The following is a 115,343-nucleotide window of genomic DNA, read 5'->3' as shown; positions in this document are numbered from 1 at the left end:
GGCCCAAATTTTTATTTTCCGGCCCAAATTTTTATTTTCCGGCCCAAGGCGCCGAGCCAACCCACAAAAAAACAGCCAGGGACGAGTCCCTGGCTGTACAGTCATTTCTTATTTCATCCACTCAGTGTGGAATGTGCCTTCTTTGTCAATACGCTTGTACGTATGCGCACCGAAGTAGTCACGCTGCGCTTGAATCAAGTTCGCAGGCAGTGTTTCTGTGCGGTAGCTGTCGTAGTATGCTACAGCGCTCGCGAAAGATGGAACCGGGATACCGGCTTCGATCGCAAGAGATACGACTTTACGAAGCGACGTCTGGTAATTTTGAACGATATCTTTGAAGTATTCGTCCAGCAGCAGGTTTGGAAGCTCTGCGTTGCGGTCGAACGCTTCTTTGATTTTTTGAAGGAACTGCGCACGGATAATGCAGCCACCGCGGAAGATCATCGCGATGTCGCCGTAGCGAAGGTTCCATTCGTACTCTTCTGATGCAGCTTTCATTTGTGCAAAACCTTGTGCGTATGAGCAGATTTTGCTCATGTAAAGCGCCTGGCGGACTGCTTCGATCAATTCTTTCTTTTGATCTGAATCCACTTCCTTCGGAGAAGGGCCGCTCAATTGCTTGCTTGCTTCTACGCGCTCTTCTTTCAGGGCAGAAATAAAGCGTGCGAAAACAGATTCTGTGATGATTGGAAGCGGAACGCCAAGGTCAAGCGCGTTTTGGCTCGTCCATTTGCCTGTTCCTTTTTGGCCGGCTGCGTCTAAAATCACGTCTACAAGCGCCTTGCCTGTTTCGTCATCTTTCTTCGTGAAGATGTCCGCTGTGATTTCAATCAGGTAGCTGTCAAGCTCGCCTTTGTTCCACTCAGCAAATGTATCAGCAAGCTCTTCTGTTGACAGGCCGATTACATGCTTCAAGATAAAGTATGCTTCTGAGATCAGCTGCATATCGCCGTACTCGATGCCGTTGTGCACCATTTTCACATAATGGCCGGCGCCGTCTGGACCGATGTATGTAGTACATGCTTCACCGTCTACTTTTGCTGCGATCGCTTCAAAGATTGGGCGAACAAGTTCAAATGCTTCACGCTGTCCGCCTGGCATGATAGAAGGCCCTTTTAGCGCTCCTTCTTCACCGCCGGATACGCCTGTGCCGACAAAGTTAAAGCCAAGGCCGGCAAGCTCTTTGTTGCGGCGTACCGTGTCCTGGAAGAACGTGTTTCCGCCATCAATGATGATATCGCCTTTGTCCAGGTATGGCTTCAAAGAATCAATCGTTGCATCTGTTGCTGCACCCGCTTTTACCATGAGCAAAATTTTGCGCGGTTTTTCAAGTGAGTTTACAAATTCTTCTACGCTGTATGCGCCTTTGAAGTTTTTGCCTTGTGCTTCTTCCTGAAGGAAAGCGGTCGTTTTATCTGCAGAACGGTTAAAAACTGCTACTGAGTAGCCTCTGCTTTCGATATTAAGCGCCAGGTTTTTACCCATTACGGCAAGACCGATTACGCCAATTTGCTGTTTTGTCATAAAGAAATCCATCCTTTCTTTTTTCCCCTTAATTAAGCATTATAGCGAAATTTATTTTGAATTTAAATACTGTTCTTTACTTTCAATCAATTTCTGCAAAATAGGACTCGGTTTTCCGCCCAGCTCTTTCCAATTCTTCTCGTGGCGGCGCAGGTCGTAAAGCGTCAGCAATTCATAGTCTCCGCCGTCGAATGTGCCGTCTCGGTTAATCTGATACCAGAGATCGCCATTCGGTCGAATCCATTTCTCGCCGGTTGACTCGACTGCCTGGCGAATATTGCGGGCCGCCAATAAATATTTTTTTTCTTTCGTTTCTTTGTACGCTTTGATAAACATATTGGCTTCGCCGAGTGAGTGGTTGAGCGAAGCATGGATAAACTGTTTACCCTGCTGCGTTGAGTAGTAATCAGCCGGGTAGTAACCCTTCTCCGCAGGCACTATGTTATCAATACTGATTAATTTGAGCAAATAATCGCTATAATCCGTGAGTGCAGCTTCGAGCTCAGGCACCCCGAGCTCCTTGCCGATCCGGTGCAGATACAACGCGATGAGCTCATTATGGCGGGTATCGACATAGGGCGCGGTAATATCATACTTCTGCTTCAGCCACGTGCTTGTAAATTCGGTTTTCCAGATAACGTCATTACGCGATGCACGGTACGTCCACAGATTTGCCGCAGACTGCACGGTTAAATCATAAAAATAACGGTCTTGGTCTCTAAAAAAACGGTCAATTGCTTCTTTTTCGACCATTGTACCTAAATAAAGTCCGTAGCCGTCTTTTGTAAAAGGTTCAACAGACCAGGGCAGTTTTTTCATCGGCCCGTCTACCGCAAACCAGTTGTTTACTTCTTTATAGTGTTCTTTTTGAAACGTAATCCAGTCATTTAAATGGCTGCTTTCGTCAAAAAGCGGATGTTCGGCCAGCAAAAACCACTGGTCAGCCATTTGGTCCCGTTCCGACGTTAATTCAAACTGAACCCCTTTTTTGGAATGAGTGACGGTGTTTTTTTCGGCAAGCAGCTCGTGCAGCCGGCTTTCCCGTCCGCTCCCGTACAATTCTGTCAGTTCTTTTGATGTAAACGAATGGCTCATCACAAGCTCGTTCATAAACTCGTGATTCTTCGTGTAGCGGAGGATCCCTACAGGCGGCTTGGTCGGATCGACACCGGTCACTTTATTGTGCTCACGCACCGGCATGTCCTTCGTCCAGTCTACCATATAATAATCGTCCGCACCCGGAATCGAGATTGTTGCTTTTATCGTCCCTTTCCCGCTTAGCCGTGTCATTACAAAACGGTCGCCGTTATTCAGCTTGCGCACCCGGACGGTAATACTCGCAGACTGAGCGTCCAATTTATAAACCGTGTCTTTGTAAAGCGAGTCAAGTCCCTCTGGTTGAAATTTCTGCTCCAGCCGAAGCCCTTCTGCTTCCAAGACGAGTGTCCGGCTGCCGAGCGGGATTTCCGCCCTGTCTGCCGGCTCTTCTTCCTTCGTTTCTGTACAGCCAGCCATGATGATCACAGCCAGCAAAAGAAGCAGCGCTTTTCTCACGACAGCGCTCCTTTGTTTCGTTTCACCAGGCTAAGCAGCTTTCGGAATCCTTCCTTGTAAAAAAGGAACAGGCCGGCCACATAAAGGGCAGCGCCGATTGGGACAAGAATCACCAGCTGCCAAAGAGAGTACAAATCTTCAATAAACGGGCGAACGAAATAAAGCGGTACCGCCATAAACGCCGTTACAACAGCTGTCCGAATTAACAGTCCGATCAGGCGGGCAGGCTCTGACTTATCAAAGTCTTTGTATACAAATACGGTACAGGTTGTTAAGTAATAAAGAGACACAATAGAGGTGGTCAGTGCCAGACCCGGATAGCCGAATGGCCCAATAAACAGCCAGTTAAGCAAAGCGTTAATCGCGATGGTAAATACACTGATACGAAAAACGGTTTTTGTTTTCCCCTGTGCATACAACGCTTTGGCAACAATATACTGCATCCCCTGCGTCACAATCGTCGGCAAATAATACACAAGCGCCACGTATGTACGATGTGTATCTGCTGAGGTGAATTTTCCCCGTTCAAAAATAAAAGACAGTACCGGCTCCCCTACAACCCAAAGACCAGCCGCAATGGGCGCCAGCGTAAGCAATGAAATTTGCATGCCGCTGAAAAAGGTGTTTTGAAACCGCGGACGGTCATCGATCTGTTCAGCCAAAAGCGTAAAGATAATCACCGCAATCGTTGTCGCATAAATCGTATGCGGAATCGAGGAAAGCAGCTGGGCATTGTTTAAATATGTAACCGGTCCTTCCCCAATGCCGGAAGCAAAGCTTTTATTCACAAATACATTGATCTGCCCGACAACCGAGCTGAGAATGGCCGGTGCGAGCAGCACAAGAAAGGAATGCTGAAATTCTTTGTCTCCGGACAGCACCGGCTTCCACCGATAATCAGTTCGAAACAAGTAATAAAATTGAACGAAAATACCTAAAATGGTTCCGGCTATAAAGCCGTATGCAAGACTGGCAATGCCCCACTGATCGGCAAAAAGCAGTGCGAATGAAACCCCAAAGACGGTCTGCAGCAGCTTTGCCACCTGCGATGGAACAAAAATACGCCGGCCCTGTAAATAGGAATCTAAAATACTCGTTAACGCGATAAAAGACATAAATACAAAGAAAAACCGCGTGATCGAAATGGCTGTTTCCGCTGTTGCTTCGGTCATGTTTCCATAAATAAGCGGCACGAACCAGGGCGCAAACAAGTAGCCCAGAATAGAGATCAATATAAATAGAAGAAACGTGACATTCATAATGGCACTCGCCGTCCGGTCCGTGCGTTCTGGATTGGCCTGCCTGTTTTTCACATACATCGGCAGGAACACGTTATTAAACCCTCCGGCAATCATGGCAATCGCCAGTGTAATAAAAGAAAATGCAAGCAAGTAACCATCGGTTTGGCTGCTGACACCGAATTTGTACGCCATAATACTTTCACGCACAAATCCGGACAGCTTGACAATAAGCGCAAAAAGGGCAAGCCACAGCGCTGTTTTTTTCAAAGACATAGTCGTCGTACACCCCAGTTTTCTATTAAATTTCCTCGTTTATTTTACCCCATTTCCTTCTTTTGCGCGACAATCTGCCAAAACGTCCCAGAAAGAAACTGTGTAAGATAAACTAACAAAAAGTGAGATTGTTCTTTATTCATACTTTATATTTAAGATACATTCTTCATACATCTTATTTCGAAAGGAGTTTTCTAGATGAAAATGATCACTTTCTTATACGGATTTTTAGCCCATGGAGACGCAGACAAAGAGGTGGCCCATCACTTGACGGATTCCTTTACTGGAATTGAATCTTACTGGATGCCCCCTTCTCAATAACGGATTGATAAGGAAAGCCCGCTTCAGACAATGGCCTGAGCGGGCTTCTTTTTATTTTGCAATCGGCAGTATATTTACTTCGCTTCGCTGAAGGTATCCAGATGTGCGAGTTGGAACGTCAGAGATCACCTGCATCCAGTCGCCTGCCTGCGTAATCGTAACAGGCATTCTCGTTAAGTTATAAGTGTACACGGCACTTCCGCCCGCGCTGACGCGTACGTGAACGCCCGCTTTGTTTGTAAAAGCGAGAGTGTAACGGCCGAAGTCTTTGCCGCCCATTTCTTTGTCAACGTTGTACATATGTCCTGCCAGCTTCGCACCCCAGTATGGATCGGACGCGTACTTGACGTTTACACCATTTGATTTGTTGCCTGGTGCTGCGCCGTATGCACGCCAGTCATTTGGCGTAAAGTAGCCGCCGCGCCAGTCACCGGCTGTACCTTTAAAGTAGGCGTCAACAAGATGGACAACGCCTTCTTCTACCGTCTGGAACGCTTTTCCGCCGCTCGGATCAGAGTCATATACGGCAATACCGAAAAGATTGTTTAAAAGCTGTGCTTTGTCGCTCATTCCGTAGTCACTTTCATGAATCGCCATGCTGACAATTAAAAGCGCATTTACGTGATACTGGCTTTCTATCTTTTTCGCGATCGTGCCAAGGCCAATCAGCTTGCTTTTCGTTGTGGCATTCTCGTATTTTGCAAGGCCGGTAGCCTGACGTTCCGCGAGCGCTTGTTTAATATAACTGTCCAGCTGTGCAGCCGTGTAGCTCGTTGTAGAGCGGCCGGATAAGAACTGGAAGTATTGATAAGCGCGTCCGACTGACTTGCCGCTGGCATTATAAAACGAAATGCCATCCCAGCTGTAATACTTTGAACCTGCCTGCATAAAAGAAGGCGCCGGCCCAGCCGTGTAAGAAGCGGTTTTATTTGTATCAATATTATAAATGTTGTGAACTAACATACCACCGGAAACAGCGTAATATCCTCTTCCCTTCGCTCCTTCATATGGCACAAGGCGGGCATCTGCCTGCTTCATATAATAATATTCTCCACCAAGATACACTTTTACATAGGAATCGGTTGACGTAATATATTGCAGCTCAGTGGAAATCCCGCTGCTTCCGATCGCCGATGCGGTCACATACGTTTTATTGTTTGTGAGTGCCGGGTCTGTATACAGGGAAACCGTTGTCGCATTGCTTGCAGGCTTGGCGAAAACAAGACCCGCATAGTTCTTCATGTAAATAATTTTCCCGTCCTTTAGAACAAGCTCAGAACCGCTTTTGGTCATCGCCTGTTTAGCGAGATCAAACGATTCGTATGGCATCGGAGCGCGTGTGATCGTTCCGCTGCTGTCAATATTCGCTGTTTGATAATCTTTTGCAGGCGGCTCTGGCAGATCCCCGTCGAGCAGGCGGTAAATAAACGCAGCAGCCTCGTCACGGCGTGCGTTATCTTCCGGGCCAAAGCGGCCGTCTCCATAACCGGAAATAATGCCGAGGTTGACGCTTTTACCGATCGCAATCCGGTGTGCGGAGCTTAAGTTATCGATGTCGGTAAAATCAGGCTGCACATAGACCGCTTCTTTTTTCAAATAATCGAGGGCATTGCTGATCATCAGCGCCATGTCTTTACGGGTAATCGTCATCTTCGGAGAGAAGTTGCCGTTCGACCCGCCATTAACAATGCCAGCCGCTGCTGCAGCATAAATGTAAGGAGCCAGCTTTGCAGATGGCGAAACGTCATTAAACATAGCCGGTCCAGCCGGCAATTCGAGGGCACGGGCTAAAAATGTGGCAAACTCTTCACGTGTTACGCTGTTTGCAGGCTTGTATGTACCATCTTCATATCCGCTCATTACGCCAGCAGCAATGACCGCGCGGATTTCTTTTTCAAGGGTAATGCCGGTTACATCATCTGCAGCCCGCACTTTACTGTTTAGGAATGGCAGAAGTGGGAATAGTAATACAAGTGCCATCACAATTGAAACTGCTTTTTTCATCCTAGATTGAAACTCCCTTCAATAGTTGGTGGCCTTTTATTGCCTATCTTTCTATATATATAGAAAACAGCCCCGGCGTAAGGGTCCGGGGCTGTTGATTTGCTTTCTTATTGAGCGTTTGTTGCATTATAAATTGCAACCGTAAACGCTTCGCGTGTTGCAAGATGTGTTCCGTAGAACTTATCGCCTTCGAAAAGGCCCGTTTTATCGATTGAAGCCATTGTTACAATGCCTTCGTACGCCCAGTGATCTGCACGAATATCCGAATATCTAACACTTGCAGCTGCTGTTTGTGACATTTGCAAGTCGAATGCGCGCTGGATAATAGCGGCCATTTCGTTTCTTGTCATTTCCGCTTCTGGACGGAACGTTTTATCGTCGAATCCAGTGATGATGCCTGCTTCACGAATCGCGGCAATATCATAAGCGAAACGATAGGTTTTCGGTACATCTGTAAAGTGGCTCATTACAACTGGCTTCAAGCCAAGTACGCGGTTCATAATCGCCGCTGCCTGTCCGCGTGTTACTTTTGCGTCCGGGCGGAATGTGTAATCTTCAAAGCCGTTGATGACTTCTTTATCTGTCAGCGTTTTGATCGCTGTGTATGTTGTATCTGTTGTTGGTACATCTGTAAACCAAGATGGAACAACTGGTTCTTTTATGACGCGTTTCGCGCCAGCGTATCTTGGTCCCCAATATGTGTTGCTAAGAGAAACAAGCGCAATTCCTTGGCTTGATGTTGCATTCAATACCATATTGCCGCCGGCATACACACCTACGTGTGAAATCCCTGCTTTATAAGTATTTTGGAAGAATACAAGATCGCCTACTTGTAAATCGCTTTTTGAAACTGCTGTGCCAACGTTGTATTGCTGTTCTGCCGTTCTTGGCAGTGAAATATTTGCTGCGTTGCGATAAATATATTGAGTAAAGCCGGAACAATCAAATCCACTTGGTGTTGTTCCTCCAAAGACGTAAGGGACACCCATAAACTTTTTACCATAAGCCACGATCGATTCTCCAACAGACGCCGCTTCCGTTTTAAACGATGTCAGCGGGGAAAGAGTCAAAAGCATGACCGCGGCAAGTAAAGCCGTTATTGCTTTTTTACACCTGTTCACTTCAAACCTCCAGTTTTTCTCTTTCTATCATTTCTCTCTCGTGTTTTTTCTCACTGAAACTATTGTAGCAAATTTAAACCCAAAAATAGGTTACGTTTCTATTACATTCAAATATCATTTCATGACATTGCTAGTACGGGGTTTTTGTTGCTTTTTGACCATAAAATAGGAGAATGGACGTTATTTATCCTGTATTTATTTTGTTCTTTTTATGATCGTGTAACATTGACATGTTTCTGAAATAAAACTGAAAATTCAGCAAAATAAAAAACAGCATCCGTCATTTAATGTCGGATGCTGTTTCGTTTATCGCAATTCGCTGTTGATGGCACGTGCTAAAAATGTCGCAAACTGCGCACGGTTCATATGGGTATGCGGACGGAATGTACCGTCTTCATAACCGCCGGCAATGCCTGCTGCCGCTACCCCGTTAATATATTGATAGCCGGTAATGCTTGCCGTAATATCTTTTAACGTACCCGTTGAAGCCGGGTTGATCTGATAAGCTTTTGAAATCAAGATGGCCATTTCAGCCCGTGTGACCAGCTGGCCTGGACGGAAAGATCCATCTCCAAAGCCCGTTGTAATACCCGCGTCTGCTAAGCTTTGAATGTAGCCGGACGAGCTGATATTTGCCGTTACATCTTTAAACGATGTTGCACGCTGGGTGCCGTTTAAACCGAGTGATTTCCCGATTAAAATCGCTGCTTCCCCGCGTGTAATATTGGATTCCGGCTTAATAGTGCCGTCCGTAAAGCCTGTCATAATGCCCTCGTGGTTCAAGTACGTTACGTAACGGTCATACCATTTAGAAGAAAGCAAATCTTTAATTTGTGGAGACGCAATCGTTGCTTTTAATGTTGTAAACGATGTTTCATCTTCCACTCCGTTTACAACCGGATGGAAATAGTAGCTGACTGTGCCTGCTGAAGCGTAGTCTGTCCACTCTGCTGCCGTTTTGTTTTTGCCGACTAGCTGATCACCGCGGTATACGTTGTACGTACCGAAACGGGCGACAAGGTCGCTCGTATCAACAGTCAGCTTCCCTTTACTGTCCGTTGTATAAGGAAGTTCAATACCGTGATTGATTGGATTTTTATCCGCCTGTACAAGACCGAAGCCGAAATAACGGTCACGGCCGGCTGCTCCTAAGTCCTTCGCGTTTTTCTGCAGCAGGGCGCGAAGCTGTTTGTTTGTCATTTCAGGATACTTTTCTTTGTATAAAGCGGCTATGCCGGATACGTACGGAGCCGCCATAGAGGTACCGCTTGACATTGTGTAATCGGAATCCGGATACGTGCTGTAAATCTTTACGCCCGGTGCGGTTAGTTCAATTTCTTTACCAAGTGAAGACTGGCTGTCTATTTTGTCATACTCATCAATCGATGATACCGCAATGACACTGTCAAACTTCGCTGGATATTCAACCGATGAATCATTTCCTGAAACAGGCGGCCCGGTATTTCCGGCTGCCCCTACAATTAAGATGCCGGCATCATATGCTTTTTGCATCACTTCTTCCATCGCCGGTTCATAAATAGGCGACGTAATACTGATATTTAAAATATTCAGCTTCTGCTTAATCGCCCATTCTACTCCGGCAATCAATGTGCTTGTTGATCCTTCGCCGTATTCATCGAGCACTTTAATGGCATATAAGCTCGCCGCCGGGGCCACCCCGATTGTGCCGAATGTGTTGTTATTAGCTGCAATAATACCTGCTACATGTGTGCCGTGCCCGGCATTGTCATTGTAAGAATCCGGACATCCAGCGGGATCAACGATCGTCATCGTACATGTACCGCCGACCACTCTTTTCTGCAAATCCGGATGCCGTGTGTCAATGCCTGAATCCAGTACGCCAATTTTCACGCCGGCTCCTTTTAATGTAGAAGGCACCATATTTTTCACGCCCACTTTTTCATAACCGTACGAAATCGTTTGTGCAGACGACTGAACCGGCATATCATAAGAAACCGATTCAACCTCCGGTGACATTTGGAGTGCTTTTCTCTGCGCCTCGCTTATGGTAATGGACGCCGCTGGGATTTCTTGAAATATGTAGTCAACCGATTCGGAGAATTGTTCCAAAAGCTCTTTGTCTACCTGGCTTTTAAACATAATAACGGCCTGCCTGCCGTCCTGGACCGCCGCTTTAGGCGAGGATGGTGTGTGAAAAAATAAAAAGAATGCTGCAAAAACCAGAGCGGGTAGTTTTATAGCCTTCATATTGGTCACCTCTTTCTTCAAAACTAAAATAAAAAGAGAGGCCCTGTTTGGGATCCCCTCTTTATTGTACACGGCGTGTATCGAATATTCTATTTATATATTGGCCTATTTTATTACTTATAAAGCGACGTTACATTGTAACCTTTTGCTTTGTAATAGTCCAAAATACCGTTATAAATCGCTTTAGACATCACGTTCAGCCAGTAATCTGACTTGAGTTTGTCATTGTCGGTTTTGTTTGTAATAAAACCAAGCTCAAGCAATGCAGCCGGCACTGTGTTGTTTTTTAATACATAATAGTCAGCTGTTTTCACGCCGCGGTTGTTTAAATTCCACGCAGCGATCATACGGCTTTGTACCTTTGTTGCAAGCAGCTTGCTGTCCGCTGCGTTCTCGCTGTTTGATGCAGCCGAGTAAAATGTTTCTGTACCAGATGCGCTTGCAGAAGCAGCATTGGCATGAATGCTAAGGAAAATGTCGCCGTTATTTTTGCTTGCAAATGCGGCACGGTTCGCCAGCGTAATAAATGTATCTGTCGAACGCGTCATTTTCACATTAAATGGTGTGCCTTTAAGCAGGTTGTTTACTTTCAAGCCTGTTGTAAGCACTACATCTTTTTCTTGAAGACCAAAGCCAATCGCACCGGGATCACTGCCGCCGTGGCCTGGATCTAAAATAATCGTTTGTTCAGCCAGACGCGGGTCGGCTGTCGTAGCACTTGTTGTTTCTGTGCTGCGCAGATAATAAGAGTTTACAAAACCAACAATGGTGCCGGAGCGGATGTATGTCCAGTTTCCGACTGAATGAGCTGCTGATACACGTGCATCTTTCGCCAGTTTTCCGACTGATGCGTATGCTGTTGATGGGCCTGAACGAACATTAAGATCGCCCGTGTTTGTCCACATCGTTCTTTTAAATTCGTCTGTTTGAACAGTACGGAAAGTTGGAGCAATGGCCCGTGCAAGAAATACTGCAAAGTCCACCCGTTTAATTTGATAAGATGCACCAAACGAACCGTCTGCCATTCCATCTGCAATACCACGGGACATCAAGGCTTTTGCCGCACCGGATAAAGTACCGCCAAATGAATAACCGAATGCTTTCGAAAGCATAACCGCCATTTCACCGCGTGTTACTTGTTTATATGGTAAAAACCGTCCCCCGTCATAACCGGACAGGATGCCTTTTTCTACAGCTGACTGAATGTAACCTGACGCGAAATTGCCTGAACCGACATCAACAAATTTTGTTTCACGTTGTGTGCCATTAAGCTGAAGTGCCCGCCCGATAAAAGCAGCCGCTTCGGCTCGTGTGACCGTTTTTTCTGAATCAAAAGTTGTTGCGGACGACCCGTTGGCAATTCCCCCTTCCGCCAGATAATTGACTTCTTTTGACGCCCGGTATGGAACATCAACGAAGCCTGCTGCGCTGGCATTTTGCCCAAAATTAAACAGAGGAACCGTCAAAATAAACGCTAATACGACAAAGAAAAACCGTTTCTTCACCTTTCTGCCTCCTTTCTTAAAATTTACCACCTAAGTCTAGCATAGAAAATATAATCTAAAAACATTTCTTTTTTAAATATTTCGTGACAAATCGCTATTTTATTAGTTTTACCCTAAAAATGTAATTTTTTTGTAATGTTTGTTACATTGAAGAAACACTAGAACTTATGTTCCTTATCCTTGCCTAACCAGGACGGTTTCGTGCTATAATGAAGGAATCTTACAGAATCGAAAGGGTGCCATCTATTTTGACGAAGGCGAAATCGCTGTTTACTGATTCATCTTCTCCAAAGCGGGCAGATTTGCTTTCCATTCCGGGTGTGATGCGGGCTTCCGATTTAAAGCCGGCTCCTTCAAGCGGAACCTCTGCCGGCGAATGGAAGGAATTTGTGCTGTCTGCTTTTCGGACCCGTCTTTCAGCCCAAACAATAAAGGCCGAGCCGTACCAGACAGAGTATGCGGCAAAGGAGCTTTACCAGGCGCTTCTCAAAAAAACACCCTCAGATCGGGAATGGGCTGTTCTTTTTCGTTTGTTTGCGGCGTTTTATTCCTTCTCGGCGCTGGCGGACCAGCTGGACGAAGCGTCCCTCGCACCGGAAGTGGCAGAACGGGCTGCTTATGATGTGCTGTTTTATTTTGTCGATGAAGCCTATGACGCTGCAAAAATGACCGGCAGTGCCCTGCCGTTTGCTTTTGAATCGTATATTGAACAGCTGCGCCAGGATGCAGGGCGCCTGCTCGGTTTTCCTTTTGAACAATTTCCGGCAGCACGGCTTGATATTTACCGCTTATTATGGGAATCCCTTTTTACCAGAACCGAGTGGCGGACAGCAGAGCTTGAGCGAATCGCCCCGGCACCCGGCAGCAGTACGGTACAGCATGCCGCTTTTTTGCATCAGCTGTATCTGCTTGGTGAAATGGAGCAGTTTATCGCCCAATCGGCTTCTGCGCCGGCGGATATTTTTCCCTATTTTCTGCACTGGCTGCAGGCGTCAAAAAGATCCAGCCGTTTTATAGCTGTTCTTCGCGGCGCTGCTTCCCTTGCGCGGGACGGCCTGCTTACGATTGAAAATGAATACAGCCGGCGCTTGTTTGTCCGGCAGCTGATCCGCCTTGTCGAGGAGGATGAGGCGTCTGAGCTTGCCCCCCTTTTAGTAAAGGAGCTGTACACCTCTCTGCTGCCGTTTAGCTATGTGTCGCTCAGCTACTTTTTGATTGGCCGCGGCGACTATGCCGAATGGGTGGACTTACAGCTGCTCATTGATGCCGATATTACAGATCTTGACCGGGCCGGCTTAAAAAGTGTCGTAAAAGAAGCTCCCGAGCTGGCACTTCCTCTTCTTCATCATGGAATTAGAGGTTTTATTGCTGAAAAAAACCGGTCTTCTTATAAAAAAGCCGTCCGGTTTATGAAACGGATGCGCACGATTTATAAAAAACTCAAACAAACGGACGAATTTGACCGCTGGCTGGAATGGATCCTTGGTGAAACAAAGCGGCTGCGGGCGTTTCAGGAAGAATGCAGAAAAGGCGGGCTGTTGGATGATTAATCTTAAAACGGTTCATCTTGTTACACAATTTGAACAAGGCTTTTTTTATTTGTGGGCAATGGATGCGAACGGTGCGCCATTGCCTTTTGATTCTTGGACGCGTCTCCTGTTCGGCGGACACGCGGAAAGCTTTTACGGAACAAAACTGACCATTGCTACACAAGACGGAGAGCCGGCTGTCCGGCTGACGCCGTTTGAATGGGCGTCTCTTTTTAAAGCGGAGCATTTCAACCGGTTTGCCCGCTTTGATTGGGATGAAGCAGGCCATTTCAGCCTCGCATGCGCCCCTGTTCTTTATGAAGCCGTTTTTGACGTGATGCCTTCTTTTCAGGAGGATGGCGTGCAATGGACTGTGCCGGAAGAGGTATACGATGAATTTGCCGAATCGTTTTGGCGGGAACCTATTTATGGTGAAAGCCGCCAGTCGTTTGTAGAGCGGATTTTCCCCGCTCTTGCCTCGGAGGCACATCCTAATATAACAGCGGTAACCGATGCGGTCGGCACCCGGCTGACGATGGATGAACTGAACCGTTATTTTGACGCGGAACGGCTTAAGGAGTACCTGGCCGACGGAGAGCCGGCTGCCTTCGAACCGGGACTGCGATTATCCGAGCCGCAGTCCGATGACGGAAGCTGGACGCTTGAGGCGATCTTACTGCGCAGGAAGCCATCTGAAAAAGTGTATGAGCTGGACAAAAAATTGCCGAAATCAGCAGAACCGTTTTTGGAAGCGGCGCAGGAAGAGCTTGGGCGCTGGCTTCGTCTGTTTCCGGAGCTTGATGATGAGGGCAAATTAAAACGTTTCTTATCCGAGGAAGAAGCGATCACCTTTTTAACTGACCGTGGTGAAAAACTCACCGCCCTCGGTATACCGGTGCTGCTGCCTCCCTGGTGGGAATCTGTGCGCTCGGCGGCTGTTTCCGTTGCCGCAGACGTGCGTGATAGCAATAAGCAGTCCTTTGTCGGCATGAACGCTATTTTGGATTTTGATTTTAAAGTGGCGCTTGGCGGCGCAGAAATGACAGAAGAAGAATTTTTAGCGCTTGCTGAAGCCGGCTCGCGCCTTGTGAAAGCGAACGGCCGCTGGGTTCATCTGGACCCGGATGTGATCCGAAAAATTAAAACACTGATGGAGCGCGCCAAACAGGAAGGCTTAACTGTGGTGGATGTGCTGAATCAGGAATTTGCGGACCCGGATGATGCAGCGCGTGTGCACATTCGCCTTAACCGCTCGCTTCAAGCGATGGTAGACCGGCTTAAAAGCGGTGCGGATATCCCTCTCCTTTCGCCGCCGAAGAAGCTGCACGGAGAATTACGCCCGTATCAGCTGGCTGGTATGAGCTGGCTGCTTTTCCTGAGGGAATGCGGTTTTGGCGCCTGCCTTGCAGATGATATGGGACTCGGGAAAACTGTTCAGCTTATTTCCTATTTGCTGCATGTGGAAAAAAGAGAGCGCCCGGAAACCCCTGCCCTGATTATTTGCCCGACATCTGTTCTTGGCAACTGGCAGCGTGAGCTTGCCGCCTTCTCACCTGATTTATCCGTGATGCTTTACTATGGAAAAGACCGGCCGCGCGGTGAAGCATTTTTAGAAAGCATCGCAAACGCGGACGTTGTCCTGACCACATATGGACTTGTTCACTCTGATTTTGACACGCTCGAAAAAATAGAATGGAATACAGTGGCACTGGATGAAGCGCAAAACATTAAAAATGCCGGCACAAAACAGTCACGTGCTGTTCGGAAGCTGAAAAGCCGCCATGCCATTGCCCTGACCGGCACACCGATGGAAAACCGCTTATCTGAGCTATGGACGATTTTTGACTTTACAAACCGGGGCTGGCTCGGCACTCTGGCACAGTTTCAAAAAACATACATGGCACCGATCGAAAAAGAACATGATGCCGGGCGAGTGGCTGCTTTACAAGCAAAAATCCGGCCGTTTCTGCTGCGGCGGACGAAAACAGATCCGGAAGCGGCACTGGGTCTGCCGGACAAAGTCGAGCAAAAAGAATACTGCCCTCTTTCAAAAGAGCAGGCTGTTTTATATGAGCAGGCTGTTCGTGAAACGATGGATCAAATCGGCCAGCTGACCGCTTTTGAACGCCGGGGCCTGATTCTCCGTCTGCTTAATCAATTAAAACAGCTGTGCAGCCATCCGGCTCTTTACTTAAAAGAAGACGACCCGGAAGATGTGCAGGAACGCGCTTCGAAAATGGAGAAGCTGATGGAGCTTGCCGGTAATATTTATGAACAAGGAGAAGCCTGCTTGATTTTCACGCAGTATATCGGAATGGGGGAAATGATTCAGCGGGAGCTGTCCGGGGCATTTGGCATTCAGGTTCCCTTCTTAAACGGAGCTACGCCAAAGCAGGAGCGGGATAAGCTTGTGATGCAGTTTCAAAACGGAGAATTTCCTTTCTTCCTTCTTTCTTTAAAAGCTGGAGGCACAGGATTAAATTTAACAGCGGCCAATCATGTGATTCATTATGACCGCTGGTGGAATCCGGCCGTTGAAAACCAGGCAACCGACCGGGCTTATCGAATTGGGCAAAGCCGGTTTGTCCACGTTCATAAATTTATCACGACCGGCACCATTGAAGAAAAAATTGACGCCATGATTGAATCAAAGCAGGCGGCAAGCAGCGAAATTATTCAAAGCGGTGCTTTTATTGCCAGCATGACCGATCGGGAGCTTGCGGAATTGTTTACTTTAGATAAAAACCCCGCCCTGCGCTAGAGGAATGGCAGGCGGGGTACGCGGCGGGCGCCGTTATGGGGATATGAAGGGACTGGGGCAGCCAAGAGGGCTGCCCTTTACTTTTGTTGCTGCTGTTCTAATCTTTGGATTCGTTCTCCAATATGTTAAATAATGGATTTTGTTTTGCCTAGCTAAAAAATTACATCTTCGATCACACGTTCAACTTATTCTGTCATGATTCACATCTAAATTAACGGTACAGTTTGAATGACGCCGGGCGATTCACCCGTCTGCATGTCAGCCTGCTTTTTACTGAGAAAACGAATCGTCTGGACAAGCACTTCCGTTACGTGAACCTCTCCAACTAATTGCTGCACAATTTGATGGAGCATCTCTATCAGGGACATTAAAAACATGCTCTGACTTCATTGATTTTCCTGCTTCATCGATATCTGCCCTGTTCTTCCGAACAAGGTCTTACATCATCTCCACAGGCGTTGTTTTATACTGTTCGGGCGGGACCTCGACCTACAGTTGTAAAGAAATTATTTTGCCGGAATGAGCCCTATCTGGGCCAGCCCGGCTTTTTCAATGTTTAAGGCGGCATTATGGTCACGGTCCAGCACAAGACCGCAATCCGGACAGGCATGCGTTCGGACGGAAAGGGATTTTTTTACCCTTTTTCCACAGCCTGAACAATCCTGGGTGGTGAAATGCGGCTTCACTTTGACTAGCTGGCCGCCATTGCGCTCGCATTTGTACGCCAGAAACTGGCGGAACAGTCCCCAGCCTGCATCATGAATTGATTTGGACACTTTCCGGTTTTTCACCAGATTGCGGATGTTCAGATCCTCTACACAAATGACACTGTAGGTATTTGAAAGGCGGAACGCTGTTTTATGCAGGAAATCCTTCCGCTGGTTCGCCACCTTCGTATGAATCTTCTGCAGCCTGGCCGCTTGTTTCTGCCAGTTTGAGGAGCCTTTTTTCTTTCTCGACAGTTTCTTCTGGGCACGCTTGAGCTTTTTCTCCTCCTTACGGAGAAAACCAGGGTGTAGAATTTCTTCGCCGTTCGACAGAACGGCATATTTGTTGATGCCGACATCAACACCGGCTGTTTTAGAGCCTTGATGGACAGCCTGCGGCGGGTCTGCCTGTCTTTCGACACAGAAAATAGCAAACCAGCGCCCATTCTGGCGCTTAATGATCACCTGTTTGACTTTGCCATCCAGTTTCCGGTGGAGGCGGATATCCACTAAGCCCAGTTTAGAAATGAGGAGCTTTCCTCCTTTTCCGAAGGAAACGGCCCGCCGGACGATATGAATTTTTCCTTTCTTATCTTTTTGTTTACTCATGCCAAACTGTGTGAATGTAATCGAATGGTAGTCTTTATGTTTTTTCACCTTAGGGTAGCAGGCTTCTTTTTTAAAGAATTGATCAAACGCTTTTCCCAGCCTGTCCAGTGTTTCCTGAAGGGGCTGAGAAGGCATTTTTTTGAGACATGGATGGTGTTTCTTAGATCGGGTTAACAGGGCACTAAGCTCAGATTTAGTCAGGTTTTTCTTGTTTTTTTGATAGGCCCTTTGTTTATCGAGAAGAGCGGAATTATACTGCTGGCGGCAGAGGTCAACCCATGAGTGAAGGGTACTTTTTTGTTCCTCATTCGGAAAAATTTCGAAGCGGTAATTCAGCATCATCTCAATCCACCTCCAATATTTAACAAATAAATTATATCAAAAAGGAAACATATGTTTCAACTACTAAGCAGCAAATACAAAAAAATCAGCCAGAAGACCCCACTAATTTGGGCTGGCTTTAGCATAAAGGAAAAACATGGGTTTACACAAAGTTCATTTCCTTTATGTTCTTCCCATTTTTGGTTTAATTATGGGAAATATTTTTCTTTCCTGTTTGATGGAAGCGATCCCTTTTGGTCAAAAAATGATTTTTCGTTTAATTCTTGTTATACTTTCTTTAATAAATCGCTTTCTTGAGAGGAGCGTGAACGACTTGAAAACCTTTAAAGTGGCAGCCTTTTTTTTCGAAAAAAAGGGAGAGATGACTCCAGTCCCGCTTCAGGACGGCCTCATTATTAACCGTGAAGATGAACAGCGCTCATGGCTGATTGAGCTCTTTTTACAAGAAGAAGATGTACAGCTGGTCCGTACTTTCGAACAGGATGAGCAGCTGACGGCACGTGTCGCCATTTCACATCGCGGCAATGACCCGGCGATGTTTACCGTATCGATCCGTTCCTTCGAGCTTTTGGAGAACGGTACAAGTATTTTATTTGATGCACAGCTGCGCCAGATGCGAAACGAATATGCCAAGCAGGTTCTTCATTCTCTTGTAAAAGAAGGCCTTTCTGGAGAAAAGCTGCTTGAGGCGTTTACAGAAGCTCTCCACAGCCGCCCTAAAGTAGAGCAATAAAAAAACGCCTCCCTTTAAGGGGAAGCGTTCAATCAATGAATAATATCCGACCGGAGTCCGTCCTGGCCAGTTTGAAGCGTCTGCTGAAGCAGCTGGATAATATAAGAGATATCCTGTTTTGTGTATGACTGCATCGGCAGATTTTCATCATACACCTCGGCATACAGCAGCGAAGCCAGTGCTAAGTCCTGTTCATCGGCCGGACTTAGCCCTTCGGCTTTTTTTTTTCGTATTCATTTAAAAAATCAATATAAAAACGGGCTTCCGCTTTACATGAGAAATCGTAATCGGTTCCAAGCTTTTCCTGCTGTGCATTCAATGTCTCAATTTGCTCGGCTGTTGGTTCTTCCGAGAAAATTTTTGCGACGACTTGATTGATTTTACCAGCCAGCTCTTCATGAAACCGCGGATCGTTTTTCACATCGTCCGGCACATCATGATACCAGGAAGCATGCTTATGAATATAGCTCTGCCATTCCTTCATGAAATCAGCGGGGCTATAAGCTTCTTCCTCCCACATGATATTGGCCATATATTGTTCAAACGCCGTTGTAATAGAACGGGTAATGCTAATTTTAATACCGTGTGATAAACCACTTAAGATGGACATTGCCAATAGGTACCTCCTAGAAATAGCCTCATTGACTTCTTTAGAATAATAACTCTTATACTCTATCATACTTTTGAACCGGTGACAAAATTTTTTGTTCATAAAAGAAGCATCGGAGACCTGGCGCCCGATGCTTTCTTTTGATTATTGGTTGTTGTTATTGTTGTTGTTTCCGTTATCTTCGAGCTCATTCTGACCTTCATCAATGTTCTCTTGCAGATCCTGCTCTCCTTGATCTACACCCTGTTCACCTTGATCTACGCCTTCTTCCAAATCCTGCTCGCCTTCATTCACATCTTCCTCTATATCCTGTTCGCCATCCATCACATCATTTTCATTTTGTGTATCGGTGCCATTATCCTGCTGTTCCTGCTGATCCTCCTGCTGCTCTTCCTCATCCTGGCCGCCGCCGCACCCAGCTAAAATCATTGTCGCAAGCAAAGAACCGCCCACTAATTTAAATAACTTTGCATTCATCTAAAAAAGCCCCTTTCATTTCTGTAGAATTGATCCTCTTACGTGATGTATTGTTTCCCGCAATTGGTCAAAATATCCGTTTTTTTATAAAAGGGGCACAAGTATAAAATAAAAAACGGTACTGCCATATAAAAAATGGCAGCACCGCTTTCTCCTATTCTAGAGCAAACATTAGGTCAGCTTCACAAACAAGCTCGCCGTCTACTGTCGCTGTCGCTTTTGCTTTTCCAATCGAGCCGCGCAGGCGTGTCATCTCCACCTCAAGGCGAAGCTGGTCACCCGGAACAACCTGCCGTTTAAACCGGCAATTGTCGATGCCGGCGAAAAAAGCAAGACGGCCTTTGTTTTCTTCTTTTTTCAACATCGCGACTGCACCTACCTGCGCCAGTGCTTCCACGATTAATACGCCCGGCATAACCGGATAGTCCGGAAAATGACCATTAAAAAATTCTTCATTAGCAGTCACGTTTTTAATGCCGACCGCACGCTTTCCTTCCTCGACCTCAAGAATCCGGTCTACAAGCAGAAACGGATAGCGATGCGGAATTGTTTCTTTAATTTCACGAATATCCATACTAGCACCCACCTTAAAAAAGACTGTTTACGACTACGTCATATAAATTCATCCACGTGTCCCATTTAAATACATCGATCGGGTTTCCACTCCCGATAATACTGTATCCAATCAGCGCACCGATAATGGCGGTCAGGACAATGAAAAACAATGACAAAACAAATCTGCCAAGGGGGGTAAGGCGGGTTTGTTTTGTCCGCTTCAATCCATTTGTCACAATTAATCCTTCCCCTTTATCTGACCCCGTTAATTAAGCCAAGCATTTGATCAGCGATTGAAATCGCCTTTGATTGAAATTGATAAGAGCGCTGGGTAATCATCAGGTCGCTCATTTCTTTTGAAAAGTCAACATTGGACATTTCAAGGGCCCCTGTTTGAATACCCGCCTGCTGGCGCTCAGCCGTACTCAAATTACGCAGAATTTGATTTTCGGCTGTGGCCGGGTTCTCCGGCAGCACAAGCAGATTTTGGGACGCCCGCTCTAAAAATTGCGGCTTGTCTACCTGGACGAGCCCAACCAGGGTCCCTGCCTGGTTTTCCATTTCATTCTCAGGCAGCACAATCGGGTTATCCCGTTCATCAAGCACTGGGTATCCTTCCGATGTGACGAGCATCACATTGCCTCCGCCAGCCGGTGTCACAGAAAACGAGCCGTCTCGTGTGTAATGTACGCGGTTGTTGCCCTGCTCATCCTCTACCAGCACTTTAAAAAACTGATTCGGCTTGGATAGGGCAATATCCAATGTGCGTCCTGTCTGCTGCAGCGTACCCTGCGTTCCAACCATTTGTGCCTGCGCCATCTGGGCACCGACTCCAAGACGGAGGCCAGATGGCGTCAGTCTTCCTGCGTCTTCGCTTTGAGGTTCCATATTATTGGCCTGCTGATGAATCAAATCGGCAAACGTGGCTTCGCTTCGTTTGTATCCTGCTGTATTGATGTTCGCGATGTTATTGCTCGTTACGTCCATCTTTTTTTGAAGCTGTGACATCGTATTCACCGCATTGATCATAGTTCTGTTCATTCTGCGTTCTCCTTTACGTTACGCGCCCGATCTCGTTCGCCGCTTTTTCCATGCTGCGGTCGTAAGCAGTCAGCACCTTCTGGTTTGCTTCAAATGAACGGTAAGCTGTCATCATATCGGTCATCGTTCGAGCTGTATCCGTATTTGAACCTTCTAGGGCCGCCTGCTGAATAGAAAACACGGCATCCTCGCTCTCGAACGCATTTGGAAGAGCTGCTCCGTCAATTCGGTACAGGCCGTCTCCCTCTTTCATTAAATCATTTGGGTTTTCGGCATAGGCAACACCGATTTGTGCTACCCGCTGTCCATTTTCCGTGATTTGGCCTGAGCTGTCTACTTCAAATTGATCAGAAGACAGCTGAATACGGCGTCCTTCTGTATCCTGTACGTAGAAGCCAGAGGCTGTTGTTAAGTATCCTTCCAAATCCAGTGTAAAATTCCCATTTCTTGTATAGCGCGGTTCACCGGCTCCGTTTTGAACGGCAAAGAAAACAGACTCTCCCTGTAAAGCGAGATCTGTTTTCAGCCCTGTTTCCCGAACGTCACCCTGACGGAAATTAGGCATTGTTTCTTGTAAGTAGACGCCAGTATTGAGCGCGCCGATTTGCGGCTCAAGCGGCACATTTAATTTATTTTCGACCGGTATAGATGTTTTATCCATCCGCTTTAAAAGCATTTCCGGAAAAGCTCTTACACTCGTCTGGTCTGCTTTGTAGCCCGGTGTATTCGCATTTGACATGTTGTTCGTTAAAATTTCAGTGCGCCGCTGCTGGGCAATCATGCCTGAGGCAGCAGTGTAAAACCCTTTAAACAACTTTTTCACCTCAATTTTTTTAGCAATAGATGCCGTCTTCATTATACAATGGCACCCCCTGCATTAACAGAAAATAATAAGAAAAATAGACAGTTTGAGGGAAAATAAATAAAGCTGCTTATAAAAAGCAGCTTTATTTGTTCATATTTTTCTTTTTTTGGAAGAAATCCGGTCCATGCTCTCAAGCATAACACCTGTGCCGATGGCTACACAGTCCATTGGGTTCTCGGCCACAAATACCGGTACCTTTAATTCGTCCGCCATTAATTGGTCGATGCCGTGCAAAAGAGCTCCGCCGCCTGTCAGCATCACACCACGGTCGATAATATCAGCAGACAATTCAGGAGGTGTCTGCTCAAGCACATTTTTAGATGCCTGGACAATTTGTGCGACAGATTCACGCAATGCCCCTTCAATTTCTACAGAAGTAATCGTTAAAATCTTCGGCAGTCCCGTCATAATGTCACGCCCACGAATCTCCATTTCTTCATTGCGTGAACCTGGATATACCGTTCCGACGTTGATTTTAATCGCTTCTGCTGTCCGCTCACCAATCAAGAGCTTGTACTGCTTTTTCACATAGTTCATAATGTCAGCGTCAAATGTGTTGCCGGCCACTTTAATCGACTCAGCTGTAACAATCGCACCCAGCGACAAAACCGCTACGTCCGTCGTACCGCCGCCGATGTCAATTACCATGTTTCCGCTCGGCTCAAAAATATCCATGCCGGCGCCAACAGCTGCCACCTTCGGCTCTTCTTCCAGATAAACGGTTTTTCCTCCGCTTTTTTCCGCTGCTTCACGAATGGCTTTTTGCTCTACCGCCGTAATTTGTGTCGGGCAGCAAATTAAAATACGCGGCTTTGATAGAAAGCCTTTTACATTTAGTTTATTAATAAAGTGCCTCAGCATCGATTCGGTTACATCAAAATCGGCAATGACTCCATCGCGAAGCGGACGAATGGCTACGATATTGCCCGGTGTCCGGCCGACCATTTGATAAGCTTCTTCTCCTACTGCAAGCACTTTATTTGTGCTTCGGTCGAGTGCGACAACAGATGGTTCGTTTAGTACAATCCCTTGTCCTTTTACGTGAATCAAAACGTTAGCTGTGCCAAGATCAATTCCAATATCCCTTGATAACATGCTTTATTCCCCCTGAATATGCTTTATCTATGCTTATATGAAAGTAGCTTTTTTGCTCCAAATATCTATTTTACCATATATTTAGGAAAGTATGGACAATGAATATTCGTTTTTAACCATGAAAAAAGGACGCTCTTTTAAAATAGAGACGCCCTTTTTTAGTATTAGGTTTCAACAATCAGAACATTTGAATGTCAGTTCCCAATTTGTGCTGTGTGAGCCCAGACAGGCCAGTTCCACTTTTGCTTCATCTTGACTCCAGCAGCCAGTCTCGAAGTCATAAGTATCATCAGCTGTGCGTCCAAGAATACCGCTCTGCTGATGCTGCTGATGCCAGTCGAGCTTACATGGGCTGCTTTCGCTTTTGCTTCATCTTAGCTTCAGCAGCCAGCGCCCAAAGTCATATTGACATTGAGTGTTAAACAGACCGCTTCCACTTTTGTTTAGTCGCTTCTCCTCCCCGCAGGTGCCGGACAGATTTATGATAGTGCAAAATATGCTCGACACGAGCGGACAGCTCCGGGTTTACATTCGGCAGCCGTTCCGTTAGATCTTTATGGACGGTGCTTTTTGAAATGCCGAATTCCTTTGCAATGTCCCGGACCGTTTTGTTTGTTTCCACGATATATTTCCCGGCCTTCAGCGCTCTTTCTTTGATGTATTCGCGCACGCACACGCCTCCTTCAGCGGAAACGGGATGAGTGGTGTCGAATGGTTCGGCCATAGGTTTCATCGAATGAAAGTAGACCCATTTCTTTTTACTAACAGTATGCGCATTCCCTGGGAAATATTCATTTCCATTCACTGACGGCCTTTCCATAGAGCGCGGATGGATTTATCAGGTCGCCATCTTTGGTCATTTCAAAGTGAACGTGAATACCCGCTGATTCGTTGAGAATGCTGCGTCCGGCCTCGCCAATTTTTTGTCCCTGGCTGACCTTGTCATCTTTTTTCACTTGAATATCCTTGATCGATTGGAATGTGCTGACTGCCCCATTGCCATGGTCAATTTCAATGTAATTCCCAATGAATGCATCTTCCCGTACATCCGTAACCGTTCCGGAAAGCGGTGCGGATACGGCAAAGGTTTTTCCATTTTCAAGCGCATAGTCTACACCCGTACTTTCGTAGTAGGTGTCGTTAAATACAACAAGCGCTTCTTCCTGCTGGGCTGCTTTTGCTTTCGAATCGTAAAAAGCGGTTTTCGCAATCGCTCCTTCTACAACTGGCATGATCATCTGTTCCGTCTCGACAGTGCCATTCACGCTTTCTGCCGGCTGATCAAACACAGCCGCATCCTCTTTCTTTTCAGGCTTCATTACTTCGTAAAACATAAGACTGGAAATCAATAAAATAGCACAAGCAAGATAAATCACAGGCAGTGCCCGCCGCTTCATAAAGAAGTCTTTTAATTTTGGGGGGAGTGTTTTTTTGCCGCCCTCTTTCATAGTCATCACCTCGACAACCATTTTGGACAGGCAGATGTTTTTTTATACACTTATGCCATAAAATTCCCTAAATCGTACGAAAAACGCCACAATCATAAAGGTTCTCACTGCGTTGGAATGGTAAAATCAAAGAGGGAGATGGAGGTGTGGAAGTGAAAAAAGGAATTCGGTTTTTAATGACGGGACTACCTGTTTTATATATGATTGCTATTTGGATCATGTCAGGGCTTCCGCACGATACTATTATGGATTTACCGAATAATAAAGTAGACTTATTTATAAAAGAATCACTTCACCTTGTTGAATTTGCCATTTTGTACGGCCTGATTGTGCTTGCTCTTTTAGCAAATGGAAAGCTGACGCCGCTTACCAGCCTGGCTGCAGCAATGTTTGCTTCTTTTTACGGACTGACTGACGAAATTCATCAAGCATTCGTACCGTACCGGTCAGCTACGCTTATTGATGCAGTCAAAGACGTAACCGGTGTTACGATTGCATTTTTAGCCGTTAATTATTTTTATTTCGAGCGCAAATCACGTATCGGCCGCTGGCTGGCAGGCTTCGGTGAATGGACACGTCCGCAGTAAATGCGGACGTGTTTTTCGTTTATTTTAAGAAAGATTGAACATCTGCTATTTGAGCACCCGGATAATAATGGGCTGTAATATCCTTGTAGTTTTTCCCTTCTTTCGCCATCCCGTTAGCTCCGTATTGGCTCATCCCCACTCCGTGTCCATATCCTTTTGTTTCTACGATCACATCGCTGCCTTTAACCGTCATGTCAAAGTCCGCAGAAGGCAGGCCAAGGGCTTCTCTTATTTCCCGGCCTGTAAATGATTGGCCGTCAATCAAAATGCTGCCGATACGCCCGCCAGTTGTTTTATCTATTACCGTACCGACTTCCCCCGATGAAGGCAGAGACACATCCAGCTTTTCCTCTACTTCTTGTTTGGTCAGAACGAGTTCTTGTTTGAAATTAGGGGCGGATTCATCCCATGGACTCGCGACACTGATTAAATAGGGGGTTGCTGATTGCCAGTATTCTTCAGCATTTTCCGTCTGTCCATTGCCAGAGGAAAAAAACGCAGCTGTAATTGGTTGTCCATCATAAACGAGTACTTCCCCTTCTGTTTCATCTGCAGCCTCTTCAATCTTCGCTTTGTTTTTCTTAAAATCGGCTCCCCACATTTTTTTCTGGTCATCTTCATCTTTAAATACCTGGTCGTCTACTGTATCCGTTACGTCCTGACCTTTCAGCGTTTCCGTTAAAATAAAAGTACGTGCAGCGACAGCCTGGGCTTTTAACGCTTCTTTCTCAAAAGAAGCCGGCATTTCAGCTGCTACTACTCCTGCCACATACTCCTCAAGCGGAACAGATTCAGTTTTTTGCGTGTCAGACCGAATAACCTCTACAGTCGGCTCTTTCTCCTCCTTCTTTGGCGCCGTCTTTTGTCCGTCCGTCAGCCACAGGCCGGCAGCTGGAATCGCAATAGCTGTAACGACGATCAGTAAAAAAGCGAAAAACGGCTTTTTCAACAAATTTCCCTCCTTGCTGTATAAAAAGGGATATGCACGACTATAATGATTATGACCGAACATAAAAAACCGCCTGCATCTGCAGACGGTTTTCATAAAAAAATAAAGATAAATTCAGCTTTTCACCGCGACTGGTGTTTCTGCTGCTTCTGATACGCGCTCGATATCCGCACCAAGTGCCGCAAGCTTGCCATGGAAATTCACGTATCCACGATCAAGATGCTTTAGTTCTGTAACGCGTGTATAGCCGTCAGCCACAAGACCTGCGATAATCAATGCTGCCGCAGCACGTAAGTCTGTTGCCGCTACTTCTGCTCCCTGCAAATCAGACGGACCGTCAATGATAACAGAACGGCCTTCAATTTTTGCATTTGCGTTCATACGGCGGAATTCTTCCACATGCATAAAGCGATTTTCAAAGACTGTTTCGGTAATGACGCCTGTTCCTTCTGCTTTCAGCATAAGAGCCATCATTTGTGATTGCATGTCTGTTGGGAAGCCAGGATGCGGCATCGTTTTAATATCGACCGATTTCATTTTTTCAGGACCGATTACACGAATGCCATTGCTTTCTTCAATGACTTCGATGCCCATCTCACGCATTTTAGCGATCAATGAAGACATATGCTCTGCTACAGCACCTTCAATCAGCACGTTTCCGCCTGTGATGGCTGCCGCTGTCATAAAAGTACCTGCTTCAATACGGTCTGGAATGATGGCGTGGTCTGCACCAGTCAAGACATCAACGCCTTCGATCCGAATGGTTTCTGTACCGGCACCAATTACTTTGCCGCCCATTTTGTTGATTAAGTTTGCAAGATCCACGATTTCCGGCTCTTTCGCCGCGTTCTCAAGGATCGTTGTCCCTTCTGCCAGCGCAGCAGCTGTCATAATGTTTTCAGTTGCGCCAACGCTTGGGAAATCCAAATAGATTTTTGCGCCTTTTAAGCGTCCATCTGTTTCAGCATCGATAAAACCGTTTTCTACCTTAACACGGGCGCCCATTGCTTCAAACCCTTTTAAGTGCTGATCGATGGGACGCGAACCAATGGCACAGCCGCCCGGCAGTGCCACACGTGCTTTCCCATTTCGTGCTAAAAGTGCGCCCATTACTAATACAGAGGCACGCATTTTACGAACGTATTCGAATGGCGCTTCAATAAGAAGTTCTTTTGTCGCATCAACGGTTACGGTATTGTTTTCAAATGTGACTTCGCAATTTAAGTGGCGTAGTACTTCATTAATTGTATATACATCGGATAAAGTAGGTACGTCACGAATGACACACTTTCCTTCTCCTGCAAGCATAGTTGCTGCGATGACCGGCAGCACCGAATTTTTTGCTCCTTCAACTTTGACGGTACCGTTCAATTGACGGCCGCCGCGGACGATAATTTTGTCCAAACTGTTCCCCTCCGCGTCCTTTTCTATTATACATATTCAAATCAGTGGACTGACGTGCCAGTCCTGTCCAATGTCTTTTCGTAACTTCGACAAAACTTCTTAAAGTTTACCATTCAAATTGTTTGTTTAACAAGGGAAATTCCTCACAATTTGTAGAGACTTTGTGAAAAATTTCAAAAGAGGCGCCTTTTTTTGTTTTCCCGCCTAATGAGAGAACAAACCTAAATTGCTTGTTTTTTCACAAATTGTCTTCATCCAATTTAAATGATTTTCCCCAAAAAGGCAAGTATCCTACATATACCCGTGCTTAAAACAGTAAAGGAAGCTGGCGGGCCCACTGCAGATAGTTTAAAAAGAAGCTGCTGACGGCAGATCCGATTGCAATGGAAAGCAGCAAATACAGCATTCTTGCCCTTGCCACCTGGTTTTTGCGAAAAAGCTGGTCAAGCCGGAGCGACTGCAGCGCCCAAAATGACAAGCCGATGCAAAAAAGGCTGAGAAACATACTGAACAGTGCTTCCTGTCCAAATGATTCAATCATATGATTTCTCCTTAATTTAATATATTGTGATTGTATACAAGAGGTGATAGCAGCCTGCAACACGAGTGGTTCACCGTCATTTGAAAGCTGCTGATCTAACGAGGCATGTGCTGCGTAATGCAGGCGCAGCTCAAAAAACCATAACCCTTTTCTTTCCTATAATAAGAAAAAAAGCTGTCACAATCGCCAGGCGACGGACAGCTTTTTTCTTATAAATTGCCTTGAGAAGCATTGATGCGGTTTATCGCACGTCTCAATGCCAATTCGGCACGTTTAAAATCGACGTTATCCTGGTTGTCTTGAAGCCGCTGCTCAGCACGACGCTGGGCTTCTTGTGCACGGGAAAGGTCGATGTTTTCCCCTTTTTCAGCAGCCTGCGCTAATATCGTTACCTGATCCGGACGAACTTCGAGAAAGCCGCCGCTGATAGCGACCAATTCCGATTGCTTGCCGCCTGTTACTAACCGGACTACACCGATTTGTAAGGGAGCGACCATCGGGACGTGGCCGGCCATGATACCGAGGTCACCGCTTTGTGCTCTTGCACTAAGGAGTTCAACCGTTGTATCGAGGACCGGACCGTCAGGAGTGACGATATTGACGTTAAATGTCTTCATAACTTAACCTCCTGATCCCTATATTAAACGTTTGCACCCATTTCTTGTGCTTTTGCCACTACTTCTTCAATGCCGCCGACTAAACGGAACGCATCTTCAGGAAGATTATCATGTTTACCATCCAAGATTTCACGGAATCCACGTACTGTATCTTTTACTTGTACATAAGAACCTTTTTGTCCTGTAAACTGCTCTGCCACGTGGAAGTTTTGAGAAAGGAAGAATTGAATACGGCGCGCACGCGCAACAGTCAATTTATCATCCTCTGACAACTCATCCATACCAAGGATTGCAATGATATCCTGCAATTCTCTGTAGCGCTGCAATGTTTGCTGTACAGCACGAGCTACTGAGTAATGCTCTTCACCAACGATTTCCGGTGAAAGGGCGCGTGATGTTGAAGCAAGCGGATCTACCGCAGGGTAAATACCCATCTCAGAAAGTTTACGCTCAAGGTTTGTTGTTGCATCCAAGTGAGCGAACGTTGTTGCCGGAGCCGGATCCGTGTAGTCATCGGCTGGGACATAAATCGCCTGGATAGATGTAACAGAACCAACGTTTGTTGATGTAATACGCTCTTGAAGCTGACCCATTTCTGTTGCCAATGTTGGCTGGTAACCTACCGCAGATGGAAGGCGTCCAAGAAGGGCTGATACTTCAGAACCTGCTTGAGTGAAACGGAAAATGTTATCGATGAAGAACAGTACGTCCTGTCCTTGTTCGTCACGGAAATGTTCCGCCATTGTCAGACCCGTCAAAGCTACACGCATACGTGCGCCCGGCGGCTCGTTCATTTGGCCGAAAACCATCGCTGTTTTTGAAATAACGCCTGAATCGCTCATTTCGTGGAAAAGGTCATTTCCTTCACGTGTACGCTCACCAACACCGGCGAATACAGAGATACCGCCGTGCTCTTGAGCGATGTTGTTGATCAATTCCTGGATCAAAACGGTTTTACCTACACCGGCACCACCGAACAAACCGATTTTACCACCTTTGATGTAAGGCGCAAGAAGGTCAACAACTTTAATTCCTGTTTCTAGAATCTCAACTTCTGTTGAAAGCTGGTCAAAAGTAGGCGCCTGGCGGTGAATCGCATCGCGGCGTGCTCCTTCTTCGACTGGTTTCTCATCGATTGGTTCACCAAGGACGTTGAATACACGTCCAAGCGTCACATCTCCAACCGGTACCGAAATCGCGCTTCCTGTATCAATTACTTCCTGGTTACGCTGAAGGCCATCTGTTGATGCCATCGCGATCGCACGAACAGAATCGTCGCCAAGATGCGTAGCGACTTCTAACGTAAGCTCCGTACCGGCTTCAGAACCGATTTGAACTTTTAAGGCGTTATAAATGGCAGGAAGTTGACCGTTTTCGAATTTAACGTCAACAACCGGACCCATAACTTGAAGAACGCGTCCTTTGTTCATCTTTTTCCCTCCTGTTTGGTTAGCTTCATTCTATGTCGGGACGTAAACCGCCCATTTTTAATCTACTCGAGTGCTGCTGCCCCGCCGACAATTTCCGTAATTTCCTGGGTAATAGCGGCTTGACGCGCACGGTTGTATTGAAGTGTCAACGTGCGGATAAGCTCTTTCGCGTTATCGGTTGCATTCTGCATGGCCGTCATACGCGCTGCGTGCTCACTCGCTTTTCCGTCAAGAAGTGCTCCATAAATCAAGCTTTCTGCATACTGAGGAAGCAAGACTTCAAGAATCTCTTCTGCGGAAGGCTCAAATTCATATGAAGAAAGACGTCCGCCGGATGCTTGAATATCTGTCAGCGGCAATACTTTCTTAGCCGTTACATCCTGCTGGATTGCATTGACGAAATGGCTGTAGTACATATAAAGCTCGTCATAAGCTCCCTCTGAGAAAAGATCGACTGTTTTTCGGACGATCTCTTTTACATCCGCAAAAGACGGCTGATCTGGAAGACCCGTAACGCTTTCAATGGTATCGATGCCCCGGATACGGAAGAAATCCCGTCCGACACGCCCGATTGCAATGATTACGTACTCGTCTTTTGATGTATGACGTTCTTGAATACGTTTATAAACAGAACGCAAAATACTGCTGTTATAAGCTCCCGCCAAACCACGGTCCGATGTAATAACAAGGTACCCGGTTTTTTTAACGGGGCGGGAGACAAGCATCGGATGTTTTACATCTTTACTGCCGAGCGCAATTGACGCAACCACTTCCTGAATTTTATCCATATACGGAACAAATGACTTCGCATTCATTTCTGCACGATTCAATTTAGAAGCAGATACCATTTGCATGGCTTTCGTAATCTGACTCGTCTTTTTTGTCGATGTAATACGTGTTTGTATATCGCGTAACGATGCCACTTTCTCTCACCACCCTTTTGTGTTTGATAACGCAGGAAGGGGCGGACGTCCGATGAGACGGTACCGCCCTTCTTCTGCTCTTATTCGGATTTCACAAACGATTTTTTAAACTCGTTGATTGCTGCTTTCAACTCGTCATCAGACGGAAGTTCTTTCGTTGTGCGAATATGATCATACACATTCGTGTGGTTTTTATCGAGCCAGTGCAGTAATTCGTCTTCGAAACGAGTGATATCAGAAACCGGAATATCATCAAGATGGCCGCGTGTTAATGCATAAAGAATAACAACCTGGCGCTCAACTTTAAGCGGTTTGTTCAAATCCTGTTTCAATACTTCAACTGTACGTGCGCCGCGGTTTAGTTTTGATTGCGTAATCGCATCAAGATCTGAACCAAACTGAGCAAATGCTTCAAGCTCACGGTACGCAGCAAGGTCTAGACGCAGTGTACCTGCTACCTTTTTCATCGCCTTGATCTGCGCTGAACCACCAACACGTGATACAGAAAGACCCGCGTTAATCGCCGGACGAACACCTGAGAAGAACAAGTCAGACTGCAGGAAGATCTGTCCGTCTGTGATAGAGATAACGTTCGTTGGAATGTAAGCAGAAATATCTCCCGCCTGTGTTTCAACGAATGGAAGTGCTGTAATAGAACCTGCACCAAGTTCATCGTTCAACTTCGCTGCACGCTCAAGCAGGCGTGAATGCAAGTAGAATACGTCACCAGGATATGCTTCGCGGCCTGGAGGACGGCGAAGAAGAAGGGAAAGTTCACGGTATGCAGCTGCTTGTTTTGAAAGATCATCATATACGATCAAAACGTGCTTGCCGTTGAACATAAAGTCTTCTGCCATAGAAACGCCTGTGTATGGCGCAAGGAACAACATCGGAGCTGGTGAAGACGCAGATGCCGTTACAACGATTGTGTAATCAAGTGCACCGTGTTTGCGAAGAGTTTCCACCGCATTACGAACTGTTGATTCTTTTTGACCAATCGCAACATAGATACAAACCATATCCTGGTCACGCTGGTTTAAGATTGTATCGATCGCAACCGTTGTTTTACCTGTTTGACGGTCACCGATGATTAATTCACGCTGTCCGCGGCCGATTGGTACAAGCGCATCAATCGCTTTGATACCTGTTTGAAGCGGCTCATGAACAGATTTACGAGCCATAACGCCTGTTGCCGGGCTTTCGATTGGACGTGTTTTTGTTGTGTTGATTGGACCAAGACCATCGACTGGCTGGCCAAGAGAGTTTACAACGCGGCCGATTAGCTCTTCGCCAACCGGAACTTCCATGATGCGGCCTGTGCGGCGCACTTCATCGCCTTCTTTGATGCCTGTGTAAGGACCAAGAATAATAATACCTACGTTGTTTTCTTCCAGGTTTTGAGCCATACCCATAACGCCGTTTGAGAACTCAAGAAGCTCCCCTGCCATAACGTTGTCGAGGCCATGAGCACGTGCGATACCGTCCCCAACCTGGATGACAGTACCGACGTCGCTAACTGTAATATCGGTCTGGAAGTTTTCAATTTGCTTTTTTATCAGCGCACTGATTTCTTCAGCTTTGATGCTCATGCATGTCACCCCTCAATTTCTTTTTGTAAAGTGTATTTTGCTTCTGATTTGGTTTATAAATTCGTCGTTAATTGCTTTTGAAGACGATCTAGCTTGCCTTGCAGTGTTCCATCAAAAATACGGTTCCCAATTCGAACTTTTAATCCGCCCAAAACATTGGAATCGACAATATTTTCAATAGTTAACGTTTGTTTGCCGACTTTACGGGCAAACGTTTGAGATACACTTGCTGCCTCTGCTTCTGTTAACGGCCGTGCCGAGTACACAATGGCCTCTGCCATGCCGCGTTCTTCATTAGAAAGCTGAATAAACTCTTCACATACTGTCCCAATCTCATCGGCGCGACGGCGCTCAACAAGAAGTTTCAGTGTGTTCAAAACCTCTGTTGATGCGTGAGCGGCCAGTGTGTTTACAAGTGCCTGCTTGTCTGCCAGCGATAAATTCGGTGACTCGAGTGCTTTAGCAACCTCACCGTTTTCTTCGATGACTTCTTTTACAATGCGCACTTCCTGATCAAATTTTGCTACCTGATTGTTTTCTTTTGCCAGTTCAAAAAGCGCGATCGCGTAGCGTTTTGCCGCTCCGGATTTACTCATCGCTCTTCGCCTGCCTCTTTAATAAGATAGTCGTTGATCATTTTTTCCTGATCTGCTTCTGAAAGATCTTTTTCAATCACTTTCGATGCGATCATTACTGAAAGCGAAGCTACTTGCTCACGAAGCGTGCTCATTGCTTTGTCACGCTCCTGTGCGATTTCAAGCTTCGCCATTTCTTTTAAGCGTTCAGATTCAGCACGGGCTGCAGCCAAAATGTCGGCTTTTTGTTCTTCTGCTAATTTCTTGGCGTTTTCAATCGTGTTTTGTGCTTCAAGGCGGGCTGATTTAGCTTCCGCACGTGTTTGTTCTAATAATTGATTCGCTTCTGTACGGCTTTTTTCTGCTGCATCAATTTCAGATGAGATTAAGTCCGCACGCTCCTGCATAATGCCCATTAATGGAGCCCATGCAAATTTTTTCAGCAATGCGAGCAAGATAATGAACATGATTAACTGGAAAAAGATATCACCAGTGTTTAATCCGCCACCTGCTCCAAGTACAAATGAATTTGTCGTCACGATTTTCACTCCCTTCAACAGCTTCATCCCCGAATGGGAAAAATATGTTCCTTTTTTACATAAAGGAATGGCGAAGGCTCGCATTTAGAATGTGATCTTCGCCATTCAAAAGGCCAGCCGGAATTCATGCCGGGGCTTTTCATATCCTTTATCTGCCTAACTTCAGGTGAATGACTGTCCTCTCTGCCGGAAGCCGGATCACGATCCGGGCAGAAAAATCATTCACCAATGTTTAATTGTCGTTGTAAAACCGGCTTCTTGGGTATAACTAGATAAAGGCATGTGCGTCCATTTGTCAAAACCGCTTCGAAAGCGTGTTTATTACTGAGCGCTTGCCATGAATGCAATAACAACGGCGATGATAGGAATCGCCTCAACAAGGGCAATACCGATGAACATGATTGTTTGAAGAGTGCTGCGCGCTTCTGGCTGACGAGCTACCCCTTCAATTGTTTTTGATACGATAAGACCGTTACCTACACCGGCTCCAACGGCCGCTAAACCAACTGCAATTGCTGCTGCTAAAAAACCCATTGTAATGTTTCCTCCTTATTATTAAAAGCTTGATTTACTTGGAAAAGATTCATTTCCAAGCAGCTAGATATATTAATGGTCATGACTCACTTTGTGCGAGATGTAAACCATCGTTAACATAGTAAAGATAAATGCTTGGATTGAGCCAACGAAAAGCGAGAAGCCCTGCCATGCAAGTGTTGGCAGAATGGCTGCTAAATGACCTCCAACTCCAACCGCCAGGGAAGCTGACAGTAATGAAAGAAGGATTTCACCAGCGTAAATGTTTCCGTAAAGCCGCAGACCCAATGTCAGCGTGTTTGCAAATTCTTCAATCAACTTCAGCGGAAGCATAAACCACATTGGACGGAAAAAGTCCTTGCCGTATTCAGAGATTCCTTTCATACGGACTGCATAATAATGTGTAAGTGCGACCACCATAACTGCAAGTGTCATCGTCACGGCCGGATCGGCTGTTGGCGACTTCCACCATAAGTGATTGTCATAAACGATTGAAAATGGAAGACCGAGCATATTGGAAACAAAGATATACATAATCAATGTAATTCCAAGAACGTGAAACCGGCCGCCTGTTTTCCAATCCATATTGCTTTTGATGATTCCTTTAACAAAATCCATAACCCACTCGATAAAGTTTTGCATTCCTGCCGGCCTTAGGGCCAACGTGCGAGTTGAGATCACCGCGAGCAAAAACACTATCACACTGGCAATTGTAATCATTAATACGTTCGCCAGATTGAAGGTCATTGTCAATCCACCAAATAAAGGAAGATCGTATAATGGAGCTTCGTGATGCAAATTATTTCACCTCTTTCCGGATCATACGTTTTATAAAGTGCTGGATTACAAAATCTATCATAATCACTGCATAAGCAGTCATTAATCCCACAATAGTACTGATCATATGAAACTGTTCGGGGTTTCGGAGGGCAATAATCGCGGCTAGTGCAGCGGTGGCGATTCGTGTTGACGTGCCAAGCCGCGGCGGTTTTAAGTCGTTATCGACTGCTTTGTTAAAGCGCAGCATCCGCCTGGAGATGAGCCAGTGATTGCACATACTAAGTATCGTGCCGAGAATCAATCCGGCAAAAATACTTTGTGCTGACGTAAAGCCCCATCCGAGAACAAAAATAGACAAAAGGTAAAACAGATACATTCTTTGTCTTCTAATAGATTGCTGGAGTTCGGACATAAATGGCTAGTCTCCTGAATTGAAATAATGAAGGGTACGGAACATTGCATAAACGCCTGCAAAAAGGCCTGCCAGCAGTCCGACAATTAAAAAGAGGGGCATAGTACTCAACCGTTTATCAAGAGCAAGGCCCCCGAAAATGCCAATTAGCATAGAGCCAGCAAGCTGGGTAAGTATTGTGGTGTAAATGGCTATGGATCGGAATGGCGTTTTGTTGTTCATCCCGCACCTCGCTGATTCAGTAAATTGGCGAAAAAAGAACCAGAAAAAAAACGGTTACACTATGTATAAAACCCATTGTCCTTACCCTTTGTTAGCATACAATAGGGCTTTTTCAATGTCAATGTGTTGGGAACGAAAACTCAAGTTATCATGTACATATTTCACAAAATGCTCATACTTTTTTCATTTTTTTCCGAACATTTATGTAGAATAGAAAAAAGTCGTCCGCTATTTGCGACGACTTTTTTCTTCTTATTTTACTTCAAACCGTTCCGGCTTGTTTGGATCCACTCCAAAATAATAGCGAATTGCATCACAAATGCGCCGTGATGCTTCCCCGTCTCCATATGGATTAGAAGCTTTGGACATTTTGTCGTATGCTTGTTGATCCGTTAACAGCTCAGAAGCAAGCGAGTAAATCGTTTCTTCTTCTGTGCCGGCAAGTTTCAGCGTTCCCGCTTCAATCCCTTCCGGACGCTCTGTTGTATCACGCAGTACAAGAACCGGTACACCAAGTGAAGGAGCTTCTTCCTGCACGCCGCCCGAATCTGTCAGGATGATATGGGCACGTTCAGCAAAGTTGTGGAAATCAATCACATCAAGCGGTTCAATCAAGTGAATGCGCGGATCATTTCCTAAAATAGAATCCGCTGTTTCACGCACAACCGGGTTTAAGTGAACCGGATAAACCACTTGAATGCCTTCGTGATCCTCTATAAGACGCTTGATGGCACGGAACATGTTTTTCATTGGTTCGCCCAGATTTTCGCGGCGGTGCGCTGTCATTAACACAAGCCGGTCATCGCCCAGCTTCTCAAGCACCTCATGCGTATACTCTTCTTTAACCGTTGTTTTCAGCGCATCGATCGCTGTATTGCCTGTTACGAAAATAGACTCCGGCTTCTTATTTTCATTTAATAAGTTTTGTTCAGACTGTGCCGTCGGTGAAAAATGAAGATCCGCCATTACACCTGTCAGCTGGCGATTCATTTCTTCAGGGAACGGTGAATACTTATTCCATGTACGAAGACCCGCTTCCACATGACCCACTGCAATTTGATTGTAAAAAGCAGCAAGTCCGGCTACAAACGTGGTCGTTGTATCACCGTGAACGAGTACGATATCCGGCTGGACTTCTTTCATGACTCCATCAAGTCCTTCAAGTCCGCGCGTCGTTACATCGATCAGCGTCTGGCGGTCTTTCATAATATTCAAATCGTAATCCGGTGTAATATTGAAAATGTTCAGCACCTGATCGAGCATTTGGCGGTGCTGGGCTGTTACCGTAACAATGGCTTCAAATTCGTCTGGACGCTTTTTCAGTTCCAAAACGAGCGGAGCCATTTTAATCGCTTCCGGCCGCGTGCCGAAAATCGTCATTACTTTAATCGGGCGATCCATTCTCTCCACCTGCTTTTCTTTATTTTGTTCCGAATAAACGGTCACCGGCATCGCCGAGACCCGGTACAATGTAGCCTTTTTCGTTCAATTTTTCATCCAGTGATGCAATGTAAATGTCTACGTCCGGGTGTGCTTCTTTTAAAAGCTCTACCCCTTCCGGAGCGGCAATCAGGCACATAAATTTAATATTTTTTGCGCCGCGCTTTTTCAAGGAACGAATGGCTTCAATAGCAGAGCCGCCTGTTGCAAGCATCGGATCTACCACGATAAAATCGCGATCCTCTACATCAGATGGCAGCTTTACATAATATTCAACCGGCTGAAGCGTTTCCGGATCACGGTATAAACCGACATGGCCTACTTTTGCCGCAGGGATCAGCTTAAGTACACCGTCTACCATTCCAATACCTGCACGCAAAATCGGCACAATTCCAAGCTTTTTACCGGCAAGCACCATCGCTTTTGCATCACAAACCGGTGTTTGCACCGTTACTTCTTCAAGCGGCAGATCCCGTGTAATTTCAAATGCCATCAGTGTGGCCACTTCATCTGTTAGTTCACGAAAATCTTTCGTGCCCGTGTTTTTATCGCGAATCATTGTCAGCTTATGTTGAATAAGCGGATGATCGAATACATAAACTTTTCCCATCAAGTTCACTCCTCGTTTATACGGTCATACAAAACCATTCCTATTTTACTCCAAAAGTAAAGGGCGGGCAACCGAGGGGACAGGGCGCTTCTTTGAAACATAAAAAACTGCCGGCATCTGCCGGCAGTTTTTGTTTGATTATGCTTCTTGGTAAAGTGAGTATTTTGATGTTAAAGCAACAACGCGTTCTGCTGACTCTTTCAACACTGCTTCATCTTCATGATTTTTCAATGTTTTTGCAATGATTGAAGCCACTTCATCCATTGCAGCAAGGTCGAATCCACGTGATGTAACCGCTGCTGTACCGATACGAATACCACTTGTTACAAATGGGCTTTCCGGATCGTACGGAATCGTGTTTTTGTTTACCGTAATGCCCACTTCATCAAGCACTGCTTCTGCTACTTTTCCTGTTAAGCCAAGGGAACGAAGATCGATCAAAAGAAGGTGGTTATCTGTTCCGCCCGACACGATATCGATTCCTTCTGCTTTCAAGCCTTCTGCAAGACGGCTTGCGTTGTCAATGATGTTTTGCGCATACGTTTTGAAATCATCCTGAAGTGCTTCTTTAAATGCAACAGCTTTTGCAGCGATTACGTGCATAAGCGGGCCGCCTTGAATACCAGGGAAGATTGATTTATCAAACTTTTTACCAAACTCTTCTGTTGACAAAATCATACCGCCGCGTGGACCGCGAAGCGTTTTGTGTGTTGTCGTCGTTACAAAGTGAGCGTAAGGAACTGGGTTTTGGTGAAGGCCTGCTGCCACAAGGCCGGCAATGTGTGCCATATCGACCATTAAGTAAGCGCCCACTTCATCTGCGATTTCACGGAATTTAGCAAAGTCAATTGCACGCGGGTACGCACTTGCACCAGCAACAATCAATTTCGGCTTGTGCTCAAGTGCTTTTTGGCGAACATCTTCATAATCGATTACTTGCTCTTCTTTTGTTACGCCGTACTCAATGAAGTTGTACTGAACGCCGCTGAAGTTAACCGGGCTTCCGTGTGTTAAGTGGCCGCCATGAGATAAATTCATGCCAAGAACCGTATCGCCTGCTTCTAATACTGCAAAGTAAACACCCATGTTTGCCTGTGCACCTGAATGCGGCTGAACGTTTACATATTCTGCACCAAAAAGTTCTTTTGCACGATCACGTGCCAAGTCTTCTACCACATCCACGTGCTCGCAGCCGCCATAGTAGCGTTTGCCTGGGTAGCCTTCTGCGTATTTATTCGTTAAAACCGAACCTTGTGCTTCCATTACTGCTTCTGATACAAAGTTTTCTGAAGCAATCAGTTCAATCTTTGTCTGCTGGCGTTTCAGCTCATCCTGAATTGCTGCAAATACAGCCGGGTCCTGCGCTTGAATTTTGCTCATCGTTGTTCCCCTTCCCAATCTATAAAATAGTTCATGCGAGTTGTCCTTAAAATCCTCTTTCATAATAACATGTTTCCCGAATCTTTCAACCGCATTTTTTGTTTTTTTACGCTTTTTCGTTAAGAAATGAGCTTTTTCTTTTTGAAAACGAGCTCATTTCTTAACATTCTGTTCCGTCGAAATCATTTACATTCGTTTTTTCATATACCGCTCTCGGCCCGCCGATCAATTTAGGACGTGTTCTGGCCATGGTGACATGCGCAGCGCCGACTGAATTTCCCGACGTCCGGACTGGCACGGCTACATGTTTTAAGTGCATGCCGATCAATGTATCGCCAATATCAATTCCACCGTCCGCTTTAACGAATTCAACGAGTACACAGTTTTTTTGCCGGTAGGCATAAGCAGCCATGGCCCCGCCGGCAGTCCGCACCGGCACAGCTGCTACTTCTTCATAGCCGAATCGCTGTGCCGCTTCCCGTTCCATTACGACTGCTCTATTTAAATGCTCACAGCATTGAAAGGCTAAATGAACACCTGTTTTTTCCGCGAAGGCCTGCAGCACCTCATAAAGAGCAGCTGCTGTCTCATCTGTACCGGCTGTACCGATCCGGCCGCCGGCTACTTCCGATGTAGAACAGCCTACAATAAACAGCTGTCCTTTTTGAAATTGAGCTTGTTCCTGCAGCTCTGAAAGAAGGGACTCAAGTTCCTGTTTCCAAACCGTAAGCCGATCCATTACTGTCCGCTTCTTTCTTCATATTCGGCAATTTTGCCGATCCGCGTGGCATGGCGTCCGGCTTCAAAATCAGTTGTCAGCCACATTTGGGCAATTTCCCGTGCAAGCCCCGGTCCAATCACGCGCTCGCCCATTGCAATTAAATTTGTATCGTTATGCTGGCGTGTCAGTTTAGCGCTGTATACATCATGCACAAGCGCGCAGCGGGCTCCTTTTACTTTATTGGCTGCAATGGACATCCCAATGCCTGTTCCGCAGATTAAAATGCCGCGGTCAAATTCACCTGCGGCGACTTTTTCCGCTACTGGAAGAGCGTAGTCTGGATAATCAACGGATGTGGCGCACTCACAGCCAAAATCCTCATACTCAATGCCGAGTTCTTCCATTAGTGTTTTGATTTCTTCGCGAATATTGATTCCGCCATGATCTGATGCGATGGCTACCTTCATATCCAAGACTCCTTTCAAGCTTTTTTGTTTTATTTTCTCATACTTCGCAGGGAAACTACAGTTTAAAACGTGTAATGACAGACTTGAGCGCAGCTGCCTGCTCTTCCAGCTTTTGGCTGATGCTGCCGATTTCATGAATCACATCTGACTGCATTTGTGCCGCATGGGTCACTTCATTTGCCCCAGCAGAGGTTTCTTCAGCAATGGCAGCCACCTCTTGAGACTGGTGCGTCGTTTGTTCAATTTTGCCCATCTGCCGATCAACAAGCGTAGAAATTTCCTCGACCTCGGCAGCCATACTCATAATCGCTGCACCAATTTGGCCAACCGCTTCCTGAGCCGACGCTCCTTTTTGAACCCCTTCTTCTGCCGCCTTTGCCTGATCCGTAATTTTCTGAACAACATGATCGACTTCAAGCTGAATCTGCTTTACAAGGTCAGAAATGCTTTTGACCGCTGTGGCACTTTCATCTGCAAGCTTGCGGACTTCTTCTGCCACTACAGCAAACCCTTTTCCATGTTCCCCGGCGCGTGCCGCTTCAATGGACGCATTGAGTGCCAATAGATTAGTTTGAGCAGCAATATCTCCTACCAGGCTGATCACGCTGCCGACCTTGCGGGCATTTTCTTCGAGCGACCGGACCGCTTCCAGCGACTCCATGTTGTCAGCCGCAAGCCCATCCATTCCGGAGATAAGCAATTGAAATGTTTCTCTGCTTGTGTCCAGCTCGCCAACCATACTCTCCGCTTTTTGGGCGGACTCTCTCGCTTTCCTTTGTACATCTCCAGCAATTTCGGCTACTTCTTCCATTGCTTCTGCTGTTGCCTGTACAGCAAGAGCGGAACTTTCGGCACCGCTGGCAATTTCCTCTGCTGTTTGTGCCATGCTCCCAGCCTGATGCACAGCTTGGCCGCTGATCTGTGCGATATGGCCGACGCTTTCATCTGTAATAGCAAAGTTGCTTTCGATGCTTTGTACCATCATTCGTAAATTTGTAAGCATCTCGTTAAATGCTGAAGCGAGTGCACGAATTTCATCATCACTATTTGGAAGAGTGACTTCTTGTTCAATTCTTCCTGAAGCCGCCTCCCGAGCGGCTGCTTCAAGCCGGATAATCGGCTTTACAAAATAAGCCGCGGCAAAATAAGCTAACACAGCTGACCAAAAAATACCGAACGCAAGTGTAGCAATCGTAAAAGCCATTTCGTTTATATGCGAAAAGTAAGCCGGATAAATAAAATACATAAATAATGCACTGAAGGTATACGTAATAAGGGCAAGCAGCGTCACAAGCAGAACCAGTTTTTTTCGAATGCTGAATGAATACGCCTTTTTTTCTCTCATTTTTCGGATTCTCTCTCCAGCCACCTGCTTATGTAGTACTCAAGCTCTTCAAATGTTTTTCGGTACTCCGCGTCTGAACCGCCAAATGGATCGACTACGTCTCCGTCCGCTTCCTTCAGCGGTCTTACTTTATCCCGAAACTGCGGGAAATGAACGTCAATCAGCTGTTTATGTGACGATGTCATCGTCATGACAAGATCTGCCCATTTGAGCAGTTCTTCTGTGACTTGGGCGGCGGCGTGATTGTGTGGAATCCCTTTTTCATTTAAAACAACTGTCGTTCCCCTTGAAGCAGGTGCGCCTGGACTCGCGTACAATCCAGCTGATTTCACTTCCCAGTCTGGCTTCTTTTGGCGTAAAATGGCTTCCGCCATTGGACTGCGGCATGTATTGCCTGTGCATACGAATAAAATTTTCATGGTAACCACCTTTGCATACGTTTTCTTTCATTATAATGGATTAAATTACAGTAAAATAGTCCTTTTCTATTTGAAAAGGACTTCGTCATGTAAATATCCATTTTAACCCAATTAATAATAGAAACACACCTCCTGCTGCTTCTCCAACCTTTCCCGCTGCTGTACTAATCCGACTGCTGAGCAGCAGGCCGGCCATGGTCATGACGCCCGAGAATACACCAAAGCTCATCACCGCTATGGACTTGTCCATCCCGAGCACACCAAGCGACAATCCCGTCGAAAAGCTGTCCATACTTACTCCGAAGGCAAACAGCATGATACCGATACCGGCCGGCTTTTCTTGTTCTTCCTGCCTGAAAAAGGAAAGCACCATCTGCAGACCGGTAATGACAAGAACCAGCCCGCCCGCTGAAAACAGAATATCCCCAAATCTTCCGTGCAGGAAGTTACCCGCTGTCATGCTGGCAGCAGGAAGGATCACATGCATAATACCGACTGCAGCACTCAGCTTGAGTTTGTCCCATAATCCCATACGTCTCATTCCAACAGCCAGGGCTGCACCAAATGCGTCTGCCGACAGTGCTAATGATAAAATAAAAATATCCATGCTTATCTATATGCCGGGCGGTGTTTTCTATAACCGGCGCCATGCAGGAATCATAACGATAAACACGCTCTCAGATTTATTTTTTTCGTATGCAAAACAATCTTTTAGCTGCTGTATAGGACGCTGCCGCCCAGGGTTAGGCTTAAGCATAGAAAAACCTGATGTTGATTCCATTTTATTTGATGTATATTTCTCACACAGCAGACCGCCGAACAAGGCCTGCGCACCAAATGAAAAAAGCAGGCTGTCTGGTCAGCCTGCTTTTTTCATTTGATCCATTTATGTCCTGCTGCTTTTTCAAGCCTGTTCATAATGGCTGCACCGACGCCTTCTGTCGGAAACGCTTCGGCAATGATTATATCAACCGGCTTTTCATTAAATGCCCGGAGTGCCCCGTACAATTCCCTGGCAACCGAAGATAAGTCACTTCTGCTTCCACACACAATAACAGCCTCCGCTTTGTACGAGGCTGCGTTTTCTGATGCGGCCAGCACGCCGACTTTTTTGCCTTCTTTCTTCCATTCATCTACTTTTTTCTGAATAGCTTGAGCCGTTCCTTCCATTATGTAAAGCGGTGCTTCAGGCGCATAATGTGTATATTTCATTCCCGGCGCCTTCGGGGCGTCTTCCTGTTTCTTTAAAACGGTATTTGTGTCCGCTTTTCCAGCTACTGCTTTAATATCCGCTTCGGTTACGCCGCCCGGCCGCAGGACAATCGGATAATCACCTGTGCAGTCAACGACAGTAGATTCCAATCCGACTCCTGTTTCACCTGCATCTACCACTCCGGCAATCCGTCCCTTTAAGTCATCGAGCACATGCTGAGCCGTGGTCGGGCTCGGTTTTCCTGAACGATTCGCACTCGGCGCCGCCACTGGCACTCCTGCTTCTTTAATTAAAGCAAGCGCGGCTGGATGATTGGGCATTCGAAGAGCTACCGTATTAAGACCGGCTGTGACCCGCTCAGACAGAACCCCATCTTTTTTTGGAACAATAACTGTCAGCGGACCTGGCCAAAACGCCTCCATCAGCTTGCGTGCATAGGATGGAATAGAATGAGCTAATTCGTCCACATCTTTTTTGTCCGCAATGTGGACAATAAGCGGATTATCAGATGGCCGCCCTTTTGCTTTAAAAATTTTGTCCACAGCGTTATCCAGTTTTACCTGTCCCCCCAGGCCATACACGGTTTCTGTAGGAAATGCGACTACCTCTCCTCTTTGGATAAGCTCGGCTGCTTCTTTTATTTGTGGATAATGTTGATGAATTTCCTCAAAGTTATCCACAAACCAGTATTTCGTCTCCATATTTGTCACCTTTGCTTTTTTATTTACAAAATCTAAGAATACTTTACTTAATTCTATATATAAATCGACTTTCAGCTTTGTTATAAACAAAGTTATTCACAATATGTGTATAACTTATCCCCGATTGTGTATAACTGTGTGGATGACTGTGGATTTTCTTTTACTTTCTCACATAATAAATCTAGATCTTCTTGCATCGCAAGGGCTTTTTCCCTTTCTTTTGAATCATCATCTTCTTTCAAATGATCCCATAACTCAATAACCGCCCATTTATATCCCGAATCTTCTTCTTTTTCTTCTGGAAAACAAAACGATGGATACAGTAAACACCACCAGTTATCCCCACGTCCATCCCCAATAGTGACAACAAGCGATTCATAATCGCCCGGCGGATATACATAACGGCCATACTGCTTGGCAGGAAATGCTTCCTTGCCCAGCGAAACATTAACAGGTGCACCGTCCGCCGTCTTTACGGCGATTTCTTTTACTTCTTTTATATTTTCTCCGATCAAAGTACGCGCTTCCCCGGGTGAATGCGCATTCGCCGCCCACTTGCTGATTTGCTCAGCAACCGCAAAGTGAACACGCTCTTTTCTTTCCTGCTCTGATCGGCTGTTGTCATGCGCAACGACCCTGATACGGATTGCCTCTTCTGGAATACCGCCCGCAGCGGGATCAGACGGGGCAAAATACATCATAAAGCAAACGGCAGCTGAAAGTCCATATACATATAGAATAAGAATTTTTGTTTTCATTTTATCATCCCTCCCGGCAATCAGTATCGCCGGAAAGGATTTATCTTAAACGTGCAAAAATACCATTCTATCTTTTTTATTAATATCATACATAATGCTTACTGTCCCATCTGGGAAAGCTGCCTGAAAAAGAGCGGCAACTTCTTTGGTTTGGCCGGCGCCTGTTTCCACGCCGACAATTCCCCCCGGCTTCATAACAAGCGGCAGCTGCTCAGCCAGCCTCCGGTACAAATCAAGCCCGTCTTCTCCACCAAACAATGCCATATGCGGCTCGTGATCCACCACAACTGTGGACAATGTTTCCCGCTCTCGGGCCGGAATGTAAGGCGGGTTCGACAGCAGTACATCCACCAGCAGTCCTTGCTTAATGAGCGGTTCTGCCAGGTCGCCATGCCAAAACGTCACGTCCGCACCGAGAATATCGGCATTTTGGGCTGCCGTCTGCAATGCTTCTGGGGATAAATCCACTGCGTAGACAGAAGCATCCGGCCGTTCAGCTTTCATGGTTACGGCAATTGCACCGCTCCCTGTTCCAATATCGACAATCACCGGGCTCTTTATTTTTTTTATTTTTTCGATTGTATGATACACAAGCTCTTCTGTTTCGGGCCGCGGGATTAAAACATGGTTGTTTACGATAAACGACCGTCCGTAAAACTCTTCCATGCCAATCAAATGCTGGACCGGCACTCCTTCTGCATGGCGTTGGACCATTTTTGAAAAAGCATCCCACCGCTCTGGTGTCAGTGGATCATGCAGCCTCGCCAATAGAGCGGAGCGGCTTACGCCCATTACATGCTTCATCAGCAGTTCACCCGCATTCGCATCGCGGCTGTGCTCGACTAAATAAGAAGAAGCCCATTTTAGGGCTTCATATATTTTTTGTTCCACTTATTAATCCTCCAGGTTTTCAAGACGGCTTGACTGATCTTCTACGATAAGAGCATCAATTACTTCGCCGACTTTGCCTTCAAGAATTTGATCAAGCTTTTGAATCGTCAACCCGATACGGTGATCGGTTACGCGGTTTTGCGGAAAATTATACGTGCGGATCCGCTCCGAGCGGTCACCGGTACCTACGGCTGATTTGCGGACAGCGTCGTATTCTGCCTGCGCTTCTTTTTGAAACTTATCGTAAATACGCGCACGAAGAACTTTCATCGCTTTTTCTTTGTTTTTAATTTGTGATTTTTCATCCTGGCAGGATACAACGATGCCAGTTGGCAAATGCGTCAGCCGGACAGCAGACATCGTCGTATTGACGGACTGGCCGCCCGGTCCGCTTGATGCGAATGTATCCACCCGGATGTCTTTATCGTGCACTTCCACTTCGACTTCTTCTGTTTCCGGCATAACCGCAACAGTCGCTGTAGACGTATGAATACGCCCGCCAGATTCTGTTTCTGGTACACGCTGTACCCGATGGGCGCCGTTTTCGTACTTTAATTTAGAGTAAGCACCGCGGCCATTAATCATAAAAATAATTTCTTTGTAGCCGCCAACCCCGGTTGTACTCGCTTCGATTACATCAATTTTCCAATTGTTTGCTTCTGCATACCGTGAATACATCCGGTACAGATCGCCAGCAAACAGAGCCGCTTCATCGCCCCCAGCAGCGCCGCGAATTTCCATAATGACGTTTTTATCGTCATTCGGATCTTTCGGTATAAGCAAAATTTTCATCCGGCCTTCCAGATCAGAAAGCGTACCTTCCAGCTCGCTCATTTCTTCTTTAACCATTTCCCGCATTTCAGCATCAAGCTTGTCTTCAAGCATCGCTTTCGCATCGGCATATTGTTCTTTTGCTTCTTTGTACTGCCGGTATACTTCCACTGTTTCTTGAATATCTGATTGTTCTTTAGAATAATCGCGAAGCTTAGCCGGATCATTTACAATATCCGGGTCACTAAGCAGTTCATTTAATTTTTCGTATCGGTCTTCTACTGCCTGCAATCGATCAAACATTGTCTACACCTCGTTTGTTAAAGCGGCGGGTTTTGATGGCATTTCCGACAAACCGGATAATAGGTATCGTTGCCGCCGATTTGAATTTGTTCCCCTGTATACACAGGTTTTCCTTCTTCATCCACGCGCAGATTCATCGTTGCTTTTCGCTCACAAAACCAGCAGATCGTTTTCATTTCTTCTACTTTATCCGCGTAAATAAGCATATACTGGCTTCCTTCAAACAGCTCATTTTGAAAATCATTTTTCAAGCCGAATCCCATAACCGGAATGTTCAGTTCGTCTACAATCTGGGCGAGCTGCAGCACGTGCTTCTTTGATAGAAACTGCACTTCATCTACCAGAATACATGATGGCGATGATGGATCTCTTCGTACCTCTTCAAATACGTTTGTATCCGCGAAGATCGGACGCGCCGGACGCCGCAGGCCTACGCGGCTTGAAATGTAGCCAACTTCATCCCGAGTATCGAGACCTGACGTAAACAAAAGCACGCCCTTATTTTGTTCTTCATAGTTATTGGCAACCTTTAAAATTTCAATCGACTTGCCGCTATTCATCGCACCATATTTAAAAAAAAGCTGGGCCATCCTGCCTGTCCCTCCATTTTATCTAAGAAAAGCGCAAGGCGCCCGCTTATCGGCGACAAGCATAAGACGAGCACTGCCGGAGGCGCTTTTTGCCTCCAGAAGCGCTTGGCTTATGACCTCGAGCCGATGGCGCCTGGAGCTAGACATTACAAACATCATTCAAAAATTGATGGTCTATTATTTTTACATACAAAAAAACAGGCAAGCAGTTTGCACTCCTTGCCTGTCCCTTTTATCATTATCTTGCTTGATCTTTAAGGCCGTATTTTTTGTTGAAGCGATCCACACGTCCGCCTGCGTCAGCAAATTTCTGACGACCAGTGTAGAATGGATGGCATTCAGAGCAAACCTCTACGCGGATCTCGTCTTTAACTGAACCAGTTTCAAACTCGTTACCGCATGCACATTTAACAAGTGCAGTTTTGTAGTTAGGATGAATTCCTGCTTGCATCTTTTTTCTCTCCTTCCGCCCTGAGTCATTCCGAAACAGAGTTAAATATAATTAGGTGTTAATCCTAATTATTTATTTCATTCACATAAATCACATTATAGCAGGCACCCTCAAAAATTGCAATTAGGTTACAGCATTTTTTTTGAGGCGCCATTTTTCTTTGTTTCAGCAAGCAGCTGAGCAATAAATTCCTCGTTGCTTTTTGTCTGGCGCAGACGGCGCAATACTTTATCCGCCAAGTCTGGCGCATCTGACATTGTTTTACGAATTGCCCAGACCATATCAAGCTGTTCTTTGCCAATCAACAGCTCTTCTTTGCGCGTACCCGAACGGCGAATATCGATGGCCGGGAACACACGGCGCTCGGCAAGTGAACGATCAAGGTGCAGTTCCATATTGCCCGTCCCTTTAAACTCTTCGTAAATCACATCATCCATACGTGAGCCCGTATCAACGAGAGCCGTGGCCAAAATCGTTAAGCTGCCGCCTTCCTCAATATTGCGCGCGGCACCAAAAAAGCGTTTTGGGCGGTGAAAAGCTGCCGGATCAATACCGCCGGATAAGGTACGGCCGCTCGGCGGAATCACAAGGTTGTATGCACGAGCCAGGCGTGTAATAGAATCCATAAGGATGATGACATCCCGCTTATGCTCAACGAGACGCATGGCGCGTTCAAGTACAAGTTCTGCCACTTTAATGTGGTTTTCCGGCACTTCATCAAATGTCGAACTAACGACTTCAGCTTGCACCGAGCGCTCGATATCCGTTACTTCTTCCGGACGCTCATCAATAAGCAGGACAATCAGCTCTGCTTCCGGATGGTTGGCCGAGATCGAATTGGCAATTTCTTTTAACAGCATTGTTTTCCCGGCTTTCGGCGGTGCAACAATCAAGCCGCGCTGGCCAAACCCAACTGGCGAAACCAAATCCATAATCCGGGTAGATAAGTGTCTGGACTCAAGTTCAAGCTCGATTTGGCGGTCCGGGTAAAGCGGCGTAAGCGCTGGAAAATGAACCCGTTCCTTTGCTGTTTCCGGATCTTCTCCATTGACCGCTTCTACATGCAGAAGTCCGTAATACCGTTCATTTTCTTTTGGCGGACGAACTTTTCCGGATACTTTGTCCCCGTTTCGAAGATCAAAACGGCGAATTTGAGAAGCAGAAATATAAATATCTTCCGAACTGGCTGAGTAGTTAATCGGACGAAGGAAACCAAAGCCTTCCGACTGAATGATTTCAAGCACTCCTTCCATAAAGAAGAAGCCTTGCTGCTCAGCGCGCGCTTTTAAGATGGCAAAAATCAGTTCTTTTTTGGTGAGCTTGCTATAGTAGGAGATTTTGTACGTTTTGGCAAGTTCGTATAACTCTTTTAGTTTTAAGTTTTCAAGATGATTGATTGTAAGTTCTTCCATTATGGCACCACACTTTATTAAATTGATTTGATAGAAGGGAGGGGTGACGATGAAGCATGATAAACAAGTGGGCAAATCAAACAAAACAGCGGAGAACCGGACCGGCTGCACCGCTGTTGGTATGCTTATGGTTTAATAACAAGATTAGGTTTTTTGTGCAAGCTGTGACGTCCATCTACAAAACGGACAGTACCTGATTTGGCACGCATAACGACAGATTGTGTTTCTGCGTACTTACCTTTAAATTGAACACCGCGCAGCAATTCACCGTCTGTTACACCGGTTGCCGCAAAAATAGCGTCGTCGCCGCGGACAAGGTCTTCCATCCGAAGAACTTTATTCACGTCAAGACCCATTCTCATGCATCGTTCAAGCTCAGCATCAGACTGCGGCAGCAAACGTCCTTGAATTTCCCCGCCAAGCGCTTTCAATGCAACAGCAGAAATAACGCCTTCTGGTGCGCCGCCCGAACCAAATAAAATATCAACGCCTGTTTTATCAAACGCTGTATTAATTGCCGCAGCAACATCACCGTCATTAATTAGTTTAATACGAGCGCCGGCTTCGCGCAACTCGGCAATAATATGCTGGTGGCGTTCGCGGTTCAAAACCGTGGCCACCACATCTTCAATATCTTTGTTTTTCGCTTTGGCAACAGCTCTTAGGTTGTCCGTCACAGAGGCGTTAATGTCGATCATACCGACAGCTTCAGGTCCGACGGCAATTTTATCCATGTACATATCAGGCGCATTCAACAGGTTTCCGGCATCTGCTACTGCTAAAACAGCCAGCGCATTCCAGCCGCCGGCTGCGACAATATTTGTTCCTTCAAGAGGATCAACAGCCACATCCACACGTGGCCCATAGCCGTTTCCAAGCTTCTCGCCAATATAAAGCATTGGGGCTTCATCCATTTCGCCTTCACCGATCACGACTGTCCCTTTCATCGGGATCGTATCGAACACATCCCGCATTGCTGATGTTGCTGCACCATCTGCTTCGTCCTTCAGGCCACGGCCCATCCAGCGTGCTGATGCTTGTGCAGCCGCTTCTGTAACGCGGACTAGTTCCATCGATAAACTTCTCTCCATTACTCTCCTGCCTCCCCCTGCGACGAACAAACAACATCATTATGCCACATATTTTTTATATATTGTAACACATTTACCAGTTGTTTCGCTTAATACTATGAACTTTTTATTTCACTGTACTCTTCTTCTGTCATTTCTTCCCGCCAAATATTAGCGCCGAGAGCTGTCAGCTTTTCAGCCAGCTTGCTGTAGCCGCGGTCAATATGCTCGAGACCCGTTACTTCCGTAATGCCATCTGCCATTAAACCGGCTATCACAAGTGCTGCACCAGCGCGCAGATCGCTGGCTTTCACTTTTGCTCCTTGAAGCTGAACAGGACCGTTAATGATGGCAGAGCGTCCTTCCGTTTTCACATTGGCTCCCATACGGCGCAGCTCGTCAATATGCTTGAAACGCGCTGGATAAATCGTATCGGTTACAATAGCCGAACCTGATGCTTTTGTTAAAAGCGACGTGAACGGCTGCTGAAGATCGGTTGCAAACCCCGGATAAACAAGTGTTTTAATATCAACGGTTTTAAGATTCTGGGCTTTTCCAACAAAAATGCGGTCTTCTCCGATTTCAATCGGCACATTCATTTCACGCAGCTTAGCCGTTAGCGACTCCATATGCAGTGGAATAACATTATCGACAATGACGCCTTCTCCTGCCGCTGCTGCCATAATCATAAAAGTACCCGCTTCAATACGGTCCGGAATAATGGAATGACGGCAGCCATGCAGACGCTCTACGCCATCAATACGAATCACGTCCGTGCCGGCTCCTTTAATCTTTGCACCCATATTTGACAGAAGCGTTGCCACATCAATAATTTCCGGCTCTTTTGCCGCGTTTTCGATAATCGTCTGGCCTTTGGCACGAACCGCTGCCAGCATGATATTAATGGTTGCCCCCACACTGACTACATCCAAATAAATTCTGGCACCGCGCAGTTCATTTGCGCGCAAATAAATCGCGCCTTGTTCATTTGTTACTTCGGCACCGAGTGCTTCAAACCCTTTAATATGCTGGTCAATCGGACGAGGGCCGAGATGGCAGCCGCCGGGCAAGCCAATGACCGCTTTATTAAAACGGCCAAGCATAGCACCCATTAAGTAGTAAGAAGCACGGAGCTTTTTGACTTTTCCATTTGGCAGCGGCATAGCAGTCATGTTTGTCGGATCAATTCTCATTTCCCCATCTTCAAACGTAACCTCTCCGCCAACTTCCTCCAAAAGACCTTTTAACATATGAATATCGGATATATCCGGCAATCCATCGATTGTAATCGGAGATTCCGCCAAAATAGCAGCCGGTACAAGGGCAACGGCGCTGTTTTTTGCGCCGTCCACCTTAATTGTGCCTTTTAAAGAATGGCCGCCTTCAATCTTTAACTTTTCCATCATGTTGTACTCCCTTCTTTCTGCGTAAACGGAAAGCGGGAAAGCTTTCTTGGTAATCGTAGTTTAACCGATAAAAATGGTCTCATGTACAATTCTTACTTCGCTTTACGATTTTCCCAATCAGCCAGGAATCCTTCGATACCTTTATCCGTTAACGGGTGTTTAAACAGCTGAGCCAATACTTTGTAAGGAGTTGTCGCAATATGCGCTCCTTTTAGCGCTGCTGCTGTAATATGCTGTGGATGACGGATCGATGCTGCGATAATTTCTGTTTCGATGCCATGGATGGCAAAAATATCTGCAATCGTCTCGATCAACTCAAGTCCATCCTGTCCGATATCATCTAAACGGCCAAGGAATGGTGAAACGTATGTAGCACCGGCACGCGCTGCCATCAACGCCTGGTTAGCGCTGAAAATGAGTGTAACATTTGTTTTAATACCTTCTTTAGCGAACACTGCGACCGCTTTCAAGCCTTCCGGCGTCATTGGTACTTTTACTGTAATGTTTGGCGCAATTTGAGCCAGTTCGCGGCCTTCTTTAATCATGCCTTCTGCATCAAGCGCAATAACTTCTGCACTTACTGAATCTGAAACAAGCTCCGTAATTTCACGAAGACGGTCATGGAATGGAATGGTTTCTTTTGCAACCAATGATGGATTTGTTGTAACGCCGGAGAGAATGCCCCAAGAATGTGCTTCGCGGATTTCATCGATGTTGGCTGTGTCAATAAAGAATTTCATTAAATATTCCCTCTTTTCAGTTCATTTTATAATATAAACAACAACCGCCTATTCGTTAAAAAAGGCGGTTCTTGTCGTTATTTGTTTTGTTATAGGCATGCAGAATCGCTCAAAGGCTAAACTGCGTCATCATGCAGCACCTTTGCTGTAAGCCTCTTACGCTTGGCCTGAAGAACCAAATTCACGCATTTTACCGGCAACTGTCGCTTTAATTGCATCGCGAGCTGGTCCAAGGTATTTACGTGGATCGTACTCTTCTGGTTTTGCAGCAAGTACTTCACGAACTGCTTTTGCAGAAGCGATTTGGTTTTCTGTATTTACGTTGATTTTAGCTGTTCCAAGAGAGATTGATCTTTCGATGTCTTTTGTTGGAATGCCTGTACCGCCGTGAAGAACAAGTGGAAGACCTGTTGCATTTCCGATCGCTTCCATCTCAGCAAAGCCAAGGTTTGGCTCGCCTTTGTAAGGACCGTGAACAGAACCAAGTGCTGGTGCAAGGCAGTCGATGTTTGTGCGTTTTACAAGCTCTTCGCACTCTTGCGGATCTGCATAGATAACACCTTCAGCAACGATATCGTCTTCTTGTCCGCCAACTGTGCCAAGTTCCGCTTCAACTGAAACACCTTTTGAATGTGCATATTCAACAACTTTAGAAGTTGTAGCAACGTTTTCTTCAAATGGATGGTGTGAAGCATCGATCATAACAGATGTAAATCCTGCATCGATCGCTTCTTTACATTTTTCGAAACTTGAACCGTGGTCAAGGTGAATGGCAACAGGTACTGTCGTACCGTAGTCTTCCATTAATCCTTCTACCATTTTCACAACTGTTTTGAATCCGCCCATGTAGCGAGCCGCGCCTTCAGAAACACCAAGGATAACTGGTGATTTTTCTTCTTCAGCTGCTTGAAGAATCGCTTGAGTGAACTCAAGGTTGTTTAGGTTGAATTGGCCTACTGCGTATTTCTTTTCTTTCGCAGTATTTAACATTTCTTTCATTGATACTAATGGCATTTTGTTTCCTCCTCTAAGGGAAATGTTTGCTTCATGAAAAAAACCACATTTGTATCATATCAAATTCGTCTTTTTATTACCAACACAATTTACTTATTCCATTAAAGCGTTAAATGTTCTTTGATGGTTTGGCGGATATCATCAATATCAAATGGTTTCGGAACATGCATAATGGCGCCGATATTCTTTGCTTCCTGAATCATATCCAATTCTCCGTAAGCCGTCATAATAATGGCCCGGATGTTTGGATTTTCTGCCTTCATCCGCTTTAAAATTTCAATACCATCCATACCTGGAATTTTCATATCAAGCAACACTAAATCCGGAACATTTTCTCTCGCCAGCTGAATTGCTTCCGGTCCATTTGCTGCCTGAAGAGTTTGATACCCTTCTTTTTTCAATACTTCATTCAACAAAATTCTGATTCCATATTGATCGTCCACTATAAGAATTGTTGCTGCCATCTTTATCTTCCTCCTAAATATAGCGCCTTCCGTTTTTATCCTTTTGTTTGTTACATTCGACAGAACCCTGCAAATTCCCTTTTTCATTTTACTTGAACAGGATGTTCTGGGTTCTCCGTTGCACACAGGACGTGTGCGTTTTTAGGAGAACTTACTTATAATAAAGAAAACGAAAGAAGTGATTATGGTTGTCCAAAATGTTTACGACGCAGTTGAACGGACTGCTGAAACGGATTAGTGAAAAAGAGGAATTCGCCATCGAAGATGCGGGACGCCTCCTGTCTCAAGGGCTGCTCGGCGAAGGAACTATTTATATGAAGGGATTCGGCGAAATGGCTGCTCTTGAAGCAGAAGCGATTCATGGTGCCGAGCGTCTGCCTGACATCTGCAAGTGGACAGAGGATGCCCGCTTAACCGAAGCAGATCGTGTGCTGATTGCCACCCGCTTTTCCGATGATGCGGAAGCTCTTAGCCTGGCCAAGGAACTGCAAAACGGCAATATCCCGTTCACTGCTATTGCCTCTAAACGGGAAGCAGCGGGCGTTGAGGAAGCAGCAGACGTGTTTATTGATCTGCGCCTGACAAAAGGGCTGCTCCCTGACGAAGAAGGCGGCCGGACAGGATTCCCTTCGTCGATTGCCGGTTTGTACGTTTACTTCCTATTAAAAATGACGATCGAGGAAATGATGGCTGAATATGAGTGACAGTGCCCGGCCAGCTTAAAAAAGGAAAACTTTATTCCTATCGGGTTTCAGTCATTACATATAAAAAAACAGGACCGGCGCAAAAGGCGGTCCTGTTTTTTATTAGCTGTGTTCGATTGAAGCTCGTACGAATTCTCTAAATAACGGCTGTGGACGAGTTGGACGCGACGTAAATTCCGGATGGAATTGCGCAGCGACGAACCACGGATGATCCGCGATTTCTACGATTTCTACAAGACGTCCATCTGGGCTTGTACCGGAGAAAATAAAGCCTTCTTTCTCCATTTGCTCGCGGAATTCATTGTTAAATTCATAACGGTGGCGATGACGCTCGTATACAATTTCCTCATTGTAAGCCGCACGCGCCAGCGTTTCAGGTTTTAATTTACATGCGTAAAGACCTAGGCGAAGTGTGCCTCCAAGATCTTCGATGTCTTTTTGTTCAGGCAGAAGATCAATGATCGGATACGGTGTATTCGGCACAATTTCTGCTGAATGAGCATCTTTTAAGTTCAATACGTTGCGTGCATATTCAATTGATGCAAGCTGCATGCCAAGGCAGATACCGAAAAACGGCACTTTATTTTCACGTGCATAGCGAATCGCAGCCAATTTCCCATCGATACCGCGATCACCAAATCCGCCCGGAACAAGGATGCCTGCTGCACCTTCTAAGCGCTCTGCTGCATTTTCCTCTGTTAATTCAGCGGAGTTCACCCAGTCGATCTCGATATCTGTATCAAATTGATAACCAGCATGCTTAAGAGACTCGGCAACAGAAATGTAAGCATCCTGCAATTCAACATATTTTCCGACAAGGGCAATACGGGCTTTGTTTGGCAGGTTGCGTACTTTATCAACGAGTGCACTCCACTCGGTCATGTCCGCTTCATGGCATTGCATTTTCAACAGGCGGCAAACAAGTTCGTCCATGTTTTGCTTTTGAAGCATAAGCGGCACTGCATAAAGCGTGTCAGCATCTGTCGCTTCAATAACCGCTTCTTTTGCGATATCACAAAACAGTGCAAGCTTATCTTTCATATCCTGTGAAATTGGCATTTCTGTCCGAACGACGATAATATTTGGCTGGATTCCTAAGCTGCGCAGCTCTTTTACGCTATGCTGTGTCGGTTTTGTCTTCATTTCGCCGGCTGCTTTTAAATACGGAATAAGCGTACAATGAATGTACAATACGTTATCCTGGCCAACATCACTTTTAATTTGGCGAATCGCTTCTAAGAAGGGGAGGGATTCAATATCGCCGACCGTACCGCCGATTTCCGTAATGACGACATCCGCACCTGATTCTTTGCCAGCACGGAACACGCGGTCTTTAATTTCATTCGTAATGTGCGGGATTACCTGAACCGTACCGCCAAGATATTCACCGCGGCGTTCTTTGCGAAGAACGGTTGAGTATACTTTCCCTGTTGTGATGTTACTTAATTTTGTTAAGTTAATATCAATAAAGCGCTCGTAGTGACCAAGGTCAAGATCCGTCTCTGCCCCGTCATCTGTAACAAACACTTCACCGTGCTGATACGGGCTCATCGTTCCCGGGTCTACGTTGATGTATGGGTCAAATTTTTGAATGAATACCTTTAACCCACGATTTTTCAATAATCGGCCGAGAGATGCAGCCGTGATTCCTTTTCCAAGAGATGACACAACGCCGCCTGTCACGAAAATATATTTCGTCAAAATGAACGTCCTCCTTCAATGGTTATAATGCTCAAAAAAATACAAAAAACGCCCCACTTACTTCTCAGTAAGAGGAGCGTTATCGACTAAATTCTTCGTCTCGTAAAGAGCCCAAATAACATACTACAATTCACGCATGAAATAGTCAAGAGAAGATTCTGCTTTATTTATCGTCAAGGTCGTACTCGTCCTCGGCGCCTTCTTCTTCTTCAAAGTCTTCTTCTTCATCAAGGTCTTCATCGATATCAACGTCTAAATCTTCTTCTAGATCATCATCTTCTAGATCGTCATCCAGATCAAGATCTTCTTCTTCTTCTTCAAAGTCTTCTTCTTCAAAATCGATCAGATCGTCTTCTTCTTCAAGAATGTCTTCTTCGAAATCATCTTCCACTGCTTTTTTCGCTTTTTTCTTGCGCGTTTTCACTGGTGCATTAGTTGTTTCTTCTTCCAGTTTTTCAACTGGATACCATGCACGAAGCCCCCAGCGGTTTTCACCGAGTGGCAAAAAGCTGCCGTCGATGTTTAAATCTGTGTAAAATTGAACCATACGGCCTTTTACTTCCTGCTCTGAAATTTCCAGATGCTTTTGAATTTCAGACAGTAAATCGTTAAATGCAACCGGCTCCCGCTTATCGGCAAGGATCAAATGCGCCAGTTCAAGAAATGACATTTCCTTTAATTCTTCTTTCGAATGTTGTTGCAAGCTCACCATCCGCACTTCCCTTCTCTATTTGCACGCCCAAAAAAAGAGCAAAAACGTTTTTGGCATATTCTCCATTATAAACAAAAAGAAGGCCTCTACGCTATATTTATGTGATGATTTCTGCTTTTTTTCCTGCAGGAGCGATGGACGGGCTCATTTGCTTCCGTTCGCGGCGTTTTTTCGCTTTCCCTGTTATCTCCTCGTACGCTTTATAGAAGAAGAAAAATGAAAGAAGCAGGAATGGCACAGCACCTAATTGTTTTATGTAAAGCCAATAAGAACCGACCGAAACTGCTGCAACGGTTACACAGATAAGAAGCTGTCTCACACTTCCCCACCCTTTCCTTCGACATTTTCCTACTCTATTATCTCTTCTTACTATAATAGGGATATGTAGGGAATGTAAATTTAATTATAATTATTCCCTTTTTTCTGGAGAAATAAAGCAGTCCCATCCTTATTTTCACCAAAAAAGAAACTTTTAGTACAAATATGCATCATTGTGACCAAATTTGCTTGAAATTGTTTTACCTGCAAAACACCGGGTATACAAAAAACAGAACAGCAAAACATTAAATCTTTCAGGAGGTAACACTATCATGGAAAACAAAAACTTTATTGGCGTATACCACAATGAAACAGATTTATTAGCAAAAATTGATGAGCTTAGAGCAAATGGATATGCAGAAGAAGACATGTATATTACTGTAAAAGATAAAGATGCGGTATCAATGGTAAGGGGACGCACAAATGCTGAAATCGAAACAGCAGGCGGCTCTTGGGGAGATCGCTTTATGTCCTTCTTATCGGGTGTAGATCCAATTCGCGAAGGCTTCCGTAACATGGGTCTTTCTGATGCAGAAGCGGACCGCTACTACAGCGAAATTGAAAATGGCGGCATGCTGCTTTATGTAGACCGTGATTACGGAACCCGTTATGGCAGCGATTATGATCCAAGCAGCACAGTAGGCCTTGCAAATGGAAACAGAGCAGACTTGGATGGCGAAACTTTGGATCCAATCGATTACGATGGGCTTGATTCAACAAGAACTGGCCGTTCAACGACGGGCTTGACGGATACAAACCTAGGCGGCAACGCTACGTTTGATACAGACCGTACTTTAACAGACAACTTGAACGAGGAAGAAAAGCTTCGCCTTCATGAAGAGCGCTTAAATGTAAGCAAAGAGCGTGTGCAAACAGGTGAGGTTCAAGTAGAAAAAGAAGTAGTGGAAGAAGAGCAGGTCATTGACGTACCAGTTGAGCGTGAAGAAGTATATGTAGAGCGCCGTCCAGTAAATGACAGCGATGTGTCTGCATTTGGTGATCGCGCATTTGAAGAAGACACAGAAACAATCCGGGTTCCTGTTACGGAAGAGCGTGTTGAAGTAACAAAAAAACCGGTTGTAACTGAAGAAATCGTTGTCGGTAAACGAAAAGTAGAAGATACCGAAACAGTCCGTGACACTGTGCGCCGTGAAGAAGCGCACATTGACGAAGACGATGATGAAAGACTGCGTTCAGAACGCAAGCGCGGTTTACTATAAATAAAAAAGGCAGCAAAAGCCGTCCTCATTTGAGGGCGGCTTTTATTTCATATCCTTTTACACCCTCAAACAATAAATCTATCTGCAGGTTAATGTATTCCTCCAGCGTAAAATTCTCCTGAAGCATCCAGCGGCGGAATCCCCACATTTGTCCCAGCACAAAAATGTTTTGGGCCAGCATACGAACGTGGTCTTTATCCATATCAAGCACGCCATTATCAACACACCGCTGAATAAGCTTTTCCACCATCCCTGTCATTTCTTCTTCTTTTTCTAATACATATGGAAGGACATCGTTTGAAAGGGATTTTACTTCTTGATACAATACTTGAACTTCATCCTGCATCTCATCAATCACATAAAAGAAGTGGCTGATGCCCAGCTTAAGGTTTTCAAGCGTTCCCTGCTCAAGATCCATTTGCTCGATCCGGCTCTTTACTTGATCATAAATACTGTCGCAAACAAGATACAGCACATCTTCTTTGGTCCGAATGTATTCATACAATGTTCCAATACTGAAGCCGGCTGCTTTTGCAATTTCACGGGTTGTCGTCCGATGAAATCCTTTTTGCTTAAATAATTGCACAGAACCGCGGATCATCTCAGCCCGCCGTTTTTCAATCAGTTGTGTGTCTTTAACCGAAGTAGGCACCGGCCGTTTCGTTCGCTCCATCTTCACACCGCCTTACGTTGATAAAAACCTGGAAATAACAAGACGCTGAATTTCCTGTGTCCCTTCATAAATCTGGGTAATTTTCGCATCGCGCATAAATCGCTCAACCGGATATTCTTTTGTATACCCGTAGCCTCCGAAAATTTGAACAGCTTCTGTCGTTACATACATAGCCGTATCACCAGCCATGAGCTTAGACATAGCCGATGCTTTTCCGTATGGAAGGCCTTCTGACTCCAGCCAGGCTGCTTGATAAGTCAGCAGTCTCGCCGCCTCAACAGAAGTCGCCATATCGGCGAGTTTAAATGAAATCCCCTGGTTCGCCATAATAGGTTTTCCAAACTGCCTGCGCTCTCTTGCATAGGAAAGTGCCGCATCCAGAGCTCCCTGTGCAATCCCGACCGCCTGGGCTGCAATACCGTTGCGGCCGCCATCAAGTGTTTTCATCGCTATTTTAAAACCGCTTCCAATTTCACCTAATACATTTTCTACTGGAACGCGGCAATTGTCAAAGATAACTTCTGTAGTAGGAGATGAACGGATACCCATTTTCTTTTCTTTTTTCCCGATTGAAAATCCGTTAAATTGTTTTTCTACGATAAAAGCAGTCATCCCTTCCTCTGCTTTCGCAAAAACAATATATAAGTCAGCAATGCCCCCATTTGTAATAAAGATCTTAGAGCCATTTAAAACAAAGGAAGCGCCGTCACGATGAGCCGTTGTTTTTATGCTGGCAGCATCCGATCCACTCCCAGGTTCCGTCAGCGCATAAGCACCTATTTTTTCTCCCTGTGCCAGCGGCTTTAAATATTTCTTTTTTTGCTCCTCTGTTCCAAACGCATAAATCGGCCAGCTGGCCAGTGAGGTATGAGCCGACAGGGTAACACCCGTTGAAGCGCATACACGTGAGAGCTCTTCAATGGTCACACAGTAAGCAAGATAGTCACTGCCGATTCCTCCGTATGCTTCCGGCCACGGGATTCCTGTTAAGCCGAGTTCCGCCATTTTGTGAAAAATCCCTGGGTCAAAGCGTTCTTCCTCATCGCGCTTGGCAGCAGACGGTGCAATTTCTTTTTCCGCAAAATCCCGCACCATTTTCCGGATCATGCTGTGCTCTTCTGACAATGTGAAGTTCATCTCCCCATCCCCTTTGCCAAATGCTTGCTGATCACAATTCGCTGAATTTCCGACGTCCCTTCGTAAATCTCTGTTACTTTGGCATCGCGGAAAAACCGTTCTGCCGGCCCGTTTCCGGCAAGCTGGCTGATGCATTGGCTTGTGATAGTGACCGCTGCTTTTGAAGCAAAAAGCTTGGCCATAGACGCTTCCCTTCCGCATATCTGGCCGGCTGCACGCAAACAAGCAGCCCGGTAGACAAGCAGCCTGGCTGCCTCAACCGATACAGCCATGTCAGCCAGCTCTATACCTGCACCGTTTTTCTTTGCATACTCAAAAGCCGCTTCTGCGATGCCGAGCGCCTGCGATGCAATACCAATCCGTCCACCGTCCAAATTAGACATTGCAATGTGAAAGCCTCTTCCTTCTTCTCCAAGTCTGTTTTGGAGCGGCAGACGCATGTCTTCAAAGGTAAGAGCCGTCGTTTTTGACCCGTGAAGACCCATTTTTTTCTCATCCTTGCCAATGAGAAAGCCAGGTATACCTTTTTCGGCTACAAAAGCCGTAATACCGGCTTCCGACCTGGCAAAAATAACATATAAATCCGCTGCTCCGCCGTTTGTGACAAACAGCTTGGAGCCATTTAAAACATAGGCATCTCCATCGCGGCGTGCTGTCGTTTTTAAAGAAGAGGCATCAGAGCCCGACGATGGCTCGGTTAAACAAAAAGCACCGAGCCATTTGCCGGAGGCGAGCTTTGGTATATACGCATTCTTTTGTTCCTCCGTTCCAAAAGCCAGAATAGGGGCTGTGCCGACGGATGTATGAACCGACAAAATCACACCGGCCGCTGCGCTTACTTTTGACAGCTCGTGAACAGCCGTAATATAGGAAACAAAATCAAGCCCGGCACCGCCATATTCTTTCGGTACCGTCAGTCCCATCAGTCCATGCTCTGCCATTTTTTGAACGAGTGCGTACGGAAACTCGCCGGCTTCCATCTGTGGAACAAAGGCTGCCGCTACGTTTTCTGCAAAGTGCCGGGCCGCATCACGCGTTTTTTGCTGAACGTCGGTCAGCTCAAGATTCATCCCTCCCGCCTCCTTTACTCGTATATATAAAACCCGCGCCCTGCTTTTTTACCGACCCAGCCAGCTTTTACATATTTCCGGAGCAGCGGGCATGGCCGGTATTTATCATCGCCAAAGCCTTCATGCAAAATCTCCATCACAGACAAACACGTGTCCAGCCCGATAAAATCCGCCAGCTCAATCGGCCCCATTGGATGATTCATGCCAAGCTTCATGACATCATCAATGGCTTCTTTTGTGGCAGCTCCTTCATAAAGAGCATAAATCGCTTCATTGATCATTGGCATTAAAATCCGGTTGGATACAAACCCTGGAAAGTCATTGACTTCCACAGGTACTTTGCCAATCGTTCTAGCTACTTCCTCTACCTTCTTGTGGACTTCATCCGATGTAGCGAGCCCGCGAACAATTTCAACGAGTCTCATCACCGGCACCGGGTTCATAAAATGCATGCCAATCACGTTTTCCGGCCGATCCGTCGCCGCTGCGATTTCGGTAATCGGCAGAGAAGACGTATTAGAAGCCAAAATAGCATGGTCCTGGACGAGTTCATCCAGCTGCGAGAAAATCTCCCGCTTTACGTTCATATTCTCAACGACAGCTTCAATCACCATATCGGCCTCTGCTGCGTCGCCAAGAGAAGATGAGCCCTCCAGTCTGGACAAAATATCCCCTTTCTCCTCCTCACTCATTCGCCCCTTTACCACTTGGCGGGCCAGATTTTTTTCGATTCTTTTCCGGCCCTCCTCCAAGTTCGCCTGGCTGATATCGTATAAAATCACTTCATAGCCTGCCTGCGCACATACCTGTGCAATGCCTGCTCCCATTTGTCCGGCACCGATCACCATGATTTTTCTTATCTTCACCTGCGCCGTCCTCCTTTCATTAAGAAACGCCCGCTTCTTTTTGTTGCCCTAAAACAGCCCTTTCCAGCAACTCAGCCACATCATAAGTGGCAACCGTCTCTTCTATTTCTTTTGCTTTCGTCCCATCATTGAGCATCGTTAAGCAAAACGGGCAGCCCGAGCTGATCACAGATGGAGCCTGCTCTAACGCCTGCTCCGTACGTGCCACATTAATGCGGTGGCCTGTATGCTCTTCCATCCACATCAAGCCTCCTCCTGCTCCGCAGCACATGCTGTTCTCCCGGCTGCGTTTCATTTCGACGAGCCGCACTCCAGGAATCGCAGCCAGAATATTTCGAGGCGGGTCATATACATCATTATACCGGCCAAGATAACAGGAATCATGGAAAGTGACTGTTTCGTTTACCGGATGCACCGGCTTCAACTTCCCTTCCCGTACAAGCGTATCTAACAGCTCGGTATGATGGTACACTTCCGCCTGAAATCCAAAATCCGGATATTCTCTTTTAAAGGCGTTATACGCGTGCGGATCGATCGTTACAATTTTTCGTATACCATGCTTCTCAAATTCAGCTATATTCGCAGCAGCGAGTTCCTGGAATAAAAATTCATTGCCGAGGCGCCGAGGCGTATCGCCCGAGTTTTTTTCCTTGCTGCCTAAAATGGCAAAGGAAATGCCTGCTTCATTGAGCAGTCTTGCAAACGATAGGGCGATCTTCTGGCTTCGGCTGTCGAATGCACCCATAGAGCCGACCCAAAATAAATATTCCGGCTCCTCTCCCGCTTTTTGTGCTTCTTTCATTGTCGGAATGTAAACATCACTGCGCAGCTCCCGCCACTTTTCTTTGTCCTTCCGATTCAGTCCCCACGGGTTGCCCTGCCGCTCGATATTTTGTATGGCCCGTTGTGCATCCGGGTTCATCTTTCCTTCTGTCAGTACCAGGTAGCGTCGCATATCAATAATTTTATCAACGTGTTCATTCATAACCGGGCACTGATCTTCACAATTCCGGCAGGTTGTACAGGCCCATAGCTCTTCTTCCGTGATGACGTCTCCAATCAGCTGCGGGCTGTATACAAAAGCTCCTTCAGCAATTTGATTGCCCTTTGTATTGGAAAAAGCAAATGCCGGGACCCATGGCTGCTTTGAGGTAACCGCTGCTCCAGTAAAGGTCAGATGGTCGCGCAGCTTCACAATCAAGTCCATTGGTGACAGCATTTTACCCGTTCCGGTTGCAGGACACATAGAAGTACAGCGGCCGCATTCTACACAGGCATACAAATCAAGCAGCTGTGCGCGGGTAAAGTCTTCTATTCTTCCTGCGCCGAAACTCTCCTGCGCCTCATCTTCAAAATCGATTTTTCGAAGCGTCCCCGCCTGTTCGAGCCGGTGAATATACGTATTAACAGGACCGGCAATCAAATGGGCGTGCTTCGACTGCGGCACATACACAAGAAAAGCGAGCAGCACCAGAAGATGCACCCACCACATCACATAAAACAGGCCAACGATGGCCGGCTGCGCAAGCCCGGCAAAAGGGATAGCAATGAGCGAGGCAATTGGCTCCGACCAGCCGAAACCGACGGCCTTTTCCTGCCAGAGAAGCCACATGCCGTTCCCTATTAAAACAGACAGCATAAGGGAACCGATAAAGACGAGCACAAGACCGCTTTTCCAGCCGCGCTTTAAGCGAACGAGCTTTTCAATGTAGCGGCGGTAAAATGCCCAGACGACGGCAGCGAGAATGACGAGCGTAACCATTTCCTGAAAAAACGTAAATGGGCCGTAAAGCGGACCAAGCGGCAAATGTGCACCCGGCACCACCCCTTTTATAATAAAATCGAGTGCTCCGAGCTGTACAAGCAAAAAGCCATAAAAAAACATCACGTGAATAGCCCCGCTTTTTTTATCTTTCAGCAGTTTTTTCTGGCCAAACACATGAACCATCATGTTTTTTAAACGTTCGTTTCTTTTGGAATGCCATTCTTCTTTCTTACCGAGCCGAATGAATGTGTAACGTGTTTTCAATAAATAAATGAACAAAAAAACGGAGTAAGCGATTACAAATATCGCCGCAGCCGCATTCAGCCATAGCCATCCGTTCATCTTCATTCACGTCCCCTTCCATTCCTTTTCTTTATCCTAATGTATGAATGAACATTCAGTCAATAAATAAAAAAAGAAGAGCCTGTTCTTATTTTAAGAACAGACTCTTTCATTTATTACATCTTTTCCGGTGCGGATACACCGATCAGTTTCAATGCATTTTTCAATGTAATTTGTACAGCCTGCACAAGAGCAAGGCGTGCTTTGGACGCTTCTTCGTTTTCCTTGTCTACCACTTTATGTGCTCCGTAGAAGCTGTGGAATCCTGCCGCAAGATCATGCACATAGTTTGTAATGCGGTGTGGAATGCGTTTGTCTGCTGCTTCGGCTACTACCTGCGGGAAGTCACCCAATTTCTTCAGCAGGTCTACTTCTTTTTCGGATGTTAACAGCGATACATTGGCTTCTGCCGATGCCGTTAAGCCTTGGTCAGCTGCCTGGCGCAGAATGCTGGAAATACGCGTGTATGCATACTGTGAGTAATAAACCGGGTTTTCATTAGACTGTGATACGGCAAGATCAAGGTCAAAGTCCATATGTGTATCGCCGCTGCGCATTGCAAAGAAGTAACGGACAGCATCCAGGCCAACTTCTTCTACAAGCTCACGCATCGTAACAGCTTTGCCTGTACGTTTGCTCATTTTCATTTTTTCGCCGTCTTTATACAGCTGCACCATTTGGATCACTTCTACTTCAAGCTGCTCCGGTTTCATGCCAAGTGCTTCAACAGCTGCTTTCATACGTGGAATGTAGCCATGGTGGTCGGCACCCCAGATATTGATGACTTTGTCGAATCCACGCTCAAATTTATCACGGTGGTACGCAATATCAGGCGTTAAATATGTGTATGAACCGTCCTGTTTGCGAAGAACGCGGTCTTTATCATCGCCAAATGCTGTAGAACGGAACCAAAGCGCACCGTCTTCTTCGAATGTATGGCCATTTTGGTCAAGTGCTTTGAGCGCTTCATCAATTTTGCCGTTTTCGTATAAAGAGGTTTCGGAGAACCACACATCAAATTTCACACGGAAGTCCGCCAAGTCTTTTTGAAGCTTCGCCAGCTCCAGCTTTAAACCGTGAGCACGGAAAGCCTTGTAACGTTCATCTTCCGGCATATTGGTAAATTGATCGCCAAATTCTTCCGCCAGCTCTTTCCCGATATTGATAATATCCTTGCCATGGTAGCCGTCTTCCGGCATTTCTTTTTCAAGACCAAGCGCCTGGAAGTAACGGGCTTCAACAGACAGGGCCAGGTTATGGATCTGGTTGCCGGCATCGTTAATATAATATTCACGCGTGACGTCATAGCCAGCTGCATCCAATACGTTGCACAGCGAGTCACCAACGGAAGCGCCGCGTGCGTGGCCCAGGTGCAAATCACCCGTTGGATTAGCAGAAACAAATTCCACTTGAATTTTTTCGCCTTTGCCGGCGTTGGATCTTCCGTATTCGTCTCCGGCTTTCAGCACGGCTGGAACGAGATCCGTCAAATAGCTGTTGTTCATGTAAAAGTTAATAAATCCAGGTCCGGCAATATCAATTTTTTCAACAGAGCTCTTTGACAAGTCCATGTTTTCCTGAATCGCTTCCGCAATTTGGCGTGGTGCTTTTTTAGCAATCCGCGCCAGCTGCATCGCCATGTTTGTTGAATAATCACCGTGTGATTTATCTTTTGGTGTTTCAAGTAGGACAGCAGGAATTTCGCTCTCTGCGGCAAGTCCTGCTTTCAGGACAGCTTGTTTAATTTCTTCTTTGAGCTGTGCCTGCATTTGTTCTGCAATGTTCACAATTGTTCCTCCAGTTCATAGTGGATATTCATCGTATACGTGCCGACTGCATCGCCCTGCATAAGCAGGCTATATACTAACTCGGCTTGTCCCGTGCCCGCATCGTTCATGTTGTGGGTAAAGGTTTTGGTGTCGGTTGTCAAAAGAAGCGTGCCGAACTGGCTTTCATATGAGCCGTTCAGCCGCTGCCCTTCTTCGAAAATCATCCGCATTTTCAAAGCACCGCTCCGCAAAATAAGCGCCCCTGCATCTGCGAGCTTTACGATGGTGTGCACGACCCCCTCATCCTGCACTTCATCATATTTTAAAAATGTGGACCCATCTTTTTTAAAGAGCCGGCCAAACAGCGACAGCTCAAATGTTTCCTTTTCCCCTTCGTGCGCTACATCCGTCTTCACCCGGATTTTCACGGGCATCTGCTCATCTGCCACGCCGAATCACTTCCTTGTTGTAATGTGTGTTTATTTTAACACAGAAAGCGTGCTGGCTAAACGTCTGTTTTTGGCAGCCCATTCACCGTATCTGCCACACGTCGTAAACAAGCCGCCTGACCCCAAACAAAAAAGTGTCCGGCAAGAAGCCGGACACATGTTTAAAAGAAACCGAGCAGCATTTCCCGAATCAGCTTCGATGCTGTATTCGCTGTTTGTTCAGAGTTATCGTAGATCGGCGCTACCTCAACAAGGTCCGCACCGATGACATTTACATCTGAACCGGCAATGGCATGAATGGATGCTAAAAGCTCTTTCGATGTAATACCGCCAGCGTCTACAGTTCCTGTACCTGGTGCATGAGCCGGATCAAGTACGTCGATGTCAATCGTTACATAAACCGGGCGCCCCGCAAGCGTCGGCAGAATTTCTTTCAGCGGCTCCAGCACTTCAAATTTAGAAATGTGCATACCGTTTTCTTTTGCCCACTGGAATTCTTCCTTCATGCCGGAACGAATGCCAAATGAGTATACATTTTTAGGACCGATATGCTCGGCAATTTTGCGAATTGGCGTAGAGTGTGACAAAGGCTCACCTTCGTACTCTTCGCGCAGATCGGTATGCGCGTCAAAATGAATGATCGCCAAATCTTTATACTTTTTCGCCGCTGCTTTCATAACCGGCCATGATACCAAGTGCTCGCCGCCCATACCAAGCGGCTTTTTGCCGGCTTCAAGCAGTCCATCAATATATTCTTCAATGATGTCAAGGCTTCTTTGTGCGTTGCCAAATGGCAATGGAATGTCCCCTGCATCAAAATATGCGACTTCGTGCAGCTCACGATCTAAATAGGCGCTGTATTCTTCAAGCCCGATCGATACTTCGCGAATGCGGGCCGGGCCGAAGCGCGAACCTGGACGGTAGCTTACCGTCCAGTCCATCGGCATGCCATACAGCACGACATCACTGTCTTCAAATGATGTTTGCGTTCCAATAAATACATTTCCTGAATATGCTTCGTCAAATCTCATCTTATGTTAAATCCTGCACGAATTTTGGCAGCGCAAATGCCGCTTTGTGCAGCTCTTTCGTATAGTATTTTGTTTCGATATCGTGGAAACGGCCCTCTTCCACTTGAAGCGGATCATGTTTTTTCGAACCAATTGTAAAGCACCAAAGGCCGCTCGGATATGTTGGGATATTGGCTGTGTACAGACGTGTAATTGGGAAAATTTCTTTTACATCTGCCTGAACCTGACGGATAAGCTCTGCTTTAAACCAAGGATTGTCACACTGCGCCACGAAAATACCGTCTTCTTTCAATGCTTTAGAAATGCCGGCATAAAAGCCTTTTGTGAACAAGTTAACAGCCGGGCCGACTGGTTCTGTTGAATCGACCATAATGACGTCATACTCATTTTCAGACTCTGCGATATGCATAAAGCCGTCGCCTACTTTTACTTCAACGCGCGGATCATCCAGGTCGCCTGCGATGTCAGGCAGATATACCTTCGAATACTCGATGACTTTGCCGTCGATTTCAGCAAGCGTTGCTTTTTCAACAGATGGGTGCTTTAGCACTTCACGGATTACACCGCCGTCTCCGCCGCCAACAACCAATACATTTTTCGGGTTTGGATGCGTAAATAATGGTACGTGTGCCACCATTTCGTGATAAACAAACTCATCACGCTGGCTCGTCATAACCATGCCGTCCAAAAACAGCATGTTACCCCACTCTTCTGTTTCCACCATTTCTAAATATTGAAAATCCGTTTGTTCTGTATGCAAAGTACGTTTCACTTTCATCGTGATGCCGTAGCTGCCTGTCTGCTTTTCGGTATACCATAGTTCACTCATGATATTGCCTCCTTCTTAATGATAAGGATATTACTTTATTCTCTTGGAGAACAAAGGCTAAACCCATAGCATCCTGCTAGGACGCCTTTATGACCTGCATCCCGCAGGCCTCAAGAAAAAAGTATAGAACAATTTGACGAAAAAGCATAGTGAATTTATATGAAGACGTTTAAAAATTCGCCATTTTTTTCATACTACTAAATAAGCAAGATACCTGGAACTGGACAAAATTTAAAATAGAGCTTTTTCATCTAAAGAAAAACGAGGTGATGCAGCATGAAAAAGTGGCTCATGGCGATACTTGTTTCACTCATCGGGGCCGTTATTGTCTTTTTTTACGCGTTGTATGCGGCCGGTCCCCCAGATATAACAGTGCCGCGTTCGACCCTTTTTTATGCGGCTGACGGAACAAAAGCCGCTGAAGCACATGGAGGAGAAAAGCGGTACTGGGTAAAGCTTGAAGACATCTCCCCTTATGTGATTGATGCGGTGATCTCCATTGAAGACAAGCAATTTTACAATCACTTTGGCCTGGACCCAAAGCGCATTGCCGGTGCCGCTTTGGCTGATATAAAAGCAGGGGCAAAAGTCCAAGGGGCAAGTACGATCACGCAGCAGTATGCGCGCAATATTTTTTTAACCCACGATAAAACGTGGACACGTAAAGCAAAAGAAGCCTGGCAGGCGCTTCGTCTTGAAGCGTTTTACTCAAAAGATGAGATTTTAGAAGGATACTTAAATACCGTATATTTTGGCCATGGCGCTTACGGAATAGAAGCGGCCTCCCAATTTTATTACGGCAAGCCGGCCGCTGCCCTGAGTGTTTCCGAAGCAGCGCTTCTAGCCGGTATTCCAAAGGGGCCTTCGGTTTATTCTCCACTCATCTCACGAGAAAAATCTGAGCAGCGCCGCCGGCTTATTTTATCCGAAATGCATTTGTCTAAACATGAATATGAAAAAGCAGTAGCGGACGCCCCGCGGATCACCGGCGCTTTTGCCGATGACGAAAACAGTGCGCCTTACTTTATAGATGCCGTACGGGGTGAGCTTGAGTCACTTGGTTTTCGGGAGCAAAGCGGCTTGAAAGTGTATACAACCCTTCAGCCACGGCATCAAAAAGCAGCCGATCAAGCGATGGCAGACGGCATTGCGAGCGGCGCTTCCATTCAATCCGCCCTTGTTTCCATTGATCCGGATACCCATTATGTAACCGCCCTATCCGGCGGGCGCAACTATCGGGAAAGCCCTTTTAACCGGGCTGTGCAGGCGTTCAGGCAGCCAGGATCCTTAATGAAGCCTTTTTTGTATTATGAAGCGCTTGGGCAGGGGATGACCCCTCTTACAAAAAGAAAAAGTGAGCCAACGACGTTTGAAGGAAATTATTCACCGAAAAATTTCAACAGCCAGTATGCGGAGCGTGCTGTGACAATGGCTGAAGCACTCGCCGTTTCCGACAATATTTATGCAGTCAAAACCAATATGCTGCTCGAACCGGAAACACTCGTGCAGACGATGGAAGAGTTTGGTGTTACCTCCAAGCTTCAAGCCGTTCCCTCTCTTGCACTCGGTACCTCTGGGATGACCGTTCTTGAAACAGCGAATGCCTACGCAACCATTGCATCGGGAGGCACATTTGCGAAGCCTGTCTTTATTACAAAAGTGGAAAGTATGGATGGGGAAGTGCTGTACCAGTATGATAAGCAGCAGGAACAGCGGCTTGATAGAAACAAAATGGCCGTACTGACACGGCTGATGACGGGGATGTTCGATAAAACGATGAGTGATTATGCCTCACCAACGGGAACGGTGATCGCTTCTTCTCTGACACGGCCTTACGCCGGCAAATCCGGGTCTACCCCTTACGATTACTGGATGGCAGGCTTTACGCCTTCACTTGTATCCGTCGTGTGGACCGGCTATGACAATGGAGCGGAAATCACGAAAACTGAAGACCGGTCACGGGCAAAAGTGATCTGGGCAAAGTTTATGGAAGAAGCTCATAAAGGACAGAATCCAGAGGCATTTACCTGGCCGCGCGAGCTGGTTGAAGTTGAAGTAGATGTTAAAACAGGCACAGCCTGCAGCGGAGGGCACAAGCTTTTGTTTGAACCTGGCACCGAGCCGGAGACGAAATGTCCAAAGGATGCGGAGCATACAGAAGATATGCTGTATCCCGAGCTGCCTGAATGGTTCAGATAATATAAAAAAACCTGGGAATCCTCCCGGGTTTTTCAGTGTGTAGATAAAGTCTTTCGCTTTTAAAAAAGAGCCGATAAGTGGTGTAGAAGATCCACAAGCAAGAACTGACTAGACATTTTCTCTTTTTAAACAGAAAGATACAACCTTATTAACTCTATACAATCTTGTCGCAAGCCACTTGGCGGCGGGAGGGCGGCGCAGACTCCTATGGGCTCAGCGCCTGCCCCATGGAAAGCGGAGCTGCCCGGACGCCGCTGACCCATCCCATTTATGTGCACGGTCAGCAATATAATTTGTCTACAGTCTGAAAAACCCGGGAATCCTCCCGGGTTTTCTGCGCTTTTTATAGGCTGTTTAAGCTTCTGACACGGTTAAACCGTTTTTCAGCTCATCTGAAGAAAGATTCCACATTTGCTCATTATGATTGATGAGGAAATCTCGCAGGATGGTTTTGGAACGATCATCCATTACATCTACAATAATATGGCGCTTGAGCGATTTGTCCATCCGGTTAACATGCTCTGGCAGCGACTTGTACCCGCGCCGGATGTCGCGGTTAACTGTCATTTCACATGCGGTTACTCCTGCATAATAAGGCCCTTCTTCTTTTCGGTCTACGGTTACCCAAACGAGCCAATAGGGTTTGGCATCCGGCACTTCTTCTTTTGTTTTTAAAAATTTAATGCCTTTTTCCACAGCACTCCGGGCATGCATCGCACCGATATCGATATGAGCCGATCCCTCCTCTACGTCAATAATGACCGGTGAAACCTCCTCTAAGCTGAGTGCACCTTTTCCAAATCCTTTATGCCCGTCGGTCGGATCATTTTTAATGATATTAAAGCCGACTTTCTTTTTTTGTTCCATTGTTTATTAGCCCTCCTTACAAGAATACGCTAAAAATAGCATTAAAGCCTGCTAAAACAGCTGAAGTCAGCTGGCTTAAAAATGGACTTACTGTATAATCTCCCAGCGGTGTAATCACTAAAATTAAAAACAGCAGTACACCATATTGTTCATACTGTGTCATTTTAACCCGCAGATTGGCCGGAGCCAAATCTTCTAAAATCCGGTAGCCATCCAGCGGCGGGAACGGAAGCAGGTTAAACACAAACAGAAGCACATTCAAATACACCATCATATATAGCAGCTGAAAAACAAACTCATTCGCGTTTGCCCCGACTCCGTATAGAATGCCCATGGCAATAAACGCAATTAAAAAATTGCTGAGCGGTCCGGCAAGCGATACAAGCACGCCGGCCAGCTTCGGGTTTTTAAAATGGCGGCGGTTCACCGGCACCGGCCGCGCCCAGCCAAATCCAGCAATAAGGATAAAAATAGTACCGATCGGGTCCAAATGATGCACCGGGTTCAACGTAAGGCGCCCTTGATTTTTGGCCGTATCATCCCCAAATTTGTACGCCGTGTACGCATGAGCAAATTCATGCACCGTAAAAGCCACCAGCAGCGAGACGATCACAAACGGCAGCTGTTCCAATTCAAATGCCAAAAATTGTTCCAATCCGTTGTCCCCTTTACTTTCGATATAGTTCTAATATACTTTTGATCTTCCGTTTAGCTGTTCGGTTTGAAGATTCATCCCGGAGCAGATCAATCGGGAAATAAAGCTTGTGATCTGTGCGCCGCTTGCCGGAGATCGCTTCGACGATGTCAGAGCGCCCGGATAATTCCTGCAGCGTTTCCCCGTCTTTCATCAATAGATAAATCGGCTGCCGTTCCGTTTCAATGCCCGGCCGGTAAAAGTCATACGGCAGGTCGGAGGAGGAATCATGGACGAGGTAATATTCCGGATCGATGCCTGCTTTTCGGAACAGCTCTTCCAGCTCCGCATATTTTTCCTGCTCGGCTTCCGGGTCAAATTCTACATATTTAAATAAATTCCGGTTCATAAACCGGCTGCATAAATCCTGCAAAATGGCATCATCTTCATCCTGCCAGACGTGAAAATAAAACATAATGACGGACTCATCCAAATTCACATATTCTTCAAGCGAGCATTCCCCGTCAAACAGGGAAATAAAGTGAACCGGCTTCTGTCGGAACGAATATCCCTGTTTATACAGCTGCTTTGCCCGTTGCAGGGTTTTAGAAAGCAGCACTTCGGCACTGCGCGTAACAGGATGGAAGTAAATCTGCCAGTACATTTGATAGCGGCTCATAATATAATCCTCTACCGCATGCATGCCGCTTAATTTAAACACAGCCTGCTCTTCGCGCGGACGAATTACCCGCAGAATGCGCTCCATATCAAAATGTCCGTAGCTTACACCCGTGTAATAGGCGTCACGCTGCAGATAATCCATACGGTCTGCGTCAATCTGGCTTGAAATCAAGCTGACTACCAGCTTATTCGGATATGTTTTGTTAATAACCGCTGCTACCTTTTCCGGGAAATCGTCGCTCACCCGCCGCAGCACCCGGTTAATATCCGTGTCACCGAGCACAATCTTTTTTGTATATTCTTCGTGATCGAGGCCAAACACTTTTTCAAATGAATGAGAAAAAGGCCCATGCCCAACATCATGCAGCAGCGCTGCGCAAAGGCTGACCAGCCGTTCTTCCGGGTTCCATTCTGATCTGCCTCGAAAAATGTCATCAACGATCCGGCGGACAATTTCATAGACACCGAGAGAATGATTAAACCGGCTGTGCTCCGCCCCATGAAAAGTAAAGTACGTCGTACCGAGCTGGCGAATTCGGCGCAGCCGCTGAAATTCTTTTGTGCCGATCAAATCCCAAATTACTACATCCCGCACATGAACATAGCGGTGAACCGGGTCTTTAAACACTTTCTCTTCTTTCAACTTCTGCTTCGCGTAGCTCACATGCGCGCCCCCCGTCTCTTTTTTGTTCATTATAACGGAAAAATCAATCATTATGGGAAAATTCGCATTGACAAATGCATATACTGCTAGCACATAGAAAAAAATCACCTTTTTTCGAAAGAAAAGGTGATTCACATTATGACTTTAATTTTTTCTGTATTTTCTCCATCAATTCATCTTCTGTCAATGCCGCAACTGGACGATTATTGACAAAAGCAAACGTTTTTTTTCGGCCAGGGCCGCAATAGGATTGGCATTTTACATCAATGGATGCATCCGGATCCAATTTTTCGAGCTTCGGAATCAGTGTTTTCAGATTCACTGCCTGGCAATCATCGCATACGCGAAATTCATTCGCCATATTAACTCTTCCTTTCCGTTTATTCATCCCGATATTTTACATGGAAAAAAGCATGTTTGCAAGCTTGCCGCGTATAAAAGAAATCCTATCTGGCAATCCTGTTCATAGAGACTATTTTCATAAGGAGAGATGATAAGATGAAAGTTCGTCAAGATGCCTGGTCAGAAGAAAACGATCTGCTGCTCGCCGAAACCGTTCTTCGTCACGTACGCGAAGGAAGCACGCAATTAAACGCATTTGAAGAAGTCGGCGACTTATTAAACCGCACATCAGCTGCCTGCGGATTCCGCTGGAACGCTGTTGTGCGCACCCAGTACGAAAAAGCACTCAGCCTCGCTAAAAAGCAGCGCAAGCAGCGCAGCCGTACCATCGAGAAAAAGACGCTGTATACGCCGCCGGCAGAAGGTTCGCTGGCGATCACAATGGCTGATGTGATCGGCTATTTGCAAAGTCTTGATTCTATCGATGCAGTTAAAGCAGAAAACGAGCGGCTGCGTGTCGAGAATGAGCAGCTGCAGTGCCGCTTGAATAAAATAGAACAGTCATCTGAAATTATGCAGGAAGACTATGAAACACTAATGAAAATCATGAACCGCGCCCGCAAGTTTGTCGCATTAGATGACGAAGAAGGCGCTGCGGTTACCTTTAAGATGGAACAAAACGGAAACCTGGAAAAAGTGGCAGAGTAATATTAAGCAAGAGCCCTGTCGTTTCGTTCGATCACACGCTGCAAATAACCGTCAAAGACATCTGCTTCAAATGACGTCATAGAGCCGCTTTCAAGCGGACCGCCAAGTTCTTGCAGCGACTTTAAAAATCGTATGATGACATCTTGGATGGTGAGCGGTTTTCTGATCAGCTCTTCAAGTGAAGCCATCACCTCGGGCTGAATATCAGGGTACACCCATTTTGTCTGAGCCTGCCGCTTGGCTGCTTCGTAAAAAGAACGGACAGCTGCGGCACGCTCTGAGCCGCTTCCATTTACACACAAGTAGATTTGAACGGCTACACCTTTTTTCAAGCGGCGCTGCGAAATGCCAGCGAATTTCTTGCCGCCAATGCTAAGATCATAGCTTCCTGGACAGTAGGATCCAACAATTTCATAGGCATCGATATCGGCCTCCGGAAACATATGGCGAACGAGTGTATACATCGCTTCATAGCCGCGGTCAATATCGATGCCCTTTTCCGTGTCCGGCACCAAAAGCGATAAGTTCAGTACACCTTCGTCTAAAAGCACCGCAAGCCCGCCTGAATTGCGGACAATGACCCGGTAGCCCTCGTTCTCAAGCACCTCCACCCCTTCTTTTAAATAAGGCAGCTTTGTATCTTGAATGCCAAGCACAATGGTGTCATGATGCACCCAGGCACGGGCCGTTGCAGGGCTTTGCCCGGCGCCGATCGCTGTTGCAAGGGCGTCATCAGTAGCAAATGAATGAATAGGGTTAAATCCTGGCCCGTAAGCGGATTGGTCGATAAACCGCCAAAGCGGACGGCGCAGAAGCGCTTCTGATTGATCCATAACGATTCTCCTTCACAAAATGTTCTTCTTTTACTGTAGCCTTCTGGCGGGAGTCGTTCAAGCTTTTTATGATATAGTAAGTAGGACTATACTACATAGGAGATGAAGAACATGAGTGAAGCAGCAAAAACGCTGGACGGCTGGTATTGCCTGCACGATTTCCGCTCGATTGACTGGGCAGCGTGGAAAATGCTGTCAAGCAGTGAACGAGAAGGTGCTCTGGCCGAATTCCGCAAATTCTTATATAAACTGGAAGAAACACAGGAAATGAAAGCTGGCAGCCACTCCTTCTACAGCATTATTGGCCAAAAAGCTGATTTTATGCTGATGATTCTGCGCCCGACAATGGCAGAGCTGAATGTAATTGAAACAGAATTCAACAAGCTGAAAATTGCCGAGTTTACCATCCCGGCGTATTCCTATGTATCCGTTGTCGAACTAAGCAACTACCTGTCTTCTGAGGAAGATCCGTACCAAAACCCGCAAATTCGCGCTCGTTTGTATCCGGAGCTTCCTAAAACAGAGTATGTATGCTTCTATCCAATGGATAAACGCCGCCAGGGTGAAGATAACTGGTACATGCTGCCAATGAAAGACCGCGGCAATTTAATGCGCAGCCACGGTATGATTGGCCGCCAGTATGCCGGCCTTGTGAAACAGATTATTACTGGTTCCGTTGGATTTGACGATTACGAATGGGGTGTCACGCTTTATGCGGATGATGTACTTCAGTTTAAAAAGCTCATCTATGAGATGCGCTTTGATGAAGTAAGTGCCCGCTACGGCGAATTCGGTTCTTTCTTTGTCGGCCATTTGCTGACAGACGAAAAGTTTACACAAATGATGCATATCCAATAACCTTTTCAGACGGTGTCTTTCAGGCATCGTTTTTTTATGTGCATTTTTTGCCGTCACTCCCCTTTTATTGTATGGCCCATAATGGTTAGAGTTTATGGATTCAGGCGTAAGCCCAGCACCGACTTTATGCGCTTTGCATAAAGTAAATCGGGAGGTGTTGATGTGGCTGTTGTTGCTCATACGGAAGAGGATGTAAAATTTCCGGCACGCTTGGCATGGTGATAGTTAGCAATGTCGGCGTAAACCGGACACGGTCTGACTGTCTTGATTTCAAAGATATCCGCACAATCCGCCAAATGGTTTTTCACTCACCCGGCGGCTTTGAAGCAACACAGAAAGGCTATTTTTATCAAGGTGACCGCCAGCAGGACATCGACCTGACACGAAAAGTATTAAGAGGCGGCCGCTATCATCCGGCTTCCAATGCCCTTTGGTTTTTTGAGCCAGCCGGCGGATGCCCTGCCCAGTGGTTTAACCAGCCGAATACCGGCCGATATAAATCCCACTGCTTTTTTAGTCCGCTTCGTTCTGTTTGTCCATCTGTTTACTAAATAAGGAGGCGTTTTTTTTCATGAATCCATTTCAGTATGTACCGGCCCAGGGACCGATGAATCAGGGAAGCATGAATCAAGGAAGTATGAACCAAACCGGGCCGCAGACACTGCCTCCAGTAGGTATGGGCCAGGGTATGGGCCAGGGTATGGGCCAGGGTATGGGCCAGGGTATGGGCCAGGGTATGGGCCAGGGCATGGGGCCTGGTATGGGTCAAGGCATGGGACCGGGTATGGGCCAGGGCATGGGGCCTGGCGGACCTGGCGGAGGAGCCGGCCTGCCGCAAGTTGAAGAATCCTACATTGAAAATATTTTCCGTTTAAACCGCGGCAAAATGGTGACCGTGTATACAACGTTTGAAAACAATAAAGAATGGAATGCTAAAGTGTTCCGCGGCCGCATTGAAGCAGCCGGGCGTGACCACCTTATTTTAAGCAGTCCTTCAACCAACCAGCGCTTTTTAATTCCGCTTCTTTACCTTGATTATGCTGTCTTTGATGGAGAAATTGCTTACGAGTACCCGTTTAGTTAAAAAAGAGCGGCATGGAGGCCGCTCTTGTGAGCATGTAGACAAAGCAAGAAAACAGGCTGATTAGAAAACGTCTGCTCATCCAGGAGGGCCGCCTGCCCGGAAGCGAAGTGACCTCTTGTGTGAAAGTCATGAGCATTTACAGCCGGCAAGTGATGCCGAAAGCAGGCGATTGAGGACAGCTTGAAAAAAGCGGCATGGAGGCCGCTTTTTTCCTACATATTTTTAACGGCCGCTACAATAAGCAGTACCCAGGCAGCAAGAAATGCCACGCCGCCAATCGGCGTAATCGCACCAAGCTTGCTGATACCTGTAAGAACTAACACAAATAAGCTGCCGGAAAACAGCATGATTCCTGCAAACATAAGCCAGCCTGACCAGTTCAGTGCAGAGCTGCCCGCAAACTGCCCCATTAAAAAGCCGACGATTATTAAACCGAGCGCATGAAACATTTGGTATTGAACCGCTGTTTTCCAAATGTCTAAGTACTTCGCTTCTACTTTTCCTTCAAGCCCGTGGGAACCAAAGGCGCCAAGCGCAACCGCTAAAAAGGCATGGATCGCCCCTAAAATAATAAATAATTTCATGATTCTGCTCCTTTAAAAATCAAAAATTGAATCGCCATTTGAACCGTCTTCTGTCGCGATCCGCTCTTTCTGGCCAACAATCTGCACAGGCTCCTGGACTGGCGGCGGCATGACGGCTGGCACAACAGAAGCCTGCTTCGGCGCAGGCATGTCCATTCCAGCTCCAATAAGCAAGTCGCACATCGATTTGATCGCATAAATATGCCGTTCCATTTCTCCTGGACCGGCGTTTCTTGCTGCAGCTATTTCCTGCTCCATTTTCTGCAGCACTTTCTCATGGGATACATTCACTTTTTAACACCTTCTTTCGGAGAAAATTGAAAACATGGATGGCCTGATGACCGTTTTACAACCACAGACGGCATCTGCTTTGTTTTAAATCCAAATGCCCGGCAGCCACGAGGAGCCTGCGCATCCCATGTGACAAAAAAATGCCGGCATTTCATACAATTCGGTTCCGCTTTCAACACGTCCCTTCCCCGTTTCACGTGAAACATCAGGCTGCTAGAAATATACGCACGTTTTTTTAAAGCAGATAACCTGAAAAAGGCTGGGCTGCATAGTCCAAGACTTTGCTTATAAAAGAACAGACGCTTCCAGACAGCCTGCTTTTTTGCTTTCTTTGTTCTTTATACGTTTGAATCGAGGCACCAATTAATCGGGCTTTCTCCCATAGAAGCGAGCGCTTCATTTGCCTTGGAGAATGGCCGGCTTCCGAAAAATCCGCGTGATGCTGATAATGGACTTGGATGAGGCGATTCAATAATAACATGCCTGTTTATGTCGATTAAGGCTTTTTTGCTTTGTGCCGGTCTTCCCCAAAGTAAAAATACAACCGGCTTCTCCCGCTCGCTGATAAGTCTGATTACCTGATCCGTAAACGTTTCCCACCCCTTGCTCCGATGAGAATTTGCTTTTCCCTCTCGTACAGTTAAAACAGTGTTTAACAGGAGAACACCTTCATCTGTCCATTGTTTTAAATATCCATGATTCGGTATCTCGCATCCAATATCTTCCTTCAATTCCTTATACATATTTTTTAAGGATGGCGGCGGTTTAATGCCAGGCTGAACCGAAAAGCTTAAGCCGTGCGCCTGGTTTGGTCCATGATACGGGTCCTGGCCAAGAATGACGACCTTTACATTTTGGTACGGCGTAAAATGAAGGGCATTAAAAATATCATCCATATCAGGATGAATCACCTGTGTACTGTATTCTTCTTTTAAGAATGACCGCAGCTCCTGGTAATAAGGTTTTTCAAATTCACCTTCAAGCAGCGGTGCCCAGTCATTTGTTAAGATTTTTTTATTCATGCGGCTCACCTCCTTCTTCATTATAAAGGAATGAGCCGCTGTTTAAAAATAAAGCGGGCGGGTATAACAAAGCGAACGTGAAAATACGAGGAGGTCTTTCTGTGTATACCGCGAAAATTGTTCGAAACCATACAGAAGCGGCCAGTGCCGTAACGGCTTTTTCACAAGATGGATTTTCCAAAGAAGCGATTTATGTGTTTGCCCACGATAAAGATGAATCTAAACAGTTAACTGATGCGACCAACAGCGGCTCAGTCGGCTTCAAGGAGCAGGGCTTATCCGGCACAGTCGGCAATGTATTTAAAAACCGCGGGGACGAGCTGCGTTCGAAGCTCCACAGCCTCGGAATGAGCGAATCCGAAGCAGCCGAGTATGAAGAACAGCTTGACCGGGGGCTTATTGCCGTCGTTGCGACAGATAAAAATCCGGAGGACCGAAGTTCGGCCAATTCCAACGATCAAAGCGTCCTTTAAAAAGGGCGTTTTTTCTTGTACATTTCCCTATTGTTTCTTAAACTAAAAGAAGTGTTAAAAAGGAGGAATTGCATCATGAAAAAAACATTAACCATTGCAGGATCAGATACAAGCGGCGGCGCTGGCATCCAAGCCGACTTGAAGACCTTCCAGGAGCACGGCACATATGGCATGACAGCCCTTACGACAATTGTCACAATGGACCCCGATAACGGCTGGAACCACGGCGTGTTTCCACTGGCAATCGACACGCTTCAGGCTCAGTTAAAAACAGCCATGTCCACTGGCATTGATGCGCTGAAAACAGGAATGCTTGCTACGCCTGAAATTATCGAAACGGCAGCAGCTTCTATTAAAGAGAACGATATTCAAAAAGTCGTCATCGACCCGGTTATGGTCTGCAAAGGCGAAGATGAAGTGTTGAATCCAGAAGCAGCCGAAGCAACACGCGACTCTCTTCTTCCGCTTGCGACCGTTGTTACACCAAACTTGTTTGAAGCATGGCAGCTTTCTGGTGTCGGCCCGATCCGCACGATTGATGATATGAAAGAAGCGGCTCAAAAAATCCATGCGCTTGGTGCAAAAAACGTAGTCGTTAAAGGCGGCAAGCAGCTGCAAAGCGAAAAAGCGGTTGACCTTTTCTACGATGGCAATGAATTTGAGCTGCTAGAAGGTGAAAAGCATAACACCACTTACAATCATGGTGCAGGCTGTACGTTTGCGGCTGCTATTACGGCCAACCTGGCAAACGGGCAGGACGTAAAAACAGCAGTCCATAATGCGAAGGATTTCGTAAATGCAGCGATTAAACACGGCTGGAAACTGAACGAGTATGTCGGCCCTGTTATGCACGGTGCTTACAACCATAAATAACACATAAGAAAATCCCGCCTGCTTGGACGGGATTTTCTTTTTATTTAAAATACGTAATTTTCTCTTGGACCGGCGTCCGTTCTCTTGCCTGCGGCAATTCGTCGTAATAGCCGAATTGCAGCAAAGCCAAAATCCGCTCGCCCGGCTTTACACCAAGCGTTTCACGAAACTTTGGCGCATCCAGCCAGGCTGGTGTTTTCCAGCATGTGCCGATGCCCTGCTCCCAGGCAAGCAGCTGGGCGTTTTGAATAAGGGCGCTTGCAGCCGAGAAATCTTCCAGCCGTTCTTTTTGGCGCGGATCCTCCGGCACAATGACAAATACAAAAGCGCCAGGCAGTGCAAAACCGGCTGTTTTTTTCTTCAGCTCTTCTTCCGGAAGCAAATTCCATTTTGGGATTGTGCATTCTTTCAGCGTTTCCCGCATCGCCTGGAGTCCCTCTTCAGCTGCAACAACAAAACGCCATGGCTCGCGGCAGCCATGATTCGGCGCCCACACTGCATCCTCTAATACAGCTGTAACATCGGACAGCGCTACAGGCTTGCCGTTAAATTTCTTGATGGAACGGCGTTCACGAATAATATTTTTCAGCATATGTACCACCTCTATCTATTATATTTCTTTTTTTATCATACTGAAAAAGCGGGATTTTCGCCATTCGAAGTATTTTTTAGTACAATAGGGCAAGAACGAAATTCGACGGGAGGGCAACGGGCATGGAACCGATTTTACCTGAAAAGGTACAGGAGCTTATTAATACGTTTGCCGGCCAGGAAGTATACCTTCACATGGAAACGACAAACGGTGCTTATGCATCACATTTTAATGAAAAGTTTTTCTCTGCGGGTGCGTATATCCGCAATGCGAAGCTTACATATGAACATGGCAAAATTGTCGGCGATGGGCCGTTTCGTGTTGGGCTGAAGCTTGCAATTGGCTGGGTCTACGCAGAAGGATTAACTCATTATGGGTTTGATGAAAATGGGCACTTACTGATGGCTGGACATGATTTTGATGGAAAACTGGCAGTCGCTCTGCAGCTGGGCACGACGCCGTTTAAGTAACGAAAGGACTGAAGACGATGACCAAAACAATGGAAATTGAACAGGAGCGCCACGTCCTTGTCATCTTTCCTCACCCGGATGATGAGGCATTTGGTGTATCCGGTACGATCGCTGTTCATACTGGACGAAAAACACCAGTCACTTATGCCTGCTTAACACTCGGCGAAATGGGCCGCAACCTTGGCAATCCTCCTTTTGCTAATCGCGAGTCTCTTCCAGATGTCCGCAAGGCCGAGCTGCAAAAAGCAGCCGAAGCCATCGGCATTCAAGATTTGCGCATGATGGGCCTTCGTGATAAAACGTTAGAGTTTGAAGATGATCAAAAAATGATGAACCTCGTCACGGATTTGATTGATGAGCTGAATCCTTCCCTGATTATTACATTTTATCCAGGCTACTCTGTTCACCCGGACCATGAAGCAACCGCACGCGCGGTTGTACGGGCGGTGCGCGCGATGGAAGCGAGCAAACGGCCGAAGCTTCACTGTGTGGCCTTTGCGAATAACACGCTTGAAGAAATCGGGCCGGCTGATATCCGTTACGACATCCGGCACGTGTATGATAAAAAACTAGAAGCCATGAAAGCTCATATTTCCCAGACCATCTGGATGCTTAAAGATCTGGAAGCAAGCGTCGCCGAAGAAGGAAGCGAGCTGCATGACCGGTTTAACTACGAGCATTTCTGGACATACACATTCGATGAAAAAGACAAAGTAACCGAAATAAAAAGCTGATCTGCGTTTGCAGATCAGCTTTTTTAATACTCGTTTAAATAAGCAGGTTAAACAAGAGAGGATCACTATTAATTTCCATATAAGGGAAGCCATTTTCCTCCATCCGCTTAACAAGCGGCGCATAGTCTTCTTTATGTTTCAGCTCAATACCAACTAGAACAGGTCCTTCATCACGATTGGTCCGCTTTGTATATTCAAAGCGGGTAATATCATCGTGTTCTCCCAGCACCTGAGCCATAAACTTGCGGAGTGCCCCGGCACGCTGCGGGAAAGTGACAATAAAGTAATGCTTTAACCCTTCATAAATGAGCGAACGTTCTTTGATCTCCTGCATGCGCTCAATATCGTTATTGCCGCCGCTGATCACACAAACCACGTTCTTTCCTTTAATCTCGTCTTTATAAAAATCAAGGGCAGCAACAGACAGCGCTCCTGCCGGCTCTGCTACGACTGCATTTTCATTATACAGCTGCAAGATCGTCGTACACACTTTGCCTTCCGGAATAACGGAAATACCGTCGAGCACATCCATGCAAATATCCATTGTCAGGTCACCGACTTGTTTAACGGCCGCCCCGTCGACAAACGGATCGATCGTGTCCAGACGGGTTACCTGTCCGCTGTTCAAGGAAGCTTTCATGCCAGCTGCTCCCGCCGGCTCAACGCCAATCAGCTTCGTGGATGGGCTGATGCCTTTTAAATATGAGCCGACACCGGCTGCGAGACCGCCCCCGCCAATGGAACAAAACATGTAATCAATGGGTTCTTGCATATCGTTCAAGATTTCAACCGCCACGGTTCCCTGCCCGGCAATCGTCCGGTAATCGTCGAACGGATGAACAAACATCTTTTCTTCTTCTGTGCAGTAGGCCATTGCTGCAGCATACGAATCATCGAACGTATCTCCTGTCAGCACAACCGATACTTTATCTCCACCGAACCGTTTCACCTGCGATACTTTTTGACGCGGTGTTGTGGACGGCATAAAGATCTTTCCTTCAATGCCGAGGGCAAGGCAGGAATACGCAACGCCCTGCGCATGGTTGCCGGCACTTGCACATACTACGCCTTTTGCCCGCTCTTCCTCCGTCAAGCTCCGGATAAAGTTATACGCGCCGCGCAGCTTAAAGGAGCGGACAATCTGTAAATCTTCACGCTTTAAATACACGTTACAGCCGTAACGGGCTGATAAAAGTTCATTTTTTTGAAGCGGTGTCTTGGTAACCACGTCTTTAAGCACCTGGTTTGCCACGACGATTTCTTCTACTGATACTTTAGACACGGTGAATTCTCCTTCTTATTGCGAATTGTATGAATTATTTTATCATTTGACCGCGCTTCGTTCCAGTGCATCTTCAATCGCCCTGGCTACTCCGCTTTCTTCATTGCGGGACGTCTCAAACCGGGCTGCTTTTTTAATATTGGCGTCTGCGTTGCCCATTGCATATGAATATCCGACTCTCTCAAGCATAGACAAGTCATTATAGTTGTCTCCCACAGCGAGCGCATCTTCGAGCGAGAGTCCTTTAGAAGTCAGATAATCCTCAAGCGTAATGCCTTTTTGCGCCTGGTCATTGGTAATTTCAAGGTTTTCGTTCCCAGATGAGCTGACAGCTATTCCGCCAATTCCATCGAGACGGTCCGCCGCCCGCTGCAGCAGCTGGCGGTCTGTTGAAAACACGAAAAACTTATAAATGTGCTGGCTCGTGTCACGAATGATTTCTTCGTAATCATTCACTTGTTTAGCAAGGCCGTGCTCGATCCGCAGCTTGGCGCGTTCACGAATGTCTTCTACATTTGCGTCTGGATGTGCGGAAAGAACAATATCAATCAACAGCTCTACCGCTTTTTCTGCATCATCTGTGTACGTTGCCTGATTCGTATACACTTCGAAATAAACGCCGACATCTTTTAAGCGGCGGTATAAATCGTATGCCAAATCATCTTCAATCGCCGTAAATTGAACGATTTCACCTTTTGCATCCCGCACTTCCGCTCCGTTCACTGCAATAATCGGGCACTCGATCCCGGTTCCTTCTAGTGCAAAGCGGGCTTCTTTGTAAGAACGCCCTGTTGCAACAATGACTTCGATCCCAAGCTCCTGCGCTTTTTTCATGGCGGCTCGGTTTTCTTCACTCACTTCCATGTTCCCGTTTAATAGCGTTCCGTCCATATCCGTTGCGATGCTTGTAATCATTCGGGTCACCTTCTTTTTAATTTCATTCTTTCCTATTTTAACATGAAAATAGTTCGGAATCCGGAAAAATACTGGTAGTTGTACAGCGCAAAACTTGTAAGCGTAACCAATGTTCAGGCCTTTTCTTACATATGCCGAATTGTGGAGTTGAAAAAGGAATAAGCTGATTGATTAGCGGACTATTGCAGGCACTGCGTACCTTTATTTTAAAAAAAGCCGGAACTTACCGGCTTTTTTTTCGTATAATCGGGTAATGATATATGTTGCCTAGAAAGGAAGTGTCTCTTTTTGACAAACAAACTTTGGTTTCAAACAGGAATTGGTATTTTACTGGCGATGCTGATTATTTTTATGTTTCAGCAAATTCATGATGTCTTTAATCCTCTTATTATTATCGCCAAAACGATTTTTCTGCCTCTTTTAATTGGCGGGGTGCTTTTTTATTTAACAAGGCCGCTCCTCCACTTTCTTGAAGCAAGAAAGCTGCCGCGCTGGGCTTCTATCACATTCGTGCTTGTTGTGGTCGCGGCCGTATTCTGGCTGATTTACGCGATGATCGCGCCCGTTATCGGTGAACAGGCCGGTTCTTTAGCAAAAAACACACCGCAAATGATCGAGGAAGGCGAAAAATGGGGGGATTACCTGCTCAGTCACCGGGATGACCTGCCGCCCCAAGCGCAGGAATCTGTCGAAAGTACGATCACCAATGTTTCTAACAATCTAAATGAATGGACTGTTGGATTCGGCTCCTGGCTGTTAACGTTTCTTCAAAACTTTTTCCAAGCCTTATTCCTTTTAATCCTGGCGCCATTCTTCCTTGTATATATGCTGAAGGATCATGAAAAGTTTGCACCGTTTGTTGCCGGCTTTTTCAGCGGAGAACGAAGAACATGGATCCGCAAAACACTCCATGACTTGGATGTGACGCTTCGCTCTTACATTCAAGGACAGCTGTTGGTCAGCTTCCTTGTCGGTGTGATGCTCCTAATTGGATACTTAATTATCGATTTGAATTATGCCCTGCTGCTTGCGCTGTTCGGCATGATGACAAATGTGATTCCGTTCCTCGGCCCTTACTTGGCCGTTGTGCCAGCTATGTTTATTGCTCTTCTACAGGAGCCGCAGATGGCCTTGTACGTAGCGATTATTATGCTCATCGCCCAGCAGATTGAAAGCAACTTTATTTCACCAAACGTAATGGGCAAAGCGCTTGATGTTCATCCGCTTACCGTTATTACGGTTATTTTGGCGGCAGGAAACATCGCGGGCATCTGGGGCGTTATTCTAGCCATTCCGTTTTACGGAGTTATCAAAACGATTCTGTCTAATCTTTATCAAAAAAGAACAGAAATCCGTGAAGCGGCTGGAAAAGAAATTGATTAATACAACACAGCTGTCTCTTTGGAGGCAGTTTTTATTTTTAGCATGCGGGCCGGATAATAAAAAGAAAACCCCTTTTTAAACGAAAGGGGTTTTCTTTTTTACTTCTGTACGAACCAAGTGTAAAATTACACGTAAGGAGTGATGTTCGGTGAACAAAGAAGCGATAACAGCTATAGTTTCTTTTAAATTAAAGCTGATCCGCACAGAACGCGGATACACACAGGATAAAATGGCCGATGTAATCGGCTTGTCTAAAAAAACACTTGTGCAAATTGAAAAAGAACGCTCTACTGCCGGCTGGACAACAGCGGCAGCGGTATGTGCGCTGTTTCGGGACAGCGATATCCTTCAGTCTGCGCTCGGCGGTGACCCGGTTGAAATAGCCGAGCTTGCTGCGCACAAAACGATCTCACGGCCAAATGGCCAGGAAAAAACGATGGGCGGCCGCGTTTGGTGGCGTGAGTTAAACAGTCAAAAAGGTATCCGTCTTCAGCAAAATGTCATCAGCGGCCACTATCGCGTGCTGGATGCCGAAGATTACCGGCTTTTCAGCACATACGATGCAGCCGAAGCAGAAGAGCATTTCCAGAATTATGTGAAAAGAAACGGGGACGAATAACCGTTTATTCGTCCTGCCCTTCACAATCGAAGCAAAACAGCTCTCCTTGTTCTTTTACCCCATTTAAAAATCCGTCCAGACAATAAATATCCTTGCCGCATACGATACATTGACCGACCCATTCTTTCAGGACCATCTCCCCCTTTAAATTCCATTATATCCCGCTATGTATCTTTCTGTCGAAATTATATATAATAAGGATTACTACTTTTGAAGGAAGCGAAGTGACCGTTTATGCGGAAGTATGGACTGTTTTTAGCAGCGGCTCTTTTAATTTACGCCAGCTTTTTAACGCTTGAAAAAAGCGATCATGCAGTATCAGACAGCCAATTCACCGACCCGGTTTTGTTTGTTCATGGCTTTAAAGGAACCGCGCGCTCCTTTAATACGATGATTGCCCGGTTTGAGCAAAGAGGCTGGGGAGAGCGGGCACTGACCATGAATGTCACGCGTACTGGCAGGCTTCTCGTCCGGGAAAGTCCTTTTTCTACAGAACGGCCTGCGCTTATTCAATTAATTATGGAAAACAACCGGGCTTCCTTTGAGGATACATCACGTGCAGTAGCTGCGGCTATGCAGGTACTGAAGAAGGAATACGGTATTGAACATATAAAGGTAGTCGGCCATTCAATGGGCGGCATTGTATCGGTAAAATTTCTACAGGATTTATATGACCCTGCGCTTCATCCGGCAGTTGACCAATTAGTCACGATTGGCAGCCCCTTTAACGGCGTAGCCGGCGGACGATGGTTTACGCAAAACGAAGGTGAGGCGGTATACGATCTTATGCCCGGTTCGCCGGCTCTTGCTCAAATCACTGCCAACCATGCTCAGTTCCCAAAGGAAACACAAGTATTAAACATTGCCGGAACCGGTGATCAGGTAACGCTGCTTCAAAGTGCACTCAGCTTAAAAGCCATTGTTCCAAAAGACCAATATCAGCTCGACATCCTCTATGACACAACCGTTGATCATAGCGGCCTGCATGAAACACCTTTGGTCGACGAGAAGATCGGTGCTTTTTTTCACTATCAGTAAAGCAGCCTCTGCCAGGCTGCTTTTTTTATAAAAAAAACGGCTTCCCTCACAGGGAAACCGATTTATTTATCTATATTATCCTTTAAATATATCGCTGTGTGCTTCACGGATACGCGCTAAAACGGCATCCACAGTGGCCTCAGCGTTTATGGGATATTCTTTCACTCGAGTAACGGAGCACGCGTCTCCTGTCTGGCACAATATTTTTACACATTCCGCTGTTTCTTCTTCGAGTTCATGCCATCCGCCCTCTTTGAAAAATGCACCTGACTTGGCCATTTTTTCATACTGTACAACATAGTTCTCTTTTACTTCTTCGGCAAAATAGCTTTTCACATCAAGAAGATTTTCAACGACCATCATGGTTATGGGTCAACTCCTGTTTCTTTGATGGCACTAGTATACGACGTTTTTTTTCAAAAAAGAACCGGCATTCGCATAAAAATCTCGTTATATACAATTTGGTAACACTTCGTTCACGAACTGTTCACAATTTCACAGAAGGAAGCGTTTACGGCCTCTGCCAGACTGCGAGGAGACAATTCTATTTGCGCTCCGACCCGGCCCGCACTCACGACAATAGACTCAAATTCTTCCGCCTGTGTATCTATAAAAGTTGGATAAAGCTTTTTCATTCCTACCGGCGAACAGCCTCCCCGTATGTATCCCGTTTGTTTCTGAATCTCTTTTACGGGAAGCATATCAACTTTTTTCTCACCTGCTGCGCGTGCCGCACGCTTTAAATCAAGCTCCGCTTCGACCGGCACGACAAACACGAACAAGCCGCCTGCCCCTTCGGTAACCAGTGTTTTAAAAACGCGCCCCGGTTCAATGCCAATCTTATGGGCAACGGACACCCCATCTATCTTCCCGTCTTTGTTATCATATTCATGCATCTTATACTCAATGCCTGCTGCATCAAGCAGCCGCATTGCGTTTGTTTTTCCTTTTGCCACCATGCTTCCCCCTTTTTCTATGGTACACTTATTGTACTATAGTCAATGTGAAGAGGTGGAGCAAATGGACCAACTGACCGTTTCCGGCTTAATGGAAGTGATGAAAGAATTTTTTCCGCCGAATACGTCTGTTGCCGTGTCAAATCACGAAACATTTATTTATTACCAGCCGAGCCGCCTGATTGATTTGCATATTCGGGTAGGCGACCCGATCAAGCCGGGCAGTGTTACCCAGCAAGCTATCGAAGAAAAACATCAAGTGTCTACGTATATTGACAGCGATGTATACGGCATTCCCTACTATGCGATGAGTGTGCCGATTTTTAATAATCATGTGCTCACCGGTGCCGTCACAACCATCCATCCGGCCAAGCCATCGCCCATTTCACGCAATCTACTAACGATCAAGGCGGAAGACCGGTGGTATCCTATTCCGTACAGTGACGTTATGTATTTAGAATCTGAAGGACGTAAAACCCGCGTGCAGGCCCGGACAGGCAGCGGCTACCATAAACTCAATTTAACGGAGCTTGAATTTATGCTGCCGGATGATGCTTTTATCCGTGTGCACCGCTCTTATATTGTAAATGTGAACTTTATTCAGGAAATTCAGCCGGACTCGCATTCAACTTTTTTGCTGATTATGAAAGACCGCACTAAAATTCCCGTCACCCAGACGTATACGAGTGCTTTCCGCAAATCGCTCAACTATTAACAAACTTGCTTCATGACGCGAAATTTCTCCTTCGCGTCTTTTTTGCGGTTTTTCGTTACAAATAAAATGAAAGCCCTTTCAAAAATTGCTACACTTACCAAAACAACCTGGGGGGTCGAATCACAGTGAAGGAACGTATTCGCATGGAGGAATTAAGAAACAGGATTGTGAGCGCCGATGAAGCCGCATCCTGGATTGAAGACGGGATGACATTGGGGTTAAGCGGATTTACACGAGCCGGGGATGCAAAAGCCGTGCCGATGTCTCTTGTAGAACGAGCTAAAACGGACCCATTTAAAGTCAATATTTTTACCGGTGCCTCTCTCGGCTTTGACTTAGATAAAATGATGGCAGAAGCCGGGATTATTCATAAACGCCTGCCCTTTCAGGCAGACCCAGTTATGCGAAAAGAAATCAATGAAGGGCATCTGCTTTTTGTGGACCAGCATTTATCCCATACGGCCGAATCCATCCGCAGCGGGGTTCTCGGACCAGTCGATTATGCGATTGTGGAAGCAATCGCTATTGTAGAAGACGGGCTTATTATCCCGGCAACCTCTGTCGGCAATTCCTCTATATTTGTTGACAGGGCGGAGAATGTCATTGTGGAGCTGAATACCGCTCAGCCGGCAGAACTCGAAGGCCTTCACGATATTTTTAATCCGAACGATCCGGGAAAACGCGGACCGATCGGGCTGACATCAGTAGACGAGCGAATTGGGGAAATCGGTATTCGAGTTGATCCCGTAAAAATTAAAGGAATCGTTTTAACAAATGCACAGGACTCACCCTCTACGATTGTGCCGCCGGATGAGGAGACAGCACAAATGGCAGACCACTTAATAGCCTTTTTCCGTGAAGAAGTGAAAGCAGGACGCCTGACCAATGAACTCGCTCCTCTTCAGTCTGGTATTGGCTCGGTTGCCAATGCAGTGATGCACGGACTGATTGACTCGGAATTCGAAAACTTGGAAGTGTACTCAGAGGTGCTGCAGGATGCTGTATTCGATTTGTTTGACTGCGGTAAAATCCGCTTTGCTTCCGGCTGTTCAATTACCCTTTCAGAAGAAAAAATGCAGGATGTTTATTTAAACTTAGCAAGGTACCGGGATAAGCTTGTCCTTCGTCCACAGGAAATCTCTAATCATCCCGAGCTGATCCGCCGGCTCGGCTTGTTATCAATTAATACAGCGCTTGAAGCAGACATTTATGGAAATGTAAACTCCACCCATGTACTCGGCACAAAGATGATGAATGGCATTGGCGGATCAGGCGATTTTGCCCGCAACTGCCGGACTGCTATTTTTGTAACAAAATCAACCGCGAAGGGCGGTGCAGTTTCCAGTATCGTTCCGTTTGTTTCACACGTGGATCACACAGAACATGATGTAGATGTAATCGTTACAGAACAAGGCTATGCCGACCTGCGCGGCCTCGCCCCGCGTGAACGCGTGCTCGTTATCATTGAAAATTGCGCCCATCCAGCTTATAAAGAGCAGCTGAGGCGTTATTATGAGGAAGCACTATCGCGCGGCGGCCAGACACCGCATGTGCTTGAAAAAGCGCTCTCCTGGCATACCCGCCTTGCTGAGACAGGCTCGATGCTTGAACAAAACTCTCTGTCCCTTTCGTAACGTCTGTCCAGCCGCTTTGGAAAACGACTTCCAAACTCCTGTCTCAAAACATTTTCTTTAAAAGCGGCGTGACGTTAACTGCATATTTTTCCTCAAGGAGCTGTTTTTAACGCAGCTCCTCTTTTCGTTATAAGTGGGACAAATACAGCTTATTCTTACGCGAAAACGACCCGTTTTTTCTCCTGTTTAAAAATTCTCCTTCACGTTAAAAATTTGCTGCTTTGTGTCAAAAAAATACGGTTTTATGTTCTTTGTAATGAAAGCACTTTCAAAATATTTTATACTTATACACATGAAGCCGCTTGAAGCGGCTCAATGTATAAAATACAATTCCATACTCTCTCTGATTTACTGTCAGAAAAAAGCGGCCCCGGTGAAGGCCGCTTTTTTCGTCCTACTGACCTCGGCGCTGCTCCGCGATTTTTTCTTTTGCTTTCGCTATTTCCTTTACAGGCGGCATTAAACTCACCACGATATCTCCCGCTTCTCCCCGAGGCGAGGCGTCGCGTGTGTAAAAAGCCAGCTTGCCGGAAGGCTTTACCAGGAACAAAAGCAGCGTATTTTCGTCCAGCTCTTTTAAATAGCTGTCGTAGCCGAAGCGTTCCGTCAGCTCTGTTTTTCGAAAAACGTAATCAGCTGCCCGGGATGTTAACGCCTGATAATGGGCAGATGAATCAAACAGCACTTTTCCGCCCACCGTTTTATTGAATTCTTTCGCTGTTTCTGTCCGCTCCGGTCCTGAAGCAATTTGATACAAATTCACACGGCCCATCTCCGGAACAAAGGTGGAGCAGACGAGTGCGTTATACGCCTCATCGCTCGTTGCAGCAATCATGTACTCATATGGTGTCAGTTCAAGATGATATTCCGTACTTTCCGATAAAATTTCACCATGGTAAACCGGCAGATTAGCCTGCCGTGCCGCGTGAAGCTGTTGCCATGAGTCGTCCGCCACAAGTACAGGAATATTTAAATCCTGCAATGTTTTACCGAGCTTTGCCGTAAAGGTATTGCCGCCAACAAGCAGGACACCCGGCTTATCGGTTGAAGCCAAATGAAGCTTTCTGGCCAGCCAGCCGATTGAAAAGCCGTGGGCCACAACGGTAGAAAACACAAGGGCAAACGTGAGCGGTGTCAGCAGTGACGCGTCCTCATACCCTGCTTCAAAAAGCGACTGGGCAAAGTAGCCGGACACCGTAAGTGCCACAATGCCGCGCGGCGCAATCCAGCCGACCAGCGTTTTTTCCCCATTTGTCATATCCGTCCCGATTGTAGAAAGCCAAATCGACAACGGGCGAACGACAAACAGCATGATCAGTACGAAAGCAATAATACGGAAATCAAAAATCTGCATCAGCGTTTCTCTTGTCAGGGATGCTGTCAGCATAATAAAAATGGTCGAAATAAGCAGGATAGAAATGTTTTCCTTGAAATGGCGCATGTCTTTAATAGAAGAAATGTGCATGTTCGCCATTACCATCCCCATTGCCGTTACCGCAAGCAGCCCCGTTTCATGCATCGTTTCATCAGCAATCGTAAAGCAGGCGATCACGACAACAAATACGGACGGCGACTTTAAGTATTCCGGCACAAGCCCTTTTTCAAGCGCTTTGCCAAGACCAAGGCCAAATACTACGCCGAGTATTACCGCAAAGACGGAGCCGAACAAGAAACTAATAAACGTAGCGGCTGTTTCTTCTCCTGTAAAAAACTTAATAAGTTCAAATGCAAACAGCGCAAGAAGAGCGCCAAACGGGTCTACAACGATCCCTTCCCATTTCAATATGGCGGACGTGCGCGGCTTTAGCTTCGCCTGGCGCAGAAGCGGAAGAATAACAGTCGGCCCTGTGACAATAAACAAACCGCCAATCACAAACGAAACGGCCAGAGACAGCCCGGCTACATAATGCGCAGCCAGCGAGCCGGCGATCCAGGCGATAAAAGCGCCTAATGTTACGATCCTGCGAATCGGCTGCCGAACCGTTTTAACCTCGCGGAAATCAAGATTTAAGCTGCCTTCAAATAAAATAATGGCAACCGCAGCGGAGATAATAGGACCAAACAAATCGCCAAATACATCTTTCGGGTTAAACCAGCCGGCCAGCGGGCCAATTAAAAGACCTGCCACCGACATGACCACAATCGCCGGAAGCCTATAGCGCCAAGCTGTCCATTGAGACGCGATTCCAACAACAAGTGTGATCATGATATAAAACAACAGAGAATCAAACATCACATCTCCCTTTCTTCCCATGTTTCTGTCCATACTACCGTGTTTGTTCCCATATTTCACGTCTGAGAAACTGGGCATATCCTCATCTGCTAAAATAAAAAAAATCGAAATATTTCTTATTCACTGACTGCAATCCTGATTGTACGCATGTAAATGTAAAAAAGCTGCCCTGAACAGGACAGCTTTTTCTTATTGAAACACGATGGTTTTGTTGCCGTGCACGATAATACGGTCTTCTAAATGCCACTTAACTGCCCGTGCCAGAACACGCCGTTCAATCGAGCGGCCGATTTTTTTCAAATCCGCCACGTGATCGCGGTGATCTACACGTTCAATATCCTGTTCAATGATTGGCCCTTCATCTAAATCATTGGTTACATAGTGAGACGTCGCACCGATCAGCTTCACGCCACGGTTGTACGCACGCTCGTACGGACGCGCACCGATAAACGCCGGCAGAAACGAGTGATGAATGTTAATAATTTTGTTCGGATACTTCTCTACAAATTCTGGTGTTAAAATTTGCATGTAGCGTGCCAGTACGATGACATCGACCTTATGCTCTTCAATCAAGCGTGACTGTTCCTCTTCCACCTGCCGGCGAATGTCTTTGTTTGCCGGGATGTGATAGAACGGAATACCGAGCGATTCAACCATCCCCCGGGCTTCTTCGTGGTTTCCAGCTACGAAGGCGATATCCGTTGGCAGATCGCCGCTTTGCCATTCCCATAAAAGCTCCAGCAGGGCATGCGGTTCTTTTGAAACAAAAATGGCTGTTTTCTTCCGCTCGCTTCCGTATGCAAAGCGGAACTCCATACTAAAGTTTTCCGCAAGTGACGAGAATTCTTTTTCCATCGCATCCCGCTTGTCCATTAGTCCTTCGCAGTCAAATTCGAGTCGGATAAAAAAAGTGCCGCCTTGCGGATCACTCGTATACTGGCTTGACTCAATAATATTCGCACCCTGCTCAAACAAAAATTTTGACAGCGCAGCTACAATCCCCGGTCCATCTGGACACTTTACAAGCAGGCGGCCCCGGTTTTCAGGACGGCTTTGTCCACTCGGTACGTTTTCGGGTGAATTTATATTTGCATTCATCATGTACACTCCAGTTTTTCAGTTTAATTTCAATTTCCTCATTATATACGATTCCGCCTGCTTTGAAAATATATTCAGCCGTTCGCCTCGATTCGTGCTATAGTAAAATAACAAAATGACTTGTTATTGGAGGCAAAGCAATTGGAGAAACAAGAACAATGGTCGTCGAAGATCGGCTTTATTTTGTCCTCAGCCGGCGCGGCGATTGGGCTTGGGGCGATTTGGAAATTCCCTTATGTAACCGGCCAAAGCGGCGGCGGTGCTTTTTTGCTTTTATTCGTTATTTTCACTCTTTTAATCGGGCTTCCTATGCTGATTTCAGAGTTTATTATTGGACGCGGTTCCGGCCGGGAAGCGGTTGGTGCTTATAAAAAATTAGCGCCGGATTCTTTTTGGACACTCACAGGTAAAATCGGCGTAGTCGGCTGCTTTTTACTGCTTTCTTTTTACAGCGTAGTCGGCGGCTGGGTACTCATTTATACCATCCGTGCTCTTTATGGCGGTGTCATCGGCAGCGGTGATCCCGGTGCCATGTTTGGCGCGATGACCCAAAATGGCTGGCTGACGATTGGCGGCCACGCTCTTTTTATGCTGCTGAACATTATTGTCATTGCAGCCGGCGTCCAAAAAGGCATTGAGTTTGCCAGCAAATATATGATGCCTCTTTTATTTATTTTCTTCATTATTTTAGTGATCCGCTCCTTAACACTCAACGGAGCGATGGAAGGCGTGGCATTTTTCCTGCAGCCGGACTTTTCGAAAATTAATGCAGAAGCTGTCTTATACGCACTTGGACATTCCTTTTTCTCACTGGCTGTCGGATTTTCCTGCATGGTCACCTACAGCTCGTATTTAGGTAAAGACGTGAGTATTCCCTCGTCTGCCGGTTCTGTGGCGATTATGAATATTTTTGTTTCCGTTTTAGCGGGACTTGCCATTTTCCCGGCCGTTTTTGCATTCGGCTTAGAGCCAACAGCTGGGCCTGGGCTTCTGTTCGTTGTACTGCCGGCTGTTTTTTCGCAAATGCCTTTTGGTGAATTGTTCTTATTTATGTTTTTACTGCTGTTTTTGTTTGCAACGCTTACTTCTTCGTTCAGCCTGCTTGAAATTATCACCGCAGCTTTTACGAAAGGGGAAGCAGCATCACGTAAAAAGATTTCACTTATCTCCGGTATCATCGTTTTTCTAGCGGGCATTCCTGCGGCTCTGTCCTTTAGTGCGTTCGCCGATATTTCCTACTTCGGCCGCAACATTTTTGATATGACCGATTATCTCGTCAGCAATATCCTGCTGCCGCTCGGCAACCTGCTGATCGCGCTGTTTATTGCCTGGCGGATGGATCAGGCGATTGTAAAAAGCGAGTACGAACTCAATGCCGGCCGCTTCGGCTCTACGTACGCGTACTGGCTGCCGCTTATGCGCTGGATTGTGCCGATTACAATTGCGGTCGTATTTGTTTATACGATGAGCCAATTAAAAATGTAACCTAAAAAGCGTTCACGAATCCAAAACGGATTCGTGAACGCTTTTTTTATTTTCCTTCTATTCGTACATGCCTATTCATGCTTTAAAGTGCAGCGGCATATACTTCTTCCCTTGTACAGCCTTGTACAGCCGCTGTTTGATCCGTTTCTTCCGCTGCCTTTTTCTCCTGCTGCTGTTTGATTAAATCAGCCAGCGGGATCGGCTTCGGCAGCTGTCCTAAAATGGAGGAAGGCAGCTTTGTACCAGGAGCATATACAGCTAAAAAGGCATTCGCCATCTGCAGATAGCCTGCGCCGTTTGGATGCACATCGCCCGGGTTCGGCACATACTCCACTCCGTCCAGTCCAAAACGGTCCGCCACCGGAACAAAGACGGCACCCGCTCTCTCCGCTTCTTGTTTAATGATCTGGTTAAGCAGGTTCAGCTGCTCACTAACGGCCGGCTTGTGCTGGTCGAACACATGAGGATACGGGAAATAATAACCCATTGCATAGATATCCGCCTGCGGGTTCAGTGCTTTAATTTTCTCAAGCAGCACCGCATAGTTTTCCCTCACGCCATTTAAGGCAAAAGCAGCCGTTACTGCGTTAAAGGTAAGCAGCCCGCGCTTCGGATCATTTTGAATAAGCGGCAGCAGGTCATTCGCACCCGCTGAAATGGTAATGAGGTCAGCCGACTGAATGGCTTTTTTCCCCGCCGCACTTTCCACCTGGCTGATCACCTGACTTACCGTGTAGCCGGGAATCGCCAGCTCCTTTGAATAAGAATCCGGCCGGATCGCAAGCGCAATCATATCTGCATACCCTGCTCCAATTTCCCGGTTCGGCGTCTGGCCCGCTGCAAGCGAATCACCAATCGCTATATAATGGATGGCCGCCGCCTGTCCAGGGCCGGCGATACTGCCGAAAACAAAAAAGAACAACAGCAAAGCCCGTCTGATCATACGCGCCACTTCCTTTACTCATTCTTCTCCTTATTGTATCAAAAGAATGAGCTTTTACGCTTGAACAAACTGTTTTATGCACCAGTCATTGTAAATGTAAAAGCGAGATCAATGCCATGGATCTGTTTTTCTTGAAAATAAGCAACATAATAAATAACCGTATCGTCCACGTGATACACAATTCCATCAAAAGAGTGAGCCAGAAGATAGTCTTTGGTGATCCGGCCAATCCATGCATGAACGTGTTCCGGGCGAACAACAGGCACCGCTCTTTCGGCATATTTCCACTCAAGTGCATCCCGCCTAAGATCTGTTTCCGTGTACCGGCAGTTAATAACCATAGGCCGATCCAGCTGGATGTCCTGCTTTAACACGGCTGCCCGGCTGCTTCCTTCTGCTTCTGCGTGACAAAATGCATAGTGGGCAGCAAGCTTTGCATCGCTGATTAAATAAAGGCCAGGACCAAAAATAGACCGCGCTTGAACGCCGTCTTCAAACTGCCGCCTTTCCACCCGCTCGTAACATTGAGTAGCGACTACACGTTTCGCTTCTCTAAAACTCACTCCACGATAACCCATTCTTTTCATTCTCCCAGCCTCCATTTCACGCTTTATTGACCGGCAGGCAAACGTTGCAATGTAAAATTGAGTCTAGCTTACCACATTCACCCAAATAGATTTCAGTTATTGGCAGAAAATCTCACCTTAAAATGAACGGAAAGCAATAAAAACCTGCCGCTCTTTCATTTCGAAAGAGGGACAGGTTTTTATTTGAATGTTGTTTTAGTATTTATCGAAATACTGCTGGATTTTCTTCGGATCGCTCGTTTTTGTTAAAGTTAACATTAACAAAATACGGGCTTTTTGCGGATTTAAGGAATCGGCAGAAACAAGGCCGTCTTTGTCGTCTGAAGGACTGTGTGTGACAACTCCGCTGCCTGTGCGTGTAGAGCGGACAACCGCTACTCCTTCTTCTGCCGCATCTTTCACTCCTTCTCTTGCGATACTCGACATGGACCCATTACCAGAGCCCGCTACAACAAGCCCTTTGGCTCCTGCTTCCACAGCGGCATCAACCAAATATCTTCCTTCATTTTGGTAAGAATATAAGATATCTACTTGAGGAAGCTTTTCAATTTTTGAAATATCAAAAGCAGTCTGTGTCGTATGCTTCTTATTTAAGATGGAGCTGAAATAAACACTTTCACCTGCAAAACCGCCTAAATAGCCCTGCTCTAAGGATTTAAATGTATCGAGAGCTGTTGTGTTTGTTTTTGTTATGTAACGCGCTGCACCAATTCGGTCGTTAAACGCGACCATAACGCCCTTTTTCTTCGCATATGGATTTGCCGCCAGTTTCACAGCATTATATAAATTCATCGGCCCATCAGCGCTAATGGCTGTAGCCGGACGCATCGCACCGACCACCACGACCGGCTTTGTGCTTTTCACGACCAAATTAAGAAAATAAGCTGTTTCTTCTAATGTATCTGTCCCGTGTGTGACGACAATTCCATCCACATCATCGGACGCAAGCAGCGTATTAATACGCTTGCCAAGCTTCAGTAAAATATCGTTGTTAATTTCCGGACTGCCGACGTTGACAATCTGCTCTCCGCTCACATCAGCCAGCTTTTTCATTTCCGGAACAGCTTTGATCAAGGTTTCCACACCGAGTTCCCCGGCATTGTAATCCGTTGTATCCGTATTGCTCGCAGAAGAGCCTGCGATCGTACCGCCTGTTGCTAAAATCTTTACGTTTGGCAGATCGGTGTCTGCACTTTTAACCGTTGTAGAAGCAGTCGTTGTAGCTGCCTGTACGGGTAAACCCGTATAAACCCCTGCTCCTGGAGCTAATAAACAAACAGACATAACAGATGCACCAATCATTTTTTTAAGCTTCATCAAACCGTCTCCCTCCACTGCTACGAATATATTGTACAATTTTCACTATATACGCTTTACATGTTTAATCATCATTTCATGTAACATTTTCTGACATCAATTTTATTTGTGTTTTCGTTTTTCAAACAGAAAACAGCCTTTATCCGTATAAGTAAAACGGATAAAGGCTGTTTTGAGATCTTTTACTGCGCACCTTCCATGAGAAAGCGGTCAGGATCCTGCTGCACCCGCTTCTTCATATGTGCCTCCGTATGAGTTTTTGCTTCCCCTTTTTGCTTCGACAATGAGCGTTCCAATGTATTTGCGTGCATCAGCTGTTAAAAGGTGTAGTTCCTTTCGTTCAATATGCCGTTCAAACTCGATAAAATCCCCTTCAAGCGTTTCTCTTACCGCGATAATCCGATAGCCGTCATCGATGAGTGCATCGATGGCTTCCTTTTCTTTTATAAACCCTTTGTAATCGGACATTCTCCCTCACCCCTTTTTACAATTTTTCAATCGCAGCCGGCGGCAGTTCATCAGCTGCGGTTTCGCTTTCTGATGGAATGGTCCAATCACGGCCGACCGTCACGCCAAGGTATTTGTCGTCACTTGGGTCTTCCAGCTCAGCCTGCTTGTATGAGCGGAACCACCAAAACTTCGCTAATAGATAATATGCAGCGGCGCCGACCGCAAAGCCGACAAAAAACGAATAGGTTGAAAAAATGACAGCAAGCGTGCCGCCTATTACCCAGGAAATAATGCCGGCCCAGTTCACGCCGTAATGATAACGGTACTGCCCTTTCATTTCATACAAGTCCGGCACATTCACACGGCGTTTGCGGATCAAATAATAGTCTGCAAACAAAATGCCGACAATGGCGGAAAGCACCCCGCCGACAACGAGCAGAAACGGCATTAAAACGTTAAATAAATTCCACGGCTGGGTGACCATACCGATCACGCCTGCTGCGATTACACCTGCATAAAACGGTACTTTCGGGCCGCCAATGTTTGAAAACACAGTGGCAGCCGGTACAAGATTGGCTGCTGTATTCGTGGACCACTGGGCAAAAACGATAAGCAGCAGCAAAACAGCCAGCACAAGCCCGCTGGATGTTTCCTGCAAGGCGGCAACCGGATCATAGTTGCCGACTGCAATAAAAGCAACACCGCCAATCGCTACTACAAAGGTTTGCGTAAGCGGCATGGCAATTAAACTGCCGACCAGCACACTTTTATTGCGTTTGATCCAGTTCCGCTCAAATTGCGGCGCTTTAATAAAACGGGAAATCGAAGAAATATCGGCCGCCAGCGTCGACCAATACCCCATATTTCCAAGAACCACGACCATAAAAGCATTAAACAGCAAACCGCCGGTAAGCGGGTTTTCCACCCAGGACCAAACATTTTTATCGGCAGCCGCCGCCTGGTCGGCAAGTGTGACATACATCCAGAGTGAAATTAAAATAATAATAGGCGCAGCTAAATCTGCAAATTTCTCAATCGATTTGATCCCAATAATCGTATTGGCGACCTGCACCGCCACAAAAGCTAAAAAGCAGACGAACCAGTTGTCAAAGCCAAACATCACATTTAAAATACCGTTGATCGCCATAGCGCCGAAATACGTGTTGATTCCGAACCACATGGATGCGGCAATACCGCGGATCGCTGATGGGATATGTGTTCCGATTGTTCCAAACGGCGCCCGCATATAAACGGGGAAAGACAGCCCATGCTCGATCCCGATATCTGCAATAATGGAAATAAACAGGCCAATCAGCACACAGCCGATAAAAGAGGCGGCAAGCACCCATGAAAGCGGCATTTGTTCCACCGCCGCTCCGCCGATGGCAAAAGCAGCCAGCACAACCGCCATCCCAATCCACATAAGCGCAAAACCAAACGTCCCAATTTTACGGTCACGGTGAGCAATCGGCAGCAAATCCGGCGATTTTAAATAACGGCTGGGCTCTTTCATTTATGATTCCTCCTCTTTCATTGGATAATTATTGGGCAATGATAGCCTGACGTGCCTGCATACTGTTATAGCGGCTTCTTTTAATGTACTGTCCGCTTCCCGGCTTGCCGGTAAATTCTCCTTCCCGGATGACAAATTCACCACGTGAAAGTACGGAGATGGGCTCACCTGTTACTTTCATTCCTTCAAAGGCGCTGTAATCGACGTTCATATGATGGGTTTCGGCAGAGATCACCCGCTCTTTGTTTGGATCAAAAATGACGATATCCGCATCGCTGCCGACCGCAATCGTGCCTTTTTGCGGGAACAGGCCGAATAGTTTTGCTGAGCGGGTCGACACGAGATCAACAAACTGGTGAATGGAAATGCGCCCTTTTTTCACTCCTTCCGAAAACAGCAGGCTGAATCGGTCCTCGATGATCGGGCCCCCGTTTGGAATTTTTGAGAAGTCATCCCGTCCGAGATCCTTCTGCCCATTAAAGTTAAAAGAACATTGGTCAGAGCCGATCGTTTGCAGCTGGCCATTTTTCAGTGCGTCCCACAGTACATCCTGGTTCCACTTTTCACGAAGAGGCGGTGACCAGACGTATTTAGCGCCTTCAAAATCCGGCTTTTCTAAATCATGTTGATCGAGCAGCAAATATTGTGGACATGTTTCGCCCCAAACTTGAAAGCCTTTTTGGCGTGCCTTTGCAATTTTATGGGCAGCTTCCGCGCACGACACATGCACAACGTACAGCTGGGAATTTGCCAGGCCGGCCAGCGCGGCTGCACGTCCGGTTGCTTCTCCTTCTACTTCCGGCGGGCGTGTAAGCGCGTGGTAAATCGGTTCCGTATGCCCTTTTTCCAGGGCGTCGTTTACGAGGTAATCGATCACATCACCGTTTTCCGCATGAACCATCACGAGAGCGCCATGCTCCTTTGCTGTGAGCAGTGTACGAAACAGCGTTGCGTCATCTGCTTGAAACACATTTTTATACGCCATAAATACTTTGAAGGACGTAATGCCTTCTTTTTCAATCACCTCTGGAATCTCCGCCAGCACCGCGTCATTGACTTCCCCAATCATCAGGTGGAAGCCGTAATCAATGACGGCTTTATCCTTTGATTTCTCATGCCACGTACGGATCGCTTTTTGCAGCGGCTCCCCTTTGTTTGTCAGACAGAAGTCAATGATGGTCGTTGTGCCGCCGAACGCGGCTGCCATCGTCCCCGTTTCAAAATCATCTGCTGTGACTGTACCGCCAAACGGCATGTCTAGATGTGTATGAGGATCAACACCGCCTGGGAACAGGTAAGCACCTTTTGCATCAATCACTTCATCTGCCGCTTCCTCCAGCGCAGCACCAATTTGGGTGATTTTTCCGTTTTCAATGAGCAGATCCGCTTCGTATTGATCCACTGCCGTTACAATGACGCCGTTTTTAATGATTTTTTTCATGCTTATCCGCTCCTTTTCTTTAAGCAATTGGCTGTTTAATGGCCGCCTGGCGTTCGTTCCAAGTGATTGGCGGGCCGCTTGGAATTTCCATCATGTCGATGGCGCCGTCCACCGGGCAGACAATGGAGCAAAGATTGCAGCCGACACAGTCTTCCTCACGAACCTGCAAATATTTGCTGCCATCTGAAGACGTCAGCATCTCGATACATTGATGTGCTGTATCTTCGCAGGCGATATGGCATTTATTACAGTTGATGCATGTATTGCGGTTGATATGGGCGACCACTTTGTAATTTAAGTCGAGATTGCCCCAGTCGGAATAACGCGGAACGGTCCGGCCCATTAACTCTTCAACCGAAGCAAGTCCTTTGCTGTCGAGATAATTGCTTAAGCCGTCGATCATATCTTCGACAATGCTAAACCCGTGGTGCATTGCCGCTGTACATACCTGAACGCTGCCAGCGCCCATTAAGATAAACTCGGCCGCATCTTTCCATGTGCCAATGCCGCCAATGCCCGAGATCGGAACGTTAATTTCCGGGTTGCGTGCGCATTCCGCCACCATATTTAAAGCAATTGGCTTTACGGCCGGGCCGCAGTAGCCGCCATGTGCTCCTTTTCCTGCCACGTGCGGAATCGTATTCCACGAATCCAGATCCACGCCGGCGAGGCTGTTGATCGTATTAATCATGCTGATCGCATCCGCCCCGCCCTGTACAGCCGCCCAGGCAGTGGCCGTAATATCGGTAATGTTTGGTGTCAGCTTGACGATAACCGGTGTACGGGCGGCTTCCTTGGCCCACATCGTCTGCTTTTCCACCAGCTCCGGCACTTGTCCGGACGCCGCACCCATGCCGCGTTCTGCCATGCCATGCGGGCAGCCGAAGTTTAATTCGAGCCCGTCCACGCCGGCGGCTTCTACTTTTTTCACAATTTCATGCCACTTTTCCTGCTTCGGTTCAACCATCAAGGAAGCGATGACAGCATGATTGGGAAACCTTTTTTTCGTTTCGTAAATTTCTTTTAAATTCACTTCGAGCGGCCGGTCTGTAATGAGCTCGATATTGTTAAAGCCTGCGACACGCTGGCCGTTAAAGTGCAGCGCCGCAAACCGGGAGGATGTATTAATAATCGGGTCACCGAGTGTTTTCCATACGGCGCCGCCCCAGCCGGCTTCAAACGCCCGCTGCACCTGATAGCCGGAATTGGTCGGCGGTGCGGATGCCAGCCAAAACGGGTTAGGTGATTGAATCCCTGCAAAGTTTATACGTAAGTCTGCCATCTAAATCTCCTCCTTTTAAGATGTTTGCGCCATGCCAGAGCCGACAAGCTGTTTGTAAATCGAGTAAGCCGCCCGTTTTCCCTGTTCTGCTGCTGTAACGACCATCGCATCCCCCTGCCCGTCACCAAAAATCACATCTCCCGCCGCATACACTTTCGGATTAGAGGTCTGGAGTGTGTCCAGGTCCACTTTCACGGTGCCCCATTTATGAGTTAACCCAAACGCTTCAATCAAGCCGGTATAACGCTTCTGCCCAATCGCACGAATGACCGTGTCCGCTTCGACGGTAAACTCGGAACCCTCAACCGGTACGGGCCGGCAGCGGCCGGATTCATCAGCAGCGCCAAGCTCCATTCGGATACACGTTACGCCTTTAACTGCCCCCTTCTCATCCTGTACAATTCCAACCGGCTGTGTAAGCCAGCGGAACTCCACTCCTTCCTGCTTGGCAAATTCATACTCAAATTCATAAGCGGTCATTTCGGCTTCAGTTCGCCGATACAGCATTTTCACATCGGCGGCACCGAGCCGGACCGAGCATGTCGCTGCATCAATCGCCGTGTTGCCAGCACCAATGACGACTACCTTCTTTCCGATCAAATGGGTATCCATCGGCGGTATTTTCGTCGATTCTACAAATTCAATCGCATCGTAAACGCCTTTGGCCCCTTCTCCCTGGATGCCGATAGGCGGAACACTGGCCATTCCAACCGCGAGCACCACAGCATCATAGCTCTCCAAAATGTCGTCCGGACTGATATCGCGGCCCACAATGGTGTTTGTACGAATGGTAACGCCCAGGCTCTCCACCTGCTCGACCTCCCACATGGATACGCGCTGCGGAAGACGGAAAGATACGATGCCATGAGTATCAAGGCCGCCCGCTTTTTCCTTCGCTTCGAAAATGGTAACTTCAAATCCAAGGCGCGCCAGTTCACGCGCTGCGGACAGCCCCGCCGGACCGCCGCCGATAATCGCGGCCGACTTTCCGTTTTTCTCTCCCGCCTTAAACAGCTGCGCGTGATTATGTATCGCCCAGTTAGTGGCATGCCGCTGGAGGTTGCCGATCATAATTGGCTGTGACGCGTGGTTAAGGACACAGGCACCTTCACACAATTCTTCTGTCGGACAAACACGCGCACAGCTTGCCCCGACCGGATTGGCTTCCATAATCACTTTGGCCGACCCTTTCAAATTGCCTGAAGCAATTTTTTTAATAAACGACGGAATGTTAATCGAGGTTGGACAAGCTGTAATACAAGGTGCGTCATAGCAATACAAGCAGCGATTTGCTTCATCCATTGCTTCCTTGGCCGTTAAATCAGGTTCAATTTCGAGAAAATTTTGAGACAGGTCCGTTAGTGAAACAGAACGGTTCTTCATTCGATTCATGTGCATCGTTCGTTCCCCCTTGCATGTTTTCTGTCTATTGATTATTTATTGATTGCATCTTAAAATATTTATACAGCAAACAAAAAACGCGCACATCATTTTTGGTATATTTTCTGACAAACGAACTTTATTTTAGTGTAGGATGAAGAGAATACCAACGGAAGAAGTGACACATGTGAACAGGAACGAATTGGAGCAGCGAATCAATGAATATGAGTCTCAGCTTGAACAGCTTCGCGGCCAGCTGGCGGCTGTTTCCGAGCAGGAAGAAGAGCGTAAACAGTTCGTCTCATCCAAAGAAATCATCGAGCTCATCCGGCAGCACACGGGCCGTGAATTAAATATGTCCACAATCAAAAGATGGGCAGATGAAGGCTATCTTGGCGAGGTGCTGGATGAAAAGCAGGCATTCCCGGCGCTCCGCACAAAACAGGGCAAGAAGCGGTTTATCTATCCGAAGGAAAGTGTGTATCATTTCTTGTTTGAAAAAGGCTATTTGGCCCCTGCTTTTGAGGTGCTGGACCAGGTATGGATTGGATCGGAGCGTGCGATGGTGATGGATTCCGTTCTTCAACAAGGGGAGTTTCATTATACAGTGCAGATAGAATCAACCTTTACTATACAAAAAGGGGTTAAAGAATCTTGCTTGCGAGGGGGAGGGGTGTAACGTGAAGGCCAAAATTTCCATTCAAAATACACGAGACAACCAGGAAAAAGCGCGGCTTATCCGGAATGAAAACCGTAACAGCGGGCATTCGCTGGCCATTTCTTTTTCAGAAGATGCCAAAGAGATCTTTTTTGAAGGCAGTATGATTCAAGTGCCGGACAGTGTTCCTTTTGGCGACATTATCGTGCTTGAAGGACAGGTAAAAAAACGTGAAGGCGGCTTTGATGTGCAGCAGGCCGACAAAGGAAAAACCGTCAACCTGCATTTAGATGCCGGCCTCGTTGCGGAACTGAATGAAATTCGCCAGCATGTGATGAGCAAAACCCAGCATGATATCATTTTAGAAATCTTTAAAAAAGGGCTCGATCACTATAAGTGATCGAGCCCTTTTTTCAAATCAAAGTAAGGACCGTTTCAAGCAGCACATTCACGCCTCTTTCACAGTCTTCCCAGGACGTTAATTCGTCTTCATCATGGCTTTTCCCATTTACGCTCGGCACAAAAATCATCGCCGACGGAATGTAAGAAGCCATGAACTGCGCATCGTGCCCTGCTCCGCTCACCATCCGCTTATGAGAAAAACCGAGTGAAGCAGCCGACTGCTCAAAAGCATCGCAGAGCGCCGGCTCAAACCAGACCGTCTCACGTCCCCACAATTTTTGAACTTTCACATTGCATGCTGCTCTTTCGGCAGACCCCTGCATCTCCCGAATGATGTCCTCTACTTTTTGGATCATTTCTGCGGAAGTATGCCTTGCTTCCAATGAAAAAACCACTTTGTTCGGAATGACTGTGTGAATGTTCGGCGACACGTTCATCCGTCCAATCGTATAAACGAGGTCATCACCAAGCCCAGCCAGCTTTTCTCTCGCTTCTTTGATTAAATCCACCGCCGCAAACAAGGCATCGCTGCGCATTGACATAGGCGTAGTGCCAGCGTGGTCCGATTCACCTGCTACTTCAATTTCATAACAGACCATACCGAGCACACATTCAACGATGCCAATCGACAGCTTCTCTCTTTCTAAAATCGGCCCCTGCTCAATATGTAATTCCAAGAAAGCTGCCGCTTCTTTCATCCTGTTTTCCACTTTGCCTTCATAACCAATCGATCGCAATGCTTCTCCAAACGTGATGCCTTCTACATCTTTTTTGGCCATCATTTCTTCTTTGTTAAACTTTCCGGAAAGTACACCGGAGGACATCATCGACGGTTCAAAGCGGGCGCCTTCTTCATTAGTCACATTCATGACGACAACCGGCACACTTGGCTTTACGCCGTTTTCTGTTAAAGTCCGCATGACTTCAAGCCCCGCTGCTACACCGAGCACACCGTCAAAGCGTCCGCCTTTTTTAACAGAGTCAAGGTGAGAACCCATGACAACCGGCGGTTTGTTTTCACGGCCCGGGAGCATCCCATACATGTTGCCCATATCGTCCACCGATAAGGAAAGGCCCATCTCTTCACAGCATGTGCGAAAATAATTGCGTGCAAGGCGGTCTTCTTCCGATAAAGCGAGCCGTGTCACACCGTTTCGAGCTGTCCGGCCAAACCCGGCAAACGTTTCAAGTGATTCCTGCAGACGTGCACCATTAATCTTTAGTTTTTGATCATTCATATTGCATCCTCCCTTAAAAATATTTTAAAAAATAACGCAATCAATAAATCATGTTTCTTATTATGGCACAGATAAAAAAAATTGAATAGATCATTTACAGAAAATTCTGTACATAAATAAAAAAAGCCCTCTGTTAAAGGGCCTTTGTCTTAAACTCGTTTCATAAAAGCTTCGTAGATTTTTTTCGTTATGTCGCCTGGCTTTCCGCTGCCGATCTTTTGGTCATCTGCAGTTGTAACCGGCACAATCTCAATCCCGGTACTCGTTAAAAACACTTCATCCGCTTTCAAAACAGCATCGGGTGCAAATGTCTCCTCTTTTACCGGAATGCCAAGCTCTCCAGCGATATCCATCACAGCCATGCGCGTAATACCGTGCAAAATATGCTTTGTCGCAGGCGGAGTAATTAATTCTCCTTCTTTGACGAGAAATAAATTAGAGCTTGATCCTTCTGTTACCACACCATCACGGACGAGCACTGCCTCAAATGCACCAGCTTCAAACGCTTCCTGCTTCGCCAGGAGATTCGGCAAAAGGTTGAGTGTTTTAATCCAGCAGTTTTGCCATCGTTCGTCAGGCAGAAGCTTGATGCTGGCGCCATTTTCCCGCAGCGTTTCATCCATCGCCCGGAACGGCTTGACCGTCATGGAAATCGACGCGGGCACATTCGGAAACAAGTGGTTGCGCGGAGCGATGCCGCGTGTGGCCTGCATGTATATATCGCAATCAGACAGCTCGCTTCTCTTGATCAAGCCGGCTGTAATCTCTTCAATGTCTTCACGTGAATGATCCAGATTCAGTTTGATCGCTTCAGCACTTTTAAAAAAGCGGTCCAGGTGCTCCTTCATCATAAAAGGATGCCCGCCATAAACACGAATATATTCATACACTCCGTCACCAAATTGATGTCCGCGCTCATCAATCGGCAGCACGGGATCATCTGAGTTTATGATTTTCCCGTTCAAGTACCCAATTGCCATTTTATCCGCCTCACTTTAGTTTGTTTCCTTCAGTATATCTATTTTTTTGAAAAATTTACACAATACCAGCTTCCTTCGCGCACGACCGTTTTAATCGATTTTAGCTGGAGCCCCGCTTCCTCTGCATCCCGGATAAGTTCATCCTTTCTTGGCAGCGGGTATAAATTTTCATGCGCTTCCATAAATGAATTAAACGCAGCTGAAAAGCGCTGTCCGCCCCGTTCCAGATAAAGGGGGGTAATCATAATAACGGTCCCGTTTTGGCTGATCAGCTTTGAAACACGGGCGAGCAGCTCTTTTCGCGCATCCTGTGAATAGTAATGAAGAAGGTTATTCATCATGATCACATCAAAAAAACGGCTTGGCACTTCCCACGTATTGATATCTGCATAATAAAACTTTACTTTTTCCCCCAGGCTCTTCTTCCGGACTTTTTGGCGTGCTTCTTCAATGCATTCTTTACTGATGTCCACCCCAACGAAAGTTCCTTGTTTTATTTTATCGGCCAGTTTTATTAAATAGCCGCCCGTTCCGCAGCCAATATCCAGCACCCAGCGCGGTTTTTGTGCATTTATCTCCGACAGTACATGTCCAAATGCTCTTTTTTCAATTAAAGCGGAGGTGGCCGCAACTGTTTTGCCAAAATCCTCTCCGTTAAACCGCCCCTTTTGATTGGATGTAATCATTTGGGGATAGTTCATCAAGGAAGGCATATGCATTTCAAATAATTCTTTGAGCAGCTCACCAACCGAGTGATCACTTTCCTGTGAAAAAAACTTCAGCATTTTTTTAGAAGGAACAAGCCGGCCGCCGTCCTGTTTTAAATGGCCCAGCACAATTCCTGTATCGGCCCAGGAACTTAGAAGCGTTTCTTCATAGCCGTAGTCTTCTGCAAGCGATTCGAGTGTCGCGCCGCCTGCGAGTTTATGAAACAAATCAAGCCGGTAGCCGACATATGCCTGCCATGTCGGCAAAAAGGGTTCATTTTTCTTCAGCCAATTTCGTGCTTCCCACATTTTTCGGTATTCAGCAATCATGTTACTTCCCCCTGTTTTTCCAAAGATAGTCATCACCGTCTGTATATAGATGCTCTGCGCCGTTTGCTTTCGGCAGGACAGTTCCAGGCAAACCCCCGTTTGCACAAAGCGGCCCACTCCGCTTCATCTCTTTGTATTCTTCTTTTTTAATAAGGAGTACCGTGCGCACCTGTAAATCAGGAAGAGAAAAAAATCCAGGAAAGGAATGACCGCCTACAATCATTTCGCCTTCTGTTATGCTTTCAGGCTGGGGAAATGTGAGGGTTAGAAAGCAATGGTTGTATGCCATTTCAGTCCATCAAAGGCGCAGCGTCTCTTTCGGCAGCGATCATGTCGACGCCGCTTTGCGTAAGCTGCATGCCGATTAAAAGATCAGACACCGCCGCCTGAAATACATATATTTGTTTTCATAAGGAGCCTTTCTTGTATAACTTTTGTTCATTGTTTTTACAATTGCTATTCCCTTAGGAAACGGTGTGAAAACATTTAAAAGCGGGAAAAGAAGGGAAAAAGGAGCTGAGATCATGAACCCGAAACTTGTAGATGTACGTGCAATCACGGTAGTGGGATTTGAAATGAGCGGTACAGAAGAAGAAATTGCTGCTATGCGCCCTGAATGGAAAAAACGGTTTTTAGAAACAGCCAGCCAAATTCCCTCTCAAACAGACGGCTACTTAATGGACATTTGCTTGAAGCGGGCTGGCCAGTTGTATACGCACTGCATCGCCATGGAAGTGAGCCATATCGACATTATTCCGTCCGGCATGTCGAGTTTAACGATTCCAGCTGGTTCCTATGCCTTACTTGAGCTTGACGGACAAGAGAAAGATGTGAAAAACGGATTTCGGTTTATTTTGGCATGGGCACGCGAGCATCATATACGGCTTGATCCTAATGAATTTCGGATTCATGTAACCATACACGGTGAACAACATCATTTATACTGGCGGCTGGCGAATAAACGCAGCGAAGCAGCTGAAGAAGCGGTTTAAATTGTTTGGAAGGAATTCTAACAGACTCGCTGACAATCCTTCTCCGCAAGTTCATACTGAACGTATGAACTTGCTCGGACGAGGAGGAATCACCGTTGACAGACGAAAATGTGGAACGAAAACCTTCTATTTATTTGCCCGGCTTAAGCCTGATTATTTTTTATGAGCTAAAAAGAAAAAAAACAGCGCCTGTTCTCCACTGAGAATAGGGCTGTTTTTTCTTTTATCGGTATCAGGTACGGGCCTTATCCAGCTCCAGGCACCATCATCACAAAACGTGAGTCACAAAGGCGTTGCAGCAGGATGCTGCGTTTTATCCTTTACTCTTCATAGTCAGCTCCTTATGCTTGTCGCTGATAACCAGGTACCTTCTGCTTTCTTATTATCCGAGCGCGACATCGAGCACCATCATCAGGGCAAAACCGACCATAACACCCATTGTGGCAAGGTCTGTGTTGCGCGAGGATTCTGCTTCCGGAATCAGCTCTTCGACCACGACAAAAATCATGGCTCCTGCAGCAAAAGCAAGGGCGTATGGCAAAATAGGCTGAATAAACAGGACCGCTGCCGCTCCAATAACAGCTGAAATCGGCTCAACGAGCGCCGAAGCCTGTCCGTAGTTAAATGCTTTCATCCGTGACATTCCTTCTCCGCGAAGCGGTACTGACACCGCCGCTCCTTCCGGCATATTCTGAATGCCGATTCCAAAAGCAAGCGCCAGAGCAGCCGCTATAGTGGCTCCATCCATATTCATCGAAGCCGCTCCAAATGCCACACCAATGGCAAGTCCTTCTGGAATATTATGAAGCGTAATCGCTAAAAATAAGAGCGTCGTTTTTTTCAATTGTGTAGATGGGCCTTCTCCTTTTTCCCGCCCGATGTGCACATGCGGCACAACGACATCAAGCAGACGAATAAAAACGCCGCCCAGCAAAAAGCCGATTACCGGCGGCAGCCAGGCAATCTGTCCGCTTTTTTCGCTGAATTCAATGGCTGGTGCCAGCAGCGACCAAAAAGAAGCGGCAATCATCACACCCGCTGCAAATCCTAACATCATTTTCATGATGGATTCTTTAATATTACGAAAGAAAAACACGACCGCTGCACCAAGCGCTGTCATTCCCCAGCTGATCATGCCGCCGGCTAACGCCTGCAGCGCGGGGTGCAGGCTGCTGAATGTTTCCATTGTTTTCACCGCCTATTTGTTATTCTTTTTTCTTTTCCCCATTGTTTTGCAATTGACTCTCTTTTTTGCAAAAAAGAATAATTGTAGTACAGGGGCAACTTGTTAAGCCAGCGGCAATCATGTTGCCGTAGACCCACCCGAATGAGGGCTGGTATAGTATAAACATTAACTTTTCTGGAGGAACCACAGGTGGAAACAGCATACGAAGATTTAAAAAAAGGAGAACGCGGTGCATGGATCAGCATCGCAGCCTACTTATTCCTTTCCGCAGTAAAGCTGACCGTCGGCTGGATCGGCAATTCCGCAGCGCTGAAAGCAGATGGTTTAAATAACTCAACGGATATTATCGCTTCCGTCGCTATTTTGATCGGCCTGCGCATTGCCCGTAAACCGCCGGATGAAAATCACCGGTATGGCCACTTTCGTGCAGAAACGGTTGCTTCTCTTTTAGCCGCTTTTATTATGGCATCCGTTGCCATTCAAGTCTTGCTTTCAGCAGGACAGTCCCTGTTTGAGGCGAATCATGAAACACCTGATATGTTCACCGCCTGGACAGCTCTGGGTGCTGCACTGGTCATGTATGGCGTTTACCTCTACAACAGGCGGCTTGCCAAAAAAATTAACAGCCAATCTATTTTAGCGGCTGCCCATGATAACCGTTCAGATGCTCTTGTCAGCGTAGGAGCCTTTGTCGGGATTATCGGATCGCGCCTGGGCCTTGGCTGGCTTGATACGCTCACTGCTTTTGTGGTCGGCCTTATTATTTTAAAAACCGCCTGGGATATTTTTTCTGACGCATCTCTTGCCCTGACGGATGCATTTGACCTTAATGAATTAAAAGGGATGCAGAAAACTGTTGAAAAAGTACCGGGTGTCCGCGGTGTGCCGAGCATTAAAGCCCGCTCGCACGGAAACATTACGCTTGTAGACGTTGTTCTTCTTGTAGACCCGGGTTTAAACGTAATCGAAAGCCATGATATTACCGAGTATGTAGAGGAAGCCCTGCTGCAGGAGCATGGCATCCGCTTGACTCATATTCATATCGAACCAGACGGCCACAAATAAGTGGGCCGTCTTTTTTGAGCACAAAAAAAAGCGGCTGCTTCAAAAGCATACCGCCTGCGTTAAGAATGTTTAGACTGTTTGAGTACTTTTCTCGTTTCGTTAACATATTTGATGAGTCTGTATGGCTTGCTGATCACCCGCAGCGGCATACCGGAAACAAACTTGCTTAAGTCCTGCTTATATTCCTGTGTCATTCGTGAAGGCTTTGTTGAAATACGGTCGTACATTTCTTTATATAATTCTTTTTTCGCATCGATTTTCATGCCAGTCAGCCGATGGCATTCCTCGCATTCAATGCTTTGAATTTTATTGTTTACATACACAACCCGATGAATGGTTTCATCATGACAACGCGTGCAATAAAGGCCGGCTTCCATTTCGGAAATTTTCACTAAGCCTCACTCCTTCACACCTATTTCTTTCCCTCTCTATTATATGCCAATCAGGGGGACCGGTAAACCAAGCTGTTCAAAACAATTGAAGGGATGCCCCGGTATACGGCAGCATCCCCCCTTTCGTTCCTTAAAAGCTCTGTGCTTGAAGCGAGCGCAGCTTCCAAATCGTTGACTCCCGCTCCTGTTCGATATCATCATACGTTAAAATATCGCCTTTTTTCACTGCACGTTTTACGACCACATTCGGATCTACAAGTCCGATTGGGAAAGCATTGGCGGCTTTGGATTCTTCCTGGCTGTACAGCGTGCCGTATACCGTAAATCCGCCGATGCCATCAAGGCGGTCACCTGGCTGCAGATCTTTTTTCGCTGTTGCGACGGTTTCTGCCTGCAGGCCATGCCAAGGTGCGATGGTGGCTGACTGGTTCAAATATGCCCGAGCCACAGAAAGCGGCGTTTCTAAGCTCGTTAAGTGGTAAGGGCGGAACAGAATATAATTTGGTCCCGGGCCCATTTTTAAGTACTGCATTTCATGGTTTACTTCTTCTTTTTCGGAAGAAATGATGGCAAAGACGCCCGGCGCAACGCCATTTACATAGTCGACAATCTTTTTACTTTTTAAAATGCCGCCTTCTTCCTGCAGACGGAAAATATCCGGCAGCTCTTTCACCGTGCCTTCCGGGCCATGCATGCCTGGTTTATCCGGTAAAAACCCTGTTGCATTTGCGACCGCGTTCATTTCAACCATTGTTTTCGTTCCATCCTGGAAGGAAGCGAGCATTTTCGGGCTTGAGCCTTTTTCTTTTGCTTCTGCTGCCGCTGAATCTGGATTTGCTTCATAGTTTAATGGGTTGTTTTTTCCTTTTCCAAGAGCAACGATGTCAAAGCCAAGCGCATCGGCAAAGTCATACAGCTCCATAATACAGCCTGGCTCATCACCAGCAGATCCTGTATAAACAACGCTGCTTGCTTCTGCCATTTGATGAAGCAGTGGACCGACTGTAATATCCGCTTCTACATTCAGCATAACGATATGCTTTTTGTTCATAATCGTTTTCCAGGCAATTTCAGCACCAAGGTTCGGGATGCCTGTTGCATCTACAATAACATCAATGCCCGGCAGCGCGATCACCATAGACACATCGGTAGTGGCCACCACTTTGTTTTCTCTTAATGCTTTTTCTGCTGTTTCGATTTCTGTTGTGGTAACGATATGCTGCGGCTCCACACCGGCTGTCATGTACGCATTTTGAATAATATCTGTTTTCAAGTCGGCTGTTGCGGCTACACGCATGCCCTTCATGCTTTCAATTTGCGAAATCATGCCGCGTCCCATTTGGCCGCAGCCGATCAAGCCGACTTTAATTTCCTTTCCTTCTTTCTCAAGCTGCATCAGTTTTCGGTTAAGTCCCAACATGTTTAGGCCCCCTCAGGCTTTTGAAATGTAATCGTTGTTGATACCGAGATGACCGGCATGTCTTTATCCTCTACACAAAGCGTTCCTGGCAGATCTGCATGATCCGCTCCGTTAAACGTAATTGTGCAGTGGCCAAGCTCTGCAACCGTTTCGTTTACTTTGTCCCCTACAAACGTCACCTTGTACGCCTGATCGCCAAAAGTCAGAATATCGCCCGCTTCAATCACACCTTCAAGCGGCGCAATGCTGTGCACAACCGCGATGTCACGCAGGTCTTTCGGTGCACTTTCATTGAAAATAATGAGCATTTTTTCTTCCGCAAACATCTCCACGTCTGCACCAAGCTCTGTAACCGTTGACTGATAAATCGTTTTCATTTTTACGCCTCCAAGTACGCTCAAAGTGACCCCTCCTATTATTCGTATAAGCCAAAGCTAAAGAAGTATGCAATCACGACCGCAAGCGGCCCTGTAATTAAACGTGACATTAAAACAGCCGGCACCCCAACTTCTACTGTTTCCGGTTTTGCTTCCCCGAGTGTTAAGCCTACTGGCACAAAGTCTGCGCCTACCTGCGGGTTAATCGCAAACAGGGCAGGAAGAGCGAGGCTTGGCGGGATATTCCCTTTGCCGATTTCCACTCCGACGAGTACACCGACGACCTGGGCAATAACGGCACCCGGCCCGAGCAGCGGTGACAGGATCGGCACGGCACAAATCACCGACAGAACGAGAAGCCCGAAGATATTGCCGGCAAGCGGCGATACAAAGTTGGCAATAATGTCGCCAATACCTGTGTACAGGATAATCCCGATCAAGGTGCTGACAAGCGCCATAAATGGGATGATGTTTTTCAATACCTGCTCAATCGTTTCCCGTGCTGCCTGATACAGCACCCCGATAACGCCGCCCATCGAACGGCCCAGCTTTTCGATGATGTTCTGCTTGCGCGGTTCACCGCTGCTGGTTTTCATCTGCGCGACTTTTTCACGCGCTTCTGCTTTCAGCTGCTGGGCATTTTTCGGATGAGCTGCCGCAGTAACGGACGATGCTGGGGCTCCATCTGCCGGCTGAATGTCCGGCTCTCTGACGCCTGAAACGAAATTGTCTTCTTTAATAAATTTCATTAATGGGCCGGATGGCGATGTAGGTGTTAAATTGATCGTCAATACACCCATTTTAGGATACACACCACAGCGTGCTGTACCGCCGCAGTCGATGAGGACGCAGGCCATTTCCTCTTTGTCAATCGATGTTTTAAAGCCGTCAACGGCCTGTGCACCGGTTAAATCGGCAATACACTGGGCAACCGGGTGAATCCCTCCGCCAGTAACGGATACAACATACTTTTTCTGCTCATCCGGCTGGATGACGAGCGGCCCTCCCCATCCGTTGC

The 115,343-nt window shown here is 46.5% G+C and carries 122 protein-coding genes and 1 pseudogene (1 of these 123 cut by a window edge); 26 read left to right on the top strand and 97 right to left on the bottom strand.

Going from position 1 to position 115,343, the window contains the following annotated elements; translation table 11 throughout:
• Positions 1-108: 108 nt before the first annotated feature.
• Genes gndA through murJ form a run of 3 tightly spaced genes read right to left on the bottom strand, consistent with a single transcriptional unit; the run spans position 109 to position 4,592 of the window.
• Positions 109-1,524, bottom strand: coding sequence for an NADP-dependent phosphogluconate dehydrogenase (gene gndA, locus M3221_RS10615; protein ID WP_242232789.1), 1,416 nt, complete (start codon positions 1,522-1,524; stop codon positions 109-111).
• Between the two features lie 51 nt (positions 1,525-1,575).
• Positions 1,576-3,078 (bottom strand): hypothetical protein, encoded by a 1,503-nt coding sequence (locus tag M3221_RS10610; protein WP_251271647.1) that lies wholly within the window; start codon positions 3,076-3,078, stop codon positions 1,576-1,578.
• Positions 3,075-4,592: a murein biosynthesis integral membrane protein MurJ gene (gene murJ, locus M3221_RS10605; protein WP_251271645.1), complete on the bottom strand. Its 1,518-nt coding sequence runs from the start codon at positions 4,590-4,592 to the stop codon at positions 3,075-3,077. The genes M3221_RS10610 and murJ overlap by 4 nt, the downstream gene beginning before the upstream one ends.
• Positions 4,593-4,790: 198 nt before the next feature.
• Between murJ and M3221_RS26290 the strand changes: the two genes are divergently transcribed.
• Positions 4,791-4,913 carry a hypothetical protein gene (locus M3221_RS26290; protein WP_255821829.1) on the top strand — a complete coding sequence of 41 codons (123 nt, stop codon included), beginning with the start codon at positions 4,791-4,793 and terminating at the stop codon, positions 4,911-4,913.
• 51 nt (positions 4,914-4,964) lie between these two features.
• Here M3221_RS26290 and M3221_RS10600 read toward each other — a convergent pair whose 3' ends face one another.
• From M3221_RS10600 to M3221_RS10585, 4 genes are all read right to left on the bottom strand, one after another.
• Positions 4,965-6,917 (bottom strand): S-layer homology domain-containing protein, encoded by a 1,953-nt coding sequence (locus M3221_RS10600; RefSeq protein WP_251271643.1) that lies wholly within the window; start codon positions 6,915-6,917, stop codon positions 4,965-4,967.
• A gap of 107 nt (positions 6,918-7,024) precedes the next feature.
• On the bottom strand, positions 7,025-8,038 hold the full coding sequence (locus tag M3221_RS10595) for a C40 family peptidase (RefSeq protein ID WP_251271641.1): 1,014 nt from the start codon (positions 8,036-8,038) through the stop codon (positions 7,025-7,027).
• Positions 8,039-8,344: 306 nt separating this feature from the next.
• A complete protein-coding gene (locus M3221_RS10590) occupies positions 8,345-10,267 on the bottom strand; it encodes a S8 family serine peptidase (protein WP_251271639.1) in 1,923 nt (640 codons plus the stop codon).
• 113 nt (positions 10,268-10,380) lie between these two features.
• Positions 10,381-11,772 (bottom strand): N-acetylmuramoyl-L-alanine amidase, encoded by a 1,392-nt coding sequence (locus tag M3221_RS10585; RefSeq protein WP_251271637.1) that lies wholly within the window; start codon positions 11,770-11,772, stop codon positions 10,381-10,383.
• A gap of 248 nt (positions 11,773-12,020) precedes the next feature.
• Between M3221_RS10585 and M3221_RS10580 the strand changes: the two genes are divergently transcribed.
• Together M3221_RS10580 and M3221_RS10575 are read left to right on the top strand one after the other, a co-directional pair.
• Positions 12,021-13,322 (top strand): hypothetical protein, encoded by a 1,302-nt coding sequence (locus M3221_RS10580; RefSeq protein WP_251271635.1) that lies wholly within the window; start codon positions 12,021-12,023, stop codon positions 13,320-13,322.
• Positions 13,315-16,062: a DEAD/DEAH box helicase gene (locus tag M3221_RS10575; protein WP_251271634.1), complete on the top strand. Its 2,748-nt coding sequence runs from the start codon at positions 13,315-13,317 to the stop codon at positions 16,060-16,062. Before M3221_RS10580 ends, M3221_RS10575 begins: the two co-directional genes overlap by 8 nt.
• A 206-nt stretch (positions 16,063-16,268) precedes the next feature.
• Here M3221_RS10575 and M3221_RS10570 read toward each other — a convergent pair whose 3' ends face one another.
• Positions 16,269-16,439, bottom strand: a complete 171-nt coding sequence (locus M3221_RS10570; RefSeq protein WP_251271632.1) for a hypothetical protein — start codon at positions 16,437-16,439, stop codon at positions 16,269-16,271.
• 129 nt (positions 16,440-16,568) lie between these two features.
• The gene (locus M3221_RS10565; RefSeq protein WP_251271630.1) at positions 16,569-17,720 is read right to left on the bottom strand and encodes an RNA-guided endonuclease InsQ/TnpB family protein; all 1,152 of its coding nucleotides are present in this window, start codon (positions 17,718-17,720) and stop codon (positions 16,569-16,571) included.
• Positions 17,721-18,033: 313 nt separating this feature from the next.
• Here M3221_RS10565 and M3221_RS10560 point away from each other — a divergent pair, with 313 nt between their 5' ends.
• Positions 18,034-18,453 (top strand): YwpF family protein, encoded by a 420-nt coding sequence (locus M3221_RS10560; protein WP_251271628.1) that lies wholly within the window; start codon positions 18,034-18,036, stop codon positions 18,451-18,453.
• A 205-nt stretch (positions 18,454-18,658) separates the two neighbouring features.
• On the opposite strand, the gene M3221_RS10555 is transcribed toward M3221_RS10560, so the two are convergent.
• The 9 genes from M3221_RS10555 to M3221_RS10515 all read right to left on the bottom strand — a co-directional run bounded on the left by M3221_RS10555 (position 18,659) and on the right by M3221_RS10515 (position 24,550).
• On the bottom strand, positions 18,659-19,009 hold the full coding sequence (locus tag M3221_RS10555; RefSeq protein ID WP_396120269.1) for a hypothetical protein: 351 nt from the start codon (positions 19,007-19,009) through the stop codon (positions 18,659-18,661).
• Positions 19,010-19,207: 198 nt separating this feature from the next.
• On the bottom strand, positions 19,208-19,540 hold the full coding sequence (locus M3221_RS10550) for a hypothetical protein (RefSeq protein WP_251271625.1): 333 nt from the start codon (positions 19,538-19,540) through the stop codon (positions 19,208-19,210).
• Positions 19,541-19,694: 154 nt separating this feature from the next.
• The gene (gene fabZ, locus M3221_RS10545; RefSeq protein WP_050183344.1) at positions 19,695-20,114 is read right to left on the bottom strand and encodes a 3-hydroxyacyl-ACP dehydratase FabZ; all 420 of its coding nucleotides are present in this window, start codon (positions 20,112-20,114) and stop codon (positions 19,695-19,697) included.
• Positions 20,115-20,127: 13 nt separating this feature from the next.
• Positions 20,128-20,331 carry a DNA-directed RNA polymerase subunit beta gene (locus tag M3221_RS10540; RefSeq protein WP_251271623.1) on the bottom strand — a complete coding sequence of 68 codons (204 nt, stop codon included), beginning with the start codon at positions 20,329-20,331 and terminating at the stop codon, positions 20,128-20,130.
• 16 nt (positions 20,332-20,347) lie between these two features.
• Positions 20,348-21,136 carry a flagellar hook-basal body protein gene (locus tag M3221_RS10535; RefSeq protein ID WP_251271621.1) on the bottom strand — a complete coding sequence of 263 codons (789 nt, stop codon included), beginning with the start codon at positions 21,134-21,136 and terminating at the stop codon, positions 20,348-20,350.
• Between the two features lie 13 nt (positions 21,137-21,149).
• Entirely contained in the window at positions 21,150-21,950 is an 801-nt protein-coding gene (locus M3221_RS10530; RefSeq protein ID WP_251271776.1) for a flagellar hook-basal body protein, read from the bottom strand.
• 141 nt (positions 21,951-22,091) lie between these two features.
• Positions 22,092-23,096 carry a rod shape-determining protein gene (gene mreB, locus M3221_RS10525; RefSeq protein ID WP_251271619.1) on the bottom strand — a complete coding sequence of 335 codons (1,005 nt, stop codon included), beginning with the start codon at positions 23,094-23,096 and terminating at the stop codon, positions 22,092-22,094.
• Between the two features lie 418 nt (positions 23,097-23,514).
• A complete protein-coding gene (gene spoIIID / locus M3221_RS10520) occupies positions 23,515-23,766 on the bottom strand; it encodes a sporulation transcriptional regulator SpoIIID (RefSeq protein WP_251271617.1) in 252 nt (83 codons plus the stop codon).
• A gap of 121 nt (positions 23,767-23,887) precedes the next feature.
• Positions 23,888-24,550 carry a M23 family metallopeptidase gene (locus M3221_RS10515; RefSeq protein WP_251271615.1) on the bottom strand — a complete coding sequence of 221 codons (663 nt, stop codon included), beginning with the start codon at positions 24,548-24,550 and terminating at the stop codon, positions 23,888-23,890.
• 146 nt (positions 24,551-24,696) lie between these two features.
• Here M3221_RS10515 and M3221_RS10510 point away from each other — a divergent pair, with 146 nt between their 5' ends.
• Positions 24,697-25,131, top strand: coding sequence for a VanZ family protein (locus M3221_RS10510; RefSeq protein WP_251271613.1), 435 nt, complete (start codon positions 24,697-24,699; stop codon positions 25,129-25,131).
• A 19-nt stretch (positions 25,132-25,150) separates the two neighbouring features.
• Here M3221_RS10510 and spoIID read toward each other — a convergent pair whose 3' ends face one another.
• From spoIID to M3221_RS10345, 33 genes are all read right to left on the bottom strand, one after another.
• On the bottom strand, positions 25,151-26,080 hold the full coding sequence (gene spoIID, locus M3221_RS10505; RefSeq protein ID WP_251271611.1) for a stage II sporulation protein D: 930 nt from the start codon (positions 26,078-26,080) through the stop codon (positions 25,151-25,153).
• A gap of 114 nt (positions 26,081-26,194) precedes the next feature.
• Positions 26,195-27,484 carry a UDP-N-acetylglucosamine 1-carboxyvinyltransferase gene (gene murA, locus M3221_RS10500; RefSeq protein WP_251271609.1) on the bottom strand — a complete coding sequence of 430 codons (1,290 nt, stop codon included), beginning with the start codon at positions 27,482-27,484 and terminating at the stop codon, positions 26,195-26,197.
• Between the two features lie 307 nt (positions 27,485-27,791).
• A complete protein-coding gene (locus tag M3221_RS10495) occupies positions 27,792-28,025 on the bottom strand; it encodes a DUF1146 family protein (RefSeq protein ID WP_242232769.1) in 234 nt (77 codons plus the stop codon).
• Positions 28,026-28,234: 209 nt separating this feature from the next.
• Positions 28,235-28,642, bottom strand: coding sequence for a F0F1 ATP synthase subunit epsilon (locus M3221_RS10490; protein WP_251271607.1), 408 nt, complete (start codon positions 28,640-28,642; stop codon positions 28,235-28,237).
• A gap of 23 nt (positions 28,643-28,665) precedes the next feature.
• A complete protein-coding gene (gene atpD, locus M3221_RS10485) occupies positions 28,666-30,072 on the bottom strand; it encodes a F0F1 ATP synthase subunit beta (protein ID WP_242232767.1) in 1,407 nt (468 codons plus the stop codon).
• Positions 30,073-30,134: 62 nt separating this feature from the next.
• Positions 30,135-30,995 carry a F0F1 ATP synthase subunit gamma gene (locus M3221_RS10480; RefSeq protein ID WP_251271605.1) on the bottom strand — a complete coding sequence of 287 codons (861 nt, stop codon included), beginning with the start codon at positions 30,993-30,995 and terminating at the stop codon, positions 30,135-30,137.
• An 80-nt stretch (positions 30,996-31,075) separates the two neighbouring features.
• Entirely contained in the window at positions 31,076-32,584 is a 1,509-nt protein-coding gene (gene atpA, locus M3221_RS10475) for a F0F1 ATP synthase subunit alpha (RefSeq protein ID WP_242232765.1), read from the bottom strand.
• A 53-nt stretch (positions 32,585-32,637) separates the two neighbouring features.
• Positions 32,638-33,180: a F0F1 ATP synthase subunit delta gene (locus tag M3221_RS10470; RefSeq protein ID WP_251271603.1), complete on the bottom strand. Its 543-nt coding sequence runs from the start codon at positions 33,178-33,180 to the stop codon at positions 32,638-32,640.
• Positions 33,177-33,698, bottom strand: a complete 522-nt coding sequence (gene atpF / locus M3221_RS10465) for a F0F1 ATP synthase subunit B (protein ID WP_242232763.1) — start codon at positions 33,696-33,698, stop codon at positions 33,177-33,179. Before atpF ends, M3221_RS10470 begins: the two co-directional genes overlap by 4 nt.
• Before the next feature lie 321 nt (positions 33,699-34,019).
• A complete protein-coding gene (gene atpE / locus M3221_RS10460) occupies positions 34,020-34,232 on the bottom strand; it encodes a F0F1 ATP synthase subunit C (RefSeq protein WP_255821825.1) in 213 nt (70 codons plus the stop codon).
• Between the two features lie 72 nt (positions 34,233-34,304).
• A complete protein-coding gene (gene atpB / locus M3221_RS10455) occupies positions 34,305-35,030 on the bottom strand; it encodes a F0F1 ATP synthase subunit A (protein ID WP_242232762.1) in 726 nt (241 codons plus the stop codon).
• A gap of 1 nt (position 35,031) precedes the next feature.
• A complete protein-coding gene (locus M3221_RS10450) occupies positions 35,032-35,424 on the bottom strand; it encodes an ATP synthase subunit I (RefSeq protein WP_251271601.1) in 393 nt (130 codons plus the stop codon).
• Positions 35,425-35,430: 6 nt separating this feature from the next.
• Positions 35,431-35,646: an AtpZ/AtpI family protein gene (locus M3221_RS10445; protein ID WP_242232760.1), complete on the bottom strand. Its 216-nt coding sequence runs from the start codon at positions 35,644-35,646 to the stop codon at positions 35,431-35,433.
• Positions 35,647-35,898: 252 nt separating this feature from the next.
• Positions 35,899-37,047: a non-hydrolyzing UDP-N-acetylglucosamine 2-epimerase gene (wecB, locus tag M3221_RS10440; RefSeq protein WP_251271599.1), complete on the bottom strand. Its 1,149-nt coding sequence runs from the start codon at positions 37,045-37,047 to the stop codon at positions 35,899-35,901.
• Positions 37,048-37,066: 19 nt separating this feature from the next.
• The gene (gene upp, locus M3221_RS10435) at positions 37,067-37,696 is read right to left on the bottom strand and encodes a uracil phosphoribosyltransferase (protein ID WP_242232758.1); all 630 of its coding nucleotides are present in this window, start codon (positions 37,694-37,696) and stop codon (positions 37,067-37,069) included.
• 138 nt (positions 37,697-37,834) lie between these two features.
• Positions 37,835-39,076 (bottom strand): serine hydroxymethyltransferase, encoded by a 1,242-nt coding sequence (glyA, locus tag M3221_RS10430; RefSeq protein WP_251271597.1) that lies wholly within the window; start codon positions 39,074-39,076, stop codon positions 37,835-37,837.
• 160 nt (positions 39,077-39,236) lie between these two features.
• On the bottom strand, positions 39,237-39,815 hold the full coding sequence (locus M3221_RS10425; protein WP_251271595.1) for a TIGR01440 family protein: 579 nt from the start codon (positions 39,813-39,815) through the stop codon (positions 39,237-39,239).
• Positions 39,815-40,264, bottom strand: a complete 450-nt coding sequence (rpiB, locus tag M3221_RS10420; RefSeq protein WP_242232755.1) for a ribose 5-phosphate isomerase B — start codon at positions 40,262-40,264, stop codon at positions 39,815-39,817. Before rpiB ends, M3221_RS10425 begins: the two co-directional genes overlap by 1 nt.
• A gap of 55 nt (positions 40,265-40,319) precedes the next feature.
• A complete protein-coding gene (locus M3221_RS10415; RefSeq protein ID WP_251271593.1) occupies positions 40,320-41,609 on the bottom strand; it encodes a methyl-accepting chemotaxis protein in 1,290 nt (429 codons plus the stop codon).
• On the bottom strand, positions 41,606-42,028 hold the full coding sequence (locus M3221_RS10410) for a low molecular weight protein arginine phosphatase (protein ID WP_251271591.1): 423 nt from the start codon (positions 42,026-42,028) through the stop codon (positions 41,606-41,608). The genes M3221_RS10415 and M3221_RS10410 overlap by 4 nt, the downstream gene beginning before the upstream one ends.
• Positions 42,029-42,113: 85 nt before the next feature.
• Entirely contained in the window at positions 42,114-42,635 is a 522-nt protein-coding gene (locus M3221_RS10405) for a manganese efflux pump MntP (protein WP_251271589.1), read from the bottom strand.
• A 266-nt stretch (positions 42,636-42,901) separates the two neighbouring features.
• The gene (locus M3221_RS10400; RefSeq protein WP_251271587.1) at positions 42,902-43,942 is read right to left on the bottom strand and encodes an L-threonylcarbamoyladenylate synthase; all 1,041 of its coding nucleotides are present in this window, start codon (positions 43,940-43,942) and stop codon (positions 42,902-42,904) included.
• A 92-nt stretch (positions 43,943-44,034) separates the two neighbouring features.
• On the bottom strand, positions 44,035-44,700 hold the full coding sequence (locus M3221_RS10395) for a stage II sporulation protein R (RefSeq protein WP_251271584.1): 666 nt from the start codon (positions 44,698-44,700) through the stop codon (positions 44,035-44,037).
• 45 nt (positions 44,701-44,745) lie between these two features.
• Positions 44,746-45,591 (bottom strand): peptide chain release factor N(5)-glutamine methyltransferase, encoded by an 846-nt coding sequence (prmC, locus tag M3221_RS10390; RefSeq protein ID WP_251271582.1) that lies wholly within the window; start codon positions 45,589-45,591, stop codon positions 44,746-44,748.
• 3 nt (positions 45,592-45,594) lie between these two features.
• Positions 45,595-46,665 (bottom strand): peptide chain release factor 1, encoded by a 1,071-nt coding sequence (prfA, locus tag M3221_RS10385; protein WP_251271580.1) that lies wholly within the window; start codon positions 46,663-46,665, stop codon positions 45,595-45,597.
• A 17-nt stretch (positions 46,666-46,682) separates the two neighbouring features.
• The gene (locus tag M3221_RS10380) at positions 46,683-47,255 is read right to left on the bottom strand and encodes a thymidine kinase (protein WP_242232747.1); all 573 of its coding nucleotides are present in this window, start codon (positions 47,253-47,255) and stop codon (positions 46,683-46,685) included.
• Between the two features lie 238 nt (positions 47,256-47,493).
• Positions 47,494-47,706, bottom strand: a complete 213-nt coding sequence (gene rpmE, locus M3221_RS10375; protein ID WP_242232746.1) for a 50S ribosomal protein L31 — start codon at positions 47,704-47,706, stop codon at positions 47,494-47,496.
• Positions 47,707-47,834: 128 nt separating this feature from the next.
• Positions 47,835-49,118 (bottom strand): transcription termination factor Rho, encoded by a 1,284-nt coding sequence (gene rho, locus M3221_RS10370; RefSeq protein WP_251271578.1) that lies wholly within the window; start codon positions 49,116-49,118, stop codon positions 47,835-47,837.
• A 125-nt stretch (positions 49,119-49,243) separates the two neighbouring features.
• Positions 49,244-50,209, bottom strand: a complete 966-nt coding sequence (glpX, locus tag M3221_RS10365; protein ID WP_251271576.1) for a class II fructose-bisphosphatase — start codon at positions 50,207-50,209, stop codon at positions 49,244-49,246.
• Positions 50,210-50,304: 95 nt separating this feature from the next.
• Positions 50,305-51,591, bottom strand: a complete 1,287-nt coding sequence (locus M3221_RS10360) for a UDP-N-acetylglucosamine 1-carboxyvinyltransferase (protein WP_251271574.1) — start codon at positions 51,589-51,591, stop codon at positions 50,305-50,307.
• 95 nt (positions 51,592-51,686) lie between these two features.
• Positions 51,687-52,334 (bottom strand): fructose-6-phosphate aldolase, encoded by a 648-nt coding sequence (fsa, locus tag M3221_RS10355; protein ID WP_251271572.1) that lies wholly within the window; start codon positions 52,332-52,334, stop codon positions 51,687-51,689.
• Positions 52,335-52,490: 156 nt separating this feature from the next.
• A complete protein-coding gene (locus M3221_RS10350; protein ID WP_251271570.1) occupies positions 52,491-53,348 on the bottom strand; it encodes a class II fructose-bisphosphate aldolase in 858 nt (285 codons plus the stop codon).
• Between the two features lie 101 nt (positions 53,349-53,449).
• The gene (locus tag M3221_RS10345; RefSeq protein ID WP_242232740.1) at positions 53,450-53,812 is read right to left on the bottom strand and encodes a response regulator; all 363 of its coding nucleotides are present in this window, start codon (positions 53,810-53,812) and stop codon (positions 53,450-53,452) included.
• Positions 53,813-54,009: 197 nt separating this feature from the next.
• Here M3221_RS10345 and M3221_RS10340 point away from each other — a divergent pair, with 197 nt between their 5' ends.
• Positions 54,010-54,516: a DUF2529 family protein gene (locus M3221_RS10340; RefSeq protein WP_311316132.1), complete on the top strand. Its 507-nt coding sequence runs from the start codon at positions 54,010-54,012 to the stop codon at positions 54,514-54,516.
• 102 nt (positions 54,517-54,618) lie between these two features.
• Here the strand turns inward: M3221_RS10340 and M3221_RS10335 are convergent, their stop codons facing one another.
• The 3 genes from M3221_RS10335 to M3221_RS10325 all read right to left on the bottom strand — a co-directional run bounded on the left by M3221_RS10335 (position 54,619) and on the right by M3221_RS10325 (position 57,248).
• A complete protein-coding gene (locus M3221_RS10335) occupies positions 54,619-56,217 on the bottom strand; it encodes a CTP synthase (RefSeq protein ID WP_251271566.1) in 1,599 nt (532 codons plus the stop codon).
• Positions 56,218-56,380: 163 nt separating this feature from the next.
• The gene (gene rpoE, locus M3221_RS10330) at positions 56,381-56,929 is read right to left on the bottom strand and encodes a DNA-directed RNA polymerase subunit delta (RefSeq protein ID WP_285879973.1); all 549 of its coding nucleotides are present in this window, start codon (positions 56,927-56,929) and stop codon (positions 56,381-56,383) included.
• Positions 56,930-57,026: 97 nt separating this feature from the next.
• A complete protein-coding gene (locus M3221_RS10325) occupies positions 57,027-57,248 on the bottom strand; it encodes a hypothetical protein (RefSeq protein ID WP_251271562.1) in 222 nt (73 codons plus the stop codon).
• 271 nt (positions 57,249-57,519) lie between these two features.
• Between M3221_RS10325 and M3221_RS10320 the strand changes: the two genes are divergently transcribed.
• Positions 57,520-58,467, top strand: coding sequence for a YsnF/AvaK domain-containing protein (locus tag M3221_RS10320; RefSeq protein ID WP_251271560.1), 948 nt, complete (start codon positions 57,520-57,522; stop codon positions 58,465-58,467).
• Positions 58,468-58,492: 25 nt separating this feature from the next.
• Here M3221_RS10320 and M3221_RS10315 read toward each other — a convergent pair whose 3' ends face one another.
• The 9 genes from M3221_RS10315 to speE all read right to left on the bottom strand — a co-directional run bounded on the left by M3221_RS10315 (position 58,493) and on the right by speE (position 68,398).
• Positions 58,493-59,140, bottom strand: a complete 648-nt coding sequence (locus M3221_RS10315) for a TetR/AcrR family transcriptional regulator (protein ID WP_251271558.1) — start codon at positions 59,138-59,140, stop codon at positions 58,493-58,495.
• A 12-nt stretch (positions 59,141-59,152) separates the two neighbouring features.
• On the bottom strand, positions 59,153-60,277 hold the full coding sequence (locus tag M3221_RS10310; RefSeq protein WP_251271556.1) for an acyl-CoA dehydrogenase: 1,125 nt from the start codon (positions 60,275-60,277) through the stop codon (positions 59,153-59,155).
• The gene (locus M3221_RS10305; protein ID WP_251271554.1) at positions 60,274-61,347 is read right to left on the bottom strand and encodes an acyl-CoA dehydrogenase family protein; all 1,074 of its coding nucleotides are present in this window, start codon (positions 61,345-61,347) and stop codon (positions 60,274-60,276) included. The genes M3221_RS10310 and M3221_RS10305 overlap by 4 nt, the downstream gene beginning before the upstream one ends.
• Positions 61,348-61,361: 14 nt before the next feature.
• Positions 61,362-62,213, bottom strand: coding sequence for a 3-hydroxybutyryl-CoA dehydrogenase (locus M3221_RS10300; protein ID WP_251271551.1), 852 nt, complete (start codon positions 62,211-62,213; stop codon positions 61,362-61,364).
• Between the two features lie 19 nt (positions 62,214-62,232).
• The gene (locus M3221_RS10295; RefSeq protein ID WP_251271549.1) at positions 62,233-64,320 is read right to left on the bottom strand and encodes a 4Fe-4S dicluster domain-containing protein; all 2,088 of its coding nucleotides are present in this window, start codon (positions 64,318-64,320) and stop codon (positions 62,233-62,235) included.
• 116 nt (positions 64,321-64,436) lie between these two features.
• Positions 64,437-66,107, bottom strand: a complete 1,671-nt coding sequence (argS, locus tag M3221_RS10290) for an arginine--tRNA ligase (RefSeq protein WP_251271547.1) — start codon at positions 66,105-66,107, stop codon at positions 64,437-64,439.
• Entirely contained in the window at positions 66,104-66,538 is a 435-nt protein-coding gene (locus tag M3221_RS10285; RefSeq protein ID WP_251271545.1) for a YwiB family protein, read from the bottom strand. The genes argS and M3221_RS10285 overlap by 4 nt, the downstream gene beginning before the upstream one ends.
• 161 nt (positions 66,539-66,699) lie before the next feature.
• On the bottom strand, positions 66,700-67,569 hold the full coding sequence (gene speB / locus M3221_RS10280) for an agmatinase (RefSeq protein WP_242232729.1): 870 nt from the start codon (positions 67,567-67,569) through the stop codon (positions 66,700-66,702).
• Position 67,570: 1 nt separating this feature from the next.
• The gene (gene speE, locus M3221_RS10275) at positions 67,571-68,398 is read right to left on the bottom strand and encodes a polyamine aminopropyltransferase (RefSeq protein ID WP_251271543.1); all 828 of its coding nucleotides are present in this window, start codon (positions 68,396-68,398) and stop codon (positions 67,571-67,573) included.
• Between the two features lie 276 nt (positions 68,399-68,674).
• Here speE and M3221_RS10270 point away from each other — a divergent pair, with 276 nt between their 5' ends.
• The gene (locus M3221_RS10270; RefSeq protein ID WP_251271541.1) at positions 68,675-70,597 is read left to right on the top strand and encodes a transglycosylase domain-containing protein; all 1,923 of its coding nucleotides are present in this window, start codon (positions 68,675-68,677) and stop codon (positions 70,595-70,597) included.
• Between the two features lie 354 nt (positions 70,598-70,951).
• Here M3221_RS10270 and M3221_RS10265 read toward each other — a convergent pair whose 3' ends face one another.
• From M3221_RS10265 to M3221_RS10250, 4 genes are all read right to left on the bottom strand, one after another.
• Entirely contained in the window at positions 70,952-71,464 is a 513-nt protein-coding gene (locus M3221_RS10265; RefSeq protein WP_251271539.1) for a YwhD family protein, read from the bottom strand.
• A 16-nt stretch (positions 71,465-71,480) separates the two neighbouring features.
• Positions 71,481-72,119, bottom strand: coding sequence for a site-2 protease family protein (locus M3221_RS10260; protein WP_251271538.1), 639 nt, complete (start codon positions 72,117-72,119; stop codon positions 71,481-71,483).
• A gap of 13 nt (positions 72,120-72,132) precedes the next feature.
• On the bottom strand, positions 72,133-73,473 hold the full coding sequence (locus tag M3221_RS10255) for an HD domain-containing protein (protein ID WP_285880076.1): 1,341 nt from the start codon (positions 73,471-73,473) through the stop codon (positions 72,133-72,135).
• A gap of 106 nt (positions 73,474-73,579) precedes the next feature.
• On the bottom strand, positions 73,580-73,804 hold the full coding sequence (locus M3221_RS10250; protein WP_242232723.1) for a YuzB family protein: 225 nt from the start codon (positions 73,802-73,804) through the stop codon (positions 73,580-73,582).
• A 137-nt stretch (positions 73,805-73,941) separates the two neighbouring features.
• Here M3221_RS10250 and M3221_RS10245 point away from each other — a divergent pair, with 137 nt between their 5' ends.
• Entirely contained in the window at positions 73,942-74,493 is a 552-nt protein-coding gene (locus M3221_RS10245; protein ID WP_251271534.1) for an RsfA family transcriptional regulator, read from the top strand.
• A 2-nt stretch (positions 74,494-74,495) separates the two neighbouring features.
• Here the strand turns inward: M3221_RS10245 and lipL are convergent, their stop codons facing one another.
• Positions 74,496-75,326, bottom strand: a complete 831-nt coding sequence (gene lipL, locus M3221_RS10240; RefSeq protein ID WP_251271532.1) for an octanoyl-[GcvH]:protein N-octanoyltransferase — start codon at positions 75,324-75,326, stop codon at positions 74,496-74,498.
• A gap of 111 nt (positions 75,327-75,437) precedes the next feature.
• On the opposite strand from lipL, the gene hemQ reads away from it, so the two are divergent.
• From hemQ to gerQ, 3 genes and pseudogenes are all read left to right on the top strand, one after another.
• The gene (gene hemQ / locus M3221_RS10235) at positions 75,438-76,184 is read left to right on the top strand and encodes a hydrogen peroxide-dependent heme synthase (protein ID WP_242232720.1); all 747 of its coding nucleotides are present in this window, start codon (positions 75,438-75,440) and stop codon (positions 76,182-76,184) included.
• A gap of 162 nt (positions 76,185-76,346) precedes the next feature.
• Positions 76,347-76,735 (top strand): annotated as a pseudogene (locus M3221_RS10230) (cell wall hydrolase).
• 20 nt (positions 76,736-76,755) lie between these two features.
• Positions 76,756-77,268, top strand: a complete 513-nt coding sequence (gerQ, locus tag M3221_RS10225; RefSeq protein ID WP_251271529.1) for a spore coat protein GerQ — start codon at positions 76,756-76,758, stop codon at positions 77,266-77,268.
• Positions 77,269-77,480: 212 nt separating this feature from the next.
• On the opposite strand, the gene M3221_RS10220 is transcribed toward gerQ, so the two are convergent.
• The 4 genes from M3221_RS10220 to M3221_RS10205 all read right to left on the bottom strand — a co-directional run bounded on the left by M3221_RS10220 (position 77,481) and on the right by M3221_RS10205 (position 79,165).
• A complete protein-coding gene (locus M3221_RS10220) occupies positions 77,481-77,852 on the bottom strand; it encodes a DUF423 domain-containing protein (RefSeq protein ID WP_251271527.1) in 372 nt (123 codons plus the stop codon).
• Positions 77,853-77,864: 12 nt separating this feature from the next.
• Positions 77,865-78,143 (bottom strand): YwdI family protein, encoded by a 279-nt coding sequence (locus M3221_RS10215; protein ID WP_251271525.1) that lies wholly within the window; start codon positions 78,141-78,143, stop codon positions 77,865-77,867.
• Positions 78,140-78,349, bottom strand: a complete 210-nt coding sequence (locus M3221_RS10210) for a uracil-DNA glycosylase (RefSeq protein ID WP_251271523.1) — start codon at positions 78,347-78,349, stop codon at positions 78,140-78,142. Before M3221_RS10210 ends, M3221_RS10215 begins: the two co-directional genes overlap by 4 nt.
• Before the next feature lie 132 nt (positions 78,350-78,481).
• Positions 78,482-79,165 (bottom strand): uracil-DNA glycosylase, encoded by a 684-nt coding sequence (locus M3221_RS10205; protein ID WP_251271521.1) that lies wholly within the window; start codon positions 79,163-79,165, stop codon positions 78,482-78,484.
• A gap of 101 nt (positions 79,166-79,266) precedes the next feature.
• On the opposite strand from M3221_RS10205, the gene M3221_RS10200 reads away from it, so the two are divergent.
• Positions 79,267-79,638, top strand: a complete 372-nt coding sequence (locus M3221_RS10200; protein ID WP_251271519.1) for a YflT domain-containing protein — start codon at positions 79,267-79,269, stop codon at positions 79,636-79,638.
• Between the two features lie 75 nt (positions 79,639-79,713).
• Complete coding sequence (gene pdxK / locus M3221_RS10195) at positions 79,714-80,511, top strand: pyridoxine/pyridoxal/pyridoxamine kinase (protein WP_251271517.1); 798 nt, start codon at positions 79,714-79,716, stop codon at positions 80,509-80,511.
• A 40-nt stretch (positions 80,512-80,551) separates the two neighbouring features.
• Here the strand turns inward: pdxK and M3221_RS10190 are convergent, their stop codons facing one another.
• Positions 80,552-81,103, bottom strand: coding sequence for a nitroreductase family protein (locus tag M3221_RS10190; RefSeq protein WP_251271515.1), 552 nt, complete (start codon positions 81,101-81,103; stop codon positions 80,552-80,554).
• Between the two features lie 122 nt (positions 81,104-81,225).
• On the opposite strand from M3221_RS10190, the gene M3221_RS10185 reads away from it, so the two are divergent.
• Together M3221_RS10185 and bshB2 are read left to right on the top strand one after the other, a co-directional pair.
• Positions 81,226-81,573, top strand: a complete 348-nt coding sequence (locus M3221_RS10185; RefSeq protein WP_242232711.1) for a YojF family protein — start codon at positions 81,226-81,228, stop codon at positions 81,571-81,573.
• 17 nt (positions 81,574-81,590) lie between these two features.
• Complete coding sequence (gene bshB2 / locus M3221_RS10180; protein ID WP_251271513.1) at positions 81,591-82,307, top strand: bacillithiol biosynthesis deacetylase BshB2; 717 nt, start codon at positions 81,591-81,593, stop codon at positions 82,305-82,307.
• Between the two features lie 34 nt (positions 82,308-82,341).
• On the opposite strand, the gene ilvA is transcribed toward bshB2, so the two are convergent.
• Both ilvA and M3221_RS10170 read right to left on the bottom strand, forming a co-directional pair.
• Positions 82,342-83,589, bottom strand: coding sequence for a threonine ammonia-lyase IlvA (gene ilvA / locus M3221_RS10175; RefSeq protein ID WP_251271511.1), 1,248 nt, complete (start codon positions 83,587-83,589; stop codon positions 82,342-82,344).
• A gap of 42 nt (positions 83,590-83,631) precedes the next feature.
• Entirely contained in the window at positions 83,632-84,504 is an 873-nt protein-coding gene (locus M3221_RS10170; protein ID WP_251271509.1) for an HAD family hydrolase, read from the bottom strand.
• Positions 84,505-84,792: 288 nt separating this feature from the next.
• Here M3221_RS10170 and M3221_RS10165 point away from each other — a divergent pair, with 288 nt between their 5' ends.
• Both M3221_RS10165 and M3221_RS10160 read left to right on the top strand, forming a co-directional pair.
• On the top strand, positions 84,793-85,887 hold the full coding sequence (locus M3221_RS10165) for an AI-2E family transporter (RefSeq protein ID WP_251271507.1): 1,095 nt from the start codon (positions 84,793-84,795) through the stop codon (positions 85,885-85,887).
• A gap of 148 nt (positions 85,888-86,035) precedes the next feature.
• Positions 86,036-86,506 (top strand): helix-turn-helix transcriptional regulator, encoded by a 471-nt coding sequence (locus M3221_RS10160; RefSeq protein ID WP_251271505.1) that lies wholly within the window; start codon positions 86,036-86,038, stop codon positions 86,504-86,506.
• A 4-nt stretch (positions 86,507-86,510) separates the two neighbouring features.
• Here M3221_RS10160 and M3221_RS26285 read toward each other — a convergent pair whose 3' ends face one another.
• A complete protein-coding gene (locus M3221_RS26285; protein ID WP_285880104.1) occupies positions 86,511-86,642 on the bottom strand; it encodes a hypothetical protein in 132 nt (43 codons plus the stop codon).
• A gap of 98 nt (positions 86,643-86,740) precedes the next feature.
• Here M3221_RS26285 and M3221_RS10155 point away from each other — a divergent pair, with 98 nt between their 5' ends.
• Positions 86,741-87,544 (top strand): alpha/beta fold hydrolase, encoded by an 804-nt coding sequence (locus tag M3221_RS10155; protein ID WP_251271503.1) that lies wholly within the window; start codon positions 86,741-86,743, stop codon positions 87,542-87,544.
• Between the two features lie 75 nt (positions 87,545-87,619).
• Here M3221_RS10155 and M3221_RS10150 read toward each other — a convergent pair whose 3' ends face one another.
• On the bottom strand, positions 87,620-87,907 hold the full coding sequence (locus M3221_RS10150) for a hypothetical protein (protein ID WP_251271501.1): 288 nt from the start codon (positions 87,905-87,907) through the stop codon (positions 87,620-87,622).
• Positions 87,908-88,020: 113 nt separating this feature from the next.
• Positions 88,021-88,500 (bottom strand): Cys-tRNA(Pro) deacylase, encoded by a 480-nt coding sequence (gene ybaK / locus M3221_RS10145; RefSeq protein WP_251271499.1) that lies wholly within the window; start codon positions 88,498-88,500, stop codon positions 88,021-88,023.
• Positions 88,501-88,564: 64 nt separating this feature from the next.
• Here ybaK and M3221_RS10140 point away from each other — a divergent pair, with 64 nt between their 5' ends.
• Together M3221_RS10140 and M3221_RS10135 are read left to right on the top strand one after the other, a co-directional pair.
• Positions 88,565-89,215 carry a LytTR family DNA-binding domain-containing protein gene (locus tag M3221_RS10140; RefSeq protein ID WP_251271497.1) on the top strand — a complete coding sequence of 217 codons (651 nt, stop codon included), beginning with the start codon at positions 88,565-88,567 and terminating at the stop codon, positions 89,213-89,215.
• A gap of 143 nt (positions 89,216-89,358) precedes the next feature.
• Positions 89,359-90,849, top strand: a complete 1,491-nt coding sequence (locus tag M3221_RS10135; protein ID WP_251271774.1) for an acetyl-CoA hydrolase/transferase family protein — start codon at positions 89,359-89,361, stop codon at positions 90,847-90,849.
• 394 nt (positions 90,850-91,243) lie between these two features.
• Here the strand turns inward: M3221_RS10135 and M3221_RS10130 are convergent, their stop codons facing one another.
• Both M3221_RS10130 and purU read right to left on the bottom strand, forming a co-directional pair.
• Positions 91,244-93,082 carry a cation:proton antiporter gene (locus M3221_RS10130; RefSeq protein ID WP_251271772.1) on the bottom strand — a complete coding sequence of 613 codons (1,839 nt, stop codon included), beginning with the start codon at positions 93,080-93,082 and terminating at the stop codon, positions 91,244-91,246.
• A gap of 189 nt (positions 93,083-93,271) precedes the next feature.
• On the bottom strand, positions 93,272-94,180 hold the full coding sequence (gene purU / locus M3221_RS10125; protein WP_242232699.1) for a formyltetrahydrofolate deformylase: 909 nt from the start codon (positions 94,178-94,180) through the stop codon (positions 93,272-93,274).
• 141 nt (positions 94,181-94,321) lie between these two features.
• Here purU and M3221_RS10120 point away from each other — a divergent pair, with 141 nt between their 5' ends.
• A complete protein-coding gene (locus M3221_RS10120) occupies positions 94,322-95,665 on the top strand; it encodes a sodium-dependent transporter (RefSeq protein ID WP_251271495.1) in 1,344 nt (447 codons plus the stop codon).
• Between the two features lie 82 nt (positions 95,666-95,747).
• On the opposite strand, the gene M3221_RS10115 is transcribed toward M3221_RS10120, so the two are convergent.
• The 8 genes from M3221_RS10115 to M3221_RS10080 all read right to left on the bottom strand — a co-directional run bounded on the left by M3221_RS10115 (position 95,748) and on the right by M3221_RS10080 (position 104,590).
• Positions 95,748-96,608, bottom strand: coding sequence for an SGNH/GDSL hydrolase family protein (locus M3221_RS10115; RefSeq protein ID WP_251271494.1), 861 nt, complete (start codon positions 96,606-96,608; stop codon positions 95,748-95,750).
• A gap of 74 nt (positions 96,609-96,682) precedes the next feature.
• Positions 96,683-97,195 (bottom strand): hypothetical protein, encoded by a 513-nt coding sequence (locus M3221_RS10110; RefSeq protein ID WP_251271491.1) that lies wholly within the window; start codon positions 97,193-97,195, stop codon positions 96,683-96,685.
• A 195-nt stretch (positions 97,196-97,390) separates the two neighbouring features.
• On the bottom strand, positions 97,391-98,512 hold the full coding sequence (locus tag M3221_RS10105; RefSeq protein ID WP_251271490.1) for a type II asparaginase: 1,122 nt from the start codon (positions 98,510-98,512) through the stop codon (positions 97,391-97,393).
• A 210-nt stretch (positions 98,513-98,722) separates the two neighbouring features.
• Positions 98,723-98,980: a hypothetical protein gene (locus tag M3221_RS10100; protein WP_251271488.1), complete on the bottom strand. Its 258-nt coding sequence runs from the start codon at positions 98,978-98,980 to the stop codon at positions 98,723-98,725.
• Between the two features lie 16 nt (positions 98,981-98,996).
• Complete coding sequence (locus M3221_RS10095; protein WP_251271487.1) at positions 98,997-100,475, bottom strand: NCS1 family transporter; 1,479 nt, start codon at positions 100,473-100,475, stop codon at positions 98,997-98,999.
• A 28-nt stretch (positions 100,476-100,503) separates the two neighbouring features.
• The gene (hydA, locus tag M3221_RS10090; RefSeq protein WP_251271485.1) at positions 100,504-101,916 is read right to left on the bottom strand and encodes a dihydropyrimidinase; all 1,413 of its coding nucleotides are present in this window, start codon (positions 101,914-101,916) and stop codon (positions 100,504-100,506) included.
• A gap of 19 nt (positions 101,917-101,935) precedes the next feature.
• On the bottom strand, positions 101,936-103,198 hold the full coding sequence (gene preA, locus M3221_RS10085; protein ID WP_251271483.1) for an NAD-dependent dihydropyrimidine dehydrogenase subunit PreA: 1,263 nt from the start codon (positions 103,196-103,198) through the stop codon (positions 101,936-101,938).
• A gap of 15 nt (positions 103,199-103,213) precedes the next feature.
• Complete coding sequence (locus M3221_RS10080) at positions 103,214-104,590, bottom strand: NAD(P)-dependent oxidoreductase (protein WP_251271770.1); 1,377 nt, start codon at positions 104,588-104,590, stop codon at positions 103,214-103,216.
• 175 nt (positions 104,591-104,765) lie between these two features.
• Here M3221_RS10080 and M3221_RS10075 point away from each other — a divergent pair, with 175 nt between their 5' ends.
• Positions 104,766-105,257, top strand: a complete 492-nt coding sequence (locus M3221_RS10075) for a hypothetical protein (protein WP_251271481.1) — start codon at positions 104,766-104,768, stop codon at positions 105,255-105,257.
• A gap of 1 nt (position 105,258) precedes the next feature.
• The gene (locus tag M3221_RS10070) at positions 105,259-105,636 is read left to right on the top strand and encodes a hypothetical protein (RefSeq protein ID WP_251271480.1); all 378 of its coding nucleotides are present in this window, start codon (positions 105,259-105,261) and stop codon (positions 105,634-105,636) included.
• Positions 105,637-105,649: 13 nt separating this feature from the next.
• Here M3221_RS10070 and M3221_RS10065 read toward each other — a convergent pair whose 3' ends face one another.
• The 4 genes from M3221_RS10065 to M3221_RS10050 form a co-directional block, all read right to left on the bottom strand.
• Entirely contained in the window at positions 105,650-106,876 is a 1,227-nt protein-coding gene (locus M3221_RS10065) for a Zn-dependent hydrolase (protein ID WP_251271478.1), read from the bottom strand.
• Positions 106,877-107,025: 149 nt separating this feature from the next.
• Positions 107,026-107,856 (bottom strand): D-amino-acid transaminase, encoded by an 831-nt coding sequence (gene dat / locus M3221_RS10060; RefSeq protein WP_251271476.1) that lies wholly within the window; start codon positions 107,854-107,856, stop codon positions 107,026-107,028.
• A 38-nt stretch (positions 107,857-107,894) separates the two neighbouring features.
• The gene (locus tag M3221_RS10055) at positions 107,895-108,893 is read right to left on the bottom strand and encodes a class I SAM-dependent methyltransferase (RefSeq protein WP_251271474.1); all 999 of its coding nucleotides are present in this window, start codon (positions 108,891-108,893) and stop codon (positions 107,895-107,897) included.
• 1 nt (position 108,894) lies between these two features.
• Positions 108,895-109,116 carry a hypothetical protein gene (locus tag M3221_RS10050; protein ID WP_251271472.1) on the bottom strand — a complete coding sequence of 74 codons (222 nt, stop codon included), beginning with the start codon at positions 109,114-109,116 and terminating at the stop codon, positions 108,895-108,897.
• Between the two features lie 301 nt (positions 109,117-109,417).
• Here M3221_RS10050 and M3221_RS10045 point away from each other — a divergent pair, with 301 nt between their 5' ends.
• Positions 109,418-109,885, top strand: coding sequence for a GyrI-like domain-containing protein (locus M3221_RS10045; protein WP_251271470.1), 468 nt, complete (start codon positions 109,418-109,420; stop codon positions 109,883-109,885).
• Between the two features lie 382 nt (positions 109,886-110,267).
• Here the strand turns inward: M3221_RS10045 and M3221_RS10040 are convergent, their stop codons facing one another.
• Complete coding sequence (locus M3221_RS10040) at positions 110,268-111,071, bottom strand: ZIP family metal transporter (protein ID WP_251271468.1); 804 nt, start codon at positions 111,069-111,071, stop codon at positions 110,268-110,270.
• A gap of 189 nt (positions 111,072-111,260) precedes the next feature.
• On the opposite strand from M3221_RS10040, the gene M3221_RS10035 reads away from it, so the two are divergent.
• On the top strand, positions 111,261-112,136 hold the full coding sequence (locus M3221_RS10035) for a cation diffusion facilitator family transporter (protein ID WP_251271466.1): 876 nt from the start codon (positions 111,261-111,263) through the stop codon (positions 112,134-112,136).
• 59 nt (positions 112,137-112,195) lie between these two features.
• On the opposite strand, the gene M3221_RS10030 is transcribed toward M3221_RS10035, so the two are convergent.
• The 4 genes from M3221_RS10030 to srlE all read right to left on the bottom strand — a co-directional run.
• Positions 112,196-112,528 carry a bh protein gene (locus M3221_RS10030; RefSeq protein ID WP_242232675.1) on the bottom strand — a complete coding sequence of 111 codons (333 nt, stop codon included), beginning with the start codon at positions 112,526-112,528 and terminating at the stop codon, positions 112,196-112,198.
• A 130-nt stretch (positions 112,529-112,658) separates the two neighbouring features.
• The gene (locus M3221_RS10025; RefSeq protein WP_251271464.1) at positions 112,659-113,948 is read right to left on the bottom strand and encodes an NAD(P)H-dependent oxidoreductase; all 1,290 of its coding nucleotides are present in this window, start codon (positions 113,946-113,948) and stop codon (positions 112,659-112,661) included.
• Between the two features lie 2 nt (positions 113,949-113,950).
• Positions 113,951-114,349, bottom strand: a complete 399-nt coding sequence (locus M3221_RS10020) for a PTS glucitol/sorbitol transporter subunit IIA (protein WP_251271463.1) — start codon at positions 114,347-114,349, stop codon at positions 113,951-113,953.
• Between the two features lie 14 nt (positions 114,350-114,363).
• Positions 114,364-115,343, bottom strand: the 3' portion of a protein-coding gene (gene srlE / locus M3221_RS10015; protein WP_251271461.1) for a PTS glucitol/sorbitol transporter subunit IIB. 58 nt of this gene lie beyond the right edge of the window; only the last 980 of its 1,038 coding nucleotides appear in the window; the start codon falls outside the window, past its right edge — the gene reads right to left on this strand; its stop codon occupies positions 114,364-114,366.

It is taken from the genome of Domibacillus indicus (genome assembly GCF_023715895.1).
In the GTDB taxonomy this organism is placed as follows: Bacteria; Bacillota; Bacilli; order Bacillales; family Domibacillaceae; genus Domibacillus; species Domibacillus indicus_A.
Note: the sequence above shows the minus strand (reverse complement) of the source record. Positions and strands in the feature narration are given on the sequence as shown.

Bases quoted from the DNA above. Each gene is read 5' to 3' on its own strand.
- M3221_RS10315 (WP_251271558.1), bottom strand. From the start codon at position 59,140: ATGGAGCGAACGAAACGGCCGGTGCCTACTTCGGTTAAAGACACACAA.
- hemQ (WP_242232720.1), top strand. From the start codon at position 75,438: ATGAGTGAAGCAGCAAAAACGCTGGACGGCTGGTATTGCCTGCACGAT.
- M3221_RS10045 (WP_251271470.1), top strand. From the start codon at position 109,418: ATGAACCCGAAACTTGTAGATGTACGTGCAATCACGGTAGTGGGATTT.
- M3221_RS10105 (WP_251271490.1), bottom strand. From the start codon at position 98,512: ATGAAGCTTAAAAAAATGATTGGTGCATCTGTTATGTCTGTTTGTTTA.
- pdxK (WP_251271517.1), top strand. From the start codon at position 79,714: ATGAAAAAAACATTAACCATTGCAGGATCAGATACAAGCGGCGGCGCT.
- hydA (WP_251271485.1), bottom strand. From the start codon at position 101,916: ATGAAAAAAATCATTAAAAACGGCGTCATTGTAACGGCAGTGGATCAA.
- M3221_RS10590 (WP_251271639.1), bottom strand. From the start codon at position 10,267: ATGAAGGCTATAAAACTACCCGCTCTGGTTTTTGCAGCATTCTTTTTA.
- M3221_RS10550 (WP_251271625.1), bottom strand. From the start codon at position 19,540: ATGAATGCAAAGTTATTTAAATTAGTGGGCGGTTCTTTGCTTGCGACA.
- M3221_RS10140 (WP_251271497.1), top strand. From the start codon at position 88,565: ATGGACCAACTGACCGTTTCCGGCTTAATGGAAGTGATGAAAGAATTT.
- M3221_RS10255 (WP_285880076.1), bottom strand. From the start codon at position 73,473: ATGAACAAAAAAGAGACGGGGGGCGCGCATGTGAGCTACGCGAAGCAG.
- M3221_RS10150 (WP_251271501.1), bottom strand. From the start codon at position 87,907: ATGATGGTCGTTGAAAATCTTCTTGATGTGAAAAGCTATTTTGCCGAA.
- gerQ (WP_251271529.1), top strand. From the start codon at position 76,756: ATGAATCCATTTCAGTATGTACCGGCCCAGGGACCGATGAATCAGGGA.
- M3221_RS10320 (WP_251271560.1), top strand. From the start codon at position 57,520: ATGGAAAACAAAAACTTTATTGGCGTATACCACAATGAAACAGATTTA.
- M3221_RS10570 (WP_251271632.1), bottom strand. From the start codon at position 16,439: ATGTTTTTAATGTCCCTGATAGAGATGCTCCATCAAATTGTGCAGCAA.
- atpE (WP_255821825.1), bottom strand. From the start codon at position 34,232: ATGGGTTTTTTAGCAGCAGCAATTGCAGTTGGTTTAGCGGCCGTTGGA.
- atpA (WP_242232765.1), bottom strand. From the start codon at position 32,584: ATGAGCATCAAAGCTGAAGAAATCAGTGCGCTGATAAAAAAGCAAATT.
- M3221_RS10050 (WP_251271472.1), bottom strand. From the start codon at position 109,116: ATGATTGTAGGCGGTCATTCCTTTCCTGGATTTTTTTCTCTTCCTGAT.
- M3221_RS10185 (WP_242232711.1), top strand. From the start codon at position 81,226: ATGGAACCGATTTTACCTGAAAAGGTACAGGAGCTTATTAATACGTTT.
- mreB (WP_251271619.1), bottom strand. From the start codon at position 23,096: ATGTTATCAAGGGATATTGGAATTGATCTTGGCACAGCTAACGTTTTG.
- rpmE (WP_242232746.1), bottom strand. From the start codon at position 47,706: ATGCAAGCAGGAATTCATCCTAACTACAAAACTGCACTTGTTAAATGT.
- M3221_RS10450 (WP_251271601.1), bottom strand. From the start codon at position 35,424: ATGTCCGAACTCCAGCAATCTATTAGAAGACAAAGAATGTATCTGTTT.
- M3221_RS10295 (WP_251271549.1), bottom strand. From the start codon at position 64,320: ATGAACGGATGGCTATGGCTGAATGCGGCTGCGGCGATATTTGTAATC.
- M3221_RS10245 (WP_251271534.1), top strand. From the start codon at position 73,942: ATGAAAGTTCGTCAAGATGCCTGGTCAGAAGAAAACGATCTGCTGCTC.
- prfA (WP_251271580.1), bottom strand. From the start codon at position 46,665: ATGTTTGATCGATTGCAGGCAGTAGAAGACCGATACGAAAAATTAAAT.
- M3221_RS10170 (WP_251271509.1), bottom strand. From the start codon at position 84,504: ATGATTACAAGCATCGCAACGGATATGGACGGAACGCTATTAAACGGG.
- M3221_RS10395 (WP_251271584.1), bottom strand. From the start codon at position 44,700: ATGAAAACAAAAATTCTTATTCTATATGTATATGGACTTTCAGCTGCC.
- atpD (WP_242232767.1), bottom strand. From the start codon at position 30,072: ATGAACAAAGGACGCGTTCTTCAAGTTATGGGTCCGGTTGTTGACGTT.
- M3221_RS26290 (WP_255821829.1), top strand. From the start codon at position 4,791: ATGAAAATGATCACTTTCTTATACGGATTTTTAGCCCATGGAGACGCA.
- M3221_RS10470 (WP_251271603.1), bottom strand. From the start codon at position 33,180: ATGAGTAAATCCGGAGCGGCAAAACGCTACGCGATCGCGCTTTTTGAA.
- M3221_RS10405 (WP_251271589.1), bottom strand. From the start codon at position 42,635: ATGGATATTTTTATTTTATCATTAGCACTGTCGGCAGACGCATTTGGT.
- M3221_RS10250 (WP_242232723.1), bottom strand. From the start codon at position 73,804: ATGGCGAATGAATTTCGCGTATGCGATGATTGCCAGGCAGTGAATCTG.
- speB (WP_242232729.1), bottom strand. From the start codon at position 67,569: ATGAGATTTGACGAAGCATATTCAGGAAATGTATTTATTGGAACGCAA.
- M3221_RS10445 (WP_242232760.1), bottom strand. From the start codon at position 35,646: ATGAACAACAAAACGCCATTCCGATCCATAGCCATTTACACCACAATA.
- M3221_RS10565 (WP_251271630.1), bottom strand. From the start codon at position 17,720: ATGATGCTGAATTACCGCTTCGAAATTTTTCCGAATGAGGAACAAAAA.
- M3221_RS10110 (WP_251271491.1), bottom strand. From the start codon at position 97,195: ATGAAAAGAATGGGTTATCGTGGAGTGAGTTTTAGAGAAGCGAAACGT.
- lipL (WP_251271532.1), bottom strand. From the start codon at position 75,326: ATGGATCAATCAGAAGCGCTTCTGCGCCGTCCGCTTTGGCGGTTTATC.
- M3221_RS10210 (WP_251271523.1), bottom strand. From the start codon at position 78,349: ATGTTTCACGTGAAACGGGGAAGGGACGTGTTGAAAGCGGAACCGAAT.
- glyA (WP_251271597.1), bottom strand. From the start codon at position 39,076: ATGAGCAAAATTCAAGCGCAGGACCCGGCTGTATTTGCAGCAATTCAG.
- bshB2 (WP_251271513.1), top strand. From the start codon at position 81,591: ATGACCAAAACAATGGAAATTGAACAGGAGCGCCACGTCCTTGTCATC.
- M3221_RS10130 (WP_251271772.1), bottom strand. From the start codon at position 93,082: ATGTTTGATTCTCTGTTGTTTTATATCATGATCACACTTGTTGTTGGA.
- M3221_RS10265 (WP_251271539.1), bottom strand. From the start codon at position 71,464: ATGGAACAAAAAAAGAAAGTCGGCTTTAATATCATTAAAAATGATCCG.
- M3221_RS10100 (WP_251271488.1), bottom strand. From the start codon at position 98,980: ATGTCCGATTACAAAGGGTTTATAAAAGAAAAGGAAGCCATCGATGCA.
- M3221_RS10425 (WP_251271595.1), bottom strand. From the start codon at position 39,815: ATGGATCGGCTTACGGTTTGGAAACAGGAACTTGAGTCCCTTCTTTCA.
- M3221_RS10040 (WP_251271468.1), bottom strand. From the start codon at position 111,071: ATGGAAACATTCAGCAGCCTGCACCCCGCGCTGCAGGCGTTAGCCGGC.
- M3221_RS10055 (WP_251271474.1), bottom strand. From the start codon at position 108,893: ATGATTGCTGAATACCGAAAAATGTGGGAAGCACGAAATTGGCTGAAG.
- M3221_RS10380 (WP_242232747.1), bottom strand. From the start codon at position 47,255: ATGGCCCAGCTTTTTTTTAAATATGGTGCGATGAATAGCGGCAAGTCG.
- M3221_RS10080 (WP_251271770.1), bottom strand. From the start codon at position 104,590: ATGAATCGAATGAAGAACCGTTCTGTTTCACTAACGGACCTGTCTCAA.
- M3221_RS10600 (WP_251271643.1), bottom strand. From the start codon at position 6,917: ATGAAAAAAGCAGTTTCAATTGTGATGGCACTTGTATTACTATTCCCA.
- M3221_RS10025 (WP_251271464.1), bottom strand. From the start codon at position 113,948: ATGTTGGGACTTAACCGAAAACTGATGCAGCTTGAGAAAGAAGGAAAG.
- M3221_RS10400 (WP_251271587.1), bottom strand. From the start codon at position 43,942: ATGGAGACGAAATACTGGTTTGTGGATAACTTTGAGGAAATTCATCAA.
- M3221_RS10345 (WP_242232740.1), bottom strand. From the start codon at position 53,812: ATGGCAGCAACAATTCTTATAGTGGACGATCAATATGGAATCAGAATT.
- M3221_RS10115 (WP_251271494.1), bottom strand. From the start codon at position 96,608: ATGATCAGACGGGCTTTGCTGTTGTTCTTTTTTGTTTTCGGCAGTATC.
- M3221_RS10495 (WP_242232769.1), bottom strand. From the start codon at position 28,025: ATGATTGAATCATTTGGACAGGAAGCACTGTTCAGTATGTTTCTCAGC.
- M3221_RS10155 (WP_251271503.1), top strand. From the start codon at position 86,741: ATGCGGAAGTATGGACTGTTTTTAGCAGCGGCTCTTTTAATTTACGCC.
- fabZ (WP_050183344.1), bottom strand. From the start codon at position 20,114: ATGGATATTCGTGAAATTAAAGAAACAATTCCGCATCGCTATCCGTTT.
- M3221_RS10135 (WP_251271774.1), top strand. From the start codon at position 89,359: ATGGAGGAATTAAGAAACAGGATTGTGAGCGCCGATGAAGCCGCATCC.
- rho (WP_251271578.1), bottom strand. From the start codon at position 49,118: ATGGAAGAACTTACAATCAATCATCTTGAAAACTTAAAACTAAAAGAG.
- M3221_RS10490 (WP_251271607.1), bottom strand. From the start codon at position 28,642: ATGAAGACATTTAACGTCAATATCGTCACTCCTGACGGTCCGGTCCTC.
- M3221_RS10415 (WP_251271593.1), bottom strand. From the start codon at position 41,609: ATGAGAGAAAAAAAGGCGTATTCATTCAGCATTCGAAAAAAACTGGTT.
- M3221_RS10535 (WP_251271621.1), bottom strand. From the start codon at position 21,136: ATGAACAGAACTATGATCAATGCGGTGAATACGATGTCACAGCTTCAA.
- rpoE (WP_285879973.1), bottom strand. From the start codon at position 56,929: ATGGTGAGCTTGCAACAACATTCGAAAGAAGAATTAAAGGAAATGTCA.
- M3221_RS10575 (WP_251271634.1), top strand. From the start codon at position 13,315: ATGATTAATCTTAAAACGGTTCATCTTGTTACACAATTTGAACAAGGC.
- M3221_RS26285 (WP_285880104.1), bottom strand. From the start codon at position 86,642: ATGGTCCTGAAAGAATGGGTCGGTCAATGTATCGTATGCGGCAAGGAT.
- upp (WP_242232758.1), bottom strand. From the start codon at position 37,696: ATGGGAAAAGTTTATGTATTCGATCATCCGCTTATTCAACATAAGCTG.
- M3221_RS10205 (WP_251271521.1), bottom strand. From the start codon at position 79,165: ATGAATAAAAAAATCTTAACAAATGACTGGGCACCGCTGCTTGAAGGT.
- M3221_RS10310 (WP_251271556.1), bottom strand. From the start codon at position 60,277: ATGAACTTCACATTGTCAGAAGAGCACAGCATGATCCGGAAAATGGTG.
- glpX (WP_251271576.1), bottom strand. From the start codon at position 50,209: ATGGAGAGAAGTTTATCGATGGAACTAGTCCGCGTTACAGAAGCGGCT.
- M3221_RS10065 (WP_251271478.1), bottom strand. From the start codon at position 106,876: ATGAATGATCAAAAACTAAAGATTAATGGTGCACGTCTGCAGGAATCA.
- dat (WP_251271476.1), bottom strand. From the start codon at position 107,856: ATGGCAATTGGGTACTTGAACGGGAAAATCATAAACTCAGATGATCCC.
- murJ (WP_251271645.1), bottom strand. From the start codon at position 4,592: ATGTCTTTGAAAAAAACAGCGCTGTGGCTTGCCCTTTTTGCGCTTATT.
- M3221_RS10095 (WP_251271487.1), bottom strand. From the start codon at position 100,475: ATGAAAGAGCCCAGCCGTTATTTAAAATCGCCGGATTTGCTGCCGATT.
- M3221_RS10350 (WP_251271570.1), bottom strand. From the start codon at position 53,348: ATGCCATTAGTATCAATGAAAGAAATGTTAAATACTGCGAAAGAAAAG.
- fsa (WP_251271572.1), bottom strand. From the start codon at position 52,334: ATGAAATTCTTTATTGACACAGCCAACATCGATGAAATCCGCGAAGCA.
- M3221_RS10340 (WP_311316132.1), top strand. From the start codon at position 54,010: ATGTTTACGACGCAGTTGAACGGACTGCTGAAACGGATTAGTGAAAAA.
- M3221_RS10190 (WP_251271515.1), bottom strand. From the start codon at position 81,103: ATGCTGAAAAATATTATTCGTGAACGCCGTTCCATCAAGAAATTTAAC.
- M3221_RS10410 (WP_251271591.1), bottom strand. From the start codon at position 42,028: ATGAAAATTTTATTCGTATGCACAGGCAATACATGCCGCAGTCCAATG.
- M3221_RS10305 (WP_251271554.1), bottom strand. From the start codon at position 61,347: ATGAATCTTGAGCTGACCGACGTTCAGCAAAAAACGCGTGATGCGGCC.
- preA (WP_251271483.1), bottom strand. From the start codon at position 103,198: ATGGCAGACTTACGTATAAACTTTGCAGGGATTCAATCACCTAACCCG.
- M3221_RS10220 (WP_251271527.1), bottom strand. From the start codon at position 77,852: ATGAAATTATTTATTATTTTAGGGGCGATCCATGCCTTTTTAGCGGTT.
- purU (WP_242232699.1), bottom strand. From the start codon at position 94,180: ATGAATGCAAATATAAATTCACCCGAAAACGTACCGAGTGGACAAAGC.
- M3221_RS10270 (WP_251271541.1), top strand. From the start codon at position 68,675: ATGAAAAAGTGGCTCATGGCGATACTTGTTTCACTCATCGGGGCCGTT.
- speE (WP_251271543.1), bottom strand. From the start codon at position 68,398: ATGAGTGAACTATGGTATACCGAAAAGCAGACAGGCAGCTACGGCATC.
- wecB (WP_251271599.1), bottom strand. From the start codon at position 37,047: ATGGATCGCCCGATTAAAGTAATGACGATTTTCGGCACGCGGCCGGAA.
- gndA (WP_242232789.1), bottom strand. From the start codon at position 1,524: ATGACAAAACAGCAAATTGGCGTAATCGGTCTTGCCGTAATGGGTAAA.
- M3221_RS10360 (WP_251271574.1), bottom strand. From the start codon at position 51,591: ATGGAAAAGTTAAAGATTGAAGGCGGCCATTCTTTAAAAGGCACAATT.
- rpiB (WP_242232755.1), bottom strand. From the start codon at position 40,264: ATGAAGGTAGCCATCGCATCAGATCATGGCGGAATCAATATTCGCGAA.
- M3221_RS10515 (WP_251271615.1), bottom strand. From the start codon at position 24,550: ATGACTATGAAAGAGGGCGGCAAAAAAACACTCCCCCCAAAATTAAAA.